The organism is Microbacterium sp. ABR10 (assembly GCF_057812175.1).
On sequence record NZ_CM173821.1, the window covers coordinates 2,726,441 to 2,836,140 of the forward strand.

At 70.2% G+C, this 109,700-nt stretch carries 114 protein-coding genes, 3 tRNA genes and 1 pseudogene (2 of these 118 running past the window's edge); 47 read left to right on the forward strand and 71 right to left on the reverse strand.

Annotated features, from left to right (window positions below; translation table 11 throughout):
* A protein-coding gene (locus ACXKZF_RS12625) for a pyridoxal phosphate-dependent aminotransferase (protein WP_055956006.1) crosses the window boundary here: on the forward strand, nucleotides 1–599 show its end. Its footprint begins 601 nt before the window's first position; only the last 599 of its 1,200 coding nucleotides appear in the window; its start codon lies beyond the left edge, outside the window; the stop codon is at nucleotides 597–599.
* 211 nt (nucleotides 600–810) lie between these two features.
* On the opposite strand, the gene ACXKZF_RS12630 is transcribed toward ACXKZF_RS12625, so the two are convergent.
* From ACXKZF_RS12630 to ACXKZF_RS12645, 4 genes are read right to left on the reverse strand one after another with little or no spacing between them, the layout of a single operon-like run.
* Nucleotides 811–1,947 (reverse strand): UDP-N-acetylmuramate dehydrogenase, encoded by a 1,137-nt coding sequence (locus ACXKZF_RS12630; RefSeq protein ID WP_488984414.1) that lies wholly within the window; start codon nucleotides 1,945–1,947, stop codon nucleotides 811–813.
* Nucleotides 1,947–2,351 carry a MaoC/PaaZ C-terminal domain-containing protein gene (locus ACXKZF_RS12635; protein WP_055956000.1) on the reverse strand — a complete coding sequence of 135 codons (405 nt, stop codon included), beginning with the start codon at nucleotides 2,349–2,351 and terminating at the stop codon, nucleotides 1,947–1,949. Before ACXKZF_RS12635 ends, ACXKZF_RS12630 begins: the two co-directional genes overlap by 1 nt.
* Complete coding sequence (locus ACXKZF_RS12640) at nucleotides 2,348–2,797, reverse strand: FAS1-like dehydratase domain-containing protein (RefSeq protein WP_488984415.1); 450 nt, start codon at nucleotides 2,795–2,797, stop codon at nucleotides 2,348–2,350. Before ACXKZF_RS12640 ends, ACXKZF_RS12635 begins: the two co-directional genes overlap by 4 nt.
* 33 nt (nucleotides 2,798–2,830) lie before the next feature.
* The gene (locus ACXKZF_RS12645; RefSeq protein WP_327037572.1) at nucleotides 2,831–3,649 is read right to left on the reverse strand and encodes a sulfite exporter TauE/SafE family protein; all 819 of its coding nucleotides are present in this window, start codon (nucleotides 3,647–3,649) and stop codon (nucleotides 2,831–2,833) included.
* A gap of 346 nt (nucleotides 3,650–3,995) precedes the next feature.
* On the opposite strand from ACXKZF_RS12645, the gene ACXKZF_RS12650 reads away from it, so the two are divergent.
* Nucleotides 3,996–4,631 (forward strand): NADPH-dependent F420 reductase, encoded by a 636-nt coding sequence (locus ACXKZF_RS12650; protein WP_488984416.1) that lies wholly within the window; start codon nucleotides 3,996–3,998, stop codon nucleotides 4,629–4,631.
* Between the two features lie 446 nt (nucleotides 4,632–5,077).
* Here the strand turns inward: ACXKZF_RS12650 and ACXKZF_RS12655 are convergent, their stop codons facing one another.
* The 6 genes from ACXKZF_RS12655 to ACXKZF_RS12680 all read right to left on the reverse strand — a co-directional run bounded on the left by ACXKZF_RS12655 (nucleotide 5,078) and on the right by ACXKZF_RS12680 (nucleotide 9,720).
* Nucleotides 5,078–6,238 (reverse strand): cystathionine gamma-synthase, encoded by a 1,161-nt coding sequence (locus ACXKZF_RS12655; RefSeq protein ID WP_243223885.1) that lies wholly within the window; start codon nucleotides 6,236–6,238, stop codon nucleotides 5,078–5,080.
* On the reverse strand, nucleotides 6,235–7,239 hold the full coding sequence (locus ACXKZF_RS12660; RefSeq protein ID WP_488984417.1) for a pyridoxal-phosphate dependent enzyme: 1,005 nt from the start codon (nucleotides 7,237–7,239) through the stop codon (nucleotides 6,235–6,237). Before ACXKZF_RS12660 ends, ACXKZF_RS12655 begins: the two co-directional genes overlap by 4 nt.
* 126 nt (nucleotides 7,240–7,365) lie before the next feature.
* A complete protein-coding gene (locus tag ACXKZF_RS12665; RefSeq protein WP_488984418.1) occupies nucleotides 7,366–8,211 on the reverse strand; it encodes an SDR family oxidoreductase in 846 nt (281 codons plus the stop codon).
* A gap of 71 nt (nucleotides 8,212–8,282) precedes the next feature.
* Nucleotides 8,283–8,603 (reverse strand): hypothetical protein, encoded by a 321-nt coding sequence (locus ACXKZF_RS12670; protein ID WP_488984419.1) that lies wholly within the window; start codon nucleotides 8,601–8,603, stop codon nucleotides 8,283–8,285.
* Complete coding sequence (locus ACXKZF_RS12675; RefSeq protein WP_156459194.1) at nucleotides 8,600–9,172, reverse strand: Asp23/Gls24 family envelope stress response protein; 573 nt, start codon at nucleotides 9,170–9,172, stop codon at nucleotides 8,600–8,602. Before ACXKZF_RS12675 ends, ACXKZF_RS12670 begins: the two co-directional genes overlap by 4 nt.
* Before the next feature lie 5 nt (nucleotides 9,173–9,177).
* The gene (locus ACXKZF_RS12680) at nucleotides 9,178–9,720 is read right to left on the reverse strand and encodes an RNA polymerase sigma factor (RefSeq protein WP_055955977.1); all 543 of its coding nucleotides are present in this window, start codon (nucleotides 9,718–9,720) and stop codon (nucleotides 9,178–9,180) included.
* 121 nt (nucleotides 9,721–9,841) lie between these two features.
* On the opposite strand from ACXKZF_RS12680, the gene ACXKZF_RS12685 reads away from it, so the two are divergent.
* The 9 genes from ACXKZF_RS12685 to ACXKZF_RS12725 all read left to right on the forward strand — a co-directional run bounded on the left by ACXKZF_RS12685 (nucleotide 9,842) and on the right by ACXKZF_RS12725 (nucleotide 15,916).
* The gene (locus tag ACXKZF_RS12685) at nucleotides 9,842–10,258 is read left to right on the forward strand and encodes an Asp23/Gls24 family envelope stress response protein (protein WP_055957136.1); all 417 of its coding nucleotides are present in this window, start codon (nucleotides 9,842–9,844) and stop codon (nucleotides 10,256–10,258) included.
* Between the two features lie 91 nt (nucleotides 10,259–10,349).
* Complete coding sequence (locus ACXKZF_RS12690; RefSeq protein WP_243223881.1) at nucleotides 10,350–11,192, forward strand: NAD-dependent epimerase/dehydratase family protein; 843 nt, start codon at nucleotides 10,350–10,352, stop codon at nucleotides 11,190–11,192.
* Entirely contained in the window at nucleotides 11,189–11,449 is a 261-nt protein-coding gene (locus ACXKZF_RS12695; RefSeq protein WP_055955971.1) for a hypothetical protein, read from the forward strand. Before ACXKZF_RS12690 ends, ACXKZF_RS12695 begins: the two co-directional genes overlap by 4 nt.
* A 75-nt stretch (nucleotides 11,450–11,524) precedes the next feature.
* A complete protein-coding gene (locus ACXKZF_RS12700; RefSeq protein ID WP_488984420.1) occupies nucleotides 11,525–12,931 on the forward strand; it encodes a dihydrolipoyl dehydrogenase family protein in 1,407 nt (468 codons plus the stop codon).
* Nucleotides 12,932–12,943: 12 nt separating this feature from the next.
* Nucleotides 12,944–13,567, forward strand: coding sequence for a TetR/AcrR family transcriptional regulator (locus tag ACXKZF_RS12705; RefSeq protein ID WP_488984421.1), 624 nt, complete (start codon nucleotides 12,944–12,946; stop codon nucleotides 13,565–13,567).
* A gap of 47 nt (nucleotides 13,568–13,614) precedes the next feature.
* Nucleotides 13,615–13,764 carry a hypothetical protein gene (locus ACXKZF_RS12710; protein WP_488984422.1) on the forward strand — a complete coding sequence of 50 codons (150 nt, stop codon included), beginning with the start codon at nucleotides 13,615–13,617 and terminating at the stop codon, nucleotides 13,762–13,764.
* 277 nt (nucleotides 13,765–14,041) lie between these two features.
* The gene (locus tag ACXKZF_RS12715) at nucleotides 14,042–14,557 is read left to right on the forward strand and encodes an RNA polymerase sigma factor (protein WP_055955962.1); all 516 of its coding nucleotides are present in this window, start codon (nucleotides 14,042–14,044) and stop codon (nucleotides 14,555–14,557) included.
* On the forward strand, nucleotides 14,544–15,536 hold the full coding sequence (locus ACXKZF_RS12720; RefSeq protein ID WP_488984423.1) for a hypothetical protein: 993 nt from the start codon (nucleotides 14,544–14,546) through the stop codon (nucleotides 15,534–15,536). Before ACXKZF_RS12715 ends, ACXKZF_RS12720 begins: the two co-directional genes overlap by 14 nt.
* Nucleotides 15,533–15,916, forward strand: a complete 384-nt coding sequence (locus ACXKZF_RS12725) for a hypothetical protein (RefSeq protein WP_055955956.1) — start codon at nucleotides 15,533–15,535, stop codon at nucleotides 15,914–15,916. Before ACXKZF_RS12720 ends, ACXKZF_RS12725 begins: the two co-directional genes overlap by 4 nt.
* Nucleotides 15,917–16,074: 158 nt before the next feature.
* Here the strand turns inward: ACXKZF_RS12725 and ACXKZF_RS12730 are convergent, their stop codons facing one another.
* Complete coding sequence (locus ACXKZF_RS12730) at nucleotides 16,075–17,007, reverse strand: aldo/keto reductase (protein WP_488984424.1); 933 nt, start codon at nucleotides 17,005–17,007, stop codon at nucleotides 16,075–16,077.
* Nucleotides 17,008–17,067: 60 nt separating this feature from the next.
* Between ACXKZF_RS12730 and ACXKZF_RS12735 the strand changes: the two genes are divergently transcribed.
* Nucleotides 17,068–17,259: a zf-TFIIB domain-containing protein gene (locus ACXKZF_RS12735; RefSeq protein ID WP_488984425.1), complete on the forward strand. Its 192-nt coding sequence runs from the start codon at nucleotides 17,068–17,070 to the stop codon at nucleotides 17,257–17,259.
* A gap of 31 nt (nucleotides 17,260–17,290) precedes the next feature.
* Here the strand turns inward: ACXKZF_RS12735 and ACXKZF_RS12740 are convergent, their stop codons facing one another.
* Nucleotides 17,291–17,599, reverse strand: coding sequence for a hypothetical protein (locus tag ACXKZF_RS12740; RefSeq protein ID WP_488984426.1), 309 nt, complete (start codon nucleotides 17,597–17,599; stop codon nucleotides 17,291–17,293).
* Nucleotides 17,600–17,735: 136 nt separating this feature from the next.
* Between ACXKZF_RS12740 and ACXKZF_RS12745 the strand changes: the two genes are divergently transcribed.
* Entirely contained in the window at nucleotides 17,736–18,110 is a 375-nt protein-coding gene (locus ACXKZF_RS12745) for a hypothetical protein (protein ID WP_488984427.1), read from the forward strand.
* A gap of 51 nt (nucleotides 18,111–18,161) precedes the next feature.
* Here ACXKZF_RS12745 and ACXKZF_RS12750 read toward each other — a convergent pair.
* From ACXKZF_RS12750 to ACXKZF_RS12765, 4 genes are all read right to left on the reverse strand, one after another.
* A tRNA-Met gene (locus tag ACXKZF_RS12750) sits at nucleotides 18,162–18,235 on the reverse strand.
* A gap of 34 nt (nucleotides 18,236–18,269) precedes the next feature.
* Nucleotides 18,270–18,341: transfer RNA gene (locus ACXKZF_RS12755), tRNA-Thr, on the reverse strand.
* 65 nt (nucleotides 18,342–18,406) lie between these two features.
* Nucleotides 18,407–19,732: a M23 family metallopeptidase gene (locus tag ACXKZF_RS12760; protein ID WP_488984428.1), complete on the reverse strand. Its 1,326-nt coding sequence runs from the start codon at nucleotides 19,730–19,732 to the stop codon at nucleotides 18,407–18,409.
* Nucleotides 19,733–19,981: 249 nt separating this feature from the next.
* Complete coding sequence (locus ACXKZF_RS12765; protein WP_055955937.1) at nucleotides 19,982–20,779, reverse strand: inositol monophosphatase family protein; 798 nt, start codon at nucleotides 20,777–20,779, stop codon at nucleotides 19,982–19,984.
* A 62-nt stretch (nucleotides 20,780–20,841) separates the two neighbouring features.
* Between ACXKZF_RS12765 and ACXKZF_RS12770 the strand changes: the two genes are divergently transcribed.
* Complete coding sequence (locus ACXKZF_RS12770) at nucleotides 20,842–22,425, forward strand: phytoene desaturase family protein (protein WP_488984429.1); 1,584 nt, start codon at nucleotides 20,842–20,844, stop codon at nucleotides 22,423–22,425.
* 168 nt (nucleotides 22,426–22,593) lie between these two features.
* Here ACXKZF_RS12770 and pdxR read toward each other — a convergent pair whose 3' ends face one another.
* On the reverse strand, nucleotides 22,594–24,045 hold the full coding sequence (gene pdxR, locus ACXKZF_RS12775) for a MocR-like pyridoxine biosynthesis transcription factor PdxR (protein WP_488984430.1): 1,452 nt from the start codon (nucleotides 24,043–24,045) through the stop codon (nucleotides 22,594–22,596).
* A gap of 81 nt (nucleotides 24,046–24,126) precedes the next feature.
* Between pdxR and ACXKZF_RS12780 the strand changes: the two genes are divergently transcribed.
* A complete protein-coding gene (locus tag ACXKZF_RS12780; RefSeq protein ID WP_488984431.1) occupies nucleotides 24,127–24,936 on the forward strand; it encodes a pyridoxamine 5'-phosphate oxidase family protein in 810 nt (269 codons plus the stop codon).
* Between the two features lie 99 nt (nucleotides 24,937–25,035).
* Here ACXKZF_RS12780 and ACXKZF_RS12785 read toward each other — a convergent pair whose 3' ends face one another.
* A complete protein-coding gene (locus ACXKZF_RS12785; protein WP_488984432.1) occupies nucleotides 25,036–28,563 on the reverse strand; it encodes a bifunctional proline dehydrogenase/L-glutamate gamma-semialdehyde dehydrogenase in 3,528 nt (1,175 codons plus the stop codon).
* Between the two features lie 99 nt (nucleotides 28,564–28,662).
* Here ACXKZF_RS12785 and ACXKZF_RS12790 point away from each other — a divergent pair, with 99 nt between their 5' ends.
* Complete coding sequence (locus tag ACXKZF_RS12790; protein ID WP_055955921.1) at nucleotides 28,663–29,550, forward strand: LysR family transcriptional regulator; 888 nt, start codon at nucleotides 28,663–28,665, stop codon at nucleotides 29,548–29,550.
* Between the two features lie 10 nt (nucleotides 29,551–29,560).
* On the opposite strand, the gene aztD is transcribed toward ACXKZF_RS12790, so the two are convergent.
* The 4 genes from aztD to aztB form a co-directional block, all read right to left on the reverse strand.
* Entirely contained in the window at nucleotides 29,561–30,790 is a 1,230-nt protein-coding gene (gene aztD, locus ACXKZF_RS12795) for a zinc metallochaperone AztD (protein ID WP_488984433.1), read from the reverse strand.
* 95 nt (nucleotides 30,791–30,885) lie between these two features.
* Nucleotides 30,886–31,785, reverse strand: coding sequence for a zinc ABC transporter substrate-binding protein AztC (aztC, locus tag ACXKZF_RS12800; RefSeq protein WP_488984434.1), 900 nt, complete (start codon nucleotides 31,783–31,785; stop codon nucleotides 30,886–30,888).
* A 1-nt stretch (nucleotide 31,786) separates the two neighbouring features.
* Nucleotides 31,787–33,010 (reverse strand): ABC transporter, encoded by a 1,224-nt coding sequence (locus tag ACXKZF_RS12805; RefSeq protein ID WP_488984435.1) that lies wholly within the window; start codon nucleotides 33,008–33,010, stop codon nucleotides 31,787–31,789.
* Nucleotides 33,011–33,024: 14 nt separating this feature from the next.
* Nucleotides 33,025–33,879, reverse strand: coding sequence for a zinc ABC transporter permease AztB (aztB, locus tag ACXKZF_RS12810; protein WP_243223864.1), 855 nt, complete (start codon nucleotides 33,877–33,879; stop codon nucleotides 33,025–33,027).
* A 55-nt stretch (nucleotides 33,880–33,934) separates the two neighbouring features.
* On the opposite strand from aztB, the gene aztA reads away from it, so the two are divergent.
* Nucleotides 33,935–34,615 carry a zinc ABC transporter ATP-binding protein AztA gene (gene aztA, locus ACXKZF_RS12815; RefSeq protein WP_488984436.1) on the forward strand — a complete coding sequence of 227 codons (681 nt, stop codon included), beginning with the start codon at nucleotides 33,935–33,937 and terminating at the stop codon, nucleotides 34,613–34,615.
* Here the strand turns inward: aztA and ACXKZF_RS12820 are convergent.
* Nucleotides 34,587–35,021: a MarR family winged helix-turn-helix transcriptional regulator gene (locus ACXKZF_RS12820; RefSeq protein ID WP_488984437.1), complete on the reverse strand. Its 435-nt coding sequence runs from the start codon at nucleotides 35,019–35,021 to the stop codon at nucleotides 34,587–34,589. The genes aztA and ACXKZF_RS12820 overlap by 29 nt on opposite strands.
* A gap of 141 nt (nucleotides 35,022–35,162) precedes the next feature.
* On the opposite strand from ACXKZF_RS12820, the gene ACXKZF_RS12825 reads away from it, so the two are divergent.
* Nucleotides 35,163–35,531 (forward strand): DUF7882 family protein, encoded by a 369-nt coding sequence (locus ACXKZF_RS12825; RefSeq protein WP_488984438.1) that lies wholly within the window; start codon nucleotides 35,163–35,165, stop codon nucleotides 35,529–35,531.
* 119 nt (nucleotides 35,532–35,650) lie between these two features.
* Entirely contained in the window at nucleotides 35,651–35,998 is a 348-nt protein-coding gene (locus ACXKZF_RS12830) for a hypothetical protein (RefSeq protein WP_488984439.1), read from the forward strand.
* 51 nt (nucleotides 35,999–36,049) lie between these two features.
* Here ACXKZF_RS12830 and ACXKZF_RS12835 read toward each other — a convergent pair.
* From ACXKZF_RS12835 to ACXKZF_RS12845, 3 genes are all read right to left on the reverse strand, one after another.
* Nucleotides 36,050–36,134, reverse strand: a tRNA-Tyr gene (locus ACXKZF_RS12835).
* A 96-nt stretch (nucleotides 36,135–36,230) separates the two neighbouring features.
* Nucleotides 36,231–36,731 (reverse strand): FBP domain-containing protein, encoded by a 501-nt coding sequence (locus ACXKZF_RS12840; protein WP_488984440.1) that lies wholly within the window; start codon nucleotides 36,729–36,731, stop codon nucleotides 36,231–36,233.
* A 46-nt stretch (nucleotides 36,732–36,777) separates the two neighbouring features.
* On the reverse strand, nucleotides 36,778–37,254 hold the full coding sequence (locus ACXKZF_RS12845; protein ID WP_488984441.1) for a hypothetical protein: 477 nt from the start codon (nucleotides 37,252–37,254) through the stop codon (nucleotides 36,778–36,780).
* 107 nt (nucleotides 37,255–37,361) lie between these two features.
* On the opposite strand from ACXKZF_RS12845, the gene ACXKZF_RS12850 reads away from it, so the two are divergent.
* The 3 genes from ACXKZF_RS12850 to ACXKZF_RS12860 are packed head-to-tail and all read left to right on the forward strand — an operon-like array spanning nucleotide 37,362 to nucleotide 38,645.
* The gene (locus ACXKZF_RS12850; protein WP_488984442.1) at nucleotides 37,362–37,850 is read left to right on the forward strand and encodes a YajQ family cyclic di-GMP-binding protein; all 489 of its coding nucleotides are present in this window, start codon (nucleotides 37,362–37,364) and stop codon (nucleotides 37,848–37,850) included.
* Between the two features lie 19 nt (nucleotides 37,851–37,869).
* On the forward strand, nucleotides 37,870–38,511 hold the full coding sequence (locus ACXKZF_RS12855; RefSeq protein ID WP_488984443.1) for a dihydrofolate reductase family protein: 642 nt from the start codon (nucleotides 37,870–37,872) through the stop codon (nucleotides 38,509–38,511).
* Entirely contained in the window at nucleotides 38,508–38,645 is a 138-nt protein-coding gene (locus tag ACXKZF_RS12860; RefSeq protein WP_488984444.1) for a hypothetical protein, read from the forward strand. Before ACXKZF_RS12855 ends, ACXKZF_RS12860 begins: the two co-directional genes overlap by 4 nt.
* Nucleotides 38,646–38,652: 7 nt before the next feature.
* On the opposite strand, the gene arr is transcribed toward ACXKZF_RS12860, so the two are convergent.
* The 3 genes from arr to ACXKZF_RS12875 all read right to left on the reverse strand — a co-directional run bounded on the left by arr (nucleotide 38,653) and on the right by ACXKZF_RS12875 (nucleotide 41,568).
* On the reverse strand, nucleotides 38,653–39,072 hold the full coding sequence (gene arr / locus ACXKZF_RS12865; protein ID WP_488984445.1) for an NAD(+)--rifampin ADP-ribosyltransferase: 420 nt from the start codon (nucleotides 39,070–39,072) through the stop codon (nucleotides 38,653–38,655).
* Nucleotides 39,069–40,775, reverse strand: a complete 1,707-nt coding sequence (locus tag ACXKZF_RS12870) for an AMP-binding protein (RefSeq protein WP_488984446.1) — start codon at nucleotides 40,773–40,775, stop codon at nucleotides 39,069–39,071. The genes arr and ACXKZF_RS12870 overlap by 4 nt, the downstream gene beginning before the upstream one ends.
* An 88-nt stretch (nucleotides 40,776–40,863) precedes the next feature.
* Entirely contained in the window at nucleotides 40,864–41,568 is a 705-nt protein-coding gene (locus tag ACXKZF_RS12875) for a FadR/GntR family transcriptional regulator (protein ID WP_488984447.1), read from the reverse strand.
* A 150-nt stretch (nucleotides 41,569–41,718) separates the two neighbouring features.
* On the opposite strand from ACXKZF_RS12875, the gene ACXKZF_RS12880 reads away from it, so the two are divergent.
* Nucleotides 41,719–43,062, forward strand: a complete 1,344-nt coding sequence (locus ACXKZF_RS12880) for a dicarboxylate/amino acid:cation symporter (RefSeq protein ID WP_488984448.1) — start codon at nucleotides 41,719–41,721, stop codon at nucleotides 43,060–43,062.
* 422 nt (nucleotides 43,063–43,484) lie between these two features.
* Here ACXKZF_RS12880 and ACXKZF_RS12885 read toward each other — a convergent pair whose 3' ends face one another.
* From ACXKZF_RS12885 to ACXKZF_RS12900, 4 genes are all read right to left on the reverse strand, one after another.
* Nucleotides 43,485–44,858, reverse strand: coding sequence for an FAD-dependent oxidoreductase (locus ACXKZF_RS12885; RefSeq protein ID WP_488984449.1), 1,374 nt, complete (start codon nucleotides 44,856–44,858; stop codon nucleotides 43,485–43,487).
* Nucleotides 44,859–44,898: 40 nt separating this feature from the next.
* Nucleotides 44,899–45,960: a polyprenyl synthetase family protein gene (locus ACXKZF_RS12890; RefSeq protein WP_055955787.1), complete on the reverse strand. Its 1,062-nt coding sequence runs from the start codon at nucleotides 45,958–45,960 to the stop codon at nucleotides 44,899–44,901.
* A 97-nt stretch (nucleotides 45,961–46,057) separates the two neighbouring features.
* On the reverse strand, nucleotides 46,058–46,720 hold the full coding sequence (locus tag ACXKZF_RS12895; RefSeq protein ID WP_488986002.1) for a class I SAM-dependent methyltransferase: 663 nt from the start codon (nucleotides 46,718–46,720) through the stop codon (nucleotides 46,058–46,060).
* Between the two features lie 66 nt (nucleotides 46,721–46,786).
* Nucleotides 46,787–47,350, reverse strand: coding sequence for a DUF402 domain-containing protein (locus ACXKZF_RS12900; RefSeq protein ID WP_055955780.1), 564 nt, complete (start codon nucleotides 47,348–47,350; stop codon nucleotides 46,787–46,789).
* A gap of 235 nt (nucleotides 47,351–47,585) precedes the next feature.
* On the opposite strand from ACXKZF_RS12900, the gene ACXKZF_RS12905 reads away from it, so the two are divergent.
* Nucleotides 47,586–48,800, forward strand: coding sequence for an isochorismate synthase (locus tag ACXKZF_RS12905; protein ID WP_243223894.1), 1,215 nt, complete (start codon nucleotides 47,586–47,588; stop codon nucleotides 48,798–48,800).
* Nucleotides 48,801–48,825: 25 nt separating this feature from the next.
* Here ACXKZF_RS12905 and ACXKZF_RS12910 read toward each other — a convergent pair.
* From ACXKZF_RS12910 to ACXKZF_RS12920, 3 genes and pseudogenes are all read right to left on the reverse strand, one after another.
* Nucleotides 48,826–49,682, reverse strand: a pseudogene (locus ACXKZF_RS12910) (PPK2 family polyphosphate kinase).
* Between the two features lie 54 nt (nucleotides 49,683–49,736).
* The gene (gene menD / locus ACXKZF_RS12915; protein ID WP_488984450.1) at nucleotides 49,737–51,515 is read right to left on the reverse strand and encodes a 2-succinyl-5-enolpyruvyl-6-hydroxy-3-cyclohexene-1-carboxylic-acid synthase; all 1,779 of its coding nucleotides are present in this window, start codon (nucleotides 51,513–51,515) and stop codon (nucleotides 49,737–49,739) included.
* Nucleotides 51,516–51,521: 6 nt separating this feature from the next.
* Nucleotides 51,522–51,944, reverse strand: a complete 423-nt coding sequence (locus ACXKZF_RS12920) for a PLD nuclease N-terminal domain-containing protein (RefSeq protein WP_488984451.1) — start codon at nucleotides 51,942–51,944, stop codon at nucleotides 51,522–51,524.
* A 74-nt stretch (nucleotides 51,945–52,018) separates the two neighbouring features.
* Here ACXKZF_RS12920 and ACXKZF_RS12925 point away from each other — a divergent pair, with 74 nt between their 5' ends.
* Nucleotides 52,019–52,330: a DUF4229 domain-containing protein gene (locus ACXKZF_RS12925; RefSeq protein WP_488984452.1), complete on the forward strand. Its 312-nt coding sequence runs from the start codon at nucleotides 52,019–52,021 to the stop codon at nucleotides 52,328–52,330.
* Nucleotides 52,331–52,714: 384 nt separating this feature from the next.
* Nucleotides 52,715–54,217 (forward strand): RCC1 domain-containing protein, encoded by a 1,503-nt coding sequence (locus ACXKZF_RS12930; protein WP_488984453.1) that lies wholly within the window; start codon nucleotides 52,715–52,717, stop codon nucleotides 54,215–54,217.
* 97 nt (nucleotides 54,218–54,314) lie between these two features.
* On the opposite strand, the gene ACXKZF_RS12935 is transcribed toward ACXKZF_RS12930, so the two are convergent.
* From ACXKZF_RS12935 to ACXKZF_RS12950, 4 genes are all read right to left on the reverse strand, one after another.
* A complete protein-coding gene (locus ACXKZF_RS12935) occupies nucleotides 54,315–55,286 on the reverse strand; it encodes a 1,4-dihydroxy-2-naphthoate polyprenyltransferase (protein WP_488984454.1) in 972 nt (323 codons plus the stop codon).
* Nucleotides 55,287–55,297: 11 nt separating this feature from the next.
* A complete protein-coding gene (locus tag ACXKZF_RS12940; RefSeq protein WP_488984455.1) occupies nucleotides 55,298–56,449 on the reverse strand; it encodes an AMP-binding protein in 1,152 nt (383 codons plus the stop codon).
* Between the two features lie 49 nt (nucleotides 56,450–56,498).
* Nucleotides 56,499–57,401: a 1,4-dihydroxy-2-naphthoyl-CoA synthase gene (locus ACXKZF_RS12945; RefSeq protein ID WP_488984456.1), complete on the reverse strand. Its 903-nt coding sequence runs from the start codon at nucleotides 57,399–57,401 to the stop codon at nucleotides 56,499–56,501.
* A gap of 130 nt (nucleotides 57,402–57,531) precedes the next feature.
* Nucleotides 57,532–58,329 carry an LLM class F420-dependent oxidoreductase gene (locus ACXKZF_RS12950; protein ID WP_243223839.1) on the reverse strand — a complete coding sequence of 266 codons (798 nt, stop codon included), beginning with the start codon at nucleotides 58,327–58,329 and terminating at the stop codon, nucleotides 57,532–57,534.
* Between the two features lie 47 nt (nucleotides 58,330–58,376).
* On the opposite strand from ACXKZF_RS12950, the gene ACXKZF_RS12955 reads away from it, so the two are divergent.
* Nucleotides 58,377–59,378, forward strand: coding sequence for an o-succinylbenzoate synthase (locus tag ACXKZF_RS12955; protein WP_488984457.1), 1,002 nt, complete (start codon nucleotides 58,377–58,379; stop codon nucleotides 59,376–59,378).
* On the opposite strand, the gene ACXKZF_RS12960 is transcribed toward ACXKZF_RS12955, so the two are convergent.
* Nucleotides 59,365–59,991 carry a TetR/AcrR family transcriptional regulator gene (locus ACXKZF_RS12960; RefSeq protein WP_055955752.1) on the reverse strand — a complete coding sequence of 209 codons (627 nt, stop codon included), beginning with the start codon at nucleotides 59,989–59,991 and terminating at the stop codon, nucleotides 59,365–59,367. The two genes, ACXKZF_RS12955 and ACXKZF_RS12960, sit on opposite strands and share 14 nt — an antisense overlap.
* A gap of 117 nt (nucleotides 59,992–60,108) precedes the next feature.
* Here ACXKZF_RS12960 and ACXKZF_RS12965 point away from each other — a divergent pair, with 117 nt between their 5' ends.
* The 3 genes from ACXKZF_RS12965 (at nucleotide 60,109) to ACXKZF_RS12975 (ending at nucleotide 66,717) form a co-directional block, all read left to right on the forward strand.
* Complete coding sequence (locus ACXKZF_RS12965) at nucleotides 60,109–63,009, forward strand: MMPL family transporter (RefSeq protein ID WP_488984458.1); 2,901 nt, start codon at nucleotides 60,109–60,111, stop codon at nucleotides 63,007–63,009.
* Nucleotides 63,006–65,348, forward strand: a complete 2,343-nt coding sequence (locus ACXKZF_RS12970) for a YhgE/Pip family protein (RefSeq protein WP_488984459.1) — start codon at nucleotides 63,006–63,008, stop codon at nucleotides 65,346–65,348. Before ACXKZF_RS12965 ends, ACXKZF_RS12970 begins: the two co-directional genes overlap by 4 nt.
* A 481-nt stretch (nucleotides 65,349–65,829) precedes the next feature.
* On the forward strand, nucleotides 65,830–66,717 hold the full coding sequence (locus tag ACXKZF_RS12975) for an endonuclease domain-containing protein (protein WP_488984460.1): 888 nt from the start codon (nucleotides 65,830–65,832) through the stop codon (nucleotides 66,715–66,717).
* Nucleotides 66,718–66,971: 254 nt separating this feature from the next.
* Here ACXKZF_RS12975 and ccsB read toward each other — a convergent pair whose 3' ends face one another.
* From ccsB to ACXKZF_RS13005, 6 genes are all read right to left on the reverse strand, one after another.
* The gene (gene ccsB / locus ACXKZF_RS12980; RefSeq protein ID WP_488984461.1) at nucleotides 66,972–67,979 is read right to left on the reverse strand and encodes a c-type cytochrome biogenesis protein CcsB; all 1,008 of its coding nucleotides are present in this window, start codon (nucleotides 67,977–67,979) and stop codon (nucleotides 66,972–66,974) included.
* Between the two features lie 4 nt (nucleotides 67,980–67,983).
* Nucleotides 67,984–69,777: a cytochrome c biogenesis protein ResB gene (gene resB, locus ACXKZF_RS12985; protein ID WP_488984462.1), complete on the reverse strand. Its 1,794-nt coding sequence runs from the start codon at nucleotides 69,775–69,777 to the stop codon at nucleotides 67,984–67,986.
* On the reverse strand, nucleotides 69,758–70,504 hold the full coding sequence (locus tag ACXKZF_RS12990) for a cytochrome c biogenesis CcdA family protein (RefSeq protein ID WP_055955735.1): 747 nt from the start codon (nucleotides 70,502–70,504) through the stop codon (nucleotides 69,758–69,760). Before ACXKZF_RS12990 ends, resB begins: the two co-directional genes overlap by 20 nt.
* Nucleotides 70,501–71,106, reverse strand: coding sequence for a TlpA family protein disulfide reductase (locus ACXKZF_RS12995; RefSeq protein ID WP_243223773.1), 606 nt, complete (start codon nucleotides 71,104–71,106; stop codon nucleotides 70,501–70,503). The genes ACXKZF_RS12990 and ACXKZF_RS12995 overlap by 4 nt, the downstream gene beginning before the upstream one ends.
* A complete protein-coding gene (locus ACXKZF_RS13000; protein WP_243223772.1) occupies nucleotides 71,106–71,750 on the reverse strand; it encodes a histidine phosphatase family protein in 645 nt (214 codons plus the stop codon). The genes ACXKZF_RS12995 and ACXKZF_RS13000 overlap by 1 nt, the downstream gene beginning before the upstream one ends.
* Before the next feature lie 79 nt (nucleotides 71,751–71,829).
* On the reverse strand, nucleotides 71,830–72,519 hold the full coding sequence (locus ACXKZF_RS13005; RefSeq protein WP_156459179.1) for a DedA family protein: 690 nt from the start codon (nucleotides 72,517–72,519) through the stop codon (nucleotides 71,830–71,832).
* A 164-nt stretch (nucleotides 72,520–72,683) separates the two neighbouring features.
* On the opposite strand from ACXKZF_RS13005, the gene aspS reads away from it, so the two are divergent.
* Nucleotides 72,684–74,021 carry an aspartate--tRNA(Asn) ligase gene (aspS, locus tag ACXKZF_RS13010; RefSeq protein ID WP_488984463.1) on the forward strand — a complete coding sequence of 446 codons (1,338 nt, stop codon included), beginning with the start codon at nucleotides 72,684–72,686 and terminating at the stop codon, nucleotides 74,019–74,021.
* Nucleotides 74,022–74,108: 87 nt separating this feature from the next.
* Nucleotides 74,109–75,176 carry an ATP-binding cassette domain-containing protein gene (locus ACXKZF_RS13015; protein WP_488984464.1) on the forward strand — a complete coding sequence of 356 codons (1,068 nt, stop codon included), beginning with the start codon at nucleotides 74,109–74,111 and terminating at the stop codon, nucleotides 75,174–75,176.
* A 96-nt stretch (nucleotides 75,177–75,272) separates the two neighbouring features.
* Here the strand turns inward: ACXKZF_RS13015 and ACXKZF_RS13020 are convergent, their stop codons facing one another.
* From ACXKZF_RS13020 to ACXKZF_RS13045, 6 genes are all read right to left on the reverse strand, one after another.
* The gene (locus tag ACXKZF_RS13020; protein WP_055955722.1) at nucleotides 75,273–75,575 is read right to left on the reverse strand and encodes a Dabb family protein; all 303 of its coding nucleotides are present in this window, start codon (nucleotides 75,573–75,575) and stop codon (nucleotides 75,273–75,275) included.
* Complete coding sequence (locus ACXKZF_RS13025; RefSeq protein ID WP_055955720.1) at nucleotides 75,572–75,850, reverse strand: glutaredoxin family protein; 279 nt, start codon at nucleotides 75,848–75,850, stop codon at nucleotides 75,572–75,574. The genes ACXKZF_RS13020 and ACXKZF_RS13025 overlap by 4 nt, the downstream gene beginning before the upstream one ends.
* A gap of 28 nt (nucleotides 75,851–75,878) precedes the next feature.
* Nucleotides 75,879–76,172, reverse strand: coding sequence for a rhodanese-like domain-containing protein (locus ACXKZF_RS13030; protein ID WP_055955717.1), 294 nt, complete (start codon nucleotides 76,170–76,172; stop codon nucleotides 75,879–75,881).
* Nucleotides 76,173–76,285: 113 nt separating this feature from the next.
* The gene (locus ACXKZF_RS13035; protein WP_003792170.1) at nucleotides 76,286–76,384 is read right to left on the reverse strand and encodes a 30S ribosomal protein bS22; all 99 of its coding nucleotides are present in this window, start codon (nucleotides 76,382–76,384) and stop codon (nucleotides 76,286–76,288) included.
* Nucleotides 76,385–76,466: 82 nt separating this feature from the next.
* The gene (locus tag ACXKZF_RS13040; protein WP_055955713.1) at nucleotides 76,467–76,658 is read right to left on the reverse strand and encodes a helix-turn-helix domain-containing protein; all 192 of its coding nucleotides are present in this window, start codon (nucleotides 76,656–76,658) and stop codon (nucleotides 76,467–76,469) included.
* Between the two features lie 150 nt (nucleotides 76,659–76,808).
* Entirely contained in the window at nucleotides 76,809–77,204 is a 396-nt protein-coding gene (locus tag ACXKZF_RS13045) for an ArsR/SmtB family transcription factor (protein WP_314457479.1), read from the reverse strand.
* Between the two features lie 68 nt (nucleotides 77,205–77,272).
* Between ACXKZF_RS13045 and ACXKZF_RS13050 the strand changes: the two genes are divergently transcribed.
* A complete protein-coding gene (locus tag ACXKZF_RS13050) occupies nucleotides 77,273–78,715 on the forward strand; it encodes a TrkH family potassium uptake protein (RefSeq protein WP_243223768.1) in 1,443 nt (480 codons plus the stop codon).
* Complete coding sequence (locus ACXKZF_RS13055) at nucleotides 78,708–79,379, forward strand: potassium channel family protein (protein ID WP_055955708.1); 672 nt, start codon at nucleotides 78,708–78,710, stop codon at nucleotides 79,377–79,379. Before ACXKZF_RS13050 ends, ACXKZF_RS13055 begins: the two co-directional genes overlap by 8 nt.
* Nucleotides 79,380–79,518: 139 nt before the next feature.
* On the opposite strand, the gene ACXKZF_RS13060 is transcribed toward ACXKZF_RS13055, so the two are convergent.
* Nucleotides 79,519–79,806 carry a DUF1905 domain-containing protein gene (locus ACXKZF_RS13060; protein WP_055955705.1) on the reverse strand — a complete coding sequence of 96 codons (288 nt, stop codon included), beginning with the start codon at nucleotides 79,804–79,806 and terminating at the stop codon, nucleotides 79,519–79,521.
* Nucleotides 79,807–79,809: 3 nt separating this feature from the next.
* On the reverse strand, nucleotides 79,810–80,655 hold the full coding sequence (gene proC, locus ACXKZF_RS13065; protein ID WP_488984465.1) for a pyrroline-5-carboxylate reductase: 846 nt from the start codon (nucleotides 80,653–80,655) through the stop codon (nucleotides 79,810–79,812).
* 224 nt (nucleotides 80,656–80,879) lie between these two features.
* On the opposite strand from proC, the gene ACXKZF_RS13070 reads away from it, so the two are divergent.
* Together ACXKZF_RS13070 and ACXKZF_RS13075 are read left to right on the forward strand one after the other, a co-directional pair.
* A complete protein-coding gene (locus tag ACXKZF_RS13070; protein ID WP_488984466.1) occupies nucleotides 80,880–81,992 on the forward strand; it encodes an alpha/beta hydrolase in 1,113 nt (370 codons plus the stop codon).
* A 32-nt stretch (nucleotides 81,993–82,024) separates the two neighbouring features.
* A complete protein-coding gene (locus ACXKZF_RS13075; RefSeq protein WP_488984467.1) occupies nucleotides 82,025–82,954 on the forward strand; it encodes an LLM class F420-dependent oxidoreductase in 930 nt (309 codons plus the stop codon).
* A gap of 282 nt (nucleotides 82,955–83,236) precedes the next feature.
* On the opposite strand, the gene tadA is transcribed toward ACXKZF_RS13075, so the two are convergent.
* On the reverse strand, nucleotides 83,237–83,668 hold the full coding sequence (gene tadA, locus ACXKZF_RS13080) for a tRNA adenosine(34) deaminase TadA (RefSeq protein WP_488986003.1): 432 nt from the start codon (nucleotides 83,666–83,668) through the stop codon (nucleotides 83,237–83,239).
* An 85-nt stretch (nucleotides 83,669–83,753) separates the two neighbouring features.
* Here tadA and upp point away from each other — a divergent pair, with 85 nt between their 5' ends.
* Nucleotides 83,754–84,386 (forward strand): uracil phosphoribosyltransferase, encoded by a 633-nt coding sequence (gene upp, locus ACXKZF_RS13085; RefSeq protein WP_055955695.1) that lies wholly within the window; start codon nucleotides 83,754–83,756, stop codon nucleotides 84,384–84,386.
* 111 nt (nucleotides 84,387–84,497) lie between these two features.
* On the opposite strand, the gene ACXKZF_RS13090 is transcribed toward upp, so the two are convergent.
* On the reverse strand, nucleotides 84,498–88,100 hold the full coding sequence (locus ACXKZF_RS13090; protein WP_488984468.1) for a TM0106 family RecB-like putative nuclease: 3,603 nt from the start codon (nucleotides 88,098–88,100) through the stop codon (nucleotides 84,498–84,500).
* Between the two features lie 107 nt (nucleotides 88,101–88,207).
* Between ACXKZF_RS13090 and ACXKZF_RS13095 the strand changes: the two genes are divergently transcribed.
* Nucleotides 88,208–90,265, forward strand: a complete 2,058-nt coding sequence (locus ACXKZF_RS13095) for an NAD(+) synthase (RefSeq protein ID WP_488984469.1) — start codon at nucleotides 88,208–88,210, stop codon at nucleotides 90,263–90,265.
* Between the two features lie 29 nt (nucleotides 90,266–90,294).
* On the opposite strand, the gene ACXKZF_RS13100 is transcribed toward ACXKZF_RS13095, so the two are convergent.
* On the reverse strand, nucleotides 90,295–90,792 hold the full coding sequence (locus ACXKZF_RS13100) for a DUF427 domain-containing protein (protein ID WP_243223761.1): 498 nt from the start codon (nucleotides 90,790–90,792) through the stop codon (nucleotides 90,295–90,297).
* Nucleotides 90,793–90,917: 125 nt separating this feature from the next.
* Here ACXKZF_RS13100 and ACXKZF_RS13105 point away from each other — a divergent pair, with 125 nt between their 5' ends.
* The 4 genes from ACXKZF_RS13105 (at nucleotide 90,918) to ACXKZF_RS13120 (ending at nucleotide 92,915) form a co-directional block, all read left to right on the forward strand.
* Nucleotides 90,918–91,115 (forward strand): hypothetical protein, encoded by a 198-nt coding sequence (locus ACXKZF_RS13105; RefSeq protein ID WP_243223760.1) that lies wholly within the window; start codon nucleotides 90,918–90,920, stop codon nucleotides 91,113–91,115.
* A complete protein-coding gene (locus ACXKZF_RS13110; RefSeq protein ID WP_268774326.1) occupies nucleotides 91,112–91,246 on the forward strand; it encodes a hypothetical protein in 135 nt (44 codons plus the stop codon). Before ACXKZF_RS13105 ends, ACXKZF_RS13110 begins: the two co-directional genes overlap by 4 nt.
* 76 nt (nucleotides 91,247–91,322) lie before the next feature.
* Nucleotides 91,323–92,267 carry an aldo/keto reductase gene (locus ACXKZF_RS13115; RefSeq protein WP_488984470.1) on the forward strand — a complete coding sequence of 315 codons (945 nt, stop codon included), beginning with the start codon at nucleotides 91,323–91,325 and terminating at the stop codon, nucleotides 92,265–92,267.
* 90 nt (nucleotides 92,268–92,357) lie between these two features.
* The gene (locus ACXKZF_RS13120; protein WP_488984471.1) at nucleotides 92,358–92,915 is read left to right on the forward strand and encodes a phosphorylase family protein; all 558 of its coding nucleotides are present in this window, start codon (nucleotides 92,358–92,360) and stop codon (nucleotides 92,913–92,915) included.
* A gap of 81 nt (nucleotides 92,916–92,996) precedes the next feature.
* Here ACXKZF_RS13120 and ACXKZF_RS13125 read toward each other — a convergent pair whose 3' ends face one another.
* From ACXKZF_RS13125 to ACXKZF_RS13155, 7 genes are all read right to left on the reverse strand, one after another.
* Nucleotides 92,997–94,499: an MFS transporter gene (locus ACXKZF_RS13125; protein WP_055955678.1), complete on the reverse strand. Its 1,503-nt coding sequence runs from the start codon at nucleotides 94,497–94,499 to the stop codon at nucleotides 92,997–92,999.
* A 95-nt stretch (nucleotides 94,500–94,594) separates the two neighbouring features.
* Nucleotides 94,595–94,777 carry a hypothetical protein gene (locus ACXKZF_RS13130; protein WP_055955675.1) on the reverse strand — a complete coding sequence of 61 codons (183 nt, stop codon included), beginning with the start codon at nucleotides 94,775–94,777 and terminating at the stop codon, nucleotides 94,595–94,597.
* Nucleotides 94,778–94,811: 34 nt separating this feature from the next.
* On the reverse strand, nucleotides 94,812–97,829 hold the full coding sequence (locus ACXKZF_RS13135; RefSeq protein WP_488984472.1) for an AAA family ATPase: 3,018 nt from the start codon (nucleotides 97,827–97,829) through the stop codon (nucleotides 94,812–94,814).
* Entirely contained in the window at nucleotides 97,826–98,980 is a 1,155-nt protein-coding gene (locus ACXKZF_RS13140) for an exonuclease SbcCD subunit D (RefSeq protein WP_488984473.1), read from the reverse strand. Before ACXKZF_RS13140 ends, ACXKZF_RS13135 begins: the two co-directional genes overlap by 4 nt.
* Before the next feature lie 104 nt (nucleotides 98,981–99,084).
* Nucleotides 99,085–99,402 carry a hypothetical protein gene (locus ACXKZF_RS13145; RefSeq protein WP_243223754.1) on the reverse strand — a complete coding sequence of 106 codons (318 nt, stop codon included), beginning with the start codon at nucleotides 99,400–99,402 and terminating at the stop codon, nucleotides 99,085–99,087.
* Between the two features lies 1 nt (nucleotide 99,403).
* Nucleotides 99,404–99,613 carry a hypothetical protein gene (locus ACXKZF_RS13150; protein WP_055955666.1) on the reverse strand — a complete coding sequence of 70 codons (210 nt, stop codon included), beginning with the start codon at nucleotides 99,611–99,613 and terminating at the stop codon, nucleotides 99,404–99,406.
* A 93-nt stretch (nucleotides 99,614–99,706) separates the two neighbouring features.
* Nucleotides 99,707–100,006, reverse strand: coding sequence for a GNAT family N-acetyltransferase (locus tag ACXKZF_RS13155; protein ID WP_243223753.1), 300 nt, complete (start codon nucleotides 100,004–100,006; stop codon nucleotides 99,707–99,709).
* 436 nt (nucleotides 100,007–100,442) lie between these two features.
* On the opposite strand from ACXKZF_RS13155, the gene ACXKZF_RS13160 reads away from it, so the two are divergent.
* Nucleotides 100,443–101,174 (forward strand): winged helix-turn-helix domain-containing protein, encoded by a 732-nt coding sequence (locus ACXKZF_RS13160; RefSeq protein WP_488984474.1) that lies wholly within the window; start codon nucleotides 100,443–100,445, stop codon nucleotides 101,172–101,174.
* A gap of 118 nt (nucleotides 101,175–101,292) precedes the next feature.
* On the forward strand, nucleotides 101,293–102,282 hold the full coding sequence (locus ACXKZF_RS13165; RefSeq protein ID WP_488984475.1) for a DNA-3-methyladenine glycosylase family protein: 990 nt from the start codon (nucleotides 101,293–101,295) through the stop codon (nucleotides 102,280–102,282).
* Between the two features lie 136 nt (nucleotides 102,283–102,418).
* Here ACXKZF_RS13165 and ACXKZF_RS13170 read toward each other — a convergent pair whose 3' ends face one another.
* A complete protein-coding gene (locus tag ACXKZF_RS13170; RefSeq protein WP_488984476.1) occupies nucleotides 102,419–103,261 on the reverse strand; it encodes a siderophore-interacting protein in 843 nt (280 codons plus the stop codon).
* A 78-nt stretch (nucleotides 103,262–103,339) separates the two neighbouring features.
* Here ACXKZF_RS13170 and ACXKZF_RS13175 point away from each other — a divergent pair, with 78 nt between their 5' ends.
* Entirely contained in the window at nucleotides 103,340–103,561 is a 222-nt protein-coding gene (locus tag ACXKZF_RS13175; RefSeq protein WP_055955651.1) for a hypothetical protein, read from the forward strand.
* Nucleotides 103,562–103,565: 4 nt separating this feature from the next.
* Here the strand turns inward: ACXKZF_RS13175 and ACXKZF_RS13180 are convergent, their stop codons facing one another.
* The 4 genes from ACXKZF_RS13180 to ACXKZF_RS13195 form a co-directional block, all read right to left on the reverse strand.
* Nucleotides 103,566–104,324, reverse strand: coding sequence for an iron ABC transporter ATP-binding protein (locus ACXKZF_RS13180; protein ID WP_488984477.1), 759 nt, complete (start codon nucleotides 104,322–104,324; stop codon nucleotides 103,566–103,568).
* A 31-nt stretch (nucleotides 104,325–104,355) separates the two neighbouring features.
* Nucleotides 104,356–105,366: an iron chelate uptake ABC transporter family permease subunit gene (locus tag ACXKZF_RS13185; RefSeq protein WP_488984478.1), complete on the reverse strand. Its 1,011-nt coding sequence runs from the start codon at nucleotides 105,364–105,366 to the stop codon at nucleotides 104,356–104,358.
* On the reverse strand, nucleotides 105,359–106,324 hold the full coding sequence (locus tag ACXKZF_RS13190; RefSeq protein WP_488984479.1) for an ABC transporter permease: 966 nt from the start codon (nucleotides 106,322–106,324) through the stop codon (nucleotides 105,359–105,361). The genes ACXKZF_RS13185 and ACXKZF_RS13190 overlap by 8 nt, the downstream gene beginning before the upstream one ends.
* 112 nt (nucleotides 106,325–106,436) lie before the next feature.
* Nucleotides 106,437–107,405: a siderophore ABC transporter substrate-binding protein gene (locus tag ACXKZF_RS13195; protein WP_488984480.1), complete on the reverse strand. Its 969-nt coding sequence runs from the start codon at nucleotides 107,403–107,405 to the stop codon at nucleotides 106,437–106,439.
* Nucleotides 107,406–107,486: 81 nt separating this feature from the next.
* Here ACXKZF_RS13195 and ACXKZF_RS13200 point away from each other — a divergent pair, with 81 nt between their 5' ends.
* Together ACXKZF_RS13200 and ACXKZF_RS13205 are read left to right on the forward strand one after the other, a co-directional pair.
* Nucleotides 107,487–108,269 (forward strand): siderophore-interacting protein, encoded by a 783-nt coding sequence (locus tag ACXKZF_RS13200; RefSeq protein WP_488984481.1) that lies wholly within the window; start codon nucleotides 107,487–107,489, stop codon nucleotides 108,267–108,269.
* Nucleotides 108,270–108,620: 351 nt separating this feature from the next.
* Entirely contained in the window at nucleotides 108,621–109,163 is a 543-nt protein-coding gene (locus ACXKZF_RS13205; protein ID WP_488984482.1) for a DUF2599 domain-containing protein, read from the forward strand.
* 454 nt (nucleotides 109,164–109,617) lie between these two features.
* On the opposite strand, the gene ACXKZF_RS13210 is transcribed toward ACXKZF_RS13205, so the two are convergent.
* Nucleotides 109,618–109,700 carry the 3' portion of a GNAT family N-acetyltransferase gene (locus tag ACXKZF_RS13210; protein WP_488984483.1) on the reverse strand. It continues 907 nt past the right edge of the window, so only the last 83 of its 990 coding nucleotides appear in the window; the start codon falls outside the window, past its right edge; the stop codon is at nucleotides 109,618–109,620.

The window sequence follows — 109,700 nt, forward strand, 5'->3', positions numbered from 1 at the left end:
GCATCTGGGTCATCACCGACGAGATCTACCAGAACCTCACCTACGAGGGCGTCCGCGCCGTCTCGATCGTCGAGGCCGTTCCCGAACTCGCCGAGCAGACGATCCTGCTCAACGGCGTCGCCAAGACCTACGCCATGACCGGATGGCGCGTGGGCTGGATGGTGGGACCGGCGGATGCCATGAAGCTCGCCGCCAACCTGCAGTCGCACCTGTCGAGCAACGTCAACAACGTCGCCCAGCGCGCCGCCGCCGCAGCCCTGAACGGGCCCCAGGGCGAGGTCGAGCAGTTCCGTGAGGCGTTCGACCGTCGCCGCCGCCTGATCGTGTCGGAACTGTCGAAGATCGACGGCGTCGAGGTCCCTAACCCCCTCGGCGCGTTCTACGTGTACCCCGACGTGCAGGGGCTGCTGAACCGAACGTGGGGCGGCGTGACCCCCACGTCTTCCCTCGAGCTGGCCGATCTCATCCTCGAGCAGGCCGAGGTCGCCGTCGTCCCCGGCGAGGCCTTCGGCCCCAGCGGCTACCTACGCCTGTCGTACGCGCTCGGCGACGAGCAGCTGCTCGAGGGCGTGCAGCGCCTCCAGCGTCTGTTCGCCTGAGTCCGCGCCGCGCCCAGGGTCCCGCGCCGGGGCCCTGAGGTCGTCGCAGCGCGAGCGGCCGGGGCGGTCAGAACGCGAGGCGGCCGAGTCCGTCGCGGCGGAACCACGTGACGAGCGGAGGGCCGGGGATCAGCGGAGGACCGCATGACGCGGTCCGTCCTCCGCACGTCCCCGGCCCTCCATCCGTCACCGGCCGGGGCAGCCGGCGGGGCTACAGCTCGACGCCCACCAGCACCGGCTCGGGCTGCAGCACCAGGCCGAACTCCGACGCCACCCGGCTCTGCACGAAGCGGGCGAGTTCGGCGATCTCCGCAGCTGTGGCCTCGCCGCGGTTGGTCAGCGCGAGCGTGTGCTTGGTCGACAGGCCGGCGCGCGAGCGCGGGAAACGGAAACCGCGCGAGAGCCCGGCGTTCTCGATCAGCCAGGCCGCGCTCACCTTCACCTCGCGCTGTTCGACGGGGGGAGGCGGAAGGATGCCGTCGAACGCGGCCAGCGGGATCACCCTGACCGCGTCGAGCTCCGGCGACAGGGGCCACTTCGGGCACGCCGCGGGGAGTGTCCGGGCGAACGCCTCGGAAACGATGGCGTTCTGGAAGAAGGAGCCGGCACTCCAGGTGTCGGGGTCTTCGTCGTCGAGGACCATTCCCTTGCGCGAACGGGTGGCGAGGACGTGGTCGCGGATCCAGCGCAGCGACACCGTGTCGGCGGCATCCAGTCCCAGGGCGGAGCGCAGCTGTTCGCCCGCGATCGGACGCTCCCCGTCGCCGACGCGCGCGAGCTCGAGCGTCGCCGAGAGGATGACGGCGGTGCGCCGGGGCGTGGAGCCGTAGTGCTGCTTGAGGACGGAGGTGCGGAACCCGAGTCCGAGCTCGGAGGCGGGAACGACCGACACCTCGCCGTTCGCCTCATCGATCAGCTCCACCTCGACGAGGGTCTGCACGATCTCTTGCCCGTACGCGCCGATGTTCTGCACCGGCGCCGCACCGACCGTACCGGGGATCCCCGACATCGCCTCGATGCCGGCGAACCCGCGCGCGACGGTCTCGGCGACGAGCGCATCCCAGTCGTGGCCGGCCTGCACCCGAAGGCGCACGGCGGCGTCATGCGACCCGGGCAGTTCCTCGATGCCGGTCGACCGCACGCGGATGACGGTGCCGTCGAAGGGCTCGTCGTCCACGAAGATGTTGGACCCGCCGCCGAGCACCAACCAGGGCTCTCCGTCGGCCCACACCTCGCGAAGGGCGGCGACCAGCTCGTCGGTGGAGTGCGCGTCGACCAGGCGGGCGGGCTTCCCTCCGGTGCGCAGGGTCGTCAGTCGCGACAGCGGGATCGGGGCGACCTCGGGCATCAGCTCACCCGCACCCGTACCTGCGCCTTGCCGAGCACGGAGGTGTCGGCGAACCGGACGGTGAGGTCGACGCGCGCCGTCTCGTCGTCGATGGCACCGACCTCGGCGCGCACGTGGATGTCGGCGCCGGTCATGGCGTCCACGATCACGGGACGCGTGAACTTCACGCCGCACTCGGCCATCAGGCCGGGGTCCCCCAGGGCGTCGGAGACGATCCCGACGGCGATCCCCATCGTGAGCATGCCGTGCGCGAGCACGCCCGGCAGGCCGACCGCCGCGGCCACGTCGTCGTTGTAGTGGATGGGGTTGAAGTCGTTCGATGCGCCCGCGTACCGCACGAGCGACTCGCGCGTGAGGTGCACGGAGCGTTCGGCGATGATCTGGCCCACGGTGAAATCGCTCATGCGTCGGAGTCCCCCACGAGAAGAATGCTGGTGGTGGTCACGACGTGGGCGCCGTCGGCATCCACGACCTCGGCCTCCATCGTGACCATGGAGCTGCCCCGCATCGCTCGGACGCCGGCGACCGTCAGCGTGGCGACCAGTTCGTCTCCGGCGACGATCGGCCGCGAGTAACGGAAACGCTGCTCGGCGTGCACGACGCGTGACAGCTCGATGCCGGATTCCGGGTAGCCGAGCATCTGCTGCAGCGTGATGTCCTGCATGACGATGGCGAACGTCGGCGGGGCGACGACGTCGGCATAGCCGAGTGCGCGAGCCGCTTCGGGGTCGACGTGCTGCGGGGCGTCGGCGAAGACGGCGCGCGCGAACTCGCGCACTTTCTCTCGACCGACCAGATACGGCGCGGTCGGCGGGAAGGCGCGACCGACCAGTTCGGGATTCACGGGCATCGAGTCAGTCTATCGACGCGACCGGTCGCCCTCTCAGCGCTGGTGGCGACCGCGGACGGCCTTGATCCCCATCTGCACGGCGATGAATGCCAGGAACACCGAGAAGAGGATGTTGCCGACGAGCGGATCGACGAGCGTGGCGATGAAGGCGCCCAACGCAGTCGTCGTACAGGCAGCGAGCCCGACGAACGCCGCCGCTCGCAGGTCGACGTTGGATCGGCGCAGGTTGCCGACGGTCCCCGAAACGGCCGCGGGGATCATCATCAGCAGCGAGGTGCCCTTGGCGATGAGGTCGCTGGTGCCGAAGAGCAGCATGAGCGCGGGCACGACGATGATGCCGCCGCCGACGCCGAGGAGGCCGGCCAGGATGCCGGTGATCACACCGAGCACCCCGAGCAGCGGTCCGGTGACCCAGGTCAGGACGAGCTCGGCGTCGCGCGAGGGCACGACGAAGTAGAGGCTGACGATGACGATGGCGAGGAACGCCACGAACGACCACCGCAACGCGGTCTGCGACAGCTTCGGGAGCAGCCAGGTGCCGATCTGCGCGCCGACCACGGCACCGGCGGCCAGGATGAGGGCGGGAAGCCACGCCACCGACCCGTGTACCGCGTACGAGATCACGCCGACGGATGCCGTGGGCACGATGGCCGCGAGAGAGGTTCCCGCGGCGAGCCGCTGGTCGAAACCGAGCAGGAGCACGAGCAGGGGCACGATGACGGTGCCGCCGCCCACGCCGAAGAGCCCGGACAGGAGTCCGGCCAGGAGACCCACGCCGATGCAGACGGCGTAGAACCGGGTGGAGCGGACGGGGCGGGTGTCGGGGGTCACGGGCTCGGGGTTCCTTCGCAAGACGGTCCACGGCGGCGAAGCGCCACCGACCAACCAGTCTTCCACTCGCGCGGTGCGCGACGAAACGACACCCGCCGGGGAACGTGCCGCCCCGGAAAAGAAAGCGGCCCCCGGTGGTCCGAAGCCGCGTCCACCGGGGGCCGTCGCCCTCACAGGTCAAGCTGGACGGTGACCCGAACACCGGCCGGCGACCACTCGCGTGAGGGTGCGACAAGATGACGATAATCGCGCCACCCCCGCCGATCGACCGGTTGACGACGGTAGCTCGGAGTGCTAAATACTTATGCCGCTAGTTTTTCGTTCGGAGGCGGGAATGCGTCCCCCGCGGGTGCCGTTGCAGTCCAGCATGACAACCGTAGGAATCATCGGAGCAGGACACATCGGCTCGGCGCTCGCGAAGGGCTTCGCGAAGAACGGCTACGACGTCGTGATCGCCAACTCCCGAGGGCCCGAGACGCTCACCGACCTCGTGTCGTCGATCGGCGACAACGCCCGCGCGGCAACGGCCCAGGATGCCGCAGAAGCCGGCGACATCGTCGTCGTCACCGTGCCGCTGAAGGCGATCGCCGAGGTGCCCGTCGCCCCGCTCGCCGGCAAGGCCGTGCTCGACACCAACAACTACTACTTCGAGCGCGACGGACAGATCGCCGAACTCGATGAGAAGAAGACGACCACTTCGCAGATGCTTCAGGACCACCTGCCGCAGTCGCACGTGGTGAAGGCGTTCAACCACATCAAGGCCGCTGACATCCTCACCGACGGCTCCCCCGCCGGCAACGAGAACCGTCGCGCACTCGCCACTTCCAGCGACTCCGACGAGGCCGTCGCCCTCGTCGCCCGTGTCTACGACGAGTTCGGCTTCGACACCGTCAACGTCGGTCCGCTCAGCGAGAGCTGGCGCGTCGAGCGCGATCAGCCGGCCTACGTCGTACGTCAGAACGCCGACGAGCTGACGCGGAACCTGGCTCGCGCCGAGCGCTGACGTCGGGCCGCGACGGCCGGGCCCGACCCGCGCCGGTCCGCGCCGGTCCGCGCTGGTCCGCGACGCGCCGAGCGTGGGTCTGACCCGCGCCCGGCGCCTGACCCGCGCCCGGCGCCTGACCCGCGCCGCGCCGCACCATAAACGCGATTCACGCCGATAAACGCGCTCCCGCCGTGTTTATAGACGCGGATCGCGTTTATGCGTGGATGCCGCAATCCGACACCGCCGCCGCGATACCCGCGCCGCGCGCCCCATCAACGAGGGCCCAACCCCCAACACACCCATAAACGCCATATGCACGCATAAACACACCCTCCCCGTGTTTATGCGCGCGGATCGCGTTCATGCATGGATGCCGGGGCCCCGGCCGCCCACACCGGGTCACCTACGCCGGCGACCGACGCCGGCAACCTACGCCGGCGACCGAACGCCCGGGCAGGGTGGGCTCAGAGCGACGCGAGCGCCCGATCCACGTCGGCGATGAGGTCGTCGACGGACTCGATGCCCACCGACAGACGCACGATGGTGTCGGGCACCGCGAGCTCGGTGCCGCGCACGGACGCGTGGGTCATGGCATCCGGGTAGTTCACGAGCGACTCCACACCGCCCAGGGACTCCGCGAGGGTGAACAGACGCGTCGACTCCGCGAAACGACGGGCGGTCGCGCCGTCGGCCAGGGCGAGCGAGACGATGCCGCCGAAGCCGCTCATCTGTGTCGCCGCGAGCTTGTGGCCCGGGTGCGCGGGGAGGCCCGGGTAGTACACCGTCGCGACCCGATCGTGGCCGGCCAGGTGCTCGGCAACGGCCTGCGCGTTCGAGCTGTGACGCTGCATGCGGATGCCGAGCGTCTTGATCCCGCGCGTGGTGAGGTAGGCGTCGAACGGCCCCGACACCGCTCCCGCGGCGAACTGCAGGAACTGCGTCTTCTCGGCGAGGTCGGCGTCGGCGAAGGCCAGCGCGCCGCCGACGACGTCACTGTGGCCGCCCAGGTACTTCGTTGCCGAGTGCACCACGACGTCGGCTCCCAGCGCGATGGGACGCTGCAACGCCGGCGAGGCGAAGGTGTTGTCCACGACGACGATCGCGCCGACCGCGTGCCCCAGGCGGGCGAGACCGGCGATGTCGGTGATACGCAGCATCGGGTTGCTGGGCGTCTCGACCCAGACCATCTTCGGAGCGCGCTCCTCGATGGAGGCGGCCACGGCATCCAAGTCGCTCATGTCGACCACGCGCAGCGTGATGCCCCACGGGCCCAGCACGCGGGCGAGCAGGCGGTAGGTGCCGCCGTAGACGTCGTTGCCCATCAGCACCTCGTCGCCGGGGACGAGCGCCGCGCGCAGCAGCGCGTCCTCGCCGGCCAGGCCGGAGGCGAACGACAGGGCGCGGACGGCCCCTTCGAGTGCGGCGATCTGCGACTCCAGCGCGGTGCGCGTGGGGTTTCCGCTGCGGCCGTACTCGTAGCCGCCGCGGAGGCCGCCGATGCCGTCCTGCGCGTAGGTGGTGGACACGTGGAGCGGCGGGATGACCGCACCGGTCGTCTCGTCGGGGGTCTGGCCCGCGTGGACGGCGAGGCTGTCGAAACCGCGGGCGGCGTCGTGGGTGCTCATGAAGAGTGCTCCTGGGTGCTCGGAGGAATGACGGATGCCACCGGTGCAACGTCGTAGCCCCGCCCGATCATCCAGTCATCGTCGAAGATCTTGCTGAGGTAACCGCGGCCGTGGTCGGGCAGCACCACGACCACCACCGCGTCGGCGGGGAGATCGCGGGCGACGCGGAGGGCGGCGACGACGGCCATGCCGCTGGAACCGCCCACGAGCAGCCCCTCCTCGCGTGCGAGGCGCCGCGTCATCGCGAACGACTCGGCGTCGGATACGCGCTCGTACCCGTCGACGAGCGAGGGGTCGAAGGCCGGCGGCCAGAAGTCCTCGCCGACACCCTCGACGTCATAGCCGTGGATCTCGTCGCCCGAGTAGATCGAGCCCACCGGGTCGGCGCCCACGATGCGCACGCGATCCCCCGCGACCTCGCGCAGGTAGCGACCGGTGCCGGTGATCGTGCCTCCCGTGCCGACGCCGGCGACGAAGTGGGTGATCTCGCCCTCCGTATCACGCCAGATCTCGGGACCGGTGGTCTCGTAGTGACTGCGCGGACCATTCGGGTTGGCGTACTGGTTGGGCTTGAAGGCGCCCGGGATCTCGCGCACGAGGCGGTCGGAGACGCTGTAGTACGAGTTCGGGTCGTCGGGCTCGACGTTCGTCGGCGTCACCACGACCTCGGCGCCGTAGGCCCGGAGGACGGCACGCTTGTCTTCGGCGACCTTGTCGGGCACAACGAAGACGCAGCGATACCCGCGCTGCTGGGCGATGAGCGCCAAACCGACCCCGGTGTTGCCGCTGGTGGGCTCGACGATCATGCCGCCCGGACGCAGCAGGCCGTCGCGCTCGGCGGCATCCACGATGTTGGCGGCGATGCGGTCTTTCGCCGACCCGCCGGGGTTGAAGTACTCGATCTTCGCGAGCACGGTGGCGGCGATGCCATCGGTCACGCGCGCCAGACGGACGAGGGGGGTATTGCCGACGAGGTCGGCGACGCTGTGGGCGTAACGCACGATGGATTCCTGAGGATGAATGCGCCGGAGGGCGCGGCTGACGGGGTCGTCGAAAGAACGCGGAGAGCGTTCAGCGACAACAGCGACAGGTCAGCACGCCGCTAGCATACCGCGACTGCTCCGGCGTCACGACACGGCACCGAGGAACTCGTCGAAGCTCTGGGCCGCGCGGCCGGTCACCCGTTCGACATCGTCGGAGACGGCGGCGAGGTCACCGCTCGCGATCGCCGTGTAGGTGCTGACCCACGCGTCGACCTGCCAGCGCGGGGCGCCGTACGCCGCACGCGACGCGTAGGCCTCGTCGAGGCTCTCGTCGACGAACCGCACGGGGTGACCTCGCACCGCGGAGATCTTCTCGGCCACCTCCGCCAGCGTCAGCGCCTCGGGACCCGTGAGGTCGTACGAGATGTCGGCGTGGTCGGCGGGATCGAGGAGCACCGACACCGCGGTGGCCGCCACGTCGGAGCGGGAGACGAGCGAGCACCGCCCGTGGGCGGCCGGACCCCGAATGACGCCGTCATCACCGGCGAAGAGCTCCATCATGTCCATGTAGAAGTTGTCGCGCAGGAACGTCCAGGTCATCCCCGAGCCGCGGATGACGTCCTCCGTCGCAGCGTGATCACGGCCGAGCGTGAAGACGGCGTCCGGGGCCGCCGCCAGGAACGACGTGTAGACGATCGAACGGACGCCGGCGGCAGCAGCCGCCTCCACGAAGGTGCGGTGGTGCTCGACGCGGTCGGCGGTCTCCGACGCCGACACCATGAAGAGCGTCTCGACCCCTTGCAGGGCCGCGCGGGCGGCATCCCCGTCGGAGTACCGGGCCACCCGCACCTCCGCGCCCTCGAGGGAGGGGGCGCGCGATGCATCGCGCACCAGAAGGCGTTGGGGGATGCCGCGGGCGGCCAGATCGCGGGCGACGCGACCTCCCACGGCGCCGGTGGATCCGGTGACGGCGATGACGGGCGTGGGCATTCGGCCTCCGGGAGGGAACGAGCGGTGCTCCCAGCGTAAGCCGCCGCCGACCCCCCAGTCCGTGAAACGACTCAGGAGGAGGGGACCACCAGACGCGCCACTCGCACCCGCACGCGAGACGGCACGTCGTCGACACCCGCGCCCCGCGCGGCGGCGGCGACGGCGGTGGCGACGCTCGCCGCGTCGTCGGTCTGCGACACCCCGATGCACACGGTGATCGCGCGGGCTCCGGCCGCCTCTTCGACGGAAGCGAGCGAACCCTCCACCTCGGCGACGTGCTCGAACGCGCGGGCCACCACGGGACGGGCGGAATACGTCTCTCGCACCCCCTCGACCGCAGTCACGGCGAGGTCGATACGCGGGGCCAGTTCTGCGGCGGTGATCGCAGTCATTCGTCTTCTCCCTCGTCCGTGTGCACGTCACCCACGGTGACGTCGACGCGGCCCACCTTCAGGTCGCCGTGGTGCTCGATCGCCGTGCGGATGCCGGTGCGCATTTCTTCGACCGCCACGGCCATCGCGCGACCGAAGCGCACGCTCACGGTGACGCGCACCTCGAGCGGGGCCCCGGGCTCCGGCTGATTCAGGCGCACGCGGCCGACCAGCACGCCCTCGACGCCGTCGCCGACGGTGCGGATGAGTTCGTAGATCGCTCCCTCGGTGACGACGATCTCCGTACCGTCGTCGGTGCGGGCGAGCGGGATGTCGCGGCCGGCGCGGAACTCCCGCATCACCTGCCGCATGATGCTGTCGTACCAGGACTCGGCGAGAGGCTCGGCCGCCTGCTCCTCCACGATCTCGCGGGACAGGCGACCCATCCGCTCCATGGATGCCAGGATCGCCTGGCACTCGGCGTTGCGCTCGATGGCGGGGATACGGGGGGTGCGCCCACGATCGAGATAGGCCGAGAGGTCTTCGAGGGAGTACCCCGAACCTCCGATTTCTTCGCTGTGCTCGCTCATTCCGGTCACCTCCACTCCTGCATGCGTTCCAACACGGTCTTACGGGCGCGGGCGAGGCGGCCTCGCACCGTCGCCGCGGTCTCACCGACCTCGACGGCGATCTCGTCGTAGCTGTGGCCGCCGACCTCGCGCAGCACCCACACGACCCGCAGTTCCTCGGGCAGGTCGGCGAGCACCTTCTTCAGCGCCTCCATCTGTGAAGATGCCACAACGGAGCGCTCGGGGTCGTCCTTGGCCGACACCATCTGCTCGTCGATCTGCTCCGAGATCTTGCGCGAGCGCATCCGGTCGGTGACCTTGCGCGACACGATCGTGGTGAGCCAGCTGCGCACCTTCTCGGGATCGGTGAGATCGGGAAGACGACGCCAGGCCGTGATGAGGGCTTCCTGCACGCAGTCATCGGCGTCGGCGCGCGAGCCCGTCAACCGCGTTGCGAAGGCGACGAGGAATGGCGCGTGCCGTCGCACCAGCACGCCGAAGGCGAGCTGGTCGCCGTCGGCCGCCCGCGACGCGAGGAACGCGTCGGTGGCGGAGGACAAAGAGGGCATCGCGGTTCCTGTCAGAAATTTCTCAGTCTCGATCCGTGACGTTTCACGAATCGGTTCCGTCCACTCAGCGAACACCCCCACGGTCGATATGGCCCGGGATCTTGACGAAAGGATGTTCCTCATGGCACAGAACGCCTCCCTCCCCCGCGACGCCCGCAGCAACGGGGGCAAGACCGTCATCGTCGACCCCGTGGTCGCCAAGGTCGCTGGCATCGCCGCAGCCGAAGTGCCCGGCGTGCACGCCCTCGGCGGCGGCGCCGCCCGCGTCATCGGCAACATCCGTCAGGCCGTCGGCGCCAAGGACTACGCCCAGGGCGTCAGCGTCGAGGTGGGCGAGACCGAAGTCGCCGCCGACATCGCCATCCAGGTCGACTACCCCGAGCGCATCCAGCGCGTCGCCGCGAACGTGCGCTCGGCCGTTGAGAAGGCGATCACCGACATCGTGGGCATGAAGGTCGTGGAGGTCAACGTGACGGTGGTCGACGTGTTCATCCCCGGCGACGACGAGGACGACGCGGAAGAGGCGCGGGTTCACTGACCCGCGACCCTGAGCGTCTCCGACGTCAACCCGCCGCCCGGTGTCGGTGCTCGACGCTATCTTCGACACCATCCCGACCTGAAGGATCTCCATGCGCATCGCCCTCACCGGCTCTTCCGGCAAGCTCGGCACCGTCGTCGCCCGCGAACTGCGGGCCGCCGGCCACGACGTCATCGGCCTCGACATCCACGGCGAACGCGGCCCCGGATTCGTTCAGGTCGAGCTCACGGACTACGGCCAGGTGATCGACGCCCTCGCCGGGGTGAACGACCAGCACACCGGCTTCGACGCCGTGGTTCACCTCGGGGCGATCCCCGCGCCCGGCATCCGCTCCGACATCGCCACGTTCCACAACAACATGACGGGCACGTTCAACGTGTTCTGGGCTGCCGTGCGGCTCGGCATCCGCAAGATCGTCTACGCCTCCAGCGAGACGGTGCTGGGGCTGCCGTTCGACGTCCCGCCGCCCTACATCCCGGTCGACGAAGAGTACGCTCCTCGCCCCGAGTCGGTCTACTCGCTCGTGAAGACACTCGAAGAGCGACTCGCGACCGAGCTGGTGAGGTGGCATCCCGACCTCTCGATCACGGCGCTCCGGTTCTCGAACGTCATGGTCCCCGCCGACTACGCGGAGTTCCCCTTCGACGCCGACGCGCGCACGCGCAAGTGGAATCTATGGGGCTACATCGACGCGCGCGACGGCGCGCAGTCGATCCAGCGCGCCCTCGAGACCGCACCGACCGGCTTCGACACATTCATCATCGCGGCCGCCGACACGGTCATGACCCGTCCGAACGCCGAACTGGTCGCCGAGATCTTCCCGGGCGTCGAGACCCGGGGCGAAGTGGGCGAGAACACGACGCTGCTGTCGATCGACAAGGCGCGGCGTCTGCTCGGCTACGACCCGCAGCACTCGTGGCGCGATCACAGATGACTCCTGACGACGATCAGCCGGCCATTCCGCTGCCGACCGCCCACGAGAAGGAGGTCAGCTTCTTGGCCCGCAGCGGTGCGGTGGTGACCCTGCGACTGATCGACACGGGTCGATACGAGCTCAAGCTCGACACCCGCGGCGACTACACCGCCGTGCTCCTGCACGACGGTGAGACGTTCGAGTTGCATCCCGCCCCCGGGGTGCACGCTCTCGGCGGTACGGGGCTGACCGCGACCGACATCTACGAGGGGTTCTGACCCGCGGCGCAACCCCCGCAGCCGCCTCGCCGGTGCGGGCTTGACTGGGGTCACCGACCAGCCAGGAGGACCACCGTGAGCGAGCCCGCCGACAGCTACGACATCGCCGTGATCGGCGCCGGTCCGGCCGGAACGGCTGCGGCCCTCCGCGCGGCGGAGCTCGGGGCGTCCGTCGTCGTCCTCGAAGCCGGCCGCGTCGGCGGTACGTGCGTCAACACCGGCTGCGTCCCCACTCGCGTTCTGGCCAAGGCCGCACGGCTCATGCGCGAGACCCGCTCGGCTGACGACTACGGCATCGTCGTCGACGAGCCTCGGGTGGACTGGTCGGCGGTGGTGTCCCGCGTGCACGAACGAGTGGATGCCGTGCGCTCCATCAAGCGCGAGGCGGAGCGCTTCGCCGAGGCGGGCATCGACCTGATCCACGAGGGTCGCGCGCGCTTCGTCGACGACCACACCCTGGCGCTCGACAGTGGCCGCCGGGTGCGCGCGGAGTCGATCCTCGTGTGCGTCGGCGGGCACTCCCGACGCCTCCCGATTCCCGGGGCCGAGCTCGCGACCGTCCCGGAGGACGTGCTGTCCCTGACCGAGCTCCCCCGCCGCGTCGCCGTGATCGGCGCGGGCAACACCGGAGCACAGCTGGTCACGGTGTTCCGTTCGTTCGGCGCCGAGGTCACGCTTCTCGACGTCGCGCCGCGCGTGCTCATGGCATCCGACGCCCGGATCTCCGCCGCCATCGCCGAGTCGTTCGTCGCGCACGGCGTCGCCGTGCACACGGGGATCGACACGGTCGAGCGCCTCGACGAGCGCGACGGCGCGATCCGCCTGACCTGGCGAGAGAGCGACGAGGCGCACGCCGTCGATGTCGACGTGGTCATCATGGCCACGGGATGGCCCGCAGATGTCGAAGACCTCGGTCTCGAACGCGCGGGCATAGAGGTGGAACGATCGGCGATCCCCGTCGACCGCTACTTCCGGACGATCGTGCCGCACATCCTCGCGGTGGGCGACGCCAATGGTCGCGACATGCTCGTGCAGGCGGCGCAGTTCGAGGGCGAGGCAGCAGCCGAGAATGCGGTGCTCGGCGCGAACCGACGCACCCCGCACCATCTTCTCCCCGCCGGCGGGTTCACCGACCCCGACTACGCCGGCGTCGGGCTCACCGAAGAGCAGGCGCGCGACCGCGACCCCTCGTGCGTCGTCGCGACGGTACGGTTCGCCGACCTCGACCGTGCCGTGATCGACGACCGCGAGAGCGGCTTCCTCACGCTCATCGCCGATCGTCGCCGCGAGCTCGTCCTCGGAGCGCACGCGGTGGGCGAGAACGCCGTAGAGGTCATCCAGTCGGTCACGACGGCGATGGCCGCGGGCATCGACGTCGCCACCCTCGCCGGTGTGCGCTTCGCCTATCCCACCTACAGCGCGGTCATCGGCAACGCGGCGCGCGCGCTCCTGCGTAGCGACTCTCCCGCCCTGCTGGAGTGACACACTGACATCGTGACCGCCGCGAACCCCGCCACGACCCCCGCCGACTCCCCCGCGCGGCGCGGGCGTCCGGGCTACGACCGCGAGGGCATCCTCGCCGTCGCCGTGCGGGTGTTCAACGAACAGGGTTACGACGCCACGAGCGTGTCCGACCTCGCCCGACGTCTGGGGCTCGCCAAATCGGCGCTCTACCACCACTTCTCCTCGAAGGAGGAGCTCCTGTCGGTGGCTCTGGAGGCGGCCCTGGGGGGTCTCGAGGCGGTCTTCGACGATCCCCGCGCGTCCGCGGGGGCGGCCACCGACCGCCTGCGCTTCGTGCTCGTCGGTGCGACCGACGTGCTGGTCGCACAGCTGCCCGCGGTGACGCTGCTGCTGCGGGTGCGCGGGAACAGCCCCGTCGAGCAGGCGGCGCTCGAGCGGCGGCGCGTCTTCGACCACAGGGTCACCGCCCTCGTCGCCGCAGCGCAGGCTGAGGGCAGTGTGCGAGACGACGTCGACGCGGCGGTCGCCGCGCGCCTGCTGTTCGGCATGATCAACTCCGTCGTGGAGTGGTACCGCCCCGGCGGCAGTGTCGACGGCGGACGCCTCGGTGCCGACGTCGTGCGCATCGCCCTCGACGGCCTGCGCACACCTTGAACGCCGCGCGGACCACTGAGCCTTCATCGACCGAACGATCAGCAATCGTGTCGCGCGCGAGGGGTCGCATCCACGCTGTGGCAACGCCCGGGCATCGTGGACGCCGTGCGGCGACGTACGACGTCGCCGTCCGCGACGACGCCGAACGGCTCATCGCGACGGCACGCATCACGAACCTGAACGTCGATCCGAACTGACGCGGGCGCTCTGGCATCCTGGATCGATGGCGGAGATCCGAGGGGTTGCACTGCCCCCACGCAGTGCAACCCCTCACCCGCCGAGGTCAGTCCCGAACATCTGTCGGCGGGCGTGCGGGTGTCGTCTCGAAGCCGGAGAGGACACCCACCCCCATCAGTGCGGTGTCTACCGGACGACGATCCTTACAGCCCCCCGAAAAAAATCTCCGTCACTTCGACGTGTAAGGATTCGCCTTGTCCAAACACTTCCTTTTCGAATGCACGGAGACCTACACCGGTGATCGACGAGTCGGATTTCGTGGCGCTCTTCCGCGAGCACCACAACGCCGTTCTCCGATTCATCGAACGGCGCGTCTCGGATCGCGAGGCCGCCGCCGACCTCACGATGGACTGCTTCGAGATCGCCTGGCGCAAACGCGATCCCCGAGAGCCGTTCGGACTGCCGTGGTTGTACCGCACCGCACGCAATCTCATTGCGAATGAATACCGGCGACGTGATCGAGAGGGGGCCCTGTGGACGCATATCGAGGACCACGTACGCACCCTCGCGAGCGAGGCGGAGCCCACGATGACCGCGCGGCTGCTGGATGCCATCCGGGCGCTGCCCGAACGCGAGCGCGAAATACTCTGGCTGACGTACTGGGAGGAACTCTCCGCCGCCGAGGTCGCGGTCGTGATCGGGCTGAGCGAGGGCGCCGTGTGGACGCGGCTCAACCGTCTGCGCGCACGACTACGCCCCCTGCTTCTGAGTTCGACCTCGACCGGCGAGGAGGTGCGCGATGAACGACGATGAGCTCGCCGGTGCACTGCGCCGCCTGGACCCCGCGCGTACCCCGGTCGACGCCCCGATCCCTCTCGACGCGGAACGACGTCTGCGCGAGATCGTCGGCCGTCCCGGCACCCGTCGACGCCGTCCGACCCTCGCCATCGCCTCCGCCGCCGCGGCCGTGGTGCTCGTGCTCGCCATCGTGTCGGGAGTGCTCTGGATGCCGGCACCCTCGGCCCACGCCCTCACCCCCAAGCCCCTCGTCTACTCCGCCGTCGCCGACGATGCGTCGCGGGTCATCGCCGAAGCGCAGCTCCGTCTGGCCGAGTCGACGACGCCGCTCGCGCCGGAGCGTCGATCGCTGTCGCTGGGGTGGTACTTCAGCGGCTCGCCCGATGAAGCGGAGGCCACGGTCTTCCGTCGCGAGTGGGTGGACGTGCGCTGGGCCGAGAATCTCTCCGGGTCGATCGTCACCCTCGCGGCCGAGGCGACCAACGCCGACGGCGACACGGTGCCCGCGGACGATCCGACCCCCGGCACCGTGGTGGGCGATCTGCAGTTCGTGCAGAACCAGTTCTCCCCGCTCTCGCGCACACCACCCGCGCCGACCGCTGACGCCATGCGATCGCTGATCGTCGCCTCGACGGGCGCGAGCGAAGCCCTCACGGCGGGTGACGTGATGCTGGGAGTGCGGTCCTTGCAGAGCGAATGGACGCTCACGGGGAGCCAGCAGTCGGCCTTGCTCGACGTGGTCGCATCCGCCCCCGGGCTGCGCGTCCTCGGCGTCACGAACGACCGCCTGGGTCGCCCTGTCGTCGGGCTCGGCGGCATCCCCTCGACCGCGACCACCTCCGACGTCACGCTGCTCATCTCCACGGAGACGGGCCGCATCGTGGGGTACGAATCGGCTCTCGTCGAGGACAGCCCCAACCTCAAGCTCCCCGCCGGATCGATCACCGACTACATCCTGTGGGATGTACGCGACAGGAAGGACGCTCCGCAATGACCGCACCCGAGAACCTCCACCCCGACATCGCCGCGGCCCTCGAGGACCTCCCCGGCGGGGTCGTGATCGACGCGACCCACGCGCACTGGCCCGAGCTCGGCATGAGCATGGACGTCCCTCCCGAAGATGACAAGGCCGTCGGCAGCTGCGCCACCGGGAACGTATGCGCCTTCAACGGCACGGGGCTGTCGGGCACACGAGTGTCGTGGTCGTCGTGCGGAACATACGCACCCGGCATGACGGTGCGCTCCATCGCCAATGCCCGCTCCGCCGGTTACGCGCAGGCGCGGTCGTCGTCGGGGTCGGTGCTGGCCACCGCGATCGCGGGCTCGTGGGCGAACGTGTCGGGCAGTGTCGCCGACGTGCGGTGCGTTCCCTGACCTGCCGGTCCGCTTAGGGCAGGGCCGGGGGCGGCTTTCCTTGCCGGGGTGCCGCCGTGCTCTTCCGCGTGGGAGTGCCGTTGCGGGCTTTCGCGCGAAATGCTGCCGCGGGATCCGGCGCCGGCGAGCCGCGGGCCCCCGCAGAACGCGCGGACGGCTCAGCGCCAGGGGCGTTCCGACCGGCGGCGCCAGTAGTCGCTCGGATCGGTCGCGAGCTCGGCGAGCACCGAGCGGTCGACCTCCAGGGCTCGCGCCTCGACGCCGCGGCGGAGGTGAGCGAGCGTCGTCGCCCCGCTCAGCACGATGTCCGCGAACGGCTGCGAGAGCGCCGCACCGAGCGCGAAGAGGTCGGGGGCGACCCCGGATGCCGCAGACGCGAGGGCTCCGCCCGGCGCGGCGGACGCGAGCTCGCCGTTGGCAAGCGCTTCCTTGACCACCACGGTCCAGCCCGCGTCGTGCGCCTCCACAAGCGCGCCGCCGACCGAGGACTCTCGCAGGTTCCAGGTGGACTGCACGACGGTAAAGGGACAGTCGTCCAGGCGCATCGCCGCGCGGATGACGTCGGCCTGGCGCGGACCACTCGTGGACAGCCCGACCCGCACGCCCTCGGCCCGCAGATGTCGCACCCGCTGGAGCACCTCGATGTCGGCGAGCGCGGGGCTGTCGGGGGTGACGGAATGGATCAGGTACAGATCCGGCGGAGAACCGAGAGCCGCGAGCGTCTCGGGCCATTGCCGGTCGAACATCGCCGCCGAGTGCTCTTTGCGCTCGTGCACGGCGGCATCCATCTTCCACTCGCCGACGTAGGCGTAGCCCCACTTCGAGCCGATGACGAGCTCGGAACGTCTCTCGGGATGCGCCGCGAGCCAGCCCCCGAGGAACTCCTCGGCGAGCCCGTACGAGCGCGCCACATCGATGTAACGGATGCCGAGAACCCACGCCTCATCGAGCAAGAGGTGTGCGCGCGCCCGGAGCGCCGAGATCGAGCGGTCGACCGGATCACCCAGGTCGTCAGCGCGGTCGGTGGTGATGTACGCCGGCCGGCCGACGGCGGCCAGACCGAAACCCAGGCGGGCGGAAGAAGCGGGCATGCTCCGACGTTATCCGCGCTGCGGGCACAATCGAGATGTCGCCGAGGCAACGGAGGGTCCATGAGTTACACGAACGCCTTCGCCGACGAGGCGCAGCCCATCTGCCCCGCCTGCGGCGTGACGATGCATCCGCTCCTCGACGAGGGCATCCGGGCTGACGAGTGTCGCGAATGCGGGTTCCAGGTGGAGTGGCCCGCAGCGGACTCCGCGCGAGAGGGCGACGACGAGGAGCGGGACACGCGCTGGGATTGAGCGCCGGGGCAGAGCCCCGTTCCACCCGGCCCTAGATGACGTCGAAGGGGATGTCGCCGTCGTTGTAGTCCCGGTCGATCCCCGGGGTGTGCTGCAGGCCTCGTCCGTCGGCCGTATCCGCGCTGAGCGGCACGGTCGCGACCGCGATGACGATCGACGTCGTCGTCGTCACGAAGAAGCTGAGGCGTTGTCCGCCGTCGACGGTGACGTTGAGGAAGCCGCCGGCGGCTCGCGCAGCGCGCAGCACCTGGTCCCGCAGGTCGTCCAGGGACTCGAGGGGCCCGAGCGCGAACGTCGAACCATCCACGGTGAGGTGGACCCGCTCGATACTGTTCGGCATGGGCGCACGCTAGCCGTCGCCCATGGGATACCCCATGGGGTTGCCCCGATGAGGAGCTTGTCTCACACTTCGCTTCCACCTGTCGAGACGAACGCATCCGCGGGGGTCGGTGCGGCCGGGGTGGCATACTCCCCATATGCGACCGCTCGAAGACTCGCCACCCCGCCGCTCCCACGCACAGCTCGAAAGCTGGGTGAAGGAGTTCGAGCAGGAAGAGCACTGCATCGCCGGCTCCATCACCGTCGCTCCTCAGGAAGACGGAGACACCGACGACACCGGGCTCGTCATCCTGAGGCTGCGGAACGCGTCGACGTCGATCTTCATGAAGCCGCGCAGTTACGACGACCCGATATGGGAGTTGACTCTCACCGAGCGCCCGGATGACCTGGTGATGTCGGTGCACGACATCGCCAGCCTCGCTGCCGAATACGTCGTCGCCAGCAACCTCTGCACCTTCCTGCAGTGGAAGTCGCTGGAATGGGACCGGGAGAGCGGCCGGCGCGCGGCCTGAGCCAAGACGACAGAAGCCCCGGCGCGAGCCGGGGCTTCTCTGTGTCTTCGGTAGCGGGAGCGGGGCTTGAACCCGCGACCTCACGATTATGAGTCGTGCGCTCTCACCAACTGAGCTACCCCGCCGCACGGCATCCACTATTCAGAGGTGGACACCTTGAGCCCCGAGTCAGGATTGAACTGACGACCCCTTCCTTACCATGGAAGTGCTCTACCACTGAGCTATCGGGGCGTACCCGGATCGCTCCGGGCAACTTGAAGAGGTTATCAGACCGCGACACCCTCTCACCAATCGGGTCAGCCGCCGGTGTGCTGACGCAGCCACACGATCGGATCGATCGGCGTGGTGCCGTTCTGCAGGATCTCGACGTGGGTGTGGGCACCGAACGAGCGGCCCGTGTTGCCGGTGCGGCCGAGGAACTGACCGACCTTCACGTGCTGACCCTGGGTGACCTGCAGCGAGCCGTACTGCATGTGCCCGTACCGGCTCGAGATGAGCTGACCGTCGATCTCGTGATCGATCAGAACCGTGACGCCGAAGGCGCCGCCCTGCTCGGTCGCGATGCGGACGGTGCCGTCGGCGATCGACTGGACGGGCGAGCCCTCGCCGGGCACGAAGTCGGCACCCTCGTGCATGGTGCCGTCGCGCATGCCGAAGCCGTACGTGATGGGCACACCGACCGCGAAGGGCCACTGGATGGGCGCTGTGGGGTCGTTGACGTAGAAGTTGGACGGGTTCGTGATCCCCGAGTCGGCGGCCATCTGCGCGTAGGTGGTCGCGCTGTAGCCGTCGGAGCGGTCGACGACAGCCGCTTGCGCCGCGGCGGGCGCGACGTAGGCCTGGATGGCACCCTCGGATGCCGCGACGTCGCCGCCGACGGCGAGCCGGGTGGTGACGCTTTCGCTCGCGGTGACGCTGTCGGTGCCGTTCGCCGAGGCGAGGGCGCTGACCGGCATGGTCATGCCCACCGTCAGCAGACCCACGACGCCCATGACGCCGACGGAGAACGACGTGGCCGCGATGCGGCGCACGTTGCGGCGCGAGCCGGTCGTCGCCGCGGCCGGAAGACCCTCGGCGACGGGCTGCACGGGAGCGACCACGCGGTTCTGCTGAACGGCGGTCTCGCCGGTGAACGAAAAGAGGCGCGCGGCCGACGTGAATTCGTCGTCGACGGGGACGCCGGCGGCATCCGGGGCCTGCTCGGCGCGCGGCGCCTCAGCGGCGGGTGCATCTGAGACAGATGCCTCGGCGACCGGCGACTCGGGCGTCTCGGCACTGTCGAGGATGACCGCCCCCTGCGGGCGACGGCGCGAACGACGCGACGAGACCGGGAGGGTGATCGGGGAGGTCGGCAGCGTGACGGGCGTCGTGGCGCTGTCGCTGTCGGCGCTCTGGAGGATGACGGCGACCTCGTCGGAGGAGCGCTCGTCGACGACGGTGACCTCGAGGGCGTCGGGTTCTGCATCGGCCGAGGGCGCGGCATCCGTCTCGGGGAGCGTGGCGTCGATCGTCGCGGCGATGACCGTCTCGAGGACGGCGGCGGCCACGTTCTCGATCAGCTCGGGCTGCGCGGCGTTCTCGGCGTCGGCCGGGGCCGGGTCGCTCGCACCGTGGCGACGCATCTCGACTCGAGTCGGCCGGGTGGCGGCCTCGTGGGCAGGGGCGAGGGGGCGACGGGACCGCCGGGTGGGGGCAGGCTCAGTCGGGAAGGCTTCTGACGGCAACGCGCGAGGGCTCTCGTGTCGTGTCGCGCTCGGGCGACGGCTTCGGGCTGTGGGGCTTGGCCATTTCCGCAGGTTCGGGTTGCGGAAGATAACGAACTGGTAAACACTCTACCCCCGTCATCTGAGAATGCGATGAGCGGGAGGGGGTCACCTCTCGAAGTCGAGCAGCGGCTCGAGCCGCGAGAAGAAGTCGGGGCCGGACGCGATGACCATGCCGTTGCCCGGGCGACCGCCGGGCGCGCCGCCGACACGCCCCCCGGCCTCTTCGACCAGCAAGGCCCCGGCTGCGTGATCCCAGGGGTGGGTCCCGCTCTCGTAATAGGCGTCGACGCGACCGGCGGCGACGGATGCCAGGTCGAGCGAGGCCGCACCGATGCGACGCACGTCGCGTGCGATCGGCATGACGCGCGACAGCTGCGCGAGCGCCGGGCCGTGCGTCTCGGGGTTGTAGCCGAAGCCCGTCGCGACGAGCCCACCGGCCTCGCCCACTTCGCTGACCGAGAGGCGCTGATCTCCGAGCCAGGCTCCGCCGCCGCGCGCGGCGCGGAACAGCTCGCCCGTGATGGGGTTGAAGACGGCACCGGCGAGCGCGGTCCATGACGCGGTCTCGGCGGTGCCCTCGACGGCGGCGATGCTCACCGCCCAGGCCGGGATGCCGTAGGCGTAGTTGACGGTGCCGTCGATCGGATCGACGACCCAGGTGATGCCGCTCGTGCCGGCCTCGGCGTCGGACTCCTCGCCGAAGAACCCGTCGCCCGGACGCTCTCGAACCAGCTCCGCACGAATGAAGGCCTCGACCTCGCGATCGGCGGCGGTGACGATGTCGGCAGCGGCCGACTTCGTGGCCGCGACCGTGACTCCCTCGCGGCGGCGACGGAGAGCCAGCTCGCCGGCCTCTCGTGCGATTCGTGTGGCGATGTCGAGGAGATCCGCGGGGGAAGTCATGGCATCCACGCTACTGCGCCACCCCCTCCGCCGAAGTCGCGTCCGTGGATACCGTGAATAACATGACCGCCTCGGATGCTCGCCGGTACGACGTCGTCATCGTGGGAGGAGGGCACAACGCCCTCGTCGCCGCGGCCTACCTCGCCCGCGCCGGGCGTCGTGTGGTGGTGATCGAGCGAACGGATGCCGTGGGCGGCGCCGCCGTGTCGGAACGCCCGTGGCGCGGGGTCGACGCGCGGCTGTCGCGTTACTCCTACCTCGTCAGCCTTCTGCCGAAGAAGATCATCGACGACCTGGGCCTGCGCATCGAGCTGCGGCGACGCCGGTACTCCTCGTACACACCCGATCCGGTCGATCCGTCGCGCGGCATCCTCATCGACACCGAGGATGCCGAGGCGACGGCCGCGTCGTTCACCCGCACCCTGGGGGACACCGGCGAGGCCGAGCGGTACGCCGCGTTCGGGGAGCGTCTGGCACCCCTCGGCCGCGCGGTGTTCCCGACGATGACCGAGCCGCTCCCGACCGCCGACGAGGTGCGCGAGCGGGTCGGGGACGACGCGCTGTTCTCGTCGCTGACCGAGCGTCCGCTCGGCGATCTGCTGCGCGCGTCATTCGAGAGCGACGTGGTGCGCGGCATCGCGTTGACGGACGGGCTGATCGGTACGTTCGCGTCATCGGACGACCCCTCGCTCGCGCAGAACCGCTGCTTCCTCTATCACGTCATCGGCGGCGAGACCGGTCACTGGGACGTCCCTGTCGGAGGCATGGGCGCCGTCACGGCGGAACTCGAACGCGCCGCGCGCGAGGCCGGCGCGCAGATCGTGACGGGAGTCGAGGTCATCTCGGTCTCACCCGACGGCGACGTGCACACCATGACCGATCGATCGGAGGTGTTCCACGGGGAGCTCGTGCTCAGCGGCGTCGGGAGCGCGGTGCTCGACCGGTTACTCGCCGCGGGCGGTTCTGCGACCACCGGCGCCCCGCAGCCCGAGGGCGCGCAGGTCAAGGTCAACATGCTGCTGTCGCGACTGCCCCGACTGCGCGACACCTCCGTCACCCCCGAGGCCGCGTTCTCGGGCACCTTCCACGTCAACGAGACGATGACCCAGTTGGATGCCGCGCACGTGGCGGCATCCGCGGGACTCCTCCCCGAGCCGCTCCCCGTCGAGATCTACTGCCACTCGCTGACCGATCCGTCGATCCTCGGCGACGACCTGCGGGCGTCGGGCGCACAGACGTTGACGATGTTCGGGCTGCAGGTGCCGCATCGCCTCATCGACGACACCGATCCCGTCGCCGCGGGGGCACGGCTGCTGGCGGCAGCGCAGGCATCGTTGGACACGGTGCTGGCCGAGCCGTTGCGCGACTGCATCCTGCGTGCGCCCGACGGGCGGCTGTGCATCGAAGCCCGCACGACGACCGACCTGGAGACGTCGCTGAACATGGTCGGCGGCGACATCTTCCACGGCGCACTGTCGTGGCCGTGGCTGTCTTCACCGGCGCACTCCCCCGCGGAGCGGTGGGGCGTGGCGACACCGCACTCGCGCGTGCTGCTGTGCGGGTCGAGCGCGCAGCGGGGCGGGGCGGTCAGCGGTATCGGGGGGCAGAACGCGGCGATGGCTGCGCTGGAGATGCTGCAGCCGTAGAGCGGGCTCGGGGCGGTGGCGAACCCGCCGGTGGCGCCACCTCCTCGGATCGCGAGTCGGCAGTGCACCTCTGGGAACTCAGCTCTGATGCCCGCGGACCACGGAGACTCTGGTGGAAGTCACCAGAGGAGCCTCCCACCGCACCGCTGTGCGGGCACACCGTCCGCGTTACGCCTCATCCCCGCCCGACATCGACCCCGTGGGACCACCGATACCGACGTGCGCACGCAGAACGGCGAGCATCCCCTCGATCGCTTCCACGAGCACGACGGTCGATGGCGCGGCGTACCCGAAAACGATGCCCGCCGGAAGCGACGAGGCGGCGCCCTCCCAGATGTACGAGGCCAGAGGCGCCACCCGGATGCCGCGCTCGGCGAGATCCGCGACGATCGCGCGCTCGGCATCCTTACCCCTCCCGGGGAGCAACGCCACCGCATGCAGGCCACCGTCCGTGGCCGCCAGGTCGACGCCCGGCACGCCCGAGAAAGCCTCGAGCAGGAGGCGACGACGGTGGCGATACTCGCGCCGCCGCCGCGCCGTGTGCCGTGCGAGCGAACCCTCGGCGAGGTACAGCGCGAGCGCATGCTGCTGCACGAGCGAGACCGGGAGATCGAGATCGCCGCGCGCCGCGCGCATCCGCTCACCCACCTCGCCGGTCGCGACGAGCCACCCGCAACGGACTGCAGGTGTGAGGGTCTTCGACAGACTGCCGATCAAGACGACCCGCGCGGGATCGATCATGTGCAGCGGGGGAAGGGGCGCCCGGCCGTGAGGGAACTCGCTGTCGTAATCGTCCTCGATGACGACGACGTCCTCGCGGTCGGCCCAGGCGAGCAGACGGGCGCGCGCCTCGGCATCCAATCGACTTCCGAGCGGGTAGTGATGGTGGGGCGTGACGATGAACGCATCGAGATCGCGCTGACGCTCGACCGCGTCGAGGTCGAGACCCGCGCCGAGACGCACGGCAACGGGGACGGCCTCGATCCCGAGCCGACGGAGGATCCGGTGCACGCGCGGATACCCCGGGTTCTCGATGCCGACCCGCAACCTCGTCCGGCCGCCGCGCGGCGACATGGTGAGCAGCGCCAGGAGCATCGCGTCGCTGGTGCCGGCGGTGACGACGACGTCGGATGCCGCCACATCGAGCCCACGCGCACGACCGAGGTACCCGGCGATCTCCGCCCTCAGGGCCGGTGCGCCCGCGGTGTCGGAGACGTCCGCATCCGGGTCTCCCGCCGTCGCCCGCCGCCACGCGGATCGCCACGCCGCATCGGCGAGACCCGTCGTGCCGGGCCGCCCCGGACGCAGATCCACGAGCGGCGACTCCTCCACTGCGCCGATGCCGGCCCGCGCGCGCGGTGACGGTGAACGCGCCGTGACCTCGGCGACGACGGTCGCACCCCCCGGTCGGGACACCAGATACCCTTCGCCCGCGAGGATCTCGTACGCGGCGACAACGGTGCCGCGAGCGACTCCGAGGTCGGCGGCGAGCGCGCGCGTCGACGGCACCGCTTCTCCCCCACCCACGCGTCCCGCGAGCACCGCCGCCCGCAGTCCGTGGGCGAGTTGCTCGTGCAGCGGCACGGTCGAGCGACGATCCAGGATGCCGAGGGAGATCACGCATGAAGTCTGCCACTGGTCCACAAGAACGCGCGAGAAGTGGACTACGTCATGGTCCAGCAGATCGGGTGCAATCGGGTCATGACCGACGTACCCGTCACTGGACAGCCCCTGACCGACTCGCCGAACCCGCAAGCGCGTCACGCCGACGTCGCTCGGCCCGACCGCCCCCACGCCGATCCGTCTCCCACCGACCTGCCGCTCACCGACCGGCCCGTCCCCGACCTGCCCCTCACCGCTCTCACTCGCGTCCGCCACGGCGCGCACCACCAGCGCACGGATCGCGCCGCGCTGTACGACGTGATCGACGGCGCGCTGTCGGGAACGCTCGCCATCGTCCGCGACGACCGGCCCGTGGCCCTGCCGATCGGCATCGGCCGCGACGGTGACGACGTGCTCCTTCACGGCTCGACCGGTAGCGATTTCTTCCGTCGCGTCGCCGCGGGCGCCCCGGTCTGCCTGACGGTGACGCACCTGCTGGGCCTGAAGTACGCCCGGTCGCTCTTCGACAGCTCGATGCGCTACCGGTGCGCCGTCGTGCACGGGGTCGCATCCGTCGTCCCCCCGGAGCAGAAGGATGCCGCGCTCCTCGCGCTGTCGGAGCACCTCATGCCCGGGCGGAGCGAAGACGTGCGCCCGATGACCGCGCGCGAGATCGCGGCGACCATGGTCCTGCGCCTGCCGCTCGCCGAGGCGAGCGTCAAGGACAACGCGGGCTCCCTCGTGGAGGTCGACGACGACGGCGAGGACCGCGGGGTGTGGGCGGGCATGCTGCCGCTGCGGATCGTCGCGGGCGCGCCGGTGACCTCGCCGCAGACCGACCCGAGCACTTCCGTGCCGGATTCGGTGCGCCGGGCCGCACAGCGTGTCGCCGCGTCGGGAACGGCCTGACCGACCCTGCCCGGCCGAAGACGACGCAGCAACGACGACGACGACGAGACACCGACGGGCGGGGCCACCCCGAACGAACAGCCCCGCCCGCCACGGTGGTCACCGCGCGACGAGCGGGGGAACCTCGTAGCGACGAGGAGTGCCGAAGCGGTGCGCCGTGATCGACACGGCCTGCTCACGCAGGAACGGCAACAGCTCGACGTGCCCCGCACGGGTGACCGCGCCCGAGTAGACGGCGAGCGAGGGCGAGCCTCCGGTGGCCTCGGCCACCGCGGCCGGTGAGCCGCCGAGCAGCCGGACGCGTCCGCCCGTGCGGGCGATGCGCGCGGCGCGGCGACCCCAGCCGGCGGCGTCCTCGACAGCGGCACGCACGCCGACGCCCTCGAGCCACGCGCGTACCGCGGGCGTCAGTTCGCGCGCAGTGCTGACCGTCACCGGCGACCCCGCCCGCACACCCGCCGCGGTCACCCGCACCAGCGCCGTCTCCGACGCGTCCTCGAGCCGCACGGTCACGGGCACGGCGGCGTAGCGCAGCACGTTCTGCTCCGACTCGAGCCCCGTCACGTCACGGGCGAGCGAGAATTCCGACGTCCACGCGGCAGCGTCGCTGGAGAGGGCCGCTGCCAGCCACTCGCGGTCGCTCGCAGGCACGGCGGCCAGCGCCGGTGCGGCGAAGGCGTCGGTGAACCGCGGCGCCGAAGTCTCGGCATCCGTCCACGTCCCGAACCCGAAGAGGTAGTGCGGGCCGCCGGCCTTCGTCCCCGCCCCCACTGCGGATTTCTTCCAGCCGCCGAACGGCTGGCGCTGCACGATGGCACCCGTGGTGCCGCGGTTGACGTAGACGTTGCCCGCCTCGATACGCGCGAGCCACGTGTCGATCTCCACCGCGTCGAGCGCGTGCAGGCCCGAGGTGAGGCCGTACTCGATGGCGTTGACGATGTCGATCGCCTCATCCAGGGTCTCGGCAGTCATGATGCCGAGCACGGGTCCGAAGTACTCGGTGCGGTGGAACTCGCTCCCCGGCTGCACGCCCTCGCGGATGCCGGGACGCCACAGCATCCCGTCGTCATCGAGGCGGCGAGGCTCGACGACCCAGCGCTGGCCGGGCTCGAGCGAGGTGAGGGCCTTGAGAAGCTTGCCCTGGGCCGGCTCGATCAGCGGACCGACACGGGAGGCCTCGTCCCACGGCATCCCGACTTCGAGGGAGGTGACCGCGTCGACGAGCTGGTCGCGGAAGCGACGCGAGCGTGCGACCGAGCCGACGAGCACGACGAGGGATGCCGCCGAGCACTTCTGGCCCGCGTGGCCGAAGGCCGACATCGCGACGTCCTTCGCCGCGAGGTCGAGGTCGGCGCTGGGGGTGACGATCACGGCGTTCTTGCCGCTCGTCTCGGCGAGCAGCGGCAGATCGGGGCGGAAGGAGCGGAACAGCTCGGCGGTCTCGTACGCCCCGGTCAACACGACCCGTTCGACGGCGGGGTGGGTGAGCAGCTGACGACCGAGGTCGTTCTCGGACACCTGCACGAGCCTGAGCACCTCGCGGGGCACGCCCGCCTCCCAGAGCGCCTCGACCATCACGGCGCCGGAGCGCTCGGCGAGGCCCGCGGGCTTGATGACCACCGCGGACCCTGCGGCGAGCGCGGCGAGGGTCGAGCCGGCGGGGATCGCGACGGGGAAATTCCAGGGAGGAGTGACCACCGTCACCCCGACGGGCGTGAAGGTCGCGCCGTCGACGTCGTCGAGCGCGCGCGCCTGCTCGGCGTAGTAGTGGGCGAAGTCGATCGCCTCCGACACCTCGGGGTCGCTCTGCTCGATGACCTTGCCGCACTCGGCACCCATGACCTCGAGCAGATCGGCTCGACGGGCCTCGAGCGCGTCGCCCGCGCGATGGAGGATCTCAGCGCGCTTCGCAGCCCCCAGCTCCCGCCAACTCACGGCCGCCGTCGCGGCATCCTGGATCAGCGCGTTCAGGGCGCCTTCGTCGGTCACGGTGTGCGCGGCGATGCTCGCGCGACCGAGTTCCGAGCGCTCCATCCGCGCCACGATCGCGCGCGCCCAGTCGCGGTTGGCCGCGATCGCCGGGTCGGAGTCGGGTGTGTTGCGGAACGCATGCGTGGGCGCGGGCTCTGCCGCGGCCGTGCGATCCTGCACGCGGTGGGAGGTCGGAACACCCTCGGGCATGTCGGCGAGGGATGCCAGGAAGCGGTCGCGCTCGCGGGCGAACAGCGCCGCGTGGGTGTCGAGGTCGAACACCGCCGACATGAAGTTCTCGCTCGACGCGCCTTCTTCGAGGCGGCGGATGAGGTACGCGATCGCGACGTCGAACTCCTGCGGGTGCACGACCGGGGTGTACAGCAGGATCGCGCCGACGGTCCGACGCACGACGGCCTGCTGGGCGGTCGCCATGCCGAGCAGCATCTCGACCTCGACGCCGGGCGTGCCCGTCGACGAGGTGACTCCGCGCCGTTCCGCGAGCAGCCACGCGAGGGCGACGTCGAACAGGTTGTGGCCGGCGACGCCGATCCGCACGTTCGCGGTGCGCTCGGGCCGCAGCGCGTAGTCGAGCACCGCCTTGTATGACGCGTCGGTCGCCTGCTTCGACGGCCACGTGGCCAGCGGCCAGTCGTGGACGTCGGCATCCACCCGTTCCATCGGAAGGTTCGCGCCCTTGACGACGCGCACCTTGATGGGCGCACCCCCGGATGCCACGCGCCGGGCGGTCCACTTCTGCAGGCGGACCATCGCGGCGAGGGCGTCGGGAAGGTAGGCCTGCAGCACGATGCCGGCCTCGACGCCGTGGAACTCGGGCTCGCCGAGCAGCGTCTCGAAGACGGCGAGGGTGAGGTCGAGGTCTTTGAACTCCTCCATGTCGAGGTTCAGAAACGTGCCGGTCTCCTTGGCCACCCGGTAGAGCGGGCGAAGGGCCGCGACGGCGTCGGCGACGGCGGCGTCGAAGGCCCACGGCGTGTGCGGCGCGACGGTGGACGACACCTTGATCGAGACGTAGTCCACGTCGGCGCGCGCGAGCAGCTTGCGCGTTCCGGCGAGCCTGCGCGCGGCCTCCCTCTTGCCGAGGATCGCCTCACCGAGCAGGTTCACGTTGAGACGGATGCCGTCTCCTCGGCCGCGGATCGAGGTGATGGCGTCGCCGAGCTTGCGGTCGCTGGCGTCGACGATGAGGTGGCGCACCATCGAGCGCAGCGCCGTGCGGGCGGCGGGCACGACGACTCGCGGGAGGATCGGCGCGGCGAAGGCGCCGAGACGGATCGCAGCTTTCAGGTGCAGCGGCAGGAAGCCGGGGATGAGGGGGGTGAGGGCGGCGAGATTGCGCGCGGCGACTCGCACGTCGTCAGGGCGCACGACACCGTCGACGAACCCCACCGTGAAGTCGAGGCCGTGCGGGTCGCGCAGCACCCCGGCCAGGCGCTCGGCGGAGACGTCGACCGGCTCTTCCCTGCTTTCGGCGAGCCAGCGGCGCACGAGGGCGATGGCCTCGTCGGCCAGCGCGGCGGGCGCGACCAGCTCGGCGGGCGAAATCTGCTCGTCGGGCGTGACATGCCCGGCGGGGGTGACATGCCCGGCGGGGGTGGTGCCGGAGGCGACGGGAGATGCGTCAGTGAGCGACATGGCGATCCTTCCTCGGATGCCCTCAGCATGCGGCCCGCGTCCCGTCAGGAAAAGCGATGATTGATGACGGGTTTTGTTCGACAGGACCGAAGGGATGCCATGTTCGACCTCCGCCGTCTGCGCCTGCTGCACGAACTGTCAATGCGCGGCACCCTGGCCGCCGTCGCCGATGCTCTCTCGTACAGTCCGTCGACGATCTCGCAGCAGCTCTCGTTGCTCGAACGTGAAGCCGGCGTGCCTCTTCTCGAGCCCGACGGCCGGCGCCTCCGGTTGACCGCTCAGGGCGCGGCCCTCGCCGCGCACGCCGCGCGAATGCTCGACGCCGACGAGGCGGCGCGCGCCGAGCTCGAACGCCTCCGCCCCTCGCTCGCGCCGGTGCGCGTCGCGGTGATGCAGTCCGCCGCACACGGCCTGCTCCCCCGTGCCCTCGACGCCCTCGCCGAGAGCGAGCCGCTGCTGCGCATCGAGGTGGCCGAACTCGCCCCGGAAGAGGGGCTGTTCGAGGTCGCGGCGCGCGGCTTCGACCTCGCCGTCGCCGAGCAGTACCCCGGTCATACGCGCGAGCACCGCGACGGCATCGAGCGGAGCCTGCTGGGGCGGGATGCCATCCACCTCGCCGTCGCGCACGGCGATCCCGCCGAGACCCTCGCCGATCTCCGCGATCGCGCATGGGTGATGGAACCCGTGGGCACCGCCGCCCGACAATGGGCGACCCAGCAGTGCCGGGCCGCGGGCTTCGAACCCGACGTGCGCTTCGAGATGGCCGACCTGACCGCGCACGTGCGCCTCGTGGCATCCGGTCACGCGGTCGGAATGATCCCCGACCTCGTCTTCGCCGGGGGCACTCCACCGGTGCGGCTGGTCGATCTTCCGGGTGAACCGCGCCGCGAGGTGTTCACCGCGGTGCGCCGCGGAACGGCCGACCGCCCCGGTGTACGCGCGGTGCGCGCGGCACTGCAGGTGGCGTACGACCGGGGCGGTCGGTGAGCGGGGGATCTTACTTGGTGAGCGCGATCTCGTTCGGAGTCTGCTCCAGCGTCGCGCTCTTCACGACCTCGCCGGTGGTCAGATCGACCGCGTGCACGGCGTTCTTCGTCGGCTCCGTGACGTAGGCGATGTCGCCCGACACCTTGATCGCGGGGTGGGCGTCCTGCCACTCGACCGGGCCCTCCCAGGCGTCGATCACGGGGAACGCCTCGGTGAAGGCACCCGACTCGAGGTCGAACACGTGGATGGCGCCGTCGGAGGCGAGGATGTAGCCGAGGTCCTCGGGGCCGCGGGCCAGGTCGCGGAAGGTGTACTCGGCCCCCGCCGGCATGTCGACGATGGTCTGCGTCTTCGCCGCGGTGTCCACCACCGAGACGCGGTGCAGCAAGTAGCCCTCCGCGTCGCGGTCGTCCTTGTAGTCGCCGAGCACCAGCGGGCTGGTCTCACTGACGAACATGTTGCCCGAGCGGCCGTACGGCTGGTCGGGGGCCTCGACCTTGGTGATCACGCCGTCGTCGTAGATGAGGGCGCCGTTGTCGCAGCCGAAGACGACGACCTCGTTCTTCGCGGTGCCCTCGCCGTGCACGCCGGGGCAGGTCGCGTTCTCGGCGACGGTCGCACCCGAAGCGTCCTTGACGACGATCCCCGTGCGGCCGTTCGCGTTGCCGACGGTCGTGACGAACGAGCCGTCCTCGAGCACGATCGACACACCGTGGTGCGCCTCGGCGCCGGGGATGGTCTCGACCGCGGGGAGCTCGTCGGTGGATGCCAGCAGGGCGTCGGTGTCGAAAATGGTGGAGTCGCTCGTGCCGTCGGCGTACAGCACCGTCTTGCCGCCGTGCGTGACGACATGGCCGGGCTTGGCGGCCGCGAACACGAGGTCGGTGAGCTGCGGCTCCACGCCGGAGGTGCCGGCATCCAGGACCTGGAAACCCTCGCTCGTGGTGACTATGACATGGCGGCCGTCGCCGGCGGAGTTCAGGCGGGTGAACTCCTCCGACGTGAAGTCGCCGAGGGTCTCGAGGCTCTGACCGTCCAGCACGACCACCCCGCCGGGGTACGACAGGGCGACGCGGGTGCCGGTGTCGGCCGCGGTGGTGGCGGGGGCGCTGGAGGCGGGAGCGGCCGAGCCGGTTCCGGCGCCGCCGGCACAGGCCGAGAGGCCGACCGTGGCCCCGACCGCGAGGGCGAGCAGGCCCGCGCGGCGGAGGCGATCCGCGCGGAGGGAGGAACTGCGCATGTGATTCTCTTTCTGGGTGAGGACCCGCGGCGGTGCGAGGGTCCGGGCGATGACGCGGCGACGGGGTGCGCCGTGTCGGGGCTCTGACGTCGGGCTCAGGGAGCCAGACCGGAACGGATGCGCTCGGTGTTGACGCGCATCATGGCGAGGTAGTCGGGCGCTCCGCCGTCGGCGTCGGTGAGCGACTCGGTGAACAGCTCGGCCACCGCGACCTGCCGGTCGGCCTCATCGGCGAGCGCCCGCACGAGGCGGTCGGGCGACGACGACTCCGCGAAGATGGTCGGCACACCGGCCCGATCGATCGCCGACACGAGGTCGGCGAGGTCGCTCGTGCTGGGAGCGGCGAGGGTCGTGCCACCGGGGATGACAGCCCCCACCAGACGGAAGTCGAAACGGTCGGCGAGGTAGCCGAAGACGTGGTGGTTGGTCACGAGCGCGCGCCGCTCCGTCGGGATCGCGGCGAAGGCGGCGGTCATCTCGGCATCCAGATCGGTGAGTTCCGCACGGTACGCGGCGGCGTGATCGGCGACAGCGGCACCGCCCACTCCCTCGAGAATCGGCGTGAGGGCGTCGACGACGGCGATCATCTGTGCGGGATCCGTCCAGAAGTGCGGATCGTCGGCACCTCCGGCGTCGGTCGAGGTGTACGGAAGCACGGTGACGGCGGCCCCCGCGACGAAGGTGGGGACCCCCTCGGATGCCGCGGCATCGAGGTGCTGCTGCAGTCCCTCCTCGAGGCCGATGCCGTTGGCCACCAGCAGGTCGGCGGAGCGCATGCGGGCGGCCTCGGCGGCGGAGATCTCGAACGAGTGCGGGTCGGCGCCGGGACGCATGAGCGTCATCACCTCGACGTCGTCGCCGACGAGGTTCGACACGACGTCGCCCAGGATGTTCGTCGTCACCACGACGAGCGGGCGATCGGATGCCACGCCGCCCGCGCAGCCGGTGAGGGCGAGCACGGCGGCCGTGAGCGCGACGGCCAGGAATTTCTTCATGTCAGCGCCCCGTTTCGGCGACGAAGAGCGGTGTGCGCTCGGGCGTGAACTCGCGGGCGATGCGTGCGCCGTCGGCGAAGTCGAGTTCCCACATGCGGCCCTCGGCGGGTCCGCTGAGGTAGGCGCGCTGCTGGTCGGCGATGAGACTGACCGGCTGTCCCTGGGCCAGGCTCGCGCTCACGAGCGGAGCGGATGCCGCTCGCAGCGCACCGGTCCCGCCGTCGAGCACCAGCATTCGACCGTCGGCGGTGAGGGCGAGCAGGTTCGCGTCCTTGTCGTCGACCGCCGTGACCTGCACGACCGGCTCGGCCGTCGGCAGAAGCGTCCACGATCGCTCTCGCGTGTCGAGCATCCACACCCCGACCCCCTCGGCGACCGCTGCGACCGTCGGCCGCCCCTCGCGATTCGCGAACGCGGTGGCGCGCGGCGCGGTCGCGCCTACGGGGTACGGGATGCGCTCGACGACGGGCTGCTCGTCGGCGACGGTGATGAGGAGGGCGGAGTCCTGGCATCCGATCACCGCACCGACGCGGGTGGTGATGGTGCCGGCGGGGTCCGCGCAGGCGGCGGCCTCGCCGACCGCGGTGCCGTCGGTCGCGTGCAGCGTCACCTCGCCACCCGCAGCCACCGCGGCGAACGAGCCCGCGGGCACGACCAGCCCCGCGCCGGGAACGTTCTGCAGCCGGAACGTCTCGACGATCTCCCCCGTCGACAGCGCCTCGGTGTCGAGAAGAACGGCCTCACCCGATCCGGGGAAGAAGAGCCCCGTGCCGCCGGTGGTCGATGAGTTCGACGTCGCCGCGGCCGCGATCCCCTCACCCTCGACGTCGCCGAGGATGCGCGCCTCGGCGCGGTAGTAGTGGAAGTGGTCGACGTGATCCCAGGTCCACACCCCGCTGTCGATGACCGAGACCCCGGACTCGTCGGCCGCGAACAGGTAGCGCCCCTCCGAATGCATCGAGAGCGGAGCGCGCACGGCGCCGAGATCGGCCGTGGTCTCCTCGAGCAGGTCGAGGTGCGACACGTGTCCCTCACCATCGATCGAGGTGAGGCCGACGGCGGGTTCGGCGAGCTCCGCGGCGCCGGCGATCTCACCGTGGGTGTCGGCCGAGGGGTCGGTGGGCATGTCGCCGGCGGGAGACGCGGGAGCGGCGCAACCGGCGAGAGCGACGAGGAGCAGCGCCCCCAGCGGAGCGAGCCGCCGAGGGGAAGCGGGATGGGGCATGAGGACTTTCCAGGTCAGGCGGGAAGAAGGACAGGGGATGCCGTGCGGCCACGCACGGCGTCGCGACCGGCGCGAAGGGCCCACGAGACGCCCGCCGCGCCGATGGCGCTGGCCGCGATCGTGGCGCCGGCGGCGGTGGCGGCGTGCCAGGAGATGAGGAGTCCCGCCGCGACCGCCGCGGCGCCGATGGCGGCGGCGAGCACCATGGTGGTTGGGATGCGGTGCGTCCACTGGCGCGCGGCGACCGCGGGGGCGACCAGCAGTCCGACCACCAGCAGGGATCCGACCGCCTGGTACGACGCGACGACGGCGAGGGTGACGAGACCGACCAGCACCGTCTGCGCGACGCGCGGACCGAGACCCAGCACGCGTGCGACACGCTCGTCGACCGCGAGTGCGACGAGCGAGCGGTGCGCCGTCACGGCCGCGGTGAGGCCGACGACCACGGCGACGGCGAGGACGAAGAGGTCCCCGACTCCGATGGCCAGGATGTCGCCGAACAGGATGGCCGTGGCATCCGTCGCGAAGCTCCCGGCGTGCGAGATGACGATGACGCCGAGCGCGAGCATGCCGACGAACAGCAGGCCGATGCTCGTGTCGTACGACAGCTTCGCGCGCCGTTGCAGCGCCCCGATGCCGAGACTCATGGCCACGGCGCTCACCGCGGCTCCGAGCAGCACCGGCAGTCCCATCACGGTCGCGAGGGCGACGCCGGGGAGCATTCCGTGCGCCAGCGCCTCGCCCAGGAACGCCATGCCCCGCACGATCACCCACGTGCCGGCGATCGCGCACAGGATCGCCACGAGAACGCCGCCGAGGAGCGCGCGCTGCACGAACTCGAGCGAGAAGGGATCGGAGAGCCAGGTCACGATGCCCGACCGTAGCGAGAATGAGAATGATTCTCAAACTCGTATGATGGATGCCATGCCCCCCTCAGCCATCGTCGCGCGCGCCCTCCAAGTCGATCTCGGCGGCACCCTCGCCCTCGACGGCGTCGACATCGACATCACCGCGGGGTCGCTGACGGTCATCGTCGGCCCGAACGGCGCGGGAAAGTCGACACTGCTGGAGGTGCTCGCCGGTGCACGAGAACCGTCGTCCGGCTCCGTCGACGCGGGCGGGCGCTCCCGCGCCTTCGTGCCGCAACGTGCGGCCGTGTCGGAACACCTGCCCCTCACCGTGCGCGACATCGTGGCGGTCGGCGCGTGGGGGCGCACCGGAGCCCTCCGTCGCCTCGACGCATCCGACCGTGTCGCGATCGACACGGCGATGCGGCGACTCGACATCGCCCCCCTGGCGCGGCTCCCGTTCGGCTCGCTGTCAGGTGGTCAGCGTCAGCGCGCGCTCCTCGCGCAGGGACTCGCCCGGAGGGCCGGCATCCTGCTTCTCGACGAACCCACGACGGGCCTCGATGCGGCGAGCGCGGAGCGCAATCGAGACGCGATCGCCCACGAACTCGCCCGCGGTGCCACCGTCGTGTGCGTCAGCCATGACGATCGATTGATCTCCGACGCAGGTCACGTGGTGGAACTGGACGCGGGGCGCGTGCGCACAGCGCACGCTTCACTCGACGGCGTCAGAGCCGCACGCGCACCCGTTCGGTGACGCGCACGAGGATCTCGGCGGCGGCGCGGGCGACTTCGGCGGGTTCGGCGCTCACGGCCGACTCCACCTCGCGCGGGAAGCGGCGGAGCGCCGCCCACGGCTCCGTGTCGAGATCGACCTCGAGGTGGATGTGGTTCACACGCCGGTCGTCGGCGTCGAGCTCGCGCCGCAGAAGCCCGCGCCCGATGAGGCGGTCGACGAGCGTGGTCACGCCGGCAGCGGTGACTCCCAGGCGTCCCCGCAGATCGGAGGGACGGATGCCGGGCTCGTCTGCGATGTGCGACATCGCTGCCGCCTCGAGCTCACTGACCGACAGATCGCGGCGGGCCTTGGCGACGGCCTCATCACGAGCAGTCACGTAATCGTCGAGTGCGGTCATCAACGCCGAGGTGTGCGACAACGTCATCCCTCTCCTCAGCGTGGTCCGGCCGACCACTACCCCCACCATAGTGAAGAAAGTGAATATTTCATGAAAATAATTAAGTTGGTGAAATACGTGCTAGTTTAATTTTTAGCCGACCCCCCATTCACGACCGAAGGAGACACCATGGCCACTCTGTTCTACGGTTCCGACGTAGCGCCTATCTCGCTTCCGGACCGCCTGATGGGATACATCAAGGTGATCGCCTCGACGAAGCTCCGCCGCGGCGAATCGTTCACCTTCACCTGGACCGGCACCGCGGGTGAGCCCGGACGCTCCACCATCTGGCTCCAGCCGGCGATCCCCCTCCGTTTCGTCTTCGAGTCTCCCGAGCCGGAGCAGCTCGTCGGCGACTACCTGCGCGCCCTGGCCGACCAGGCCAACGCCGCGTCGGGTCTCGTCATCGACGTGCGCACGTGGGAGTCCGCCGAAGAGGCGGCGCACGCTCCGGCGCACGCCGCTCGCGCTGCCGGACGCCCGGTCCGCGCCGCCTGAGCGCGGCCACCACGCTCGCGCGGTCGCACCGCGTGAGCTCGATTTTGGCCTCGGTCCAATCTCCTCCGTCATAATGTGAGGGGACGCGTGATATTCACGCGCATGGATCGGAGAGAGCCGTGCCGGTACGAAGCCTTCTGAACAAGGACCTCCTCGAGGACTGGCTGGCTCAGTTTCGCGGTCTCGGCTACCTGACCGGCAGCGACATCCGACTCCTCGGGCAGGAAGACGAGACGGATCCCGACTCGGGCCTGATCGTCGTCGATCTCAGCGGCGCGAAGACCGTCACCTACCTGCAGCCCATCTCCGGAGGGGGCGGCGCCTGGAAGGCGACGATGGAGGCGCGCGACGCCACCATCGAGCTCGACACGGTCGAGCTGGTCAACCTCGGGAACGAGCTCACCGTTCTCGCCGCGTTGGTGTCGTTCCTCGAGGTGAGGTCGAAGGCGTTGCTCGCCGGCGTCTGAGCAACCGCAGACGCCACGAGAAAGGGCACCCGATCGGGTGCCCTTTTCTGATGGTGGCGAGTGAGGGATTCGAACCCCCGAATGCAATGCAGTCTGATTTACAGTCAGATCCCTTTGGCCGCTTGGGTAACTCGCCAGGTGCGCACCCGCCCGGCTTTCGCAGTCGACCAGAGGCGCGATAGACCACTCTACTATCCCCGCAGGGATGCGTCGAACCACGGTGGCGATCCGCTCAGCGGGAGACCTCGGCGGAATCCAGTACGCGGCTCACGAACTCCTCGGTGCGGCGCTTCGTGCCGTCGATCTTGCGGTCCACGCTCGCGCGGATCTCGCTCGGCGCCAGCGGAGCGGCCAGGCGCACCGTCTCGTGGCACGACATGTCGGCGCAGATGTAGGTGCCGATGGTGTCGCCGTGCTCCCCGGCATCCCCCGCTCGGCGGGCCGTGAACAGCGACACCTGATCGCCCGGCTGCATCGTGTGGCACAGGTTGCACATCGCCGACCGCGCGCGGGACTGCCCCTCGGCGGCTCGCAGCACGACGCCGGTGGGCACTCCCTGATGCTCGGTCACGATGTAGCCGCGACCGCGGGTACGCGGGTCGCGCCAGGCGAGGAAGTCGAGGTGATCCCAATCGGCCAGCACGAAGTCGTGGGGCAGGGCGATGATCCGCAGCTCGTCGGGGGTGGCGTTGACGAACGCGTCCCTGACCTCGTTCTCGGTGAGTGCGCGCATGGCATCCGAGTCTACGAGCGCGACGGGGCGTTGGCGCGGGCCCGGCTCACTTCTCCACGGTCACCCAGGCGCGTTCGGTCCCCTCCGCCACGGTGAGCACGACCTGCACGGTGCCCCCGGCGCCGGCGACGTACGTGTTGGCCTGCGTCGCGGCCGAGTCGCACCGGAAGGTTCCGCTGGTGAGGTCGGCGCCGTCGCCGTCGGGCGTCGAGTCGCGGAGGATGTAGCGCATCCACTCGCCGCCCTCGCACTGGCCACTCACCGTCAAGGCATCATCCGCCTCGAATGCGTCGGACAGCACGGTGTCGGTGGTGTTGACCCCGTCGACGACCTCGAACACCGCTCGAGCGATCTCGCCCGGCGCCGATGTGGGCACCGCGTAGGGGATCGGTGTCTGCGTCGGCTCCGCGGACGCGGGCGCCGACGAGGGTGGCGCAGGTTCGGCGGTCGGCGTGCAGCCCGCGACGACCACGAGGGCGGCGCCGGCGACGGTCAGGGCGATGGACTTTCTCCACGTAGCCATCCATCGACGTTAGACAAGAGCGCGCGGGGTGTCGAGGTCGTCACTCTCTCGGCGAACACGGCACGCCGTCCGTAGGACGGACGCGAGAGCCCCGGTACCTTTGAGGGATGGCTGATTCTTCGTTCGACATCGTGTCCAAGATCGACCGGCAGGAAGCCGACAACGCGCTCAACCAGGCCCACAAAGAGGTCGAGCAGCGCTACGACTTCAAGGGGACCGACGCCTCCATCGCCTGGAGCGGCGAGTCCATCGTCATCAAGGCCAACTCCGAAGAGCGGGCCAATGCCGTCCTCGATGTCCTCCAGACCAAGCTGATCAAACGTGGCATCTCGCTGAAGAGCCTCGACAGTGGCGAGCCGACGCAGAGCGGCAAGGAGTACCGCATCACCTCCACGCTGAAGGAGGGGATCTCGCAGGATGACGCGAAGAAGATCGGCAAGATCATCCGCGACGAGGGCCCCAAGGGCGTGAAGTCGCAGATCCAGGGCGACGAGCTGCGCGTGCAGTCGAAGTCGCGCGACGACCTGCAGGAGGTGCAGCGCCTTCTCAAGGCCGCCGACCTCGACGTCGACCTGCAGTTCACGAACTACCGCTGAGCGACGGCGGGAGGATGCCGTGGCTGTCCGCGTCGATCTGAACATCTCGCTCGACGGGGTGGCGATGCCCTCCGACCCCACCCCCGAGAACCCGATGGGCGAGGACTGGGGTCGGCTCGTCGCCGACTACATGGCGACGAAGACGTTCCGCGAGCGGGTCTTCGGCGACACCTCCGGCGCCGGCACGACCGGCGTCGACGACCGTTACGCGGCGGCGTACTTCGACAATGTCGGCGCCGAGGTCATGGGCGCGGCGATGTTCGGCCTGCATTCCTTCCCCGACGACACCGACTGGCGCGGATGGTGGGGCGACGAGCCGCCGTTCCAGGTACCCGTCATCGTGCTCACCCATCGCCAGCGCGAGCCGATCGCCTTCGCCAACGGCACGCGCTTCGAGTTCTCGTCCGAGAGCATCACGGATGCCGTGACCCGGGCGCACGAGCTCGCCGGCGGCGCCGACGTCCGGGTGGGCGGCGGGCTGTCCACCGTCCGTTCCGCACTGGAAGCCGACCTCGTCGACCGGCTTCACGTCGCCGTCCGACCCGTCATCCTCGGTCGCGGGGGCCGACTGTGGGACGACCTTCGTGGCCTCGACGAGCGCTTCACCGTCACGTCCGAAGTGGCGGAGAGCGGCGTCGTCCACGTCACGTTCGCGCGATGAGCACGCCGTCCGATCCGCTCACCTGCCCGACGTGCGGCGATCCCCTGCGCTTCGAGATCCTCGACGACGAGCGTTTCCTCGTGGCGTGGTCGTGCGTGAACTGCGGGCTGATCCGCACGACAGAACCGGTTTGACCGGACGTCAGTTGATGATCTCGGCGTTCTCGTCCCGCATCTCCGTCAGCCTCTCCCGCCATGCGGCGAGCGCCTCGGGGGTGAGCCTGGTCCAGTCGTCGCGCTCCGCGACGATCCGGAGCGGCATGACAGAACGGAAGGACCGCGTCGGGTTGCCCGGGAACTTCTTGTCGGTGACGTTGGAGTCGTTCTCGAACGGCCCCGTCGGCTCGACCTCGTAGACGCGCGGCGGCCCGTCACCCGTGATGATCTCGGCTGCGAGGCCCGCTCCGTCGAGGAGGGCGGTGAAGTAGATGTGATTCATCACGATCTCGGGCCGATAGTTCGAGCGAAAGCCGGGCGTCAAGAGGTCGCCGACGCGCAGCGCTGCCCTCGACCCGTGGAAGAACGGTCCCGGATCGAGGATCTCGTCTCCGTACGGGATCATGCCTCGGCTCCGCGCAGCGCGGCATCCGTCCACTCCACGCACGTGACCTCGCCGCGCGCGACGGCCTCTTCGCGCTGGCGCAGTTCGACGCGGCGGATCTTGCCCGAGATCGTCTTGGGAAGCTCGAAGAACTCCACGCGGCGAACCCGCTGGTACGGCGCGAGGCGCTCGCGCGCGAACCGCAGGATGTCGAGCGCGATCTCCTCGCCGGCCTCCCGTCCACCGGCCAGGACGATGTAGGCCTTGGGCACGGCCAGACGCAGGTCGTCGGGCGCGGGAACGACGGCCGCCTCGACCACCGCGGGGTGCTCGATGAGCACGCTCTCGAGCTCGAAGGGGCTGATCTTGTAGTCCGAAGCTTTGAAGACGTCGTCGGTGCGGCCGATGTAGGTGATGCTCCCGGTCACGTCGCGGCGGGCGACGTCGCCGGTGTGGAACAGGCCGTCGGCGAACGCCTCGGCGTTGCGGGCGGCGTCGCCCACGTAACCGGTCATGAGATTGAGCGGACGATCGGTGAGGTCGAGGCAGATCTCACCCTCGTCGGCGAACTCCCCGGTGACGGGGTCGACGAGCACCACCGGGCATCCCGGCAGGGGCCGACCCATCGAGCCCGGAACGAGCGAGGCCCCGGGAGTGTTCGCGACGACCGCGGTCATCTCGGTCTGCCCGTACCCGTCGCGGATGTCGAGGCCCCACGCCCGCTGCACCGTCGCGATCACCTCGGGGTTCAGCGGCTCCCCCGCCGACACGACTTCGCGCAGCGCTCCGCGTCGACCGGTCAGATCGGCCTGGATCAGCATCCGCCAGACCGTCGGCGGCGCGCAGAAGGTCGTCACGCGGTCGGCCTCGAGTTCAGCCAGCAGCCGTTCCGCGGAGAACCGCGAGTAGTTCAGCGCGAGCACGGTCGCCCCCGCGATCCACGGCGCAAAGAACAGACTCCACGCGTGCTTCGCCCACCCGGGTGAGCTGATGGCGAGGTGCACGTCGCCGGGCTGAAGCCCCAGCCAGTACATCGTGCTGAGGTGGCCCACCGGGTACGACGCGTGCGTGTGCTCGACGAGCTTCGGCTTCGACGTGGTGCCCGAGGTGAAGTACAGGAGGAGGCGATCGTCGGCGGAGGTTCCCGGATGCCGGGCGGGCTCGGCATCCATCTCGAAGGCGTCGTCGTAGGTCGCCCAACCCGGGTGCGTTCCCCCGACGACGATGCGGCCCAGCCCCTCGGGCAGGTCGTCGAACTTGTCGGCATCCGTCGCTCCGACGATGACGTGCCGGATCGCCGCGCGCTCGATGCGGTCGCCGAGGTCGGTGGTGCCGAGTGCGGTGGTGGTCGGAGCGATCACGCCGCCGATCTTCATGATCGCGAGCATCGCCTCCCACAGCTCCACCTGGTTGGCGAGCATGAGCAGCACGGTCTCGCCGCGGCGCACACCCTGGGATGCCAACCACGTGGCGACCTGGTCGGAGCGACGTGCGAGCTCGTCGAAGGTGCGCTGGTGATGGGTGCCGTCGTCGTCGACGACGATCAATGCGGTCGCGTCGTTGCCGCGCGCCATCGGATCGAACCAGTCGATCGCCCAATTGAATGGCCCCTCGAACTGCGGCCAGGTGAATCCCGCGGCCCGGTCGGGATCGGTGCGCGCGGCGAGCAGTTCGTCGCGCGCGGCCCGGTAGCGCTCGGTGGCGGACGCGTCGGTGGGGATCATGGGGCTCCTTCGCTCTCGTCCACGCTAGCCCTCCGCTCCGGCTACGGACCCGAACCTCAACCCCGAACGGAGCCCTGCCGCCCCAGGCTCAGTCGCGGAGGTGCTGCGCGAGGTCGGCGATCTCGTCGAGGTGCACGCGCATGGCCGCCTCCGCGGCATCCGGGTTCGCCGCCCGCAGGGCACGAAGGATACGGGCGTGCCCCTCGTGCGAGAGGCGGCGACCGCTGGCGGCGACGTGCGAGAAGAGCCGCGCCTCGAGCGTCCACGACACCGTGAGCTCGCTCAGCGAGGCGAGCAGCGGGTTGCGCGTGGCCGATGCGACGCCGGCGTGGAACGCGATGTCGAGCTGCACCGAACGCTCGCCGTCGAGGACGGTGCTCGACTCGGCCACGACCGCCGCGAGGGCGTCGAGCTCCGCGGCGTCGATGCGGGTCGCGGCGAGACGGGCGATCTGCGGCTCGACAACGGTTCGGAACTCGGATGCCGCGGCGATCGACGTCGGATCATCGTCCCGCCACGAGGCCAGCGCGGTGGAGATCGGTACCCGAGCGCTCACCCGTGTGCCGCTGCCCTGGCGCCGTTCGACGAGGCCGGCCGACTCCAGTCGCAACAGCGCCTCGCGCACGGCGGACCGGGAGACGATCAGTTGCTCGGCGAGCTCGCGTTCGGTCGCCAGCCTGTCCCCGGGTTTCAGCACTCCCGCCAGGATCAGGGCGCGCAGCCGCGCCACGATCTCCTCGTGCACCGATCCGCCCTGCCGCTCCAGCGGCGCCAGCGTCGCGTGATCGCTCATCGACCCTCCCGCACCCATCCTTCCAGGCGCGTTCTCGCACGGCATCCGGATTGGTCAGACCGTAACGGTCCAGAAACACGGGAAACGGGTGCGCGAAACGCCGACATCCCACAATTGGACCGACCAGGGGCCATCTGTGGAGGAGCGACCATGACCAACGAAGACAGCACGAACGGTGGCCGCGGTCTCGCGACGACCTGGAGGATCCTCCGCCACCCGGCGAGCCTCATCGCCCTCGCGGCGGTGCTGGGCATCGTCTTCGGCCTCGCCGCCGGAGAGTGGGCCGCGAACCTCAAGTTCGTCGGCGACCTGTTCATCCGCCTGATCCAGATGGCGATCGTGCCCCTCGTGATGGCCTCGGTGATCGTGGCCACCGGCTCCATGACCGGGTCGGGGATGGGACGTCTCGCCGGACGCACCTTCGCGTGGATGATCGGCTTCTCGGTCGTCGCCGCGATCGTCGGCTGGGCCCTCGCGACGCTCGTCCAGCCCGGGACCGGCATCGACTACTCCGGCACGGTCGATCCCGCCCTGCAGGAAGCCGCCGAGCCCGCGGGCTGGCAGGAGACGGTGCTCGGGTTCGTCTCGACGAACATCTTCAACGCGATGTCGACCGCGAGCATGCTGCCCATCATCGTCTTCTCGCTGCTGTTCGGGCTCGCGCTCAACGGCTACGTCCGCACGACCGGCAACAGGCTCGTCGTCACCCTGCTCGACCAGCTGCAGCAGATCATCCTCGGCATGATCCGCCTGGTCATGCGCATCGCGCCGATCGGCGTGTTCTGCCTTCTGGCCGCCCTCGCCGGCGACGTCGGCTTCGCGGTGGTCACCACAGCCCTGACCTACCTGGGGTCGACCCTCGCCGGTGTGCTCATCGTGACGGCGCTGTTCGTCGTCGTCGTCGCGCTGCGCACCCGGCTGAACCCGGCGGCCCTCCCCGGCAAGCTCGCCGAGCAGACGGTCATCGCCGTCACGACGACGAGCTCGGCCGTGACCTTCCCCACCGTGCTGAAGAACGCCGTCGAGAAGGTCGGGATCAGCCAGCGTGTGGCGAACTTCACCCTGTCGGTGGGCCTGACCATGGGCTCCTACGGCGCGGTGCTGAACTACACGATCGTGATCCTCTTCCTCGCCCAGGCCGGGCGCGTGGAGCTGACGCCCGGGCAGATCATCCTCGGCATGGCGCTGGCGATCATGCTGAACATGGGCACCATCACCGTCCCGGGTGGCTTCGCCGTCGCCGCGACCTTCCTCGCCACTTCGCTCGGCCTGCCGCTCGAGGCGGTCGGACTCCTCATCGCGGTCGACTGGTTCACCGGCATCTTCCGCACCTTCCTCAACGTCAACGGCGACACGATGGTCGCCATGCTGGTCGCGAACGGCACCGACGAAATCGACCGCGACGTGTACGCGGGGCGCAAGAGCGTCACGGCCGCCGCGGTGAATGACGGGGAGCTCTCGGAGAAGTTCGCGGTGGCCGACCGCGCCGACTGACGGTGCTCGCGCGACGGAGGGCCGACGTCATGTCGACTCTCCGTCGCCGCGTTGGGGCCCGCCGAAGCGACTCCCGCCTCACCACGCGTGCAGAACTCCGGAGAATGCGCGCGCATCGGGGCGGTTCTGCCCGGATCCCGCGAGGACCTACGGCTTTTCCGGAGTTCGGCCCGGCAGCCGGCGACCGTCGAGACCGGTCCGCGCCCGCGACTCGCGTACGAACACGGTCGACGCCGCACTTGCGTGCGCAACTCCGGAACATTCCGCCGCGCCGGCCACAACGGCCCGCGTATCGGCGGGATGAGGAGCGAGAACTCCGGAGTTGCGCCCGGCTCGCGGCCCCGCGCAATACCCCGCGCGTTCCACGCCTGTAGACGCAGAACCGCCCCGTCGGTCGGACGGGGCGGTTCGGGATCAGTCGATCACTCGCCGCGCGAGATCGCGATCATCTCGTCGCGGGGCACGACCTTGATGCGCGCGCGCTCGTGCGGGGCACCGAGGGCCACCTCGTGCTCGTCGAGGCGGTGCCAGCCGTCGAGGTCGGTCCAGCGCACGCCGCGCTCCGCGAGAAGAGCCGGGATGGCCGCCTCGTCGGGGTGGGCGGGTCGCCACCACTCGCTCTGGTCGTTGATGACGTGACGCACGGTCTCCATGGCATCCGACTTGGTGTGCCCGATGAGGCCGACGGGCCCGCGCTTGATCCACCCGGTGGCGTAGATGCCGGGCACGCGCGAGTTCGACTCGGCCGAGAGCACCTGGCCCTCGTGGTTCGGGATGACGCCGTGGCGCTCGTCGAAGGGAACGTCCTTCAGCGGCGAACCGAAGTAGCCGACCGCGCGGTAGATCGCCTGGATGGGCACCTCGCGGATCTCGCCCGTGCCGACGACGCCGCCCTCGGCGTCCGGTCGCGTGCGCTCGTAACGCAAGGCGGCGACCCGCCCCTCGGCGTCTTTCACGACCTCGAGCGGCTTCGCCCAGAAGTGCAGGTGCAGGCGGCGCGATGCGTCTCCCCCGGCACCGTTCGCGCCCGGGCGCGTGCGCCACTGCTGCAGCACACGGTCGATGACCTTGACCTGCTTGTTCGTCTCGACGGCGGCCTTCGAGGCCTCGTCGTAGTCGAAGTCCTCGTCGTAGACGACCATGTCGACGTCGCGCAGCTCGCCGAGCTCGCGGAGCTCGAGCGGGGTGAACTTCACGTGCGCCGGGCCGCGGCGACCGAACACGTGCACGTCGGTGACGGGCGAGGCCTTGAGGCCCTGATAGACGTTGTCGGGCACTTCGGTGGGCAGCAGGTCGTCGGCGTGCTTGGCGAGCATGCGCGTGATGTCGAGGGCGACGTTTCCGTTGCCGATGATCGCGACCGACTCGGCTTCCAGTGGCCACTCGCGCGGCACGTCGGGGTGACCGTCGAACCAGCTGACGAAGTCGGCCGCGCCGTACGAACCGTGCGCGTCGATGCCGGGGATGTCGAGGTCGGCGTCGCGGATCGCGCCGGTCGAGAAGATGACGGCGTTGTAGTGCTGCTTGAGGTCGTCGAGGGTGATGTCCTCGCCGAACCGCACGTTGCCGAACAGGCGGATGTCGCCACGGTCGAGCACTTCGCGAAGCGCCGTGACGACGCCCTTGATGCGCGGGTGGTCGGGGGCGACACCGTAACGAACCAGGCCGTAGGGCGCCGGAAGCTGCTCGAACAGGTCGATCGAGACGTCGAACTGACGCTCGGCTTTCAGCAGGATGTCAGCGGCGTAGATACCGGCGGGGCCGGCTCCGACGATGGCGAGGCGCAGCTTCGTCATGGGGTCCTCTCGATCGGGATCGGGGGGGGTGGAAATGTGGTCAGGCCGAGCGGTCGGCCACGGCCCGGGCGAAGCGCGTCAGCGCCTCGCGCACGGCGCCGTCGGGCAGCGGTGCGAGGGCGTCGATCGCGTCCTGCGACCACTGATGCGCGAGACGAAGGGTCTCGTGCGTCGTCTCGTGGTCGCGCAACTCCGCCAGAGCCGCGTCGAGGATCGCGGGGTCGGCGCCGTCGGCGATGCGTTCCTGCCCCTCGTCAATTCGGGCTCGCAGGTCTGCGGATGCCGCGTCGGATCGGTGCCCGAGCAGCAGGTAGGGCATGGTCGGCACCCCCGCCCGCAGATCGGTGCCGGGCACCTTCCCCGTCTCGGACGGGTCGGGCGACAGGTCGATCACGTCGTCGAGCAACTGGAAGGCGACACCGGCCTTCTCGCCGAAGACGACCATGGGCTGCTCGTACTCCTCGGGCGCGCCCGAGTAGATGACGCCCGACTGAGCCGCGGCGGCGATGAGCGAGCCGGTCTTGTCGGCCAGCACCTTGAGGTAGTAGTCGACGGGCTCGTCGCCGTCCTGCGGACCCACGGTCTCGTGCATCTGGCCCAGCACGAGACGCTCGAAGGTGTCGGCCTGCAGCTGGATCGCGCGCTCGCCTCGGCGGGCCATCAGTTGACTCGCGCGGGCGAAGAGCAGGTCGCCGGTGAGGATGGCGATGTTGTTGCCCCACACCGTCTGCGCGCTCGGCACACCGCGGCGCTTGTCGGCACCGTCCATGACGTCGTCGTGGTACAGCGAGCCGAGGTGCGTGAGCTCCAGCGCCGTGGCGACCTCGACGACCTCGCGTGTGGTTCCCTGGCCGAGCTGGGCGGTGAGGATGGCCAGCATCGGCCGTACCCGCTTGCCGCCGGCCTCGTACAGGTAACGCGCGGTGACGTCGGCGAGCTTGTCGGCGCTTCGCACCTCGCCCTCGAGCTCGGTCTCGACGAGCGCCAGCCCCGCCTCGACGGTGGCGAGAAGGGTGCGCGAGCGGAGGCCTGCGAAGATGCGGTCACTCAGGCCCAGCTTGCCGGACAGGCGGGAGCCGGCCGCGGGCGGTCTCGGGGTCACGCTGTCAGCCTAGCCTGGCGCGCCGAAGGGCAGCCGCGGGTATCTCGACGGTTGACAGCGCTCCGCTGGGGAGAAGGCGTCGGGCCGGGGGCCGGAATCACTCCGCGGGACGGATGCCGCGGTGCAATGCCACGATGCCGAACGAGAGGTTGCGGTACTCCACGTCATCCCATCCCGAGTCGCGCATCCAGCGGGCCAGCGTCGGCTGATCGGGCCAGTCGCGGATCGACTCGTTCAGGTAGTCGTAGGCCTCGGCGTTGCTGCTCACGGCCTTCGCGACGATCGGCAGCACACGGCCGTTGTAGAACCGGTAGAGGCCGTTGAAGACGGGGGACGGCGGGTGCGAGAACTCGCACACCACGATGCGGCCGCCGGGTCGGGTCACGCGGCGCAGCTCCCGCAGAGCCCGGCGCGGGTCGTTGACGTTGCGCAGGCCGAACGACATCGTCACCGCGTCGAACTCGCCGTCGCTGAAGGGGAGGTCGGTGGCATCCGCCTGCACGAACTCGAGATTCGGCACGTCACCGTGACGACGACGCCCCTCGGCGATCATGCCGCGCGAGAAGTCGGCGGCGACGACGTGGGCCCCGCTCGGCACGAACGCCATCGAGGAGGTGCCGGTACCGGCGGCCAGGTCGAGGATCCGCTCGCCCTTCTTCGGAGCTACCGCCCGCAGGGTCGCGACGCGCCACAGCCGGTCGTTGCCGAGGCTGAGAACCGAGTTGGTGCGGTCGTAGGCGGCGGCGACCTGGTCGAACATGCCGCTGACGCGCTGCGGGTCTTTGCCGAGGTCGGCGCGGTTGGGGTCGCTGCTCACCCGTCGAGTCTAGGCCGGGGCGACGGGGCGGTCGCCGGGGCTTGCGAGAGCCGCGAGGCGCTCCAGCCAGGGACCGGTGATCGCGTCGGAGAACGGTGCCTCGTGCGCGCGCACCCGTCGCTCGAGGTCGGTCGCCACGGCATCCAGGTGGTCGACGATGTCGAGAGGGTAGCCGTAGCGCACGCGGTGCTCGTCCCACTCGTCGCGGTCGTCGATCCACGTACCGCGCCCGTCGGTGCGGCGCACGACGTCGAGGTCCATGTCGATGCCGCGGGGAACGCCGTCGTCGTGCCAGCGCACGTCCCACGCCAGGTCGATGTAGACGGCGACGGGATGGGGAGACGCGTTGTGCGTGAAAGCCCAGTCACCGCTCGCCGGCACGAGTGTGACGTTGGGCTGGCGGCACACGAAGGCAGCTCCCGGCCGGGCACTGCGCCACCCCACCTGCTGGCCGAACCACTCGCCCCATTCGTCGGAACCGAGGTAGACGCTGTCCTGCACCCAGTGCGGCGAGCCGTCCCATTTGCGCCACTCGAACAGCAGGCGGGTGCCGGGGGCGGGTCGGGGATCCATGGTTCGGAGTCTAAATCGGGTATCGGCACCGGTCTCCGCGACCCGCCCCGCGATTCAGCGCGGCAGAACCCGACCGGAACCGCCGGGTCGACCCTGCCTGCGTCGAGGGACCTCCGTTGTGTCGTGGATCGGCGCGCGGCCTCGGCGAACGCGACGGGTCTACGCTGAAATCGTGCTCGAACCCGCGGATGACGTCGTGCCGCGCCTGCGCGTGGTCACACGCGAACTGCCTCCGATGGATGACGTGCTGGCCTACACGACCTCTTACGACCCCCTGTTCTGGAGTCGTCGGGGTGAGTCGCTCGCGGCCTTCGGCGATCTGCTGACGCTGCGCTATACGGGCGAACGCCCGGGTGATGCCACGATCTCGGAGCGCTGGCGGGCGATCGCCGCGGCCGCCGAGGTCGACGACCCCGTGCAGCTGCCCGGAACCGGTCTCGTGGCCTTCGGATCCTTCGTCTTCGACCCGCGGTCCGAGCGCGAGAACGTGCTGCGCGTCCCGGGCATGATCGTGGGCCGCCACAGCGGACGTGCGTGGGTCACCCGCCTCGCGTTCGACGACACCCCCGACGAACCCGAGCCCGAGCTGCCGCCCCGCTCCCCCTTCGGACCGCACTGGTCGGCGACTCTCGGCCCCGGCCTGCAGACGGCCGAGAAGTACCAGGATGCCGTCCGCCAGGCCATCGAGGCCATCGGCGCCCGCGAGGTGGCCAAGGTGGTGCTCGCCCGCGACATCGTCGGCACCGTCCCCGCCGGCTCCGACCTGCGTCGCCTGGTGCGCTCGCTTCTCGAGGGCTACCCCGACTGCTGGGTGTTCGCCGTCGACGGCCTCATCGGCGCGAGCCCCGAGACGCTGGTGACCGTCTCGGGCGGCACGGTCACCGCGCGAGTGCTCGCCGGTACCGTGGCTCGCGGCGGAGACGCCGACGCCGACGTCGCGGCATCCATCGGTCTCAGTCGGAGCACGAAAGACCAAGACGAGCACCGCTTCGCCGTGCAGAGCGTGTTGAAGGCCCTCGGCCCGCACACGTCGTCGCTGGCCGCCGAAGACCAACCCTTCACCCTCAAGCTCCCCAACGTCTGGCACCTCGCCACCGACGTCGAGGGGGTTCTGAGCGCCGACGCGTCGTCACTCGATCTACTGTCGGTGCTCCACCCGACGGCCGCCGTCGCCGGCACTCCGACGGCTGCGGCGATCGAGGTCATCCGCCGACTCGAGCCGTTCGACCGCGGGCGGTACGCCGGCGCCGTGGGCTGGACGAGCGCCTCGGGAGACGGCGAGTGGGCCATCGCCCTGCGGTGCGCGCAGATCGACCGCGCGGCCCCGTCGTCGCCGACGGCGCCGATCACCGCCTACGCGGGGGCGGGAATCGTGTCCGAGAGCGTCCCCGAATCGGAACTGCTCGAGACGCGGGTCAAGTTCCGCCCCATCGTGGAGGCGCTCGCCTGACCACGCCGCGGATCGACGCCAGAGATCAGGATGCCGCGAGCCGGCGCTTCTCCTCCTCGACGTCGTAGTCGGCCGCCGGCCACCGCGGATCGATGTGGGTGAGCGCGCCGGTGAGCAGCTGCTGCACCGCGAGACGCGCGTACCACTTACGGTCGGCGGGCACGACGTGCCAGGGCGCGACCGGTGTCGACGTGCGCTCGATGGCGACCTGATAGGCCTCCATGTAGTCGTCCCAGAGCTCGCGCTCGTCGACGTCGCCGGGGTTGTACTTCCAGTGCTTCTCGGGGCGCTCGAGACGTTCGGCGAGACGCTCGCGCTGCTCGTCCTTCGAGATGTGCAGCATCACCTTGACCACGCGGATGCCCATCTCGGCCGCCTGCGCCTCGAAGGTGACGATGGCGCCGTCCGGCGTTCGATCTCGTCGGCCGGGGCGAGGGAGCGCACCCGTCCGATGAGCACGTCTTCGTAGTGGGAGCGGTCGAAGACGCCGAGGCGTCCGGCATCCGGCAGGCGCTTCTCGATGCGCCAGAGGAAGTCGTGCGACAGCTCTTCGGCGGTGGGCTTCTTGAACGAGGCGAGCTCGACGCCCTGGGGATCCACGGCACCCACGACGTGTCGAACGATCCCGCCCTTGCCGGCGGTGTCCATCGCCTGCAGCACCAACAACACCGAACCCGTCGCCGTGCCCGCGACGCTCTGGGCGAAGAGACGCCCCTGCAGATCCTCCAGCGGCTCGCGGCCCGCATCGAGGTCGGCTTTGCCGGCAGCCTTGTCGCCGTCGTACCCGGGAGTCGACCGCGGGTCGATGTCGGCCAATCGGAAACCCGGCTCGACCCGGAGTGCCTCGGCGGCGGGGGTGGACCATCTGCTGCTCGCGCTCATCCCGACATCGTGCCGCGGCGTCCGGGGAGCGCACCACCCCGTTGACGGGCGGGATCAGCGCGGCAGGGGGACCTCGATGAGCTGACGCCCACCCGTCGGAGCCGTGAGTACCTGGTCGAGTGCGACCCGGGTGGTGCAGCGGTGGTACTCCCAGCCGAACGCGAGCGCGAGCTGCTCCAGCCGCGCGGTGTGCGGGGTGTACTGCACCCGCGCCATCGCGTCGGCACCGGCGATCCCCGCCACCTCGAGACCGTCGAAGATCGTGCCGCCGCCGTCGTTGCCGACGACGACCTGCAGCCGCGGCTCGGCCTCGCCGGGGGGAAGCAGCAGCGCGCCCATGTCGTGGAGGAACGCCAGGTCGCCCAGCAGCAGACGCGTGACGCCCGGGCGCTCATCGACCTGGCTCGACAGCGCCACCCCGGTCGCCGTCGCGATCGTGCCGTCGATGCCCGCCAGGCCGCGGTTGGCGTGCACGGCCACCTTCTTGCCGCCGAGCAGTTCGTCGGCGACGCGCACGAGCCGCGACGAGCCGAAGACGAGACGGTCGTGGGGCCAGGTGGCACGCCAGAGCGCATCGACGAGGGCGGCGCGGTCCAGCGGCGCACGCATCACCTCCACCTCGGCGCTGATCGCCCCGAGCCGTTCGTGCGGAACGGCGGATGCCAGGCCCTCGGCATCGGGGGCGCGTGGCGACAGATCGACAGCCGCGTCGCGCGACGCGCGCATCCACTCCCCCAGCCACGTGCGATCCGCCTCTCCCGTCACCCGGACGGCGTCGACCGCGACGGTCGTGCCGTTGAGGTTGACGGGCTCGCCGGGTCCGCGCACGGCGAGAACCTCGACATCGTCGCGCCCGAGCAGCAGGGCGACCTCGCGACTGAGCGTCGGACGCCCGAACAGCACGACGCGCTCGATCCGGCCGCCCAGCGCCGGTTCGCGCAGCAGCGCGCGGTAGCCGTGCACGATCTGACGACCGAAGCGCGCACCGCTGACGATCTCGGCGACGAGGGGAAACCCGCCCGCGTGGGCGAACTGCTCCGCCGCGGGCCCCGCATCCGCGCCCGCGACGACGATCGTGCGCGGGCCGGTCTCGATGCGATGCGCGGCCTCGGGATCGGGGGCGACGTCGGCAATGCCGATCCCCCCTCCTCCCTGGTAGAGCGCTCCGGACGCGTCTTCGCCGGTGTCGGGGACCGTCTCGACGGCACGGGATGCCGCCCGCTCGGCGAGCCAGGTCGGCACGGCACCCGCGAGAGGCTCGCGGAAGGGCACGTTGACGTGCACGGGCCCGGCCGCGCGCATGCCTTCGCCGAGCGACGCGGCGAGCGCCTCGCCCGCCACCGCATCGAGGGCGGCGGTCTGCTCGCCGGCGCCATCGACGTCGATCGCCTCGGGAACGGCCAGGTCGGCCTCGAACCGCACCGCCGAGCGGAACAGCCCGGGCTGGCGGGTCGTCTGATTGGCGCCGACGCCGCGAAGCTCGGGGGGACGATCGGCCGTGAGCAGCAGCAGGGGTACACCCGCGTGGTGAGCCTCCAGAGCGGCGGGCAGGAGGTTCGCGACGGCGGTCCCCGAGGTGCACACCACGACCGCCGGTGTGCCCGTCTCCCGCCCGATGCCGAGGGCGGTGAACCCGGCGACGCGCTCGTCTACGCGCACGTGGAGGTGGATGAGACCCGCGCTCTCCAGTTCAGCGGCAACCAGGGCCAGTGCCTGCGACCGCGAGCCGGGACTGACCACGACGTGGCGAACGCCCCGGGAGACGAATCCGGCGAGGAGCGCTGCGGCAGCGTCGGTCGCGGGCACGCCCGAGCGATCGTTCAGCGAAGCCACGACGGCTCAGCCGACGGCGCCGCGCTGACCGCGGGTGTCGTCGTCGCCCTTTCCCGGGGGGTTGTCGGGATCGGTCGGCTTCTCCGGCGGCTGCGGGTCGTCGGCCTCGGAGTCGAGCTGTGCGAGCTCCTCCTCGAGGCGGCGGATCCGCTCGTCCTGGTCGGCACGAGCCGTCGCCGTCATACGCCCGAGGAATTCGGGGTCGTCGTCGGGGGCGCGCCGTGCGGCCGCCGTCTTGCTCGCTGCGCGGCCACGGCCGATCACGAACCAGAGGATGCCGCCGAGCACCGGCAGCAGGATGACGATCGCCATCCATGCGCCCTTGCTCACCCCGCGGTGACGAGAGGGAGCCTGCACGGCGCAGTCCACGATCGTGTAGACCCAGAAGACGGTCGCCACGAGCGCCAGGATGAGAAGCAACCGTGCCATGCGCTGAGTCTACGTGCGTCTGCTGGGCGACGGCCCGGAACCACGGGGCCCGCACTCCGCCGTAGACTGACAAGATGCGTGCTCGTTCGGCCCTCGTCTACACGGTGCTGCGACTTCTCGCGTTCCTGGTGCCGCTCGGCGTCCTGCTGCTGTTCCCCGTCTTCCAGGAACTGCCCTGGCTCGCGGCGATCTTCGCGGCCCTCATCGGCTTCAGCCTGTCGCTGCTGTTCCTGCGTCGTCCGCTCGACAACGTCACGGGCGGTCTGGCCGAGCGTCGCGCACAGCGCGCCGCCACCGGTCGCCGCACGGGCGCCGAGACCGACGCCGACGCGGAGGATTCCGCTCTGGATGCCCCGCACGCCGAGGGCGACGACGCCGGCCGCTGATCAGACCGGGGGCGGGGCTCGAACCGCAGGGCGCGCCACTTGCCGCGGTGACGCTCGCCGCGGGGCGGGAGCCACGTCGCAGTCGAAGGGTGTGTCCGCGAGCGCGGGGCGACACAGCGGGTGAACCGCGGATCGTGGGTCTCCACTGCACAACATGGCTCTGCCCTGATGATTGCGCCCCCAAGACCGACTGCCACCCGACGCAGCGAGGGTCTGGCCGACGCGAGGCTCACCTATCGCGTACCTCACCCTGCAACGGCACCCGTCGACCCCGAAACCTCCGACCGTGCTTTGCGATGTACTCGCCTGAGGAGCCGCCGCCCTGGCCTCCGCATGAGTCGCTGCACTGCACCGACGCCTCCAATAAATGGACGGAGATCACCCGTGGACACGCCTAATGAGAAACCGCTGCACGCGCCGACAATGACTCACCTCGCGCCCTCGGCGAGCGCGATCGGACGGAGGACAGTTCTCGCGGGTGCGGCGTTGAGCGTACCCGCGGTCGCCCTGACCGTCGGGACGCCTGCCTTCGCAGCGTCGGGCCCGCGCCTCGCCCTCTCCGCACCCTCCACCCTGGTCGCTGCAAGCGGCGGCACCACTGTCACTGCGACCGTCAAGACCGCCGACGGCGATCCGGCCCCCGGCGAAGTAGTCACCTTCTCCGGCCCGGCAAACTCATCTTTCTCCCCGGCCTCACCCACCACCGACAGCGCCGGGAAGGCGCAGACATCGTTCGACCCGGGAGACAGGTGGGCGAAACCCGGGTCTTCCGTCGCGATCTCTGCGGTGTCCAGCTCCGTCAACGCCTCGCAGTCCTTCACCGTCGCCGGTTCCAATGCGGTGGTTTTCGGGAGGTACGAAACCCCGACCCCGACGCAAACGGCTCTCGTCTTCCCCTCCCCCGTCGTCAGCGCTATGGCCGGAGGAGACCCGACGAACACTTTCGCGTCCCCCTACTTCTCCGTAGCGCTCCTCGAGGACGGCACTGTCTGGACCACGGGCTCGAACGACTTCGGACAGCTCGGCGATGGAACCACTACCGCACGGTCGACCTGGGCGATGGTTGCCGGACTGTCGCAGGTCGTTCAGATCGCCGTCGGAATCGCCGCCGTCGGCGCGCTTCGCTCCGACGGCACCGTCTTCGCGTGGGGCTTGAACACTCGAGGTCAGGTGGGCGACGGGACCACCGTCAATCGGCCGTCTCCCACTGCGGTGGTGGGACTGCCTTCGAAAGCCACGGCGATCGCCAACAGCGGCGGTAGCCTGTTCGCGCTTCTCGACAGCGGCACGCTCATGGGCTGGGGGCGCAACTTGATGGGAGAACTTGGTATCGGCACGAAGACGAACAGCAGCTTGCCGGCGCAGGTGCAGGGGCTCCCCTCCGCTGTGCATTCCATCGCGGCGGGGTATCTCACGCCGTACGCGGTGCTGTCCGATGGTTCCCTGTGGGCGTGGGGGTTCAACGACGTTGGCCAAATTGGGGACGGCACACAGACTGACCGGTCAATTCCGACTATCGTCACCGGTCTGACCTCGAACGTCGTCCAGGCGGCAGGCGGAACCCGGAATGCATACGCCCTGATGGCGGACGGATCCGTTCAAGCCTGGGGATCGGTGGCCCAGACGAACACACCTGCTCCTTGGGGCGGTCTCAGCTCCGGCGTGCGAAACATCTTCGCGACTTCCGAGCTTGGTTACGCGGTCCTCGACGATGGCAGCGTCAAAGCGTGGGGATGGAACTCCGAAGGTCAGATCGGCAACGGTACGGCAGCCTCCACCTACGAACGTTCCCCCCTGCAGACCATCCTCCCCGCGGGACGGACGGCCCGCCTGACGCAGTCGAGCTCGACGACGGCGTTCACTACGTACGTGGTGCTCAACGCCTAGCGGTACCTGGACTCCCCGCCCTCTTGACAGGAGCGCCCGGTCGTTGGCCGAGCGCTCTTGTCAAGAACGGGATGATGAGCAGACCGCGAGCGGCGGGTCAGCCCGCGAACGCCCAGAACAGCAGGGCTCCGTACGCGACGGAGGTGAAGCTCGTGACCTGCAGCGCGGTGATGAGTTCGCGCGGCGCGCGGTACGTCCACACGATGAGGATGGCGGCGAGCCCGCCGAGGAGCGCGATGAGCGTGAGCCACGCGATCGGATAGACGAGCGCCAGGAACACCGCGATACCGAACGGGACGAGCACGAACACCGTGAAGAGCACCTGCGTGGCGCGTCGGCCGATCAGCACCGAGAGCGTGCGCTTGCCGGCGAGGCGGTCCTGATCGATGTCGCGCAGATTGTTCGCGAGCAGCACCGCACACGCCAGCAGACCCGCGGCGACCGCGCCGAACCAGGCCTCCTGCGGCAGTGAGCGCACCTGCAGCCACGTCGTGCCGAGGGTGGCGACGAGACCGAAGAACACGAAGACGAACAGCTCGCCCATGGCGTTGTAGCCGTAGGGACGTTTGCCGCCGGTGTAGAACCACGCGGCGACGATGCACACCGCCCCCACGAGCAGGAGCCACCACTGCCCCGTGCGGATGACGAGCGCGAGGCCGATGAGCGCGGCCAGCGCGAAGAACGCCAACGCCACGATCAGCACGGTCCGCGGCTTCGCCTTCTTCCCCCCGGTCAGGCGTCCCGGGCCCACGCGCACGTCGTCGGTTCCGCGGATGCCGTCGGAGTAGTCGTTGGCATAGTTCACGCCGATCTGCAGCGCGAAGGCGACGGCGAGGCACGCCAGGGCGATGACCCCGTGGAGCTGCTCGTCCACCAGCGTCGCCGCGCCCGTGCCGATGAGCACCGGGGTGATCGCGAGAGGAAGCGTGCGGATGCGGGCCGCGGCGATCCAGTCGCGCGCGGTGGCCGGAGCGACGGCCTGCGGTGCACCGCCCACCGGCTTCTGCGGGTTGCCGCGAGGGCGACGCTTCTTGGCGGGGGTCGAACGCTTACGAGACGGAGCTGCCACGGAGGGTCATCCTATGCCCGCGGGTCCGCCCCGAGCATCGCGCACAGGGCCGCGCGGTCCGGCTTTCCCGACGAGAGGGTGGGGAGCTCCTCGACGGCCACGACACGCGCCGGTCGCGCGGGCGCTCCCACCGCATCGCCCACGACCCCCCGCACCCGCGCGAGCATCGTCTCTTCCTCGACGGCGGCGAGTCCCGGCACCACCACGGCTGACGCCTGCCCCCACTCGGCATCCGGGATCGGCACCACCACGGCCGACTCCAGACCCGGGATGCCGCGGACGGCGGCTTCGACGCGATCGAGCGACACGTTCACGCCGCCCGAGACGATCACGTTGTCGAGACGACCGGTGACGTGCAGCACCCCGTCGACGATCTCGCCCCCGTCGCCCGTGCGGTACCAGCGCCTGGCGTCGGCATCCAGGGGGAAGATGGATGCCGTTCGCTCGGGGTCGCCGAGGTAGCCCTCGGCGAGCATGGGGCCCGACAGCCGCACCTCGCCGTCGACGATGCGCATGCCGACGCCGTCGAGGGGGACGCCGTCGTAGACGCAGCCGCCGCTGGTCTCACTCGAGCCGTAGGTGCGCACGACGCGCGCGCCGAGCGCCTCCGCGCGCCGACGCACCGCGGGTGCGAGCGCCTGCCCGCCGATGAGGATGGCCTCGAACGACCGCAGCGCCTGCGCGACGGTGGTGTCGTGCTCGGCGGCATCCAGGAGTCTCTGCAGCTGCGCCGGGACGAGGGAGGTGTAGCTCGGCACGCGCACGCCGTCGGCATGGGATGCCATGCCCAGGGCGGCCGCGGCGAACGGTTCGGGGCGGAAGTGCCCGGACACCACCGCGGGTTCACGATCGGCGAGCAGCGCCCGCACGATCACCTGCACGCCCGCCACGTAGGTAGCGGGGACAGCGAGCAGCCAGGCGCCCTCGCCGATGCGTGCGGCCGTCGAGTAGGCGCTGCTGATGAGCGCGTTCCGACTGAGGACGACCGATTTCGGAACGCCCGTCGACCCCGATGTCGTCACGACGGCGGCGGTCCCCGGGGGCACCTCGTTCGGGAGTCCGGCACCCCCCAGCGCCACGGCCGGACCGGCCCCGAGCACCGCGGCGCGCAGCGCCCGCAGCACGTCACGGGGATCACCGGATGCCGGGGGCTCCAGCCTCACGCGCGGCACCCGTCCGATGCGGTGGCCCTCACGCGCCGCACCCGTCTCGTCAGTAGTGCCACGGCACGTCGGACCAGTCGGGGTCGCGCTTCTCGAGGAAGGAGTCGCGACCCTCGGCTGCTTCGTCGGTGCCGTAGGCGAGGCGGGTGGCCTCTCCGGCGAACAGCTGCTGTCCCACGAGACCGTCGTCGACGGCGTTGAAGGCGTACTTCAGCATGCGGATCGCGGTGGGCGACTTCGTGAGGATCGTGCGGGCCATCGCGAGGGCCTCGCGCTCGAGCTCGGCGTGCGGCACGACGCGGTTGACGGCCCCCATCTCGTACGCGCGGTCGGCGGAGTACTCCTCTGCGAGGAAGAAGATCTCGCGCGCGAACTTCTGCCCGATCTGGCGCGCGAAGTATGCGGAACCATAGCCGGCGTCGAACGAGCCCACGTCGGCATCCGTCTGCTTGAAGCGACCGTGCTCCCGGCTGGCGATCGACAGATCGCACACGACGTTGAGGGAGTGTCCCCCTCCCGCGGCCCAGCCCGGGACGACGGCGATGACGACCTTCGGCATGAACCGGATGAGACGCTGCACCTCGAGGATGTGCAGGCGTCCCGCGCGACCCGGATCGTGCACCGCGGTCTCGTCGTGGGAGTACTTGTAGCCGTCGCGCCCGCGAATGCGCTGATCACCGCCCGAGCAGAAGGCCCAACCGCCGTCTTTTGCGCTCGGTCCGTTGCCGGTCAGCAGGACGACGCCGATGCGGTGGTCTTGCCGGGCGATGTCGAGGGCGCGGTACAACTCGTCGACCGTGTGCGGACGGAAGGCGTTGCGCACCTCGGGCCGGTCGAACGCGATGCGGGCGATGCGCCCGTCGTGGGTGACGTGGGCGGTGATGTCGGTGTAGTCCGCGGCGCCGGGCGCCAGGGTCCATTCCGCGGGGTCGAAGAGCTCGGAGACGGTCACCCGACCAGCCTACGCGCGGCGGTCCCGCGCGGAACGGGGCGCCGAACGAGCGGACGCGGCGTCACGCCCGCCGGAGTGACCCTCTCGTCATGTGTTCGTCGCGCGGCAGCGGGCTGACGCCCCGCCCGGTTCACGCGTTCTTCGAGTCGCGCCAGGTCAGCCAGCGCTCGATGAGGGAGTAGTCCCAGTCGGGACCCGAGAAGCCGAGGGTGAACAGGCGCGTGCCGGCGTCGAACAGCGCGTCGGCCACGGTCTCGTCTCGGTCCTTGAGCTCGTTCGAGACGATCAGGCCCGAGAGATCGCGCCCCTCGGTCTCGGCCCACTTCTCGATGACGCCGAACTTGTGGGGCAGCTCGTCGGGTGTGACGAAGCTGTGCCAGATATCGGCGTGACGGGCGACGATGCGCAGGGTCTTCTGCTCGCCCTTGCCGCCGATCATCACCGGGATGCCGCGGGTGGGCGCCGGGTTGAGCTTGCCCCATCGCTCGACGACGCGGTCGAGGTCGGTGGCGAGCGCGTTCAAGCGCGAGCCTGCGGTGCCGAAGTCGTAGCCGTACTCGTCGTAATCGCGCTGGAACCAGCCCGACCCGGTGCCGAAGATGAAGCGGCCGGTGTCGCCGCCCTTCTTGCTGATGTGGTCGATCGTGCGGGCCATGTCGGCCTGCAGGTCGGCGCCGCGGTAGCTGTTGCAGTTGACCAGCGCACCGAACTCGACGCGTTCGGTCTGCTCAGCCCAGGCCGCCAGCATCGTCCACGACTCGAAGTGCTCGCCATCGGGGTCGCCGTAGAGCGGGAAGAAATGGTCCCAGTTGAAAAGGACGTCGACGCCCATCTCCTCCAGCCGGAGGACGGCGTCGCGGATGTCGGAGTACTGCACGTGCTGCGGCTGGATCTGGACGCCGAGTCGGACCGGGGTGTCGAAGAGCATGCGGCCAGCCTATTCCGGGCCACCGACACCGGGGCCAGGATGGGGGCATGAGCACCACGCGCCTCCCCCCGCTCGCCGACGTCCTCGCCACCGCACGGGTGGTCGCGCTTCCCCTCGTCACGCGGTTCCGCGGCATCGGAACCCGAGAAGCCGTGGTGTTCGAGGGACCGCAGGGGTGGACCGAGTTCTCGCCCTTCACCGAGTACGGCGACGCTGAGGCGGCGACCTGGCTCGCCGGGGCCCTCGATTTCGGGTGGGAGCCCGCACCGCCGACGCGGCGCGACGCGATCCCGGTCAATGCCACGGTCCCCGCCGTCGCGGCATCCGAGGTGGCCGGCGTCCTCGCCCGTTATGACGGATGCCGCACGGTGAAGGTCAAAGTGGCCGAGGCGGGGCAGACACTCGCCGACGACGTGGCGCGCGTGCGGGCGGTGCGCGAGGTCATGGGACCGGAGGGGCGCGTGCGCATCGACGCCAACGCGGCGTGGAACGTCGACGAAGCCGAGCGCGCCGTGCACGCGCTTTGCGCGTTCGACCTGGAGTACGTCGAGCAGCCGTGCGCCGAGATCGACGAACTCGTGCAGCTGCGCGAGCGCATCGCCTATCTCGACATCGCGATCGCCGCGGACGAGAGCGTGCGCAAAGCCGCCGACCCGCTCCTCGTCGCCCGCGCGGGCGCCGCGGATCTGCTCGTCATCAAGGCTCAGCCGCTCGGAGGGGTGCACGCGGCGATCGACATCGTCGCGAAGGCGGGGCTGCCGGTGGTCGTCTCCAGCGCGCTGGATACCTCGATCGGGCTGTCGATGGGCGCCGCCCTCGCGGCGGCCCTGCCGCGGCTCGACTTCGACTGCGGGCTCGGCACGGCCTCGTTGTTCGCGGCCGACGTCGTGGCATCCCCGCTCGTCGCCCGGGGTGGCCTGCTGTCGCTCGAACGCCCCCGCCCCGCGTCCGCCGACCTCGACCGCGTGGCCGCCGCCGACGAGCGGCGCGACTGGTGGCTGGCGCGCCTTCGCCGCTGCTACGACCTGCTCGAGGTCACTCGAGGATGAGCCCGACCACCTGCGCCAGCCGTTCGGCCAGCCCCGAGCGCGACAGCGCCGGCGCCTGACGGGTGAGCAGGGCCGTCTCGGAGGTGGAGACCCACACCGACAGCAGCAGCTCGGTGGCGACGTCGGCGGGCACGCGCAGCGCCAGGCCTCGTACCTCGGCGATGTCGCGCACGAGCTGCGTGACGCTCTCGCCGAGCCCCTGGTTCAGGGCGAGGTAGGCGTGGGCGAACTCGGGATTGCGTAACGCCTGCAGCCGCGTCTCGGCTCCGAGGAGCACGTCGAGGCGGTCCTCGCCCGTCGCCTCGAGGACTTCGTGCACGAGCTGCCGGACGTCGCCGGCTGTCTCGAGACCGCGATCTTCGATCGACGTGACCCGGTCGCGGACGGCGGCGATGGTGGTCTCGGCCGACCGCGCGCACAGCGCCAGGAACAGCTCCTCCTTCGAGGCGAAGTTCGAGTAGAACGCACCACGGGTGAAACCGGCGCGTTCGCAGACGGCCTCGACGGATGCCGCGTCGATGCCGACCTCGGCGAACATCTCGGCTGCGGCGTCCATCAGACGGATGCGGGTGTTCTCTCGGCGCCGCGTCGTCGCGGGAGCGGAATCGGTCATCCACGACCTCCTGTCCTCGGGTGACGTCCAGGTTCGACGTCGCCATCTCGGTCTACGATACATTGATGTATCCGATACGGTGCTGTATCGACTCGTTCACCGATCGTGGGAGCCACCGTGTCGACATTCCTGTACACCCTGGGTCGCTGGTCGTTCCGCCACCCGTGGCGCGTGCTGACCGCGTGGTTGCTGGTGCTCGTGCTCGCCGGGGGCGGGGTCGCGCTCTTCGCGAAGGGCACTGACAACACCTTCACGATCCCCGGCACCGAGTCGCAGGCGGGCCTCGAGATGCTCGAGCGCACCTTTCCCCAGGTGAGCGGGGCGAGCGCCGAGATCATCGTCGTCGCCGCCGACGGCTCAAGTGTGCGTGACCAGGCGTATCAAGACGCCATCGCGACGACGACCGCCGACGTCGGCGGGCTCGACTTCGTCGAGGCCGTCACCGATCCCTACGACTCGCGCATCGCGGGCGGCATCGCCGACGACGACCGCGCGGCCATCGTCCGCATCCAATTCTCCGGCGAGGCGACCGCCGTACCCCAGGCCACGGAAGATGGGCTCCGCGACGCCGCCACCGCCCTCGGTTCCGCCCTCCCCTCCGGTTCGCAGGCCGTCCTCGGCGGCCAGCTCTTCGCCACCGAGATTCCCGGAGCGACCCTCACCGAGGCCCTCGGGGTGCTCATCGCCGCGCTGGTGCTGATGATGACGTTCCGCTCGTTCCTCGTGGCCGGCATGCCGCTGGCCACGGCGATCCTGGGCGTGGCCCTCTCGATCGGCCTCATCTTCATCGCGACGGGCTTCGCCACCGTGTCGGCGACCACGCCGCTGCTGGCGGTCATGCTGGGACTTGCGGTGGGCATCGACTACGCCCTCTTCATCGTGTCGCGACATCAAGACCAGACCCGGGCGGGGATGGACCCCGAGGAGTCGACCGCGCGCGCCGTTGGCACCGCGGGATCGGCCGTCGTCTTCGCCGGCATCACCGTGCTCATCGCCCTCATCGGGCTGAGCTTCGCCGGCATCCCGTTCCTGACGACAATGGGCATCGCCGCATCGGTCGCGGTCGCGATCGCGGTGTGCGTCGGGCTGACCCTGACTCCGGCGCTGCTGGGCTTCGCCGGTCATCGCGTGGTCGGGTGGGGGTACAAGCGGCCCAAGAAGCGCGCCCGGGGCGTCGCGACCGACGAAGACCCCGCTGAGGCCGCCCGGGCTGCGGCCGAGAGTGAAGAGAAGGCCGCGACCGCGGCCATCCGTGCTCAGCGCAACGGACCCGCGAAGCGCTGGGTGGGGCTGGTGACACGGCGTCCCGTGGTCACCACCGTCGCCATCGTCGCACTCCTGGGCACGGCGGCGATCCCCGCCGCATCCCTCGCCCTGACCCTCCCGAACGCCGGACAACTGCCCGAGGGTGACGAGGCCCGCGTGGCGTACGAGCTGACCGACGAATACTTCGGGCCGGGTGCCAACGGCCCGCTCATCATGACCGGCACCATCGTCACGAGCAACGACCCGCTCACCCTGATGACCGACATCGGCGATGAGATCGCGAAGATCCCCGGCGTCGCCGAGGTCGCGCTGGCGACTCCGAACGAGACCGCCGACACCGGCATCGTGCAGATCGTGCCCGAGACCGCGCCCGACGACCCGCGCACCGCCGATCTCGTCCGCGAGCTGCGCGCGCAAGAAGACCGCCTGTACGACGAGTTCGGCGTGCGCCTCCTGGTCACCGGGTACACCGCCGTCACGATCGACATCTCCGACCAGCTCGGGGCGGCACTGCTGCCGTTCGGCCTCTTCGTGGTCGGCCTGTCGCTCATCCTGCTGATGATCGTGTTCCGCTCGATCTGGGTGCCCCTCACCGCCGCGGGCGGCTACCTGCTGTCGGTCGCCGCCGCCTTCGGCGTGGTCGCCGCGGTGTTCGAGTGGGGGTGGTTCGCCGACGCACTGCACGTCGCCAAGGTCGGCCCCATCATCAGCTTCATGCCGATCGTCGTGATGGGCGTGCTCTTCGGCCTCGCCATGGACTACCAGGTGTTCCTCGTCTCGCGCATGCGAGAGGACTACGTGCACGCGCGTCGCGACGGACGAACAGCACGTGAGGTCGCGCTCGGCGCCGTCCGCAGCGGGTTCGCGGCATCCGCCCGCGTGGTGGTCGCGGCCGCCGTCATCATGTTCGCCGTCTTCGTGGCGTTCGTCCCCGAGGGCGACTCCAGCCTCAAGCCCATCGCGCTCGGCCTCGCCGTCGGCGTCGCCGTCGATGCCTTCCTCGTGCGCATGACACTCGTGCCCGCCGTACTCGCCCTGCTCGGCGACAAGGCCTGGTGGATGCCGCGCTGGCTCGACCGGCTGCTCCCCAAGTTCGACGTCGAGGGCGAGGCCGTCGAGCGCGAGGTGCGCCTCTCCGACTGGCCCGCCGAACCGGCGATGGCCGTCGCCGCCGACGATCTGCGCACGGCCGAGGCCTCGGATGCCGAACAGCCGGTGTTCCGCGATGTCTCGATTCGCGTCGGGTACGGCGGGACACTGTTGGTCACGGGCGAGACGCCCACCACCCGCACCCTGCTGCTCGCTGTGGCCGGGCGCCTGTCGAAGATCGAGGGGAAGCTGCGGGTCGACGGGTTGCTCGTGCCCGAGCGCGCGGGCGCCGTGCGTGCACGTGTCGGCGTCGCCCTGCTCGACGATCCCGCAACCGCCGGCGCCGAGATCGTGCACGCCGTCAGCGGCGGAGCGCGCATCGTCGTGGTGTCCGACATCGACCGCCTCGACGACGATGCCCGCGACGAGGTCGCGCAGGTGCTGCGTCGGGCCGCGACCGCGGCGCGCGAGCGAGACGTCGATGCCTCGTCGCCCTTCACCCTCATCGTCTCGGCGCGCGACGAACGCCGAGCCCTCGCCCTGCTCGCGGAGGCGCAGCGGCCCGATGTGACTTCCCTCGCCCTTCCGACCCGGCGCCGTCAGCATCCGACCGAACAGACAAAACCGGAATCCTTCGCCGATATCTCCGAGGTGTTCGCATGACTCTCCCCGTCGAGCGCTCCCGCTCACGCCGCCCCGTCACCTGGCTGACGCTGATCGGCGTCCTGCTCCTGCCCGCCGTCATCGGCGGCATCCTCGTCGGCGCGCTGTACAACCCCACCGACCGGCTCGAGAACATCACGGCCGCGATCGTCAACGACGACAAGGCCGTCGAGCTCAACGGCCAGCTCGTCCCGCTCGGCCGGCAGCTCACCGGCGGGCTGGTCAAGGGCGCCGACGACCAGCCCAGTAACATCGACTGGGTCATTTCGAACGACGACGATGCCGCGACGGGTCTCGCTGACGGCACGTACACCGCCGTCGTGACGATCCCCGAGAACTTCACCGCCGCGTCCCTCTCCACCCGCCCCGGCGAGACACCCGAGAAGGCCACGATCGATGTGCAGACGGCGCCCGACGCACGCGTCGTCGACGGCGCGATCACCGCGCAGTTGGCATCCACCGCGTCCAGCGTCTATGGCAGCGAACTGTCCTCGCAGTATCTGAAGAACGTGTTCCTCGGGTTCACCACGCTCGGCGACCAGCTCGGTCAGGCAGCCGGTGGCGCGCGCCAGCTCGCCGACGGCGCCTCGCAGGCCGCCACCGGTGCAGACGGACTGCAGGACGGTGTGGGCCAGCTCTCCGACGGCGCCGACGCCCTCTCCAGCGGCGTCGGCCAGCTGGCCACCGGGGCCGATCAGCTCTCGGGTGGCGTCGGTCAGCTCGCCACCGGTGCGGGAGCCCTCTCGAACGGTGCGGGCCAGCTCGCGGCCGGGGCGGGCCAGCTCTCGGGCGGGGCCGACCAGATCTCGAGCGGTGCGACGGGACTGGCCGATGGCGCCGATCAGCTCGCCGGCGGTGCCGCCCAGCTCGCCACCGGCACGCGCGACGCCGCGGCCGGAGTCGGGCGACTCGCCGGCGGCGCCGACGGCATCGCCGAGGGCAACCGCCAGCTCGCCGATCAGGTCGGACAGATCGCCGACGCCATTCCTCCGGGCTTCGAGCAGGCGGCGAATGACGTGGCCGATGCGGCCCCGCAGGTCGATGACGCGCTCGTCACCGCCGCAGCCGATCTGCGGCGTCTGGCGGACGCCTGCGATGCGAGAACCAGCCCGGAGCTGTGCGCGCAGTTGCGCGTCGCCTCCGACCGGGCCGACGCCGCACTCCCGCGGGCCCAGCAGACCGTGACGGACATCGGGCAGATCGCCCGACAGGCGGCCCAGCTTCCCGCCGGCGTCCGCACCATCGCCGACGCCAACGCACAGTTGGCCGACGGAGCCGCGGGCCTGGCCCTCGGCGCACGCGACGCCGAGAGCGGCCTGAACGCGATCGCCGGCGGCATCGACGGTGTCGCAACCGGCGCGACCGGGCTCGGCGACGGTGCGCGACAGCTGGGTACCGGTGCGAACGCGCTGAGCTCCGGCGCCTCGCAACTGGCCGGCGGCCTCGACCAGACGCGTGACGGGGCCGCGCAGCTCGCCACGGGCGCCCAGGGTGCCGCTGGCGGCGCCTCGCAGCTCGCGACGGGCGCGCAGGGCGCCACCGACGGCGCCTCCCAACTCGCGACCGGCGCGCAGGGCGCCGCCGACGGTGCCGGTCAACTCGCCGACGGCGTCGACCAGGTGGCATCTGGAACGACATCGCTCGCCGACGGCCTCGACACCGCCGTGTCCCAGCTACCGACCTACACCGACGCGGAAGCGGCCACTCTCGCAGACGTGGTCGCCGACCCCGTCTCCGCGACCGGCGCGAGCGATTCCCTCTTCGGCCTTGCGGCGGTCCCCCTCCTGGCGATGGCGGTGCTGTGGTTCGGCGGGCTCGCCTCGTTCGTGGCATTCCAGGCCGTCTCGGCACGGGCGCTGACGAGCCGTCGACCCTCTGCCCTCGTCGCTCTGCGAGGCTTCCTGCCGGCGGCCGGCGTCGGCGCCGCGCAAGGCCTGCTGGTCGCGGCGGTCGTGCAGGTGGCATCCCGTTACGACTGGGGCGACTGGGCCCTCTTCGCCCTGATCTGCATCGCCGCGGGAGTCGCCTTCGCAGCCGTGCACCAAGCGCTCGTCGCCGTGTTCGGGGGCGCCGGGCGCTGGGTGGCCGCCGTCATCGGCGCACTCGCGCTCGGAGCGACCATCGTCTCGACCGTGCCTCCCGCCCTCGCCGCGGCCGCCGCCCTGATGCCCACTGCGCCGGTATACGACGCGATGCTCGGCGCCCTGTCGTCATCTGGCGGCGTCGCCGCCGGAATCGCGGGGTTCGTGGTGTGGGCAGTGCTCTCGCTGATCGTCACGACGCTGATCGTGGTTCGTCGCCGTACGACATCCGCCCGCGCCGCCGCACTGCCCGCCTAACCGCGCAGCCCGCAGCCCCGCGGGCGAGCGCGCGACCCCGGGCGGGTGGGGGCCGGCACGCGACCCGGGCGGGTGGGGGCGGGCCCGCGCGACGGCTGGTCGGATGGCGCCGGGCGAACGCAACAAGCGAGCGCGACGCCGGGCGGACCGGGCCGACTCCCTCCGCGCCCGAAACCCCCGTCGAGTGTCCAGAACATGCCGTGTCATCACGCCGGACACGGCATGTCTTGGACACTCAACGTTCGATCGAGACGCGGGCGGGCGCGACGCCGGGCCGACCGGGCCGACTCCCTCCGCGCCCGAAACCCCCGTCGAGTGTCCAGAACACGCCGTGTCATCACGCCGGACACGGCATGTCTAGGACACTCATTGCTCGATCGGGACGCGGGCGAGCGTGAGCGGAGGTCCTCCCCAGGGTTGTTATCCACAGGCGGGAGGGGCGCCGCGCGACATCGCTCGGCACACGCTGTCTGCTAGCGGGATGCGAACTCGACCGCTCCCGCCCGACCTGGGCACCGCCTTCCATGTTCGAGAGGCGGATGTCCTCGGTATCCCCCGTCGACGCCTCGCCGCGGGTGACCTCCGGGCGCCGTTCCACGGCGTGCGCGTCGCGCGGGAGGAATCGCTCGAGTCTGTTGCGGATCGCTGCCAGGCCTACCTGCCCCGGATCACGGGCGGGCAGTTCTTCAGCCACACCACCGCCGCGACGCTCTGGGGCATGCCCCTCCCCTTCCGTCACGGAGACGAACTCCACGTCGGCGCGATTCCGCCCACTCGCGAACCTCGCGCTCGCGGCGTCGTGGGACATCGGCTGAAACTCCCCCAGGACGGCGTCACCCTGATCGGCGATCTGCCGGCCCCCACCCGCGTCGAGACCTGGGCGCAGCTCGGTTCCCTGCTGCGGATAGACGACCTGGTGGCGGCCGGCGACTGGGTTCTGTCGCAGGGCGAGTCGGTCGAGGACCTCACCGACGCCGCGCTGAGGGCACGACGCCGCGGTGCCGTCGCGCTGCGCGAGGCGGTGGATTTCGTGCGACCCGGTTCCGAGTCCCCACGGGAGACACAAGTGCGTCTGATCCTGGTCCGGGCCGGTCTCCCCGAGCCCGAGCTCAATTGGACCTTGCGCACCACCACCGGCACCTTCGTTGCACGGCTCGACCTGGCCTACCCCGAGCAGCGCGTAGCCGTCGAATACGACGGTCGTCAACACGCCGACACCGAGCAATTCCGTCGGGATGCCGACCGGTGGCGCGCCATCGCCGACGAGGGGTGGACCCTGATCCGCGTGGTCGCTCACCACCTCGACACGCCTGCGCAGGACGTCGTCGCCCCGGTTCGGCGAGCGCTCCTGGCCGAACGAGCCCGTTGAGTGTCCAAGACACGCCGCCTGCCCGCTGATCGCCCGGCGTGTCTTGGACACTCAACACGACTGGGTGCCGTGACTCAGGTCCGCGACGCCGCACCCGCCACGCTCGTGCAGGCATCAATTCGAGTGTCCAAGACACGCCGTGGGACGACCCGCAGCGCGGCGTGTCTTGGACGATCAACGGAGGAATGCCCGCGTAACCGCAACGGCCGCGTGCGCCGCACACCCGCGCGTACGTTGCACGGCGGGCCGGTCGCTTACGTCGTCAGGCCGCTGTAGGCGTGCAGGCCCTTGAAGAAGACGTTGACGATCGTGAAGTTGAACAGCACCGCGGTGAAGCCGATGATCGACAGCCACGCCGAACGGGTGCCGCGCCAGCCGCGGGTCGCTCGGGCGTGGATGTACCCGGCGTAGAGCACCCAGATGACGAAGGTCCAGACCTCTTTGGTGTCGAAGCCCCAGAAGCGGCCCCACGCGTCGTTCGCCCAGATGGAGCCTGCGATGAGCGTGAAGGTCCAGAAGATGAAGCCGACGATGGCGAAGCGGTAGGCGAGCGACTCCAGGGCGTCGGCCGACGGCACGGTGCGCAAGAAGCTGCGCTTCGGCTCGGCATCCGCCGGCGCCTCGGCGAGCTTGCGCTCGCGCCGCGCCTGGATGAGTTGCACGACCGACAGTCCGAAGGCCAGGGCGAACAGCGCCGTCGCAAGGCTCGCGACGAACACGTGCACGACCAGCCAGACCGACTTCAACGGATCGGCCAGCGGAACGACCTCGACGTGGAACGCCAGCGTCGCACCACCGAGCAGCAGCACCGCGAGCCCCGTGATGAGCGAACCGAGGAAGCGCAGGTCGTAGCGCGTCAGCACGACGAGGTAGACGGCGACGATGAGCAGCAGACCGGTCAGGGCGAACTCGTACATGTTCGACCACGGCACCCGCTCGGCCGCGATGCCGCGCAGGACGGTCGCGACGAGGTGGAACACGAACCCGAGGGTCGTCAGCACCGTACCCAGGCGAGCCCACAGGTAGCGCGGCTTCGACACGGCGGTGGATGCCGAAGCCGAGCCGCCCGAGGAGATCACTCCCCCACCGCCCGCGGTGACGAGCTCGCGCGCGACGACCTCGTCCTTCGCCTTCAGGGCGAGGTCGGAGCGACGCGCGAGGTCGATGGCGTAGGCGATGAACGCCAGCACATAGATGGCGACCGCCGTCCACACCAAGAGGAGGGAGATCTCGTCGAGGAGAAGCGGGTCGGTTCCGGGCATGGTCTCAGTCTACTTTTCCGGTGTCGGGCTGGCTCTGCGGAGGTGTGGGTGATCCGGCCTCGGGACCGGTCGGTCGCGGGCGCGCGTCGGTGTCGGGCCGGCTCTGGGCTGGCAGGGCGGTGCCGTGCTTCTCGACGAGTTGGTCGACGGCCGCGGCGAGGGTCGGGTCCTCGCCGCGCGCGAGGCCCGCGTACTCGATCGACACCCCGTTCGAGGACGGGGTGGCCTTGACCCACATGCGTCGGCGCGGAACGAACAGTGCCGCGAGCAGGCCGAATAGCGCGAGCAGGGCGAACGCGAGCACCCACGGTCCCGCCAGATCCCGGTGGATCGACAGCGATGCGAAACGCTTGACCGACCCGTCGTAGCCGGACGCGCCGGCCGGGGCCTCGTTCTCGAACGTGATGGTGCCCAGGCCGTTGGGGAGGTCCTCCGTCTGGCCGGGCATGAGCTGGATAGCCGGATTGCCGCTGTCGCCGCCGGCGATCTGGGTCATGCCCGAGGGATCGAGCGTGTACACCGAGCGGGGCGTGCCGTCGTCGATGCCGAGGTCGCCCTCGTAGACGCGCAACGTCAGCACCGGATACTCGAGGTCACCGAAGGTGGAGGTGAGCGCCCCCGAGGGCAGCACGTCCATCGTCGGATAGAAGAAGCCGAGCAGGCCGAGCTGTTCGGGCAGGCCGTCGGCGACCTTGATGACGCCGAGCGAGGTCATGTTGGCATCCTGAGGAAGGAAGGCGACCGAGTCGTGGAACACCTCTCGACCGTCGGCGTCGCGGATCGTGACGGTGGGCGCGTACCCGTTTCCGAGGAGGTAGACGCGGTCTCCCCGCACGTCGAGCGGGTGGTTGACCCGCACCTCGCCGTCCTGCGGGTCGCCACCGGGAGCCTGGGTGGTCACGTGCGCGACGAAGTCGCCGGCCTGGCCGGCACCGGGCTGTCCGGGAGGTACGTAGCTCACATCGAACTGGTCGAGCGTCATCGAGTAGGGCGTGAGGGTGTCGCCGCTGACGAAGCGGCCCGGGTTGAACGAGGAGTAGTCGAGCAGGCTGTTCGCGAACGCCTGACCCTCCACGAGCACGCGCTGCCCGGTGTAGGTGAAACCGCCACCCAAACCGACCGCGACGAGGACGCCGACCAGGGCCGCATGGAAGACGAGGTTTCCCGTCTCACGCAGGTAGCCGCGCTCGGCCGACACCGAGAACGTCCCGCGACCGTCGTAACGGGCCACCCGGTAGCCGCTCTTTCGCAGCTGAGCTGCGGCGGTGTCGACGGCGGCGGATGCCGCGGCATCCGGATCCCCGTCGACCGCGATCGTGCGGGTGCGGTGATCGTCGAGGCGCGACAGGCGCGCGGGGGTGCGCGGCGGCTGCGAGCGCAGAGCCTTCCAGTGGTGCTTGGTGCGGGGCAGCACGCAGCCGATCAGCGAGATGAACAGCAGCAGATAGATGGCCGAGAACCACGGCGAGGTGTAGACGTCGAAGAGGCTCAGGTTGTCGAGCACGGGAGCCAGGTCGGGGTTGTCGGTGAAGTACTGCGTCACACCGTTGGGATCCGCGGTGCGCTGCGGCACGAGCGAGCCCGGCACGGCGGCGATCGCGAGAAGCAGCAGCAGCACGAGGGCGGTGCGCATCGACGTGAGCTGACGCCAGCCCCAGCGAGCCCACCCCACGACACCCAACCGCGGCTGGGTGATGTCGTCGGAATCGGATGCCGCGGCGGAGTCGGCGTGGTCGGACGGGCGCAGGACGCCGTCCGTGGGCTCCCTTCGCGAGGGATCAGAGGGGGAGCTGGACACCGCTCATCACCCCCTGCAGGGACGACATCCACGCGCCCCAGACACCGGTCACCATGGCGAGTCCCAGAACGACGAGCAGGACTCCCCCGACGATGTTGACCGCGCGGATGTGCTTGCGCAGGAACGCGACGGACCGTGTCGCCCATCCGAAACCGAGCGCCAGGAGGAGGAAGGGGATGCCGAGACCCAGCGAGTACGCGAGCCCCAGCAGGGCGGCACGACCGGGGTCTCCGAGGTTGTACGACACCGACAGAATGGCCGTCAGCGTCGGGCCGATGCACGGCGTCCAGCCGACACCGAGGGCGATACCGAGCAGCGGCGCCCCGACGAGACCGAGATTGCCCTTGGCCTGCATCCGCACCGACCGCTGCGCTACACCGAACAGGCCGATGAACACGAGCCCCATCAAGATGATCACCACGCCGAGGACGCGCGTGATCACGTCGCCGTAGCGGGTGAAGAACGCCCCCGCGGCACCTCCGAGCACGTTGAATGCCATGAACACGAGCGTGAACCCGGCGATGAACAACAGCGTTCCGCCCAGCAGGCGGCCACGACCGGCGGATGCCGAGCCCCCTCGGGGGGCGACCGCACCGCCGATGTAGCCCAGGTAGCCCGGCACGAGAGGCAGCACGCAGGGCGAGAGGAACGAGATGAGGCCGGCGGCCAGGGCGATGGGCACGGCGACCCACAGCGCCCCGTCGAAGACGAGGGCTCCCGGATTCACGCGCCCTCCGCGACCAGGGTGCGCACGATCGCCTCGAGGATCGAGGCCTCGGGCAGTTCGCCGACGATGCGCGCCGCCACGCGCCCCTGCTTGTCGAGCACGAGGGTGGTCGGGGTGGCGTTCAGCGGCGTCTTGTCGTTGAACGCCAGCTTCAGCTCGGCGTCGTTGACGGCCATCGCGCTCGGGTAGGAGATGTCGTGGTCGCGCGCGAACGACTGCGCGGTCGAGGGCTGGTCGTAGGTGTTGATGCCGAGGAAGGCGACGTCCTGCCCCTCGAAGGTCTTGTACGCCTGCTCCAGACGCGGCGCCTCGATGATGCACGGGCCGCACGTGGCGTACCAGAAGTTCACCACGAGCACCTTGCCGTCGTAGTCGGAGCTGGACACGGTGGAACCGTCGTCGAGCGTGCCGGCGAAGTCGACAGGCTCCCCGCGACGGTCGGCCGGGATCTCAGCGGTCTGGAAACCGTTCGCGGCGATGTAGCCCTTGTTGTCACCGGCGCGGTACTGATCGGCGAGCGGGTCGGCGGTGCAGGCTGCCAGGCCCACCACGAGGGCCGCGGCGGCGGCGAGAGACCCCGCAGCGGTGAGGATTCGGCGCATCACACGGCTCCTACGTCGACGGCTCCGGCGGTGGATGCCGGCTCGGCGTACGCCACCTCGACCCAGCGCGTCGAGCCGTCGGCGCCGTCTCGCCGCTCGAAACTCGTCACGCTCGACAACGCGCACCGGCGCTTGCGGGGGTCGTGGCGGGTGGGTTGGTGGGAGAGGGCGAGGTGGGTCACCCAGATCGGCAGCTGGTGCGAGACGACGACGACGTCGCCCGAGGGCACCCGCTCCCAGGCGTCGGCCATGGCATCCGTCATCCGGGCGACGATGCGCTCGTACGGCTCGCCCCAGCTGGGCACCGCCGGACGGTGGAGGTGACGCCAGTTGAGGGGGTTGGCCAGCGCCTGCTTCATGCGCCGTCCCTCGAAGACATTGGTCGGCTCGATCACCCGGTCGTCGATGTAGGCGTCGACGCCGAACATCTCGGTGAAGGGCTCGGACGACTCGCGCGTGCGCTGCAGCGGGGAGACCACCAGGGCGCTGACGGGCCGGTCGAGCCCGCGCACGAACGCGGCGGCCTGACGGGCCATCTGGCGTCCTGCGACGCTCAGCCCGAATCCCGGGAGCCGACCGTAGAGCACGCGACGGGGGTTGTGGACCTCTCCGTGGCGCACGAGATGCAGGCGATCGGCGGTCACGAAGCCAGTCTAGGCGCGGGTTCTGTGGTCTGACTGAGCGGGGACGCCGGTTGCTTCGACGTGGAGATACCGCGGGCGATCAGGCGTCTTTGCGCGCTCCGAGGAGAGAACGGATGCGGCTGTAGAGGAACAGGGCCACACCGACACCCACCGCGGCGATCACGACGTATTGCAGGATCGAGGCGTACTCCTCGACGATGTGCCAGTTCTCGCCGAGCAGGTACCCCGAGAGCACGAAGATCGTGTTCCAGATCAAGCTGCCGGCTCCCGTGAGCAGTCCGAAGCGCCACATGGGCATCTTCGACACCCCCGCGGGGATGGAGATCAGGCTGCGGAAGATCGGGATCATCCGCCCGAAGAACACCGCCTTGCCGCCGTGCCGCTCGAACCACGCCACCGTCCGATCGACGTCTTCGGGGTGCAGCAACGGCATCTTCGCGGCGAAGGCGCGCAGACGCGCGGCTCCGAGCCAACGGCCGAGGCCGTAGAGCATGAACGCACCGACGACCGATCCGATGGTCGTCCACAGCAGGGCCTCGAAGAGCGTGAACGAACCGCGGCTGGCGGTCAGCCCCGCCATCGGCAGAACGACCTCGCTGGGCAGCGGCGGGAAGAGGTTCTCGAGCGCGATGGCCACGCCCGCACCCACGGGGCCGATGATCTCCATGAGCGAGACGGTCCAGTCGGCCAGCGACGTCAGCCACGACTGCCCCTCGCCGGAGCCGGAGCCGGCTCGGAGAAGAGAAAGGGTGAGTGTGGTGTCGGTCATCGGGTGCCTTCGCGCTCGGTGATCGGCCGCCCGAACGGGCGCCCCTTTCAGGCTAGAGCCCGGGCGCGCGCGAATCCTGGGGGTTGGCCCCGAGCGGAGGGATGCCGCGATGCCCGCGCCAGGGTCCCGGTGCCGCGCGACCGGCGCACGTAGGATGGTCGATCGTGAGCGAACGCGTCCTGGTCAACCAGCTGAAATCCCTCCCCGCCGGCGCCGTCGAGGTGTCGGGATGGGTCGAAACCGTGCGCGATCAGAAGAAGGTGCAGTTCGTCGTCCTCCGCGACGAGACCGGCGCCGTGCAGCTGGTGAACCCCGCGACGCGCCCCTCCGAGGAGATCGAGCAGGATGCCGCCGCGCTCGCGCTGACCGAGACGATCGGCGCCCTCGCCACCGGTACCTTCCTGACCGTCCGCGGCGAGCTCAAGCACGACGAGCGCGTCAAGCTCGGCGGAGTCGAGATCAAGGTCGGCGAGCTCGTCATCGCCGCCGCCGCCAACCCCGAGACGCCCATCGCCGCCGACAGCAGCCCCGACAAGCGTATGGACTGGCGCTTCCTCGACCTGCGTCAGCGCCGCAACAACCTCATCTTCCGCGTGCAGACCACCCTCGAGCACGCCATGCGCACGTACTGGGTCGAGCGCGACTACATCGAGGTCCACTCCCCCAAGCTCATGGCATCCCCCTCGGAGTCCAACGCCGAGTTGTTCGAGGTGCCCTACTTCGAAGACAAGACCGCCTACCTCGCTCAGAGCCCGCAGTTCTTCAAGCAGATGGCCCAGGTCGCCGGCTTCGGCAAGATCTTCGAGATCGCCCCCGCCTTCCGCGCCGACCCCTCTTTCACCAGCCGCCACGCGACCGAGTTCACCTCGATCGACGCCGAGATCAGCTGGATCGATTCGCACGACGACGTCGCGCGCATGCAGGAGGAACTGCTCCAGACGGCGTTCCAGGCCGTCGCCGACAAGCACGGCGCCGAGATCCAGGAGCTGTTCGGCGTCGAGGTGCAGGTGCCGTCGCTGCCCTTCCCCCGCATCCCCCTCGCCGAGGCGCGCGAGATCGTCGCCGCCCGCGGATACGACATCCCGCGCACAGACGGCGATCTCGATCCCGAGGGCGAACGCCAGATCGCGGCGCACGTGGCCGAGACGTATGGCCACCAATTCGTCTTCATCACCGACTACCACCCCGAGATCCGCGCCTTCTACCACATGCGCGACGAAGAGACCGGGCTGACGAAGTCGTACGACCTGCTCTTCAACGGGGTCGAGATCACGACGGGCGCCCAGCGCGAGCACCGCGTCGACGTGCTGATCGAGCAGGCGAAGGAGAAGGGTCTCGACCCCGAGCACCTCGACTTCTACCTCGACTTCTTCCGTTTCGGCGCCCCGCCGCACGGCGGGTTCGGCATGGGCCTGGCGCGCGTCCTCATGCTTCTGCTGGGCGAGTCGTCCATCCGCGAAGTCACCTACCTGTTCCGTGGACCGACCCGCCTGGCCCCGTAAGCACCGACGTCCACGATTCGACCGAGCGACGCCCGGGGTTCACTCCCCGGGCGTTCGCGTGTCACTGGCGACCCCTAACGTGGGCGCATGGTCGCCGTCACGCCCGTGGAACCCGCGGCAACCGGGCGTGCGCCACGCCCCCGGGGCTGGTCGATCGTCTTCCGCGGGGTCAGCCGTGATCGCGCGGGCGTCCGTGTACTGCACGACATCGACCTCGAGATCGCGGCGGGTCGGATCGCGGCGATCGTCGGCCCGTCGGGATGCGGGGCCTCGACGCTGCTGAGACTCGCCACCGGCGCCGAGCGCTGCGACGGGGGAACGGTGCAGGTCGAGGGACGCACGGGCGCTGCGGCCCCGCGCCTGCCCGGGGTGGCGGACCGTGCGGCGGCCCCGCGCTTCTTCCGCGTGCGCGCGTCGATCGCGGCGGCGGCTCGTCATGCCGGCGTCGTCGACCCCGACCTCGAGACGGACCGCCTGTGCGAGCTCGTCGGGCTGGAGGCATCGGATGCCGCCGTCTCCCGGCTCGCTCTCGGCGACCGCCAGCGCTGGGCGGTAGCGCGGGTCCTCGCATCCCGCCCGCGAGCCCTCGTGCTCGACGACGCACTCGCAGCGCTTCACACCACCGCCCGCGCCGAGACGCGTGATCGCCTGGTCCGTGAACTGCGCGAGCGCGGAGTGACGACCCTCTGGGCCACACGCGATACCGCCGAGGGCGCAGCCGTCGCCGACGAACTCGTCGTGATGGACGAGGGAAGGATCATCGCCCGGGGCTCCCCCACCGACGTCTACGGACGTGTCGGAGATGCCGCCGTCGCCGAGGTCCTCGGGCCGGTCAGCACGGTGCCGGGGATCGTCGAGGGCGCTGTCGTGGAGGTCTGGGGCCAGCGCCTGCCCCTCGCCGGTACGGCGCACGACGGTCACTGCGAGGTGGTGGTACGACCCGAGAACGTGGTGCTCGTCGACGCGGACACGCCGGGGGTGGATGCCATCGTCGAGGAGACGACGTTCCTCGGCAGCATGCGCCGTTCGACCGTCCTCACCGCCGACGGCAGCCGCGTCGTGGTCGAACACCCTGCGGAACGACGCCTGGACGACGACGCCCGCGTGCGCATCGCTCTCGCAGCCGTGCCGGCGAGCGTCCTCTCCCAGGACTGACGGCGGCTGCGCATTCGGGGCGCGGTATCGCACCGCACGGCACCCTGCAGCATGCACTCGCGGGAGAGGGAGTCCCGGGCGCCGGCCGAGCGGTGATCAGAACGGGTAGTCGACGCAGGAGCGCTCTGCGACGACGGAGCGAACGAACTCCGCGACCTCTTGGTGCGCCGGGTGCACCTGGTACCGCTCGAGGGCGGCGGCGTCGGCGAACTCGCTCACGAGCGCGACGTCCCAGTTGGACTGGGGATTGACGACGTTGCGGCCCACCTCGATCTGGTCGATCTCGGTCACGATCTCGCGGAGGGCGAGGAGCTTGTCGGCGATCTGCTCGGCGTGCAGTGCCCGGGTGTCGGCGTCGTCGGCCGCGAGCTTCCAGAGGACGATGTGACGGATGCTCACGAGGAGGCTCCTTCGGAATCCGCCGCGATGAGCGCGGCTCGCAGACGGTCGGCGGACACTCGCCAGTGGGCGTGCAGTTCGCCGTCGATGAGCACGACCGGGATCTTCTCCCACCACACGGCGTGCAGCGCCGCGTCGTCGGTGATCGAGGCCTGCTCGATCTCGACGCGCTCGGCGAGACTCGCGGGAAGATCGGCGACGACCGTCTCGACGATCTGCTCGGCCACGTCGCACAGATGGCAGTCGGGCTTGCCGATCAGCGTGAGGGTTGTCACGCCTCCATCCTAGGAGGATCGGACGCGCTCAGGACTCGACGGCGTATCCCGCCGCGACCCATTCACCCGTGCCACCCTCGACGTTCGTCACGTCGTGACCACGCGCGGCGAGCGCTTCGGCCACTCGCGCCGATCGGCCGCCGATCTGGCAGATCACGTCGAACGGCTCGGCCGGCAGCTCGTCGAGGTGCTCGCCCAGGCTCGACATGGGCAGGTTCACCGCGCCGGGCACGTGGCCCGCAGCGAACTCGTGCTCTTCGCGCACGTCGATCAGGGGGCGCTCACGCCCCGCGTGCAGGTCGTGGACCGTGATGGACTGCATGCTTCTCCTCCTGAAGGGGCGAGGCGACGACCGGGATGCCCGAGCGTCACGAACCCGCGACGGATACACGAAGCGCCCGTCACATCGGACAGGCGCTCGGTGTGGTAGCCGCTTTACTTCTTGTTGCGGCGCTGGTGACGAGTCTTGCGAAGCAGCTTGCGGTGCTTCTTCTTCGCCATGCGCTTACGGCGCTTCTTGATGACAGAACCCACGGAAAACCTCACTAAGTCGGGGTCTGGGTGCCGATTTCGGCCCCCGGGAACAGCAGGCGATGGAAAAAAGCCTCGGATCAGTCTAGCCGACGTCGGACACCGGTCGCTGCACGAGCGCCGCGACCGCCGATTCGGGCACACGGTAGCTGCGTCCGAAGCGTACCGCGGGAAGTTCGCCGGCGTGCACGAGTCGGTAGACCGTCATCTTCGATACGCGCATGAGCTCGGCGACCTCGGCGACCGTCAGGAACCGCACGTCGGGCAGCTCGGCCATCGTTCACCCCTCGTTCCGGGTGGACTCACCCTGATGCTGACCACACTCTAGAGTCTGGGCGTGACGGCTGTAAACCGGTGCGCCGCCTGTGACGGGTGTGCATTCCGGATGCCGCACGCGATGGCATCCGTGGTCATCTCCGCCGGGAGATCACCGCCCGGGGAGTTTGCGCAGCGCCGTCGAGAAGGAGTGCTTCACGGACGCTGCTGCGCGGCCGACCACCTCGGCCGCGTGCACGGCGGACTCCGGGAGAGCCGGCTCGTTGTCTTCGTCGATGGAGAAGAAGGGGACCAGCCAGTCGTCGACCTCGTCGAGGGGCGCGACGGCGAGGCTGTAGTAGCGGTGCTGCCCCATCTCGCGAACCGACACCAACTCGGCCTCCCGCAGCACCTTGAGGTGCTTCGAGACGGTGGGTTGGCTGACGCCCAGGGCCGCGACGATCTGCGACACGCTGGTTCCGCGCTCGCCACCGGTCGCCCGGTCCAGGAGCAGCTGAAGGATGTCGCGACGCGTTCCGTCAGCGATCACATCGAAGATGTCCGCCATGGCATCAGATTAGCCAAGCCCCGGCCCGAGTACCATGATTCGGGTTCGGGCACCGAAGGGAGCGGCGCATGGCGGCGACGCCGAACGAGGTGCGATTGCCGGTGCGACTACGTCGCATCGCGTTCACGGCATGGGATCGTCTGCGCAACCTGACGACCGCCTCTCCCGCGCGTTTCGCGGTCCTGGTCTTCGTGACGCTGATCCTGCTGTTCACCGCCCTGTTCTCCCTTCCCGCCGCTGCGGCCGACGGCCAGGTCACACCGTTGGCCGATGCCCTCTTCACCGCGGTGTCGACTATCTGCGTGACCGGGCTCTCGACCGTCGACATGTACTCGCACTGGTCGCCGCTCGGCCACGCGATCACCTACGTCGGCGTCAACGTCGGCGCCCTCGGTGTACTCACCCTGGCATCCATCCTCGGTTTGGTGATCTCCAAGCGGTTGGGGCTGCGGGCGAAGCTCATCGCCGCGGGCGACAGCAACCCGCTCCGCGCCCACGGCGGGCCGGTCAACGAGGGCCAGACCGTGCGCCTGGGCGAGGTCGGTCAGCTGCTGCGCACGGTGGCGCTGTCGACCCTCGTCATCGAGGCGGGGTTGACCGTGCTCATCTACCCCGCACTCGTGGTCGGCGGGATCGACCCCCTGGTCGCCCTCTGGGAGGCGCCCTATTACGCGGCGATGGCGTTCACGAACACCGGATTCGTTCCGAACGCCGACGGGCTCACCCCCTTCGCGCAGGACTACTTCCTCCTGACGGTGCTGATGCTGGGTGTGTTCCTCGGTTCGATCGGCTTCCCCGTCATCTTCACCCTGTGGCGGCACCATTGGCGCTTCCGGCTGTGGTCGCTGCACACGAAGCTCACGCTGATCACCACGGTCATCCTCTTCGTGCTCGGCGCGGGGTTCATCCTGCTTCTGGAATACGACAACCCCCTCACATTCGGGAGCATGGATGCATGGGACACCACGTTCCAGGCGTTCTTCCTCTCTGCGATGACGAGGTCGGGCGGTTTCAGCGTCATCGACGTCGGCGACCTGAACGGCGCGACCCTCATAGTCGGCTCCATGCTCATGTTCGTCGGCGGGGGCTCGGCCTCCACCGCCGGCGGCATCAAGGTCACAACCCTCGCCGTGTTGGCCCTGGCGGTGTTCTCCGAGGCGAAGGGACGTCCGTCCGTCCAGGCCTTCGGCCGGCGCATCCCGAGCGATGTCCAGCGGGTCGCCCTCTCGGTCGTCGCCTGGGGCGCGACCATCGTCGCGATCTCGACGGTCACCATCAGCCGCATCACCGACGCCCCCATCGAATACGTGCTGTTCGACGTCATCTCGGGCTTCGCGACGGTGGGGCTTTCGACCGGGCTCACGGCGGAGCTGCCCGACCCTGCCGTATACGTCATGTCGGCGACGATGTTCATGGGGCGCATTGGTACTGTGACTCTCGCCGCGGCGGTCGCCGCGGCTTCTCGATCGCAGCTGTATGCGCTGCCCGTGGAAAGGCCGATCGTTGGTTGAACGGATTCGCAGCGACGCGCCCGTCCTGGTGATCGGTCTCGGCCGATTCGGCGCGGCGTGCGCGGGAGAGCTCGACCGACTCGACCGCGATGTGCTCGCCGTCGACGGCAATCTCGAACTCGTGCAGAAGTGGTCGGAGCGCGTCACCCATGCCGTCCAGGCCGACGCCCGCAACATCGACGCGCTCCGCCAGATCGGCGCCCAGGACTTCCAGGTCGCGGTCGTGGCCGTCGGGTCGCTCATCGAGGCGTCGGTGCTCATCACGGCGAACCTCGTCGACCTGAAGGTGCCGCAGATCTGGGCGAAGGCGGTCTCGCAGTCGCACGGCAAGATCCTCGCCCGCGTGGGGGCGAACCACGTCATCTACCCCGAGGCCGAGGCCGGCGAGCGCGTCGCGCACCTCGTGAGCGGGCGGATGCTGGACTTCATCCGCTTCGACGACGACTTCGTGCTCGCCAAGATGTACCCGCCGAAACTGGTGCGCGGGGTGGGACTGAACGAGTCGGGCGTGCGCTCGAAGTACAACGTCACCGTCGTGGGCGTGAAGAGCCCGGGGCGCCCGTTCCGGTACGCCGAGGCCAACACCGTCGTGACCAATCACGACCTCATCATCGTCTCGGGCACGAACTCCGACATCGAGCGTTTCGCGGCGCTCGACCGCTGAACCGGTCGTATCTCGCCCGGCGCGCACCGCGTCCGACCGGCCGGCTTCTTTCCGCCGCGAGAGACGCTTTCCGCTTGGCGAAACGCCTCGGCGGGGCGTTCCTCGCTGCGGGGGCGTTTCTCGCGAGAGACGACCCGCGTCAGGCGTCGATGTCGAGCACGACCTCGACCTCGTCGTCGAGCGCGAGACCCTCGGCATCCTGCAGCGCTTTCTTGACCGGCACGATGTATCCGCCGTCTTTGGGCCAGAGCGCGGTCGTCACGGTCGTCGCACCGATCGTGACGGATGCCGGGATCATGCCCCAGCCGTACGTCACCACGGGCGCGATCTCGGCGATCATCGCCGCCTCGGTCTCGGGCACGGTGACGAAGTGGAACGGCGCGGGACCGCGCCAGAACCAGATCGGGCCTGAGAACCGCAGACGCATGGCTCAGCCCCCGGCGGCCAGTTCTTCGGCACGGGCGAGGGCGGCCTCGGCGGCGACGGTGAACGTGTCGTCGAAGCGCGCTTCTTGCAGAACCGCAATCGCCCGCTCGGTCGTGCCCTTCGGACTCGTGACGCGACGGCGGAGTTCTGCGGGGTCGACGTCGGAGGCGGCCAGCAGGGCCGTCGCACCGATGAAGGTCTGCTCGGCGAGCAGTCGCGCCTGGTCGAGGTCGAAGCCCATGCGGACGGTGGCCTTGGTGAACTCCTCGACCAGGAGGAAGACGTAGGCCGGGCCGGAACCGGAGATGGTGGACAGCGCGTCGATCTGCGCCTCGGGCACCTCGACGACCGACCCCACCGTCTCGAAGAGGGCGCGCACGACCGCGACATCGTCTTCGGATGCCGCGGGACCCGCCGCGAGACCCGTGACGCCCTTGCCGACGAGAGACGGGGTATTGGGCATCGACCGCAGCGTGGCGACGTCGTCGCCGAGGTGGTGAGCGAAGGTCTCGAGCGTCACACCGGCCGCGAGGCTCACCACCACCGAGCCGGGTCGGAGGTGCGGGGCGATGTCGATCAGCAGGTCGGGCACCATTGCGGGCTTGACGCCGATGAGCACGATGTCGGCGGATGCCACGGCATGGGCGTTTCCGGCCGGCTGCGCTTCGAGGGCGACGCTCGTGACGCCCTCCAGGTCGGCGAGCTCCGCGGCCTTCGCGATCGAGCGATTGGTCGCGGTGACTCCGCCGCCGGTGAGCCCCGCGGCGACGAGACCGCGGAGGATGGCTCCCCCCATCGAGCCCGCACCGATGATCGCGATCGGGGGCAGCGAGGTCGTGGCATCCGTCATGCCCTCAGTCTACGAACCACCCCTGACATCCGCCCGGCGGCGTCGTTCGGCGGAAGGCGGGCCGCGGGCGCGAACGAAAGCGATGGTGGGGCGCCGTCCGCCGGTCTGCGCTGCGGGCGCGCGGAGCCGCGCTGCAGGGCAAGCCTGAGTGCGGCCGCTAGGGGCGCGCGTTAGAGTCGGAACCGGTGTACGGGAGCACCGTTGAGCGACACGGAGGACCTGCCATGACACTCTTCGACGGCATCACCGCACGTCTGGTCGAGACGGACCGGCTCGGTGTCAACGTTCTCGAACGCGCTGGCGACGACCCCGGCACGACGGCCGACCACACCATCGTCTTCGTGCACGGCAACGTCTCCTCCTCCTTGTTCTGGCAGGAGATCATGCAGGACCTGCCGAGCGAGCTGCGTGTGCTCGCGGTCGATCTGCGCGGCTTCGGCCGCACCGAGCACACTCCGATCGACGCCACCCGCGGTGTCCGCGACTTCAGCGACGACCTCCACGCGACTCTGCAGGCCCTCGGAGTCTCCGAGGCGCACCTCGTCGGCTGGTCGATGGGCGGCGGCGTCGTGCTGCAATACGCACTCGACCACCCGGTGCTCTCGCTCACGCTGCAATCGCCGGTGTCGCCGTACGGCTTCGGCGGAACCCGCCGCGACGGTTCACGGCTCTCCGACGAAGACGCCGGCACGGGCGCCGGTGCCGCCAACGACGACTTCGTGCAGCGCCTCATCGATCACGACACCACGGCCGACGCCCCGACGTCTCCGCGCTCGGTCTTCCGCTCCGCCTACGTCGCACCGGGGTACACCAGTGAGCACGAGGACGTCTGGGTCGAGTCGATGCTGTCGACCTCGACAGCGGGCGGCAACTACCCCGGCGATGCCGTCGCGACGTCGACCTGGCCCGGTTTCGCGCCCGGGACGACGGGCGTGCTCAACACCCTGTCCCCGAAGTACTTCGACGTGTCCGCCGTCGTCGGCCTCCCGACCAAGCCCCCGATCCTGTGGATCTACGGCACCGCGGATGCCATCGTCTCCGACACGTCGTTCTCCGACCTCAACCACCTGGGCTCGCTCGGTGTCGTACCGGGCTGGCCCGGGGCCGATGTCGCCCCGGCGCAGCCGATGGTGTCGCAGACGCGCGACGTCCTGGCAGCGTACGCGGCCGCGGGCGGCGAGGTGACGGAGGTTCCCGTCGACGGCGCCGGACACTCGGTGCACCTCGAGCGCCCGGCGCAGTTCCGTCGGGCCCTGCTCACCCACATCGGCTACGTCGGACGCCCCGCCGACCCCGCCCCGCCGACCGAGGCGATCATCCTGCGCTCCGCCGACTGACGCGGCGCCGTCCCCTTCCCCCGGAGGTCCCCGTGGAGTACTGCCTGTTCACCGAGCCCCAGCAGGGCTTCTCGTACGACGACCAGCTCGCTTTCGCGCAGTCCGCCGAGCGGCACGGCCTCGACGGGTTCTTCCGTTCCGACCACTACCTGCGCATGGGCGAGGGCGACCCGCTGCCGGGTCCGACCGACGCGTGGACGACGCTGGCCGGTCTCGCTCGGGAGACATCGCGCATCCGCCTCGGCACACTGGTGTCGTCGGTCACCTACCGCGTGCCCGCGATCCTCGCGATCCAGGTCGCCCAGGTCGACGCGATGTCCGGTGGCCGCGTCGAACTCGGACTCGGCACCGGCTGGTTCGAGCGCGAGCACCTCGCCTACGGCATCCCGTTCCCCGCCAAGAGGTTCGATCTGCTCGACGAGCAGCTGCAGGTCGTGACGGGACTCTGGTCGACTCCGGATGCCGAGACCTATTCGTTCCACGGTGAGCACTATCGATTGGACGAGGCGCCGGCCCTGCCCAAGCCGGTGCAGTCGCCCGTGCCCGTGATCGTGGGTGGCGGCGGTCCGACGCGCACCCCGGCTCTCGCCGCGCGCTACGCGACCGAGTTCAACATCGGCTTCGTCTCCGAAGACGTGGTGGCGGAGAAGTTCGCCGTCGTGCGGGCCGCATGCGAGGCGATCGGCCGCGACCCGCAGACGCTGAAGCTCTCGGTCGCACTGCCGACGATCGTCGGCCGCGACGACGACCAGATCTCGCGCCGGGCCGAAGCGGTCGGGCAGTCCCGCGGGCAGTTCGACAACGGCGCGCACATCATCGGCACCCCCGAGCAGGTAGCCGAGAAGGTGCACCGACTGCAGGCGCTCGGAGCCGAGCGCGTGTACTTCCAGCTCCTCGACCTGCGCGACATCGATCACGCCGATCAGATCGGCGCCGAGGTGCTGCCGCTGCTGCCGCGTTGAGCGAGGCGGCCTGAGTCGCGCAGTACAGCCGCGGTGAGCGGGGCGGCCCGGGTCGTGGAGTACAGCCGCGCTGAGCCCGGCAGACGGTCGCGGCCGATACAGCCGCGCTGAGCCCGGCAGACGGTCGCGGCCGATTCAGCCGCGCTGAGCCGGGCGGACGGTGTCGGCCCGAGCCGCCACGCAGCGCCCGGCCGATGGGAGTCGCAGACGCAACCTCGCGTGCCGGTGCGTACGGCTCGTCGGTGCCGTGCAGTGGCACCCCCGCGATGCCGCCGATCCGTCTCAGCGGCGCTCCTCGAAGAACGCCTGCAGCTGAGCGGCGGCCATCTGCTCCTCGACCCCGCCGACGACCTCGACCCGGTGCGGCAGACGGCGGTCGCGCAGGACGTCGTACATCGATCCGGCGGCACCGGCCTTGGCGTCCCACGATCCGAACACCACGCGCGCGACCCGCGCCTGCAGGATCGCGCCGGCGCACATCACGCACGGCTCCAGCGTCACCACGAGCGTGCAGTCGGCGAGGTGCCACGACCCGATCCGGGATGCCGCCTCGCGCAACGCCACGATCTCGGCGTGCGCGGTGGGGTCGTTCGTGCGTTCGCGGAGGTTTCGTCCCTCCCCCACGATCGACCCGTCGGCACCCAGGACGACGGCGCCCACGGGCACGTCACCGTCGGACGCCGCCGCTGCGGCGAGCGCGAACGCCCGGTGCATCGCGGCGAGGTCACGGGCGGTGGGGGTCACGGGGCTCCGGAAAAAGGGACGGGGTCGCACGGGGGAAGCCGTTAGCCTTGAGCCTATGCGTGTCCACGTCGCCGACCACCCTCTCATCACCCACAAGCTGACGGTGCTGCGCGACGTGCAGACGTCGTCGCCGGTGTTCCGCCAGCTCACCGAGGAGCTCGTGACGCTGCTCGCGTACGAAGCGACCCGCAACGTGCGCGTCGAGCCGATCGAGATCCAGACCCCGGTGACCACCACCGAGGGCGTGAAGATCAGCGAGCCCCGTCCGATCGTCGTGCCGATCCTGCGCGCCGGTCTCGGCATGCTCGAAGGCATGGTGAAGCTCCTGCCCACCGCCGAGGTCGGTTTCCTCGGCATGGTGCGCGACGAGCAGACGTTCGAGCCCACGACCTATGCCGAGCGCCTCCCCGACGATCTCAGCGACCGCCAGTGCTTCGTGCTCGACCCGATGCTGGCCACCGGAGGCTCGCTCGGCGCGGCCATCAAATTCCTCTTCGCCCGCGGGGCGCAGGACGTCACGGCGATCTGTCTGCTGGGTGCCCCCGAGGGCGTCGCCGCGATCGAGAAGCAGGTCGAGGGCCACGACGTCACGCTCGTGCTCGGCGCCGTCGATGAGCGTCTGAACGAGAGGGGGTACATCGTGCCCGGTCTCGGTGACGCCGGCGACCGCCTGTACGGCACCGCCTGACGCCCCGACGGGGTTCGCCGGGCAGCGACTGACACCCCCGCGTCGTCCGCCCGGCACCGCCTGACACCCCCGCGTCGTCCGCCCGGCACCGCCTGACGCGCAGACGAGCGGTCAGTCGGCCCCGGCGACGAGACGTGCGAAGGCGCTCAGCCGTGCGACGCCCTCGGGCGTGCGCGGCAGGTCGTCGAGCAGCGCCGGAGAGTACACGATGTACGCCGCCTGCATCGCGCGTGAGATCGCGACGTTGATGCGATTGCGCAGCAGGAGGAACTCCAGCCCGCGCGGTGCTTCGCGTCCCGACGACGCGGCCAGCGTGAGGATGGCCACCACGGCCTCCTGGCCCTGGAACCGATCGACCGTGCCTACGGGCACGTCTGCGAAGCCCTGAGCGGCGAGAGCCTCTTCCACTGCCACCTGCTGCGCGTTGTACGGCGTGATGACGATGATGTCATCGGGGCGGAGGGCGCGGGGCGGCCGAACGGTCGCACTGTCGCCCGCGCCGCCCTCGGCACCGGTCCACTCACGCCCCACCAGGTGGGCGACCAGGCGCGCCACCTCGGCGGCCTCCTCGACCGAGCAGGTGGAGTTGCCCGTGTGACGCACCGGAACGACGTGGACGCCGGGTTCGATGCCGTCGAGCCGCCGGAGGGCGGTCGACGGGTGGGCGGCGAGACGCCCCTCGTACGACAACTGCGAAACGGGCCCCGCGACGGCGGGATGCATGCGGCGGGTGCGGGCGAGGAAGTAGCCGAGCTCAGGCGGGACCACCTCTGCGCCGTCGATGATCCACCCCAACGCCGAGGTGTCGACCGGCTCGGGGTGCGTGCCCTGGCTCACCTGCGGGAGCTGCTGCGGATCGCCGAGGAGCAGCAGGCGCTGAGCCGCGAGCGAGACGGCGATGGTGGACGCCAGGGAGAACTGCCCCGCCTCGTCGATGACGAGGAGGTCGAGGCTCCCCCGGGGGATGCGGGCCTCGTGGCTGAAGTCCCATGCGGTGCCGCCCACGACGAACCCGCCCGCGGCGTTCTCAGCGGTGAAGGCGGCGACGCCGTTCTTGGGGAGCACCGTGAACGCGTGCGCGAGGCTCGGGTCTTTGGGGGCTTTGCCGACACGGGATGCCGGGACCCCCGCCGCGATGACCTGGTCGAGCATGTGCTCGATCGTCGCGTGCGACTGGGCGACGACGCCGATGCGGTAGCCGCGCTCGGCGACGAGCCGGGCGATGACGTGCGATCCGACGTAGGTCTTGCCGGTTCCGGGAGGACCCTGAACGGCTAGATAGCTGTGGTCGAGATCGGCCACGCTTCGGGCGATCGCGGTGACTTCGTCGTCGCCTGAGGCGGCGCTCACGGCGGTGTCGGCCATGCCGGCGACCGCGAGGGCGGCCACCGGTGCGAGGGCGCCGGAGAGGGTGCGCGGGGGGATGCGCCGCAGGATGTCGGCGGCGGGTCCGTGCGGGATCGTCGGCGCAGCGGTCAGCACGGCGTCGGCCCACGCGTCGATCGCCTTCTGCTGGTTGCCTGCGCGCGGGGGCGCCGCGGGAGTCAGTGCCAGCGGCAGTTCGTGCCACGTGACACCGTCAGCCGCGATCTCTTCGACGATCGCGCCGTCGTCGAGCACCTCGCGCACGGTGACGCGGCGCGCGCCGTGGATCCATCGCGGACGGGTCTCGATCGGGAACGGGGCGGGCAGGTCGTAGACCGCGAATGGGTCGGCATCCACACTCAGACGCGTGCCGGGGGCGGGTTCTCCGCGCAGCTCGACGAGTCGACGCTCGGATCCGCGACCCGACTCGGCGATGTGCCAGTCGGCCACGACCCGGGACCGGGCAGCGTCCACGACCACGACATCGCGCGTCTCTTCCCACACCGACACGGGCTCCCGCAGCCGAAGGAAGTGGGTCGCCCAATAGGTCTTCTCTTCACGCGGGTAGTAGTCGATCGCCGCGGCCGCGAGGCGCAGCGCCGTGGCATCGGGAGTATCGAGACCTGGTCGAGCCGCGTCGGCGGCCCACCGCTGCAGAGCGGTCGCCCGGGGAGACGGCTCGTAGGCCTGCTCGTCGGGCTCGGCGCTGCGTGCGGGCACGGCACCGGACTCCCGCGCGCGATCGACGAGCCAGTCGCGCAGGCGGCGGGTGGAGACGCAGTCGTACCGGTTGTAGTCGGCGAGATCGTCGAGCACCGTCTGGGCGGCCTCGGTGTCGCCATCGGCGGCGAGCGCACGCGCTTCGACGTACTTCACGATCGAGTCGTCGCCGCGCTGGACGTCGCTCGTGCGGACCTCGTCGCCCATGTACAGCGGCTCGAGCTTCTTGATCGAATACGACCGCGATCCCACACGGAGCGCTCGCCTCACGACCGGGTAGAGGTCGACGAAGACGCCGTCGCGCAGGAGCCGATCCACGTCGGCCTCGCGCACGCCGTAGCGTGCGGCCATCGTCAGGAGGTGGGTCGGCTCGTACGGGGCGTAGTGGTAGATGTGCATGTCGGGGTACTGCCGTCGGCGCAGCGTCACCATGTCGAGGAACCTCTCAAGCGCGGCGCGCTCCTCGTCGAAGGTGTGCGCCCACAGCGCGCCGTACGTCTCGCGCGTGTCGACCCAGCCGAACAGGTAGTCGATCCCCCAGTGCTCGCCGACGCCCTCGGTGTAGAGCGGGTCGCCCTCGAAGTCGAAGAAGAGGTCGCCGTGGTCGGGACGCGGCAGCACCCCGAGCGACTTCGGCGCCACGACCTCGAAGGTGGGGACCGCGTGCGCGGGGTCGTCTTCGGACGGCACGCCCGCGGGACTTTCGAGCTGCAGTCGCGCCTGCGTGCGCAGCGACGCGAACGTGTCGGCGCTCATGGCGGCGGGCGCCTCGGCGGCGATGGCGAGGGCGTCAATCGTCTGGATGCCGCCCGCCCGCAGGCGATCGCGCTGCACGGGCCGCATGCCCGCCACGAGCAGCAGGTCACGGTGGGAGACGACCTCGATCTCGCAGGTCGCGCATCGTCCGCAGGCGACGACCCCGAGGTCACCGCGCGCATCGCCCCATCCGATGACGGGTCCCGCGGCACCGAGGCCCACCGCGCGATCGGCGATGAGGGCGCGGAGGCGCTCCCGCCGGAGGCGGAAGACGGGGAGAAGGTCGTCGACGCGGTGCGTGCTCGTGGAGCCGTCGCCGAGTAGCAGCTGCACCTCGGCGGACCGCGGTACGTCGAGCCGGTCGAGCTGGTCGACGTAGGCGGCGAGCTGCATCAGGGCCGTGACGCGAGCGCGACGTGCGAGTTTGGTGTCTTGCACGACCCACGGTCGCGTGCCGTCGGCTCGGGTGCCGTCGGCTCCGGGCTCGGGTTCGCGCACGAGGAAGTCGGCGAAGCCGACGAACTCATCGGTCGCGAAGGCCGCCTGGTAGACGACCTCGGCCGCGGGGTCTGCGAGCGCTGCGTCCGTGAGGCGCACGGACTCGGCGAGGGCGTCTGCGTCGGAGGACCGGGCAGCGGGGATCTCGTGCACCGCTGCGCCGAGGCGCGCCCGGTATTCGTCGAGCACGCGGAGTTCATGCGCGGTGCCCAGACGCGCGGCGCGTTCGAGCGTGGCATCGACCGGGTCGTCGACGGCGGCGATGCGCCCGAGCTTGGCGTCGATCGCGCGCAGCCACCCGAACTCGCACTCGGCCGCAGCCTTGAGGTCGCTGGCGCTCCAGACGATGCGCGCGTCGCGCTCGATGTACCGCATGACCTCCACGCTAACCGCGACCCCCGACATCGCCCGCCGGGCATCCACAGACCCCGCCTGAGCGATCCCACTGCCGCGGTGTCGAAGGGGCCTGCCAGACTGGGGAGGTGATCACCGATCTGCCGTTCGAGAGCGTCTACCGGCACGGGTTCGCGCGCGTGGCCGCGTGCACGATCCCCGTCGCGGTCGCCGACCCCGCCACCAACGCCGACGCCGTGCTCGATTCCGCCCGCGCGTGCGACGCCGAGGGCGTCGCGGTCGCGGTGTTCCCCGAGCTCTGCCTCTCCGGCTACGCCATCGACGACCTGGTCATGCAGGATCCGCTGCTCGACGCCGTCGAGGCGGCCCTGTCGCGCCTGGTCGTGGCATCCGCGGATCTGCTTCCGGTGCTGCTGGTGGGCGCGCCACTCCGGCACGGCAACAGGCTGTTCAACTGCGCCGTGGTCATCCACCGCGGTCGCGTCCTCGGCGTCGCGCCGAAGGCGTACCTCCCGACCTACCGCGAGTTCTACGAGCAGCGCTGGTACGCCCGCGGCGACGATCAGGCGGGGCAGCACATCCTCGTCGCCGGTGAGGCGGTGCCGTTCGGACCCGATCTGCTCTTCGACGCGGTCGACGTACCGGGGCTCACCCTGCACGCAGAGGTGTGCGAAGACGTCTGGGTGCCGATCCCGCCCTCTTCCGGCGCCGCCCTCGCGGGCGCGACGGTGCTCGCGAACCTGTCGGGCAGTCCCATCACGATCGGTCGTGCCGACGACCGCACCCTGCTCTCGCAGTCGCAGTCCCTGCGCTGCCTCGCCGCGTACGTGTACGCCGCTGCCGGTCAGGGCGAATCGACCAACGACGTCTCGTGGGACGGCCAGACCATGATCCACGAGGGCGGCCAGCTGCTCGCCACGACCGAGCGGTTCCCCGACGGTCCGCGCCGGAGCGTCGCCGACGTCGACCTCGATCGCCTCCGGCAGGACCGCATCCGCCAGGGCACGTTCGACGACAACCGCCGCACGATGGCACCCGTGTTCCGCACGGTGCCGTTCGAGCTCACGCCCCCCGCGGGCGACATCGGTCTGCGCCGGACGCTCGACCGCTTCCCCTTCGTCCCCGACGACCCCACTCGGCTCGCGCAGGACTGCTACGAGGCGTTCAACATCCAGGTGTCGGGCCTCGTGCAGCGGCTCCGGGCCATCGGCGACCCGAAGCCCGTCCTCGGCGTCAGCGGCGGCCTCGACTCCACCCACGCACTTCTGGTGATCGCGCAGGCCATGGACCGCATGGGGCGCCCCCGCAGCGACATCCTCACCTACACGCTCCCCGGCTTCGCCACCAGCGAGAAGACCAAGCGCAACGCGATCGCCCTCGCCGAGGCCGTCGGGGCCTCGATCGAGGAGATCGACATCCGCCCGGCGGCATCCGAGATGCTCGCGCGCATGGGGCACCCCTTCGCCTCGGGCGAGCCGGTGCACGACGTCACGTTCGAGAACGTGCAGGCGGGCCTGCGCACCGACTACCTCTTCCGTCTCGCCAACAAGAACGGCGGCATCGTCGTCGGCACAGGCGACCTGTCCGAGATCGCCCTCGGCTGGTCGACCTACGGCGTGGGCGATCAGATGAGCCATTACTCGGTGAATCCGGGCGTGCCCAAGACCCTCATCCAGCACGTGATCCGGTGGGTCATCTCCGCTGGCGAGCTGAGTGCGGCCACCGTCGAGGTGCTGCAGGCCGTGCTCGACACCGAGATCAGCCCCGAGCTGGTGCCCGCCGGTCAAGACGGACGCATGCAGTCGACGGAGGACCGCATCGGTCCCTACAACCTGCACGATTTCACGCTGTACCACGTGCTGCGCTTCGGCTTCCGTCCCTCGAAGATCGCCTTCCTCGCCGCCCACGCCTGGGCGGATCCGGATGCCGGGACCTGGCCCCCGGGCTACCCCGAGGGTGAACGACCGTCGTACGACCTCGTCACGGTGGCGAAGTGGCTGGAGGTGTTCCTGCAGCGCTTCTTCGGCTTCGCGCAGTTCAAGCGCACGGCCATTCCCAACGGACCGAAAGTGTCGCCCGCGGGGTCGTTGTCACCCCGCGGCGACTGGCGCGCGCCGTCCGACGGCAACGCGCGAGCGTGGCTCGCCGACCTGCACGCGGCGGTGCCGGGGGCGTTCGCGGAATAGCCTGCGCGACGGATCGGGGTTCGCCGCCCCTACCAACCCATCGAGCCGGGGACGCCCTTGAAAGGACCCGCGAGATCGCTCGTGACCCATCCGCCGTAGAAACCGCCGGGTTGGGGCTCGACGGTCTCTCCCCCGAGGACGACAGCATCCATGGGACCCGCATACACGGCGACGCGGTCGTGCAGCACCTCGTATCCGGGCATGGGGCGGGGGTAGTTCCACGCCGCCCGCTCGGCCACCGCTCCCCCGCCGCCGTGCACGTCGAAGTACCGGGCCGCCCCCTTGAACTCGCAGAACGACGCACCCTGACCGAGCGTCAACGCGACAGTGAAAGCGGCGATCGGCACGTAGTAGACCGGTGGGTGACTCGTCTCGAGCACGCGGACGACGTCGTCCGTGTCGACGATGCGCGTGCCGCCGAAGTCGATCTGCACGCGCCGTCTCTCGCGCTCCACGCGCGGAGGGCGGGGGTAGTCCCACACCGATTCCTGGCCGGGACGAACGGGGTCGGGAACGGGGCGTGCCATGCACCCACGCTACGCCGGGTCGGCGCCGCGGGGGTCGTCCTCTTCGTGATGACAGGCGGACCGCCCGGGGATGACCGCACGGGGGCCTCACGCGTTTTCGATAACCTGGGGCGGAAGGGGGCAGCGTGAGCGAGCAGAGAATGACGACGGAGAGTCGTCGGTACCGCGTCTATCAGATCATCGGAATCGTCGTGGCCGTGTTGTTCCTGGCCCTCGGTGTCGCTGCCTTCCTCACCGGCGGCGGCCCCATCATCGCCGCCATAGCCGTCGTCGGAGGTCTCGCCGTGTTGATCGTCTCGATCGTGATGATGGTGCGCACGTGAGCGCTCCGGGTGAAGACGGCGGCAAGAAGAAGTATCCGCCCGGCACGGTCGTCATCTGGATCGCGGGCGCCGGAATCGGTCTCTGGCTCCTGGTCAGCGGACTCATCGGCATCCTCTCCGGCGGGAGCTGACCCGGCGCGTCACGGGAATGCCCACGGGCGAGGGTCGTTGTCTCCAAAGTCAGTGACCCCCTTCCGAAAGGACATCATGACGCGCATCGGACGCAGCGACCTCGACATCTTCCCCCTCTCGCTCGGCGGCAACGTCTTCGGCTGGACGGCCGATCGCGATACGTCGTTCGCGGTCCTCGACGCCTTCCGCGACGGGGGCGGCAACTTCATCGACACCGCCGACGGCTACAGTGCGTGGGTCCCCGGCAACTCGGGCGGCGAGAGCGAGACCCTGATCGGTGAGTGGCTCGCTTCGCGAGGGCCTTCCGACGTCGTCGTCGCGACGAAGGTGAGCACGCACCCCGACTTCCGTGGCCTGTCCGCGGCGAACGTGCGGGCCGCCGCCGAGGCGTCGCTGAAGCGTCTCGGCGTCGAGACGATCGACCTGTACTACGCCCACTTCGACGACGCCGACACCCCCCTGGAAGAGACCGTCGCCGCCTTCGCCGGTCTCGTGCGTGACGGGCTCGTGAGATACGTGGGCGTCTCGAACTATACCGCCGAGCGCATCCGCGAATGGGTGTCGCTGGCGGAGGCCGCGGGCGCCGATCTTCCCGTCGCCGTGCAGCCGCACTACAACCTCGTCCACCGCACCGAGGTCGAGCGGGAGATCGTGCCCGTCGCCCAGCAGTACGACATGTCGCTCGTACCGTATTACGCGCTGGCGAGCGGGTTCCTCACGGGCAAGTACCGTTCGTCGGATGCCGCGGGTGACTCGCCGCGAGCCGGGGGCGCCGCGAAGCTCGCCACACCCGCAGGCCTCGCCCTCATCGACGCGCTCGAAGACGTCGGCTCCGCGCACGGCGCGTCCATCGCCTCGACCGCACTGGCGTGGTTGCGTACCCAGCCGACCGTGGCCGCACCCATCGCGAGCGCGTCGAAGGTCGAGCAGGTCGCCGATCTCCTGGCCAGCGCGTCCCTGCAGCTGACGCCGGACGAGATCGCCCGACTGTCGCAGGCGTCGGAGCCGGCCCAGGCATGACGAAGCGGATCGGACCCCGCTCCGGGGTCCGATCCTGCGGTCCGGTAGGCACGGTGCGCACGACCGGTGACGGCAGGTGAGAATGGAGGGGTGAAGCTCCTCGTCGCCGCCCACGCGTCCGAACTCACCGCCTTCGAGGCGGACATCCCCGGTTTCGACGTCCTGCTCACCGGGGTGGGCAAGATCCCGGCCGCCTCCGCCCTCACCCGCGCCCTGTGCCAGGGCGAGTACGACGAGATCGTCGTCGTCGGTACCGCCGGCGCGATCGACGACGCTGTCGAGGGCGGCATCTACGACATCGCCGCCGCCATCCAGCACGACGTGAAGGGGCTCGACGGCACATTCGGTGAGCACGTCTCGCTGCCGCCGCGCGTCGACACCGGTCACGACGGCCTCATCATCGCCACCGGCGACCACTTCGTCGACGACGCCGAGACCGTCGCCCTCATCCGCGGGCTCGGAGCCCGCCTCGTCGACATGGAGTCGTACGCGCTCATCTGGGTCGCGCAGCAGTTCGGCGTACCCATCCGCGTCCTGCGCGCCGTCTCGGATCGCGCCCAGGACGGCGCCACCGAGCTGTGGGACGTCGTGGTCGAGCGCTGCAGTCACCAACTGCGCGACGAGCTGCGCACCCGCTACGGCGTCTGACGGCGGGCTCACCGCCTCGTCCGACTCCGCTCTACCGCGACCCTGGGATGGCTGCGCCGAGTATCGCCGTTCCGCCCGCGGTCAGGGAGTCTGCGACCCCGTCTTCGCGCGCTTGGCCAGGTCGGCCACGCCCACGATGAGCGCAAGGCCCAGGAAGACGCCGACGGTGATCATGCCGGACGCATAGGCGTCGTGGTAGAGCACCACCGTGTCATCCACCGTGTCTTGTTCGCGGTAGACGGTGGCGTAGAAAAGCGCCAGGGCGATCGCCGTACCGACGGCGGTACCGATGCGCTGGCCGAGCTGACCGACGGAGCCGGCGACGCCACCGCTGCGCACCGGGATGTCGGCGAGCGTGAGGGTCTGGTTCGGCGAGATCACGAGACCTCCCGCGAAGCCGCCGAACGTCATCACGGCGGCCATGGCCCACGGGGTCCACTCGGGAGCCGTGAACAACGCCACGAGTACGAGGCCCCCGGCCGTGGCGACCATGCCGAGGATCCCCCACACCACGAGCGGGCGGCCGAGGCGGGTGACCAGGTTGCCGCCGATCCACGAGCTCCATGCCGAGGCGACCGCGAATCCGATCGTCACCATGCCCGCGAAGACCGGTTCGAGGCCCAGCCCGCCCTGGAGGAACAGCGTTCCCAACAGGAACATGGCCGGTATCGCGGAGAAGTACGCCGTCGAGATGAGGACGCCGTTGCGATATGACGCCAGCGAGAAGATCGAGAACGGCATGAGCGGCATCCGACCGCGCTCCGCGTAACGACGCTCCCAGAACACGAAGGCCGCCGCGAAGACCACGGACGCCACCAGCAACCACCAGCGGTTCGGATTGTCACCGGGGCTGCCGGTGGTGAACAGGAACGGCCACATCAGCGCGAGGATCGTCGCCGCGAACAGCACGATACCCACGGGATCGAGATCAAGACGGCGATGCGACTTCGTGCGGGTGTCGGGGAGGAGCCAGGCGGCCAGAACGATGACGATGGCGACGAGGGGGATGTTGATCCAGAAGATCAGACGCCACCCGTCGGTTTCTCCTCCCAGGGCGATGAGGAGGCCACCGAGGGTCGGTCCGAACGCCGTAGCGATGCCGATCGTCGCGCCGAACAGACCGAAGGCACGCCCGCGTTCTTTCCCCTGGAACAACTGTTGGACCAAACCCAGCACCTGAGGCATCTGGATGCCGGCCGCCACGCCCTGCAAGAGGCGAGCGACCAGCAGCACGGTGGTGTTCGGTGCGAGGGCGCACGCCAGGCTCGTCACGAGGAACAGCGAGAGGCCGACGAGGAACAGCACGCGGCGCGACCGAAGGTCTCCCAGACGCCCGGCCGGCACGAGAACCAGGCCGAACGTCAGGATGTAGCCCGACACGACGAGCTGCAGCTCTGTCGGACCGGCGTTCAAAGCCGCCTCGATCGAGGGCAGCGCGACGTTGACCTTCGTCAGGTCGAGGATGGTCAGCGCCGCCACCGCGACCGCCACCCAGTACGCCCGCCACCGGTGCCGCGGCGACAAGTCGATGTCGCGGGTGATGGGCGCGGATGGTTTCGAGGAGGTGGGGGCCTGATCAGACATTGTGAGGGACGCTACTCCGGGCCTCCGACATCACACCCGGGCTTGCGCTCGGGGTCGTCGACTCCGCGTCGCGTCCCGAGGGGTGTCATCCCCGGTCAGTCCACCTCACGGCGGGCGAACACCGCACGCAACACGAAGAAGACGATCAGCGCCACGATGGCCACCGCGATCAGCCGGAAGGCGAATGCGATCAGCGAGAACAGGATGTTCACCAGCACCCAGGCGATGATCACGGCGACGACGACGCCGACGACGGTCCACAGTGTGCTCTTGCGCATGCGACAAGCCTAAACGCGATGCCCCCGCCGAGCGTCAGCCGCGGGCGAGTACGACGTCGTGACGGATCACGCTCGGACCCCGGGGAGTCGCGGTCACGTGCAACTGCGCCGGCAGCTGGTCTCTCATCGAGGCCACGTGGCTGATGACGCCCACCGTGCGGCCGCCCTGTCGCAACTCGTCGAGCGTGCGCATGGCGAGGTCGAGGGTGTCGTCGTCGAGCGAACCGAAACCCTCGTCGATGAACAGCGTGTCGAGACGGAGTCCACCGGCACGGGCGGTGACGACCTCGGCGAGCCCGAGGGCGAGAGCGAGGGATGTGAGGAAGGTCTCGCCGCCGGACAGCGACTGCGGTGGACGGCACTGACCGGTGAAGGCGTCCATGATCTCGAGGCCGAGGCCGCTGGAGGCTCCCCGGGCGGCGAGCGCGTCGGTGTGCTGGAGGCGATAGCGTCCGGCCGACATGTGCTCGAGGCGCAGATTGGCCGCGGTCACGATCTCTTCGAGCTCCGCCGCCAGCACGAACGTCTCCAGCGTCATACGACGCGTGTTGGGCGCCCGCCCGGCGAGCGTGTCTGCCAGGCGCGCGACGACGGCGTACTCGTCCGCCAGACTCGCCACCGCGGCGTGGCCGGCGTCAGCGCGCTCAGCGAGGGATCGCAGCCGTTCGGCGAGCGCGCGGGCGCCGGCGCCGGCGGCGGCGATCAGCTGCACGGCTTCGCGAGCCGACGCCACCTCGGCGACGAAGGGCGCGAGCTCGATCGGTTCGTCTCCGGCATCGACGAGCATCAGTTCGAGATCGAACAGTCGCTGCCTGGTCGCTGCGAGCGCCGCGTCGTACTCGGCTGCGGCCGTGTCGAGGCTCCGACGGTGCGCGGCCGATCGCAGCGCGGCTGTGACCGAAGCCACCTCGGCGAAGGGACTGTCGGCGACGAGGGCGGCGACGGCGCTGTCGGCGTCGCGTCGAGCGTCACGCGCGCCGGCGAGCGCCGCCCGCGCCGAGATGAGTCGGCGCACGGCGTCGCGTCGCGCGCGGAGATCGTCCTGCCGGGCGGCGACCGTGTCGAAGCCACCGCGGGCGGCGGCGACCTCGCCACCGAGCCCCTCGGCACGCTGCTGCGCGAGGGCGAGGTCCTGCCGGGCGACGGCGAGCTCCGCCCCCAGGGTGTCGAGTCGACGGGCGATGGCCGCGTCGAGGTCGGCCGCGCGGGTGCGATCGCCTCGGACCCGGTCGTACTCGTCGACGTCGGTCGCCGCGGCGACGAGGGCGTCTTCGGTCGTCGCGAGGCGCGCCCGCAAGACCTCGACGCTCTCACCGCCGGCGAGGGCCGCGGCCAGGGCGTGCGCGTCACGGGCGACGCGAGCGGAGTCGGAGGCGAGCCGATCGCTCTCGACGGCGGCGTTCTTGCGATCCTCTGCGGCGGAGAGGTCGGCATCGCTCACGGGAGCGTCGGAACCGCGAGCGGGGTGCGGGTGCTCGCGCGCACCGCACACCGCGCAGGGCTCGCCGTCGACCAGATCGTGCGCCAGTTCGACCGCCGCACCGGAGAGTCGGCGACGCAGGAGTGTCGTCCACGCGTCGATCGCCCGCTGGAGGTCGTCTGCCCGCACCAGCGAGGCGAGGTCGGCCTGATCCCGCTGATCGAGCAGGCGGGCCGCCTCGAGAGCGGCGTCCAGACGACGTGACGTCTCATCACGAAACGCGAGGGCGGCGTCGCGTCGCGCATCGGCACCCGCCAGCTCGGCGATGCGGTCGTCGAGGGCGCGAAGCATGTCGGGGATCTCGAGACGTTCGACAGCGAGCTTCTGCCGCTCGGCGTCGACGGTTTCGACACGCCCCCGGAGGCGATTCGTGTCGCGTTCGAGATCAGCGAGTTCACGCTCGACCTTGAGCGCGGCCTCGCCGCGCGCCAGAAGAGCGGTGAGCGCGTCGTCTCGCGAACCCAGGTCGGCATCGTCGGCGAGCACCTCGTCGACGGCGAGAACCCCGGCGTCGGCGTCGGCGAGTCTCTCGTCGGCCAGGGCGCACGTACGGCGGGCGGCCTCGGCGGTCTCGATCGCGGGGCGGAGCTCTTCGGCGCCGGCGGCGGCCTCGGCTTCACGGCGTATGGCGGCGATCGCCTCGGCCTCGGCCTCAAGGACCGCGAGCCTCTCGCGCTCGCCGAGCCGGTCGCACTGCCGCTCGGCCAGCGAACGGGCTTCGCGCTCGGCGACCAGGGCGGCGTCGAGTCGGGCGTCGACGACCTGGTTCTCGCGGGCGAGGGTGTCGACCCGGTAGTCGGCGCGCTCGACCGCTCGCACGACCAGCGCGAGCCGCTCGGAGACGCCGCGAACGATTCCCGCGTCGTCGCCCGGGATCGGGCCGTCGTGCTCTCGGTCGTCGAGCTCGCTGACCAGGCGCTCGGCCTCGTCGAGAAGCGTCGCCACCTCGACGCCCTCGGCGGCCAGACGCTCGCTCGCGCGCTTTCGACGCTCATCGAGGTCGGCGGCGTACTGCTCGAAGGACCGCGTTCCGAACAGGGTGCGCAGCAGCGTCAGTCGCTCGTCGTTCTTCGCGAGGAGGAAGCGGGCGAAACGGTTCTGCGCCAGCAGGATGACCTGGAGGAACTGCTGCTGGGTGAGCCCGAGAATCTCGTCGAGGCGAGCGGCGACGTCGACCGGCCGCGCGGCGACCCCCGTCCATCCCTCGGGCGCGAGTACCTCGAGCAGGGCTCGGTGCGGCTCTCTCGTCGTGCCGCCGCCCCGACGCTTGGGCCGTTCGAACTCGGGCGATCGCGTGACGCGCCACCGTTCGCCCTCGGTGCTGAACTCCAGCGTGACGCGGGTGGGGTCATCGGGGCCGCAGTGGTCGCTCCGCAGGCGCCGCTCCGCTCCGTCGTAGCGGGGGACACCGCCGTAGAGGGCGTAGCAGACGCCGTCGAGCACGCTGGACTTGCCCGCGCCGGTGCGGCCGGTGATGAGGAAGATGCCGTCGTCGGCGAAGGCGTCGAAATCGACCTCTTGCGCGTCGAGGAACGGGCCGAACCCCTCGAGTTCGAGTCGGTGCAGTTTCACGCGCGCGCCTCGGCCACGGCGCGGGCGCCGAGCACGTCGCGGATGAGTTCGCGTTCGACCGCCGACGCGCCCTCGCCCTCGCGCACGTGCGTGAGGAACGCGTCGATCACCTCGGCGTCGTCTCGGGCCGCGCGCACGCGCCGCGCGTAGCCGGCGCCGTCGTCGGCCGACGACGCGGCCGGCAGGTGGACGACGGTCGCACACCACGGAAAGCGTGCCTGCAGACGACGCATCGGGTCGGGCTGGGGGGTGGGGTCGGTGTACTCCGCGCGCACCCACTGCTGACGGTGATCGGCGAAGCGTTCGTCTGTGAGCAGGTCGTCGAGCGGCCCCCGCAGCGTGACGAGGGGACGCGGCACGGGAAGGTCGAGCCACCGCACCGACGACAAGCCGGCCGCATCGAGATCGACGAGCCACGACCCGCGGGGTTTGCCCGCTTCGCCGAAGCTGTAGTGCAACGGCGCCCCCGCATATCGCACGCGCTCGGAGAGCTGTTGACGGCCATGGATGTGCCCGAGGGCGACGTAATCGGGGCCGTCGAACGCCGACAGGGGAACGACGTCGAGTCCCCCCTGCCGGATCTCGCGCTCGACGCCGGGCGTGGACTCGACGCCGGCGGCGAAGCAATGCGCCGCAACGACGAAGCGACCCCCGCGCGCGGCCGCATCGGCGCGCACGAGATCGAGGGCGTGGGCCATCGTCTGGGCCTGGCTGCGCAGCTCGACGCCCGCCCACAGGTGCCGCACGATAGCCGGCTCGAGGTACGGGATGCCGTAGACGTGCACGGGACCGTGCTCGTCGGCGAACGTCACCGGAGTGCCGACCGCCGAGGGGTCGGTCAGGACCGTGATGTCGTCGCGGAGTAGAGCCGACTGGAAACCGAGACGGGCCGCGGAGTCGTGGTTGCCGCTGGTGACCAGCACCCGGGCACCGGCGTCGGCGAGAGCGGCGAGGGTGTGCGAGAGCACGGGATAGCAGGCCGCCGACGGCGCGGCGGAATCGAACACGTCGCCCGCCACGATGACGAGGTCGACCGCGTTCTCGCGTACCTGCTCGACCAGCACGTCGAGCACGCCGGTGAGCGCGTCGAGGGTGGAGTGCCCGTGGAACGAGCGCCCGATGTGCCAGTCGGAGGTGTGCAGGATGCGCATGCAGCCACGGTACGTCGCACCTCCGACATCGGCTCGCAGCAAACGCGCGGACGCACGAACGCCCCGCGCCGCCTCAGCGGCGGCACGGGGCGTCTGCGAGCTGATCAGCCGCCGGCGACCTCGGCAGCGAGGGCGCGGATGCGGTCGTCGCCGAGGTCGAGCCCGACCTGGGCGAAGCGCTGGCGCAGGACGTCGGCGATGCGTTCCTCGCTCTTGTCGCCGACATCGGCCCGCGTCTGGACGATGACGCCGCGGATGCGCGCCTCGTCGTCGGTGGCGTGCATGTCCATCGCCGGTTCGGACTGCTCGCCCGGTTGAGGGGTCTTGCGGTCGCGGTGGACGGCGCCGCCGACCGAGTCGGCCGCGTCGGCACCTCCATCGGGACCGGAGCTGGGCTCGGGGGCCCGGGTTGCATCCGACATGTCAGTCCTCCGTACTCAGGTCGGGGTCGATGCCCTGGCTTGCGGCATCGCCTTCGATGGGGTCCGAGGGTGCGGCGTCGTTCAGGCGCGCAGACCCCTTGGCGTGATCGTTGCGCTCGGCGGTTTCACCGTCGGCCACAGTGCTGCTTTCCCACCCACCGGGCGGGTCGGCGTCGATGACACCCTCGGGCAGATCGCGGTCGTCGTTCATGACTTCCCCTTTCGAGATCTTCAGCTTCGTCGCGTCGGACGACCGACGGGCAGGGGTTGACGTCCGCGCACGCGCGCGTAAGCCTTCAGCCCGTCATGACGCCGGGCGCCGATGCAGGATGCCGGCACGCTCGGGGTGGGCGTCGAACCACTCCCCCACGTACCAGCACACCGGGATGACCTCGCGGTCACCGGCCCCCTCGATCGCCTCAACGGCGCGCTCGGTGACGATGGCGGCGTAGCCGTGCCCTCGGAAGGTGGGGATGGTGAAGGCGCGGGTGAGCGCGATCGTGCGCCCGTCGTCGCGATAGTCGAGGACGGAGACGAGGTCGTCGCCACGATGGAGGGTGAATCGGGACGCCGTCTTGTCGTCGGCGAAGTGCAGATCGGACATGCGGAGAGGCTACGCCGGTCATTCCCGCCGACGCCGGGATGACACAGAATGCACGGCGGCACCGCAGGTTCACGGGCAGGGATCGAGCAGAATGCGTCAGACCCGGAGCGTCATCATGATTTGACCTTGTTGGACGCAGTGGGTAATAATGCCGCCATGACTGACTTCGCGCGTCCTCTGTCCGCCCGGGAGGCGAACAGGACTGCCGGCATGATGATGCCCGGCCGCGCTGTCATGTGCTGTCGAATGTGCCGCTGACCGCGACCCTCGAACGTCCTGACCTCGTGCTTCTGAACGCCGACGTCGTCCCCCGGTCGCCTGGCATCCGCGTCGATCACGCGTACCCCGGCACCGCCCTCCGGCCTGACGGCCCTCACCTCCCGTCGAACCCCGCTCACGATGACGCCCGGGTTCACACACCCAAGGATTTCTCCTCATGTCGCTCTCCGCAGTCCTCGACCGTCCCGTGACCGCCTCCACCCGCCCCGTCACCGCCGGCACGGCATCCACCCCTCAGCCCGCCACTACCGAAGCCGCCACCGCGGCGCCCGCACGCGCCGCCGCCTCGACCGCGCCCCGCGGGTTCGCGCTGTACGTCGGCATCGATGAAGAGAAGGCCGCAGCCGCCGGTGTGAGCCTGGGAACGCTCGTCGAGGCGCTTCGCCGCACGCTCGGCGAACTCGCCCCCGCCGCCGAAACCTACGCCACGGTCGCCCTGGCGCCGACGGGATCGGGCGGTCGCGACGTGGACGTGGTCCGCCTCGCTCTGCACGAGCCGTCCGCCGTCGCCCGCACCAAGGACGAGCCCGCCGAGGAAGACCGTGCCGCCGGCGGCGTGGTCGTCGACATCTCGCGCAAGCGCGTGCTCATCGACGGCGAGTCCGCCGCCTTCACCTTCAAGGAGTTCGAGTTGCTGCAGTACCTCGTGCTGCGCGAGGGACGCACCATCGAACGCACCGAGCTCGTGTCGTCGTTGTGGGAGGGCTCCACCGACGACGACGCCCCCGGCGAGCGCACCATCGACGTGCACGTCCGACGCCTCCGTGCGAAGCTCGGCGCGTACGAGGACATCGTCCGCACCGTGCGCGGTGTCGGCTACCGCTTCGACCGTCACGCCGATGTCTCGATCCGCTACGGTCACGGCACCCCCTCGCCCGACCGTTTCTGATCGCGACGCGCACGCCGCCTTCGGCACCCCCGGGCACGCGGCCGGGCACGGCGGCGTGGCTTCCGGCCCCGCGGAGCCCGGATGCCGCGATGTCGGTGGTCCGACGTAAGGTGTCGCCATGAGATCGACCGGGGTTCGCACGCGCCAGGCGCCGCGCGACCTCGGCGCACCCGTCGAACACCCCCTCGAGTCGGACTACCGGCCCGCCCGGTCCGTCGACATCGGGCGCGCCGTCTCCGCACAGCGCCACGGCAGCAACGACCCCACCTTCTTCGCGACGGCTCCCCTCGGGGCGGGCGGTGTCGTCTGGCGTGTGAGCCGCACGCCGCTGGGTGTCGCCACCCTCGCGCTCCGCCAGCGGGTCGGTGGGAGCATCCGTGCAGCCGCGTGGGGCCCCGGCGCTCCGTGGGCTCTCGACCAGCTGCCCGCGTTGTGCGGCGCGCACGACGATCCCGACGGGTTCGACGCGTCGCGGCATCCGTCGGTCGCCGAGTGGCACCGTCGTCACCCCGACCTGCGCATCGGTCGCACCGACCTCGTCTTCGATGCGCTCGTCAGCGCGATCATGGAGCAGAAGGTCACGAGCATGCAGGCATTCTCGGCCTGGCGCAGCATCGTCACCTGGTACGGCGAGCGCGCGCCGGGCCCCACTCCCCGCCCGATGTTCGCCCCGCCCGACATCGAGGGGTGGCGCCACGTGCCGTCATGGGCGTGGCACCGCGCCGGACTCGAGCCTCCGCAGTCGCGCACCATCGTCGAGAGTGCGCGTCGCGGCACGGCGATCGTTCGCGCCGCGACGGCCGCCACCGACGGCGAGAGTCGCGACCGCGTCTTCATCAGCCTCCGTGGCGTGGGCATCTGGACGAGCGCCGAGACGCGCATCCGTGCTTTCGGTGATCCGGATGCCGTGAGCACGGGCGACTACCATCTCGCCCACCAGGTCGGTTTCGCCCTGACGGGCCATCGCACCGACGACGACGGCATGCTGGAGCTGCTCGAACCGTTCGCCGGCCATCGTCAGCGTGTGATCCGCCTGATCTACGCCGGATCGTCGCTCGAGCCGCGCCGCGGACCGCGGCTCAGTCCCGAAGACCACCGCGACCGCTGATCCGTCGCGACACGAGTGCGCCGCAACACGAGTGCGCCGCGACACGGGTGCGCCGCGACACGTGGGCGCCGCGACACGGGGGCGCCGCAACACGAGTGCGCCCCGGTCGGCGTCCCCCTCCGCAGACGCCGGCACCTCAGTGGGCGCGCGGCGCCCGCCAGTATCCGGTGAACGAGATCATCCGTTTGTCGACGCCGACCCGCACCCAGTGCCGACGCATCGCCGCGACCAGGGACTGCTCCCCCGCCACCCAGGCGTAGGCGGGGACGACCGCACCCGCCTCACTCGCCTCGACCGCCGCCGTCAGCACGGCATAGCCCGGGGTCGCGTGAGGATCGTCGCGCACGACCCACGACACGTCGACGCCGACCGGCGCGGCCAGGTTGCGCACGTCGCCGGCATCCGGCACCTCGATGAAAGCGCTCCCCGTCGCGTCGGAGGGAAGGGACGCCAGGATGCCGGCCAGCGCGGGGAGGGCGGTCTCGTCGCCGACGAGCGCGAGGGGGCCGCGCAGACCGGTGGGCGGCGCGAACAGGATGCCCTCGTCGAGGATGGCGACCGCGTCGCCTGGAGCGCAGGTCTCGGCCCAGGATGCCGCGGGACCCGCCGTGCCCGCGGCGGCGGAGCCGTGTCGCACGAAGTCGACGTCGAGTTCGGGACCCTGCGCACCGCCAGAGCGGAAGCCCGCGACGGTGTAATTGCGCAGCACCGGGCGCTGGGTCTTCGCGATCGCGAGGTAGCGCAGATACGCGAAGGTGTCGAGACGGTTCGGCAGTCGCGTGAGCGTCCCCTCAGCGACGGGTAGGAAGAGGCGGAACCACTGATCGGCGCCCATCGGGATGAAGCGCGCCAGGTCGGCTCCGCCCAACGTCACGCGCTCGAAAGTCGGTGACAGACGACGGCGATGCCTCACGTACAGTGTCAGCAGTTCACTCTTCTCGGGCGCGACGCGCTTCTGCGCGGCGGTGGTCCGGGCCATCAGCCTCTCCTTCTTCTCGGTATCCATGGGAACCGGCGCGCCCCGCCCCCGCCGGCGCCGCACCGTAGGCTGTCCGACATGACGCAGACGGGAACCGGCTGGCCTCGCGGCCGCACGTACTGGGTGCTGGGGAGCCTGCTCCTCTTCGGGCTGGGAGTCCTGTTCGGACTGGTGTGGCAGAACGTGTGGCTGGGCGTCGTCATCGCCGCGGCGGTGTCGGTCGGGTGGCTCATCGCCTACGAATCCAGCCGCGGCCGCAACGTCGGTGTCAACGACGAAGACAACGGCATCCAACTCTGAGATCTCATCGGTAGTAGACCGCCAGCGGGTACGGCCCGTCGCGGCGCACGTCGATGGGTGTGCCGAACACCTCCTCGAGGGTGGATGACGTCATGAGATCGTCCGGCGTACCGACGTGCACGACCCGCCCCTCGGACAGCGCGACGATCCGGTCGGCGTAGGCCGCCGCGAAGTTGATGTCGTGTACGACGATGACGATCGTCTTACCGAGTTCGTCGGCCGCGCGGCGGAGCTGGCCCATCATCGCCACCGCGTGCTTCATATCGAGGTTGTTCAGCGGCTCGTCGAGCAGGATGTAGTCGGTGTCCTGCGCGAGCACCATGGCCACGTATGCGCGCTGGCGCTGCCCGCCCGAGAGCTGGTCGAGATAACGCCCCGACAGCTCGGCCAAGTCGAGGAAGTTGATGGCCTCGTCGATCTTGGTGTGGTCGTCGGCGGTCAGACGCCCCTGCGAGTGCGGGAAGCGCCCGAAGCCGACGAGTTCGCGCACGGTCAGGCGCGTGACGAAGTGATTCTCTTGCCGCAGGATCGACACGATCTTGGCGAGCGCCCGTCCGGGCGTGGCCGTCACGTCGAGGCCTGCGACGGTGACGCGGCCGCCGGTGGCCGCCGTCAGGCGCCCGACGATCGTCAGCAGGGTGGACTTGCCCGCGCCGTTCGGACCCACCAGGGCGGTGACTCCTCCGGCGGGGATGTCGAGGGTCACGGGACCGAGCACGGTCACGTCGCCGTAGGTCATGGTGACGTCGGTGAGCGAGATCACGGGACGCGCCGTCCCGGTGAGCGGGTGAGCATCAGAGACTCCCCTTCCGGAGGAGGTAGACGAGGAAGAACACGCCGCCGACGAACTCGATGATGATCGAGAGCATGCCGGCCGCGTAGAACACATGCCGAAGGACGAAGTACCCGCCCAGCAGCGTGGCCATGCCCAGCAGTGCGGCGAAGGGCAGCACCACCCGATGCTGCGACGACCCCGCGAGCTGGTAGGCGAGGGTGGCGACGATGAAGCCGAAGAACGTCATCGGCCCGACCATGGTGGTCGACACCGAGATCAGCACGGCCACGAGCACGAGCATTCCGATCACCTCGGGCCGATAGGCGAGCCCCAGATTGACGGAGGCCTCACGGCCGAGCGCCAGCACGTCCATGCGGTGTCGCGCGCGCCAGACGAGAGCGAGCACCGCGGCGACGACCAGCGTCGCCCACGGGAGGTACTCGGCATCCGAGTTCGAGAGGTTGCCGAACAGGCGGGCCGAGAGGATGTCGAAGTCGCTCGGGGTGAGCAGCCGCTGCATGACGGTCGACAGCGAGCCGAAGCCGACACCCAGCACGACCCCCACCAACAGCATGACGTGGAGGTTCCCGCGGCGGCCGGCGAACAGCCAGCCGTACAGCAGCGTCGCGAAGCCCACCATCAGCACGCTCTGCACGGCGACCTTGAGCAGCCCGTCGGTCGCCGACAGGGCGGCGCTTCCGAAGAAGAACACCAGCGCGGTCTGCATCACGACGTACAGCGCGTCGAAGCCCATGATCGACGGGGTCAGGATGCGATTCGCCGTCGCCGTGTGGAACAGCACCGTCGCAACCGCCTGACAGCAGGCGACGAGGGCGATCGTGGCGACGCTCACCACGCGCAGGTTCACGGCCAGCCAGAAGCCCCGCGAACCCGGTTCACCCGGGACGTCCCACGTCAGCACGCCGACGGCGGCGACCGCCACGATCAGGATCAGGATGCCGAAGCGCAGGGCGATCCGCGGACGACGGGCCGCGAGCGCCGGGGCCGTCCGGGTCAGGATGTCAGCCACGGGCACGCATCCTCAAGAGCAGGGTAATGAACACGGCGGAGCCGACGACCCCGAGGATCATCGAGACGGGAACCTCGAACGGCATCCGGATGACGCGTCCGACGATGTCGCAGACGACGACGATCGCCACGCCCCCGACGCACACCCAGGGAAGGTTCGCGCGGGCGTTGTCGCCGCGCCACATCGACACGAGATTCGGAACGACCAGGCCCAGGAACGGCAGGAAGCCCACGACGACGGTGGTGACGCCCGTGGCGACCGCGACGAGCCCCGTGCCGATGAGCAGGACGCGGGTGTGGTCGAGGCCGACCGAGGTCGCGATGTCGCGCCCCAGACCCGCGACGGTGATGCGGTCGGCGTACAGGAACACCAGCAGCACGACGATCGCGGCCACCCAGAGCACCTCGTAACGTCCGCGGACGATGGAGGTGAAGCTCCCCATGAACCACGTGCCGAGCATCTGCAGCGAGTTGGTCGAGACGGCCAGGTACGTCGTGAACGCCGAGACCACCGCCCCGAGCATGATTCCGATGAGCGGCACGACGAGCGATGACCGCAGCGAGATGCGCTGCAGGATGCCGATGAAGATCATGGTCCCGACGAAGGCGGCGAGGGATGCCACGATCATCCGCACGGGAAGGGGCGAAGCCGGTGCGATCAGCACCGTGACGAGCAGGCCGAGCGCCGCCCATTCCGACGTCCCCGTGGTGGAGGGCTCGACGAAGCGGTTCTGCGTGAGCAGCTGCATGATGAGGCCCGAGACGGCCATCGCGCAGCCGGCGAGGACGAGCGCGAGAGTGCGGGGCACGCGCGAGATCCAGAACATCTCGCCGCCGAAGTCGTCAGCGGTCAGATCGTAGGCACCGACGAACAACGAGAGGACGACGAGGACGACGACGCCCGCGAGGGCCACGGGCAACGCGAGACGCTCGCGCGGCCGAAGAGCGATCTGGTTCATGGCATTCATCCCTCCCTCCCCGCCTCGTTGGAGCGTGAGGGGTCGTCTTCTGTCGCCGGAGCGGACTCGAGCGACACTTTCCGACCCCTCACGCGAGCGAGGAGGGTCGGGGTCAGGAGGCGAACGCCTCGGCGGCGGAGCGGTAGAGCGTCGTGTACGCCTGGATGCCCTCATCGAGGTAGAAGCTGCCGTCGAGGTAGACGATCTGCCCCTTCTGCACGGCGGGGACGTTCTTCAGCGCTTCGGCGTTCTCGACGAGCTCCTTCGCCGAGACGTAGCCGTCCTCACCGAACATCGCGTCGCGATCGAGGACGAAGAGCCACTCGGGATTGGCGGCGGCGATCGCCTCGACGCTGATGTCGTCGCCGTGCGAGGCGTCTTCGGCGGACCGCTCCAGAGCGGGGGTGAGCCCCAGGGTCGGGAAGAGCACGCCGACGCCACGGCCCTCACCGGGAGCCGCGTACGCGATCTTGCCGCCCGACGTAATGAGACCCATCACGCTCTGGGACGGGTCGTAGGCCGCCTTCGCATCGGCGATCGCGGCATCGAGGTCGGACGAGAGCTGCGCCGCCTCGTCGTTCTTGCCGAAGACCTGACCCAGGATCGTCGTCTGGCGCTTCAGCTCCGAGGCGTGGTCCTCACCGTCGCGGGGGCTGGTTTCGATGGTCGCCGGCTGGATCTCCTTCAGCTGGTCGTAGATGTCGCGGAACCGGTAGCCGCCGACGATGAGGTCGGGCTCGGCGGCGAGGATGTTCTCGATGTTGGGCTCGCGGTGCAGGCCCGCGTCGAGCACCTCGTCGCCGCCGGAGAGCGAGGGCCAGAGGTCGTACATGAGGGGCTTGGGGGCCGCGGCCAGGGTCACGCCCCATTCGCTGAGCGTCTCGAAGGTCGTGTTGTCGAGGGCGACGACGCGCTCGGGCGCCACCGGGACCTCGATCGAGCCGTGGTTGTCTTCGACCGTCACGGTGGTCGCGGCGGCGGCGTCATCTGCGGGGGCAGCGGCTCCCGAAGAGCATCCGGCGAGGGCGAGGGCGGCCACCAGTGATGCGGCGGCGAGGGGGCGGAACAGGCGGGTCGTCATGCGAATCTCTCCAGTGCTGTGTGTGAGTCGAGCCGCCACCGGCAGGGGTAGCGGACGATTCGTTAGGTTAGCCTTACCTCTATGCCCATGTCGAACCAGAGCGTCTCCGCCCGTCTCGAGCCTCGTCGCCACGACCTCGTCTTCCGTTCGGCGATCCTCGCGCGGCGGACGCACGTGACGCCGTCGTACGTGCGCCTGCGTCTCGACGGGCCCGAGTTGAGCGGCTTCGACTCCCCCGGCGCCGACGACCACATCCGCGTCTTCTTCCCGTCGGGCGCCGCAGACGACCTCCGCGCCGCGCCGAGCCGCGAGTACACCCCGGTGACCTGGGATGCAACGGACGGCTGGCTCGACGTCGATGTCGCGCTGCACGGGGCCGGCGTCGGCAGCCGGTGGGCCGAGACGGCCGCCATCGGCGCACCGGTGGGCGTGGGCGGCCCCCGCGGCTCGATGGTGCTGGTGGGACGCCCCGACGCGTGGCTGCTCGCCGGCGACGAGACGGCGGTGCCCGCGATCCGTCGGTTCGCCGCGCAGATGGACGACGACGCCGTCGGTCGCATCGCCGTCGAGGTGCCGGATGCCGCGCACGATCTCCCCGTCGCCGCACCTCCGGGCGTCGAGGTGGTGCAGCTGCACCGGGGTCGGCGCCCCGCAGGCGAAGAACTCGTCGACTGGCTCGACTCCCTCGACGTCGAGGAGCGTCCCGATGGGTGCGTCTTCGGCTTCGTCGCCGCCGAGCAGTCCGTGGTGCAGGCAGGGCGCTCGCTGCTGCTGGACCGGTGGGCGGGCGACCCCGCCGCCACGGTGGTGAAGGGCTACTGGAAGCGCGGCACCACGGAGTACCACGCGCCGCACGAAGGCTGACGCGGGCGGGCGAAGCACGTTGTCGCGGCGCGGAGACGACGGCGCAGGTACCGCACGCGCCGTCGGTTGAGAGACCGATCTATTCACCCCCCGTCAGCCCAGACCAGGATGCCGCGACGGGACGTGGCGTGTGGGAACGTGCTCCCTGCTGTCGGCAGATGGCTGACACGGAAGGGTGATGGATCCAGTGAACAATTCCGCCAGAACCGTTACAGGGATGATTGTGGCGATTGGGATGGTCGTCGGAGTCCAAATGGCGGCGCTGGCGAGGGAGTCAGCGTATACGTCAATACCGAAAATTTCTCAACGGTTCCCCTCGTCAAGGATGACGCGTCCGTACAATTTACGACGGTGATCAACGGCAGCGATTCGCCTATCAACTACACATACGATTTTCCAGGGAAAACTTTGACACTGGAATCGGACGGACTTGTCGCCGTCCGGGCTCTCGACGGTTCACTGGACGGCATGATAGCCCCGGCGTGGGCGAAAGATCGGGCGGGGCAAGACGTTCCCACGCACTACGAAGTGAGGGGCTCTTCGCTGACACAGTCCGTGGAGCACGGGCCACAGACCGCGTATCCGGTGGTTGCTGACCCGTACCTGGGTATGGCGCAAATCCAGTCGATCGGCTCTGCTTACCGCGACCGGCGAGGCGTGACGAAAGTTGTCACTCCCACGGCCTGGGGCCGATTGAACGGAAACAATCCGACGGCTATCAACGGACTCCGAGACGAGTGGAATGCTAAAACCGCTTCGCCCTACCGAACGAACGACATGTGGTGGCAGCTCGCCTGCCACGCGCAGTTCGCGTACTACAAGTGGACATGGAATCTCGATAGCTATCTTCGTCGAGGCTCCTACGGCGCTTACATCGCCAATGGATGCAACTGAGGGGAAAGTCATGCCTCCAAGAATCCGAAGGATTGCGTTCGCAATCGGAGTACTCGGCCTCCTGATCGCGATCGGTTGCGCAGCGACCCTCTACGTCGCCGGAATCGTTATCGATGAACAACAAATTGATCCGGAGTTCCGGCTGATCCCGCTCTTCGCGGGAATTGCCATCGGGGCACTGGCCGCAGGAGCGGGCGTCGGTACGTGGATAGTCGGGTACGTCCCAGCGACGAGGAGTTCACGCTCCAACTGACGCCGCCGCGAGTCTCTTGAACGGCGCGCCCTTGTCCCGACGGGCTACGGCGCGGGTGACGTCCACTTTGGGTTTGGGTGAGCCGAACGCAACTCGCTCATATCCACCATGGATGTCACTCGCGTCGATTGAGGCCAACAGGCACGGTTCGTCACGGCGTTCCCCGACGGAGGTGCCGAAGGCCTTTCCACCGCACGACGGTCACCCGCGCCCGAGGAACTCCGCCCCCTCGTCGCCCAACAGGTACAGCGTGCACGTCGTGTCGTAGAAGTCGCCCGTCTCGC

What these genes read in the sequence shown, in the direction of transcription:
- ACXKZF_RS13200 (WP_488984481.1), top strand. Translation starts at nt 107,487, where the DNA reads ATGCCCATGTCGAACCAGAGCGTCTCCGCCCGTCTCGAGCCTCGTCGC.
- ACXKZF_RS12970 (WP_488984459.1), top strand. Translation starts at nt 63,006, where the DNA reads ATGACTCTCCCCGTCGAGCGCTCCCGCTCACGCCGCCCCGTCACCTGG.
- ACXKZF_RS12955 (WP_488984457.1), top strand. Translation starts at nt 58,377, where the DNA reads ATGAGCACCACGCGCCTCCCCCCGCTCGCCGACGTCCTCGCCACCGCA.
- ACXKZF_RS12675 (WP_156459194.1), bottom strand. Translation starts at nt 9,172, where the DNA reads ATGAGCGAGCACAGCGAAGAAATCGGAGGTTCGGGGTACTCCCTCGAA.
- ACXKZF_RS12920 (WP_488984451.1), bottom strand. Translation starts at nt 51,944, where the DNA reads ATGGCACGGTTGCTTCTCATCCTGGCGCTCGTGGCGACCGTCTTCTGG.
- ACXKZF_RS13040 (WP_055955713.1), bottom strand. Translation starts at nt 76,658, where the DNA reads ATGGCCGAGCTGCCCGACGTGCGGTTCCTGACGGTCGCCGAGGTCGCC.
- proC (WP_488984465.1), bottom strand. Translation starts at nt 80,655, where the DNA reads ATGACGGATGCCACGACCTCGCTGCCCCCGATCGCGATCATCGGTGCG.
- ccsB (WP_488984461.1), bottom strand. Translation starts at nt 67,979, where the DNA reads ATGCCCGGAACCGACCCGCTTCTCCTCGACGAGATCTCCCTCCTCTTG.
- ACXKZF_RS12820 (WP_488984437.1), bottom strand. Translation starts at nt 35,021, where the DNA reads ATGACGTTGTCGCACACCTCGGCGTTGATGACCGCACTCGACGATTAC.
- ACXKZF_RS12760 (WP_488984428.1), bottom strand. Translation starts at nt 19,732, where the DNA reads ATGCGTCGCCACGGTGCGAGCGACCCGGCCCCGGCCGACGCCGAGAAC.
- ACXKZF_RS12630 (WP_488984414.1), bottom strand. Translation starts at nt 1,947, where the DNA reads ATGCCCGAGGTCGCCCCGATCCCGCTGTCGCGACTGACGACCCTGCGC.
- ACXKZF_RS12860 (WP_488984444.1), top strand. Translation starts at nt 38,508, where the DNA reads ATGAGCACGCCGTCCGATCCGCTCACCTGCCCGACGTGCGGCGATCCC.
- upp (WP_055955695.1), top strand. Translation starts at nt 83,754, where the DNA reads ATGCGTGTCCACGTCGCCGACCACCCTCTCATCACCCACAAGCTGACG.
- ACXKZF_RS12695 (WP_055955971.1), top strand. Translation starts at nt 11,189, where the DNA reads ATGACTCCTGACGACGATCAGCCGGCCATTCCGCTGCCGACCGCCCAC.
- ACXKZF_RS12895 (WP_488986002.1), bottom strand. Translation starts at nt 46,720, where the DNA reads ATGTTCGACCAGGTCGCCGCCGCCTACGACCGCACCAACTCGGTTCTC.
- ACXKZF_RS12670 (WP_488984419.1), bottom strand. Translation starts at nt 8,603, where the DNA reads ATGACTGCGATCACCGCCGCAGAACTGGCCCCGCGTATCGACCTCGCC.
- ACXKZF_RS12735 (WP_488984425.1), top strand. Translation starts at nt 17,068, where the DNA reads ATGAGTTACACGAACGCCTTCGCCGACGAGGCGCAGCCCATCTGCCCC.
- ACXKZF_RS12650 (WP_488984416.1), top strand. Translation starts at nt 3,996, where the DNA reads ATGACAACCGTAGGAATCATCGGAGCAGGACACATCGGCTCGGCGCTC.
- ACXKZF_RS13090 (WP_488984468.1), bottom strand. Translation starts at nt 88,100, where the DNA reads ATGCGGTACATCGAGCGCGACGCGCGCATCGTCTGGAGCGCCAGCGAC.
- ACXKZF_RS12745 (WP_488984427.1), top strand. Translation starts at nt 17,736, where the DNA reads ATGCGACCGCTCGAAGACTCGCCACCCCGCCGCTCCCACGCACAGCTC.
- ACXKZF_RS13030 (WP_055955717.1), bottom strand. Translation starts at nt 76,172, where the DNA reads ATGCAGTCCATCACGGTCCACGACCTGCACGCGGGGCGTGAGCGCCCC.
- ACXKZF_RS13045 (WP_314457479.1), bottom strand. Translation starts at nt 77,204, where the DNA reads ATGGCGGACATCTTCGATGTGATCGCTGACGGAACGCGTCGCGACATC.
- ACXKZF_RS13100 (WP_243223761.1), bottom strand. Translation starts at nt 90,792, where the DNA reads ATGGCACGCCCCGTTCCCGACCCCGTTCGTCCCGGCCAGGAATCGGTG.
- ACXKZF_RS12785 (WP_488984432.1), bottom strand. Translation starts at nt 28,563, where the DNA reads ATGTCGCTCACTGACGCATCTCCCGTCGCCTCCGGCACCACCCCCGCC.
- ACXKZF_RS13170 (WP_488984476.1), bottom strand. Translation starts at nt 103,261, where the DNA reads ATGGCCCGGACCACCGCCGCGCAGAAGCGCGTCGCGCCCGAGAAGAGT.
- ACXKZF_RS13070 (WP_488984466.1), top strand. Translation starts at nt 80,880, where the DNA reads ATGACACTCTTCGACGGCATCACCGCACGTCTGGTCGAGACGGACCGG.
- aztC (WP_488984434.1), bottom strand. Translation starts at nt 31,785, where the DNA reads ATGAAGAAATTCCTGGCCGTCGCGCTCACGGCCGCCGTGCTCGCCCTC.
- aztA (WP_488984436.1), top strand. Translation starts at nt 33,935, where the DNA reads ATGCCCCCCTCAGCCATCGTCGCGCGCGCCCTCCAAGTCGATCTCGGC.
- ACXKZF_RS13125 (WP_055955678.1), bottom strand. Translation starts at nt 94,499, where the DNA reads ATGTCTGATCAGGCCCCCACCTCCTCGAAACCATCCGCGCCCATCACC.
- ACXKZF_RS12790 (WP_055955921.1), top strand. Translation starts at nt 28,663, where the DNA reads ATGTTCGACCTCCGCCGTCTGCGCCTGCTGCACGAACTGTCAATGCGC.
- ACXKZF_RS12960 (WP_055955752.1), bottom strand. Translation starts at nt 59,991, where the DNA reads ATGACCGATTCCGCTCCCGCGACGACGCGGCGCCGAGAGAACACCCGC.
- ACXKZF_RS12635 (WP_055956000.1), bottom strand. Translation starts at nt 2,351, where the DNA reads ATGAGCGATTTCACCGTGGGCCAGATCATCGCCGAACGCTCCGTGCAC.
- ACXKZF_RS13175 (WP_055955651.1), top strand. Translation starts at nt 103,340, where the DNA reads ATGACGCAGACGGGAACCGGCTGGCCTCGCGGCCGCACGTACTGGGTG.
- ACXKZF_RS12765 (WP_055955937.1), bottom strand. Translation starts at nt 20,779, where the DNA reads ATGACTTCCCCCGCGGATCTCCTCGACATCGCCACACGAATCGCACGA.
- ACXKZF_RS12840 (WP_488984440.1), bottom strand. Translation starts at nt 36,731, where the DNA reads ATGCGCGCACTCACCGAGAACGAGGTCAGGGACGCGTTCGTCAACGCC.
- ACXKZF_RS12780 (WP_488984431.1), top strand. Translation starts at nt 24,127, where the DNA reads ATGACCGACGTACCCGTCACTGGACAGCCCCTGACCGACTCGCCGAAC.
- ACXKZF_RS12640 (WP_488984415.1), bottom strand. Translation starts at nt 2,797, where the DNA reads ATGCCCGTGAATCCCGAACTGGTCGGTCGCGCCTTCCCGCCGACCGCG.
- ACXKZF_RS13150 (WP_055955666.1), bottom strand. Translation starts at nt 99,613, where the DNA reads ATGAACGACGACCGCGATCTGCCCGAGGGTGTCATCGACGCCGACCCG.
- ACXKZF_RS12720 (WP_488984423.1), top strand. Translation starts at nt 14,544, where the DNA reads ATGAACGACGATGAGCTCGCCGGTGCACTGCGCCGCCTGGACCCCGCG.
- ACXKZF_RS12805 (WP_488984435.1), bottom strand. Translation starts at nt 33,010, where the DNA reads ATGCCCCATCCCGCTTCCCCTCGGCGGCTCGCTCCGCTGGGGGCGCTG.
- ACXKZF_RS13050 (WP_243223768.1), top strand. Translation starts at nt 77,273, where the DNA reads ATGGCGGCGACGCCGAACGAGGTGCGATTGCCGGTGCGACTACGTCGC.
- ACXKZF_RS13130 (WP_055955675.1), bottom strand. Translation starts at nt 94,777, where the DNA reads ATGCGCAAGAGCACACTGTGGACCGTCGTCGGCGTCGTCGTCGCCGTG.
- ACXKZF_RS12825 (WP_488984438.1), top strand. Translation starts at nt 35,163, where the DNA reads ATGGCCACTCTGTTCTACGGTTCCGACGTAGCGCCTATCTCGCTTCCG.
- ACXKZF_RS12850 (WP_488984442.1), top strand. Translation starts at nt 37,362, where the DNA reads ATGGCTGATTCTTCGTTCGACATCGTGTCCAAGATCGACCGGCAGGAA.
- ACXKZF_RS13195 (WP_488984480.1), bottom strand. Translation starts at nt 107,405, where the DNA reads ATGACGACCCGCCTGTTCCGCCCCCTCGCCGCCGCATCACTGGTGGCC.
- ACXKZF_RS12680 (WP_055955977.1), bottom strand. Translation starts at nt 9,720, where the DNA reads ATGCCCTCTTTGTCCTCCGCCACCGACGCGTTCCTCGCGTCGCGGGCG.
- ACXKZF_RS12885 (WP_488984449.1), bottom strand. Translation starts at nt 44,858, where the DNA reads ATGACGAAGCTGCGCCTCGCCATCGTCGGAGCCGGCCCCGCCGGTATC.
- ACXKZF_RS12730 (WP_488984424.1), bottom strand. Translation starts at nt 17,007, where the DNA reads ATGCCCGCTTCTTCCGCCCGCCTGGGTTTCGGTCTGGCCGCCGTCGGC.
- ACXKZF_RS12900 (WP_055955780.1), bottom strand. Translation starts at nt 47,350, where the DNA reads ATGGATCCCCGACCCGCCCCCGGCACCCGCCTGCTGTTCGAGTGGCGC.
- ACXKZF_RS13160 (WP_488984474.1), top strand. Translation starts at nt 100,443, where the DNA reads ATGTCGCTCTCCGCAGTCCTCGACCGTCCCGTGACCGCCTCCACCCGC.
- ACXKZF_RS12725 (WP_055955956.1), top strand. Translation starts at nt 15,533, where the DNA reads ATGACCGCACCCGAGAACCTCCACCCCGACATCGCCGCGGCCCTCGAG.
- ACXKZF_RS13140 (WP_488984473.1), bottom strand. Translation starts at nt 98,980, where the DNA reads ATGCGCATCCTGCACACCTCCGACTGGCACATCGGGCGCTCGTTCCAC.
- ACXKZF_RS12975 (WP_488984460.1), top strand. Translation starts at nt 65,830, where the DNA reads ATGCGAACTCGACCGCTCCCGCCCGACCTGGGCACCGCCTTCCATGTT.
- ACXKZF_RS13115 (WP_488984470.1), top strand. Translation starts at nt 91,323, where the DNA reads ATGACGCGCATCGGACGCAGCGACCTCGACATCTTCCCCCTCTCGCTC.
- ACXKZF_RS13015 (WP_488984464.1), top strand. Translation starts at nt 74,109, where the DNA reads ATGGTCGCCGTCACGCCCGTGGAACCCGCGGCAACCGGGCGTGCGCCA.
- ACXKZF_RS12870 (WP_488984446.1), bottom strand. Translation starts at nt 40,775, where the DNA reads ATGATCCCCACCGACGCGTCCGCCACCGAGCGCTACCGGGCCGCGCGC.
- ACXKZF_RS13145 (WP_243223754.1), bottom strand. Translation starts at nt 99,402, where the DNA reads ATGTCGGATGCAACCCGGGCCCCCGAGCCCAGCTCCGGTCCCGATGGA.
- ACXKZF_RS12875 (WP_488984447.1), bottom strand. Translation starts at nt 41,568, where the DNA reads ATGAGCGATCACGCGACGCTGGCGCCGCTGGAGCGGCAGGGCGGATCG.
- ACXKZF_RS12770 (WP_488984429.1), top strand. Translation starts at nt 20,842, where the DNA reads ATGACCGCCTCGGATGCTCGCCGGTACGACGTCGTCATCGTGGGAGGA.
- ACXKZF_RS12950 (WP_243223839.1), bottom strand. Translation starts at nt 58,329, where the DNA reads ATGCTCTTCGACACCCCGGTCCGACTCGGCGTCCAGATCCAGCCGCAG.
- ACXKZF_RS12685 (WP_055957136.1), top strand. Translation starts at nt 9,842, where the DNA reads ATGGCACAGAACGCCTCCCTCCCCCGCGACGCCCGCAGCAACGGGGGC.
- ACXKZF_RS12995 (WP_243223773.1), bottom strand. Translation starts at nt 71,106, where the DNA reads ATGCGCCGAATCCTCACCGCTGCGGGGTCTCTCGCCGCCGCCGCGGCC.
- ACXKZF_RS13165 (WP_488984475.1), top strand. Translation starts at nt 101,293, where the DNA reads ATGAGATCGACCGGGGTTCGCACGCGCCAGGCGCCGCGCGACCTCGGC.
- ACXKZF_RS12925 (WP_488984452.1), top strand. Translation starts at nt 52,019, where the DNA reads ATGCGTGCTCGTTCGGCCCTCGTCTACACGGTGCTGCGACTTCTCGCG.
- ACXKZF_RS13005 (WP_156459179.1), bottom strand. Translation starts at nt 72,519, where the DNA reads ATGACCGACACCACACTCACCCTTTCTCTTCTCCGAGCCGGCTCCGGC.
- ACXKZF_RS13190 (WP_488984479.1), bottom strand. Translation starts at nt 106,324, where the DNA reads ATGAACCAGATCGCTCTTCGGCCGCGCGAGCGTCTCGCGTTGCCCGTG.
- aztD (WP_488984433.1), bottom strand. Translation starts at nt 30,790, where the DNA reads ATGCGCAGTTCCTCCCTCCGCGCGGATCGCCTCCGCCGCGCGGGCCTG.
- ACXKZF_RS12655 (WP_243223885.1), bottom strand. Translation starts at nt 6,238, where the DNA reads ATGAGCACCCACGACGCCGCCCGCGGTTTCGACAGCCTCGCCGTCCAC.
- ACXKZF_RS12905 (WP_243223894.1), top strand. Translation starts at nt 47,586, where the DNA reads ATGGATGACGTGCTGGCCTACACGACCTCTTACGACCCCCTGTTCTGG.
- ACXKZF_RS12690 (WP_243223881.1), top strand. Translation starts at nt 10,350, where the DNA reads ATGCGCATCGCCCTCACCGGCTCTTCCGGCAAGCTCGGCACCGTCGTC.
- ACXKZF_RS13060 (WP_055955705.1), bottom strand. Translation starts at nt 79,806, where the DNA reads ATGCGTCTGCGGTTCTCAGGCCCGATCTGGTTCTGGCGCGGTCCCGCG.
- ACXKZF_RS12845 (WP_488984441.1), bottom strand. Translation starts at nt 37,254, where the DNA reads ATGGCTACGTGGAGAAAGTCCATCGCCCTGACCGTCGCCGGCGCCGCC.
- ACXKZF_RS12880 (WP_488984448.1), top strand. Translation starts at nt 41,719, where the DNA reads ATGACCAACGAAGACAGCACGAACGGTGGCCGCGGTCTCGCGACGACC.
- tadA (WP_488986003.1), bottom strand. Translation starts at nt 83,668, where the DNA reads ATGCACCGGGCGTTCGCGCTCGCCGCAGCGGCGGCGTCCGACGGTGAC.
- arr (WP_488984445.1), bottom strand. Translation starts at nt 39,072, where the DNA reads ATGATCCCGTACGGAGACGAGATCCTCGATCCGGGACCGTTCTTCCAC.
- ACXKZF_RS13155 (WP_243223753.1), bottom strand. Translation starts at nt 100,006, where the DNA reads ATGTCCGATCTGCACTTCGCCGACGACAAGACGGCGTCCCGATTCACC.
- ACXKZF_RS12665 (WP_488984418.1), bottom strand. Translation starts at nt 8,211, where the DNA reads ATGCCCACGCCCGTCATCGCCGTCACCGGATCCACCGGCGCCGTGGGA.
- ACXKZF_RS12740 (WP_488984426.1), bottom strand. Translation starts at nt 17,599, where the DNA reads ATGCCGAACAGTATCGAGCGGGTCCACCTCACCGTGGATGGTTCGACG.